General features: G+C 63.2%; 98 protein-coding genes and 3 tRNA genes (1 of these 101 running past the window's edge). 54 read left to right on the forward strand and 47 right to left on the reverse strand.

The window, feature by feature from the left end; all coding sequences use genetic code 11:
* Nucleotides 1-621, forward strand: a 621-nt coding sequence (locus P9M14_14410; protein ID MDP8256940.1) for a hypothetical protein, incomplete at its 5' end; no start/stop codon positions are given.
* Here the strand turns inward: P9M14_14410 and P9M14_14415 are convergent.
* From P9M14_14415 to rpsB, 7 genes are read right to left on the reverse strand one after another with little or no spacing between them, the layout of a single operon-like run.
* Nucleotides 611-2,554, reverse strand: a complete 1,944-nt coding sequence (locus P9M14_14415) for an ATP-dependent DNA helicase (protein ID MDP8256941.1) — start codon at nucleotides 2,552-2,554, stop codon at nucleotides 611-613. The two genes, P9M14_14410 and P9M14_14415, sit on opposite strands and share 11 nt — an antisense overlap.
* A complete protein-coding gene (locus P9M14_14420) occupies nucleotides 2,547-4,361 on the reverse strand; it encodes an ABC transporter substrate-binding protein (GenBank protein ID MDP8256942.1) in 1,815 nt (604 codons plus the stop codon). The genes P9M14_14415 and P9M14_14420 overlap by 8 nt, the downstream gene beginning before the upstream one ends.
* The gene (locus P9M14_14425) at nucleotides 4,358-5,281 is read right to left on the reverse strand and encodes a DnaJ C-terminal domain-containing protein (GenBank protein MDP8256943.1); all 924 of its coding nucleotides are present in this window, start codon (nucleotides 5,279-5,281) and stop codon (nucleotides 4,358-4,360) included. The genes P9M14_14420 and P9M14_14425 overlap by 4 nt, the downstream gene beginning before the upstream one ends.
* Before the next feature lie 16 nt (nucleotides 5,282-5,297).
* The gene (gene frr / locus P9M14_14430; GenBank protein ID MDP8256944.1) at nucleotides 5,298-5,855 is read right to left on the reverse strand and encodes a ribosome recycling factor; all 558 of its coding nucleotides are present in this window, start codon (nucleotides 5,853-5,855) and stop codon (nucleotides 5,298-5,300) included.
* Entirely contained in the window at nucleotides 5,852-6,574 is a 723-nt protein-coding gene (gene pyrH / locus P9M14_14435) for a UMP kinase (protein MDP8256945.1), read from the reverse strand. Before pyrH ends, frr begins: the two co-directional genes overlap by 4 nt.
* A 39-nt stretch (nucleotides 6,575-6,613) precedes the next feature.
* Nucleotides 6,614-7,219, reverse strand: a complete 606-nt coding sequence (gene tsf, locus P9M14_14440) for a translation elongation factor Ts (GenBank protein MDP8256946.1) — start codon at nucleotides 7,217-7,219, stop codon at nucleotides 6,614-6,616.
* A gap of 22 nt (nucleotides 7,220-7,241) precedes the next feature.
* Complete coding sequence (rpsB, locus tag P9M14_14445) at nucleotides 7,242-8,297, reverse strand: 30S ribosomal protein S2 (protein MDP8256947.1); 1,056 nt, start codon at nucleotides 8,295-8,297, stop codon at nucleotides 7,242-7,244.
* 229 nt (nucleotides 8,298-8,526) lie between these two features.
* Here rpsB and P9M14_14450 point away from each other — a divergent pair, with 229 nt between their 5' ends.
* From P9M14_14450 to P9M14_14460, 3 genes are read left to right on the forward strand one after another with little or no spacing between them, the layout of a single operon-like run.
* Complete coding sequence (locus tag P9M14_14450; GenBank protein MDP8256948.1) at nucleotides 8,527-8,889, forward strand: hypothetical protein; 363 nt, start codon at nucleotides 8,527-8,529, stop codon at nucleotides 8,887-8,889.
* A gap of 6 nt (nucleotides 8,890-8,895) precedes the next feature.
* Nucleotides 8,896-10,188, forward strand: a complete 1,293-nt coding sequence (locus tag P9M14_14455) for a serine/threonine-protein kinase (protein ID MDP8256949.1) — start codon at nucleotides 8,896-8,898, stop codon at nucleotides 10,186-10,188.
* 6 nt (nucleotides 10,189-10,194) lie between these two features.
* Nucleotides 10,195-11,028 (forward strand): hypothetical protein, encoded by an 834-nt coding sequence (locus tag P9M14_14460; GenBank protein ID MDP8256950.1) that lies wholly within the window; start codon nucleotides 10,195-10,197, stop codon nucleotides 11,026-11,028.
* On the opposite strand, the gene rsmG is transcribed toward P9M14_14460, so the two are convergent.
* Together rsmG and mnmG are read right to left on the reverse strand one after the other, a co-directional pair.
* Complete coding sequence (gene rsmG / locus P9M14_14465; GenBank protein ID MDP8256951.1) at nucleotides 11,025-11,651, reverse strand: 16S rRNA (guanine(527)-N(7))-methyltransferase RsmG; 627 nt, start codon at nucleotides 11,649-11,651, stop codon at nucleotides 11,025-11,027. The genes P9M14_14460 and rsmG overlap by 4 nt on opposite strands.
* Nucleotides 11,651-13,528, reverse strand: coding sequence for a tRNA uridine-5-carboxymethylaminomethyl(34) synthesis enzyme MnmG (gene mnmG, locus P9M14_14470; GenBank protein MDP8256952.1), 1,878 nt, complete (start codon nucleotides 13,526-13,528; stop codon nucleotides 11,651-11,653). The genes rsmG and mnmG overlap by 1 nt, the downstream gene beginning before the upstream one ends.
* A 149-nt stretch (nucleotides 13,529-13,677) precedes the next feature.
* Here mnmG and P9M14_14475 point away from each other — a divergent pair, with 149 nt between their 5' ends.
* On the forward strand, nucleotides 13,678-14,364 hold the full coding sequence (locus P9M14_14475) for a VanZ family protein (protein MDP8256953.1): 687 nt from the start codon (nucleotides 13,678-13,680) through the stop codon (nucleotides 14,362-14,364).
* A gap of 108 nt (nucleotides 14,365-14,472) precedes the next feature.
* Nucleotides 14,473-14,871 (forward strand): hypothetical protein, encoded by a 399-nt coding sequence (locus tag P9M14_14480; GenBank protein MDP8256954.1) that lies wholly within the window; start codon nucleotides 14,473-14,475, stop codon nucleotides 14,869-14,871.
* Here the strand turns inward: P9M14_14480 and P9M14_14485 are convergent.
* From P9M14_14485 to P9M14_14500, 4 genes are read right to left on the reverse strand one after another with little or no spacing between them, the layout of a single operon-like run.
* A complete protein-coding gene (locus P9M14_14485; protein MDP8256955.1) occupies nucleotides 14,868-16,115 on the reverse strand; it encodes a GDSL-type esterase/lipase family protein in 1,248 nt (415 codons plus the stop codon). The genes P9M14_14480 and P9M14_14485 overlap by 4 nt on opposite strands.
* Before the next feature lies 1 nt (nucleotide 16,116).
* Nucleotides 16,117-16,872, reverse strand: a complete 756-nt coding sequence (locus P9M14_14490; GenBank protein MDP8256956.1) for a DUF3108 domain-containing protein — start codon at nucleotides 16,870-16,872, stop codon at nucleotides 16,117-16,119.
* Entirely contained in the window at nucleotides 16,869-17,960 is a 1,092-nt protein-coding gene (locus tag P9M14_14495) for a tetratricopeptide repeat protein (protein ID MDP8256957.1), read from the reverse strand. The genes P9M14_14490 and P9M14_14495 overlap by 4 nt, the downstream gene beginning before the upstream one ends.
* A 4-nt stretch (nucleotides 17,961-17,964) precedes the next feature.
* The gene (locus P9M14_14500) at nucleotides 17,965-20,670 is read right to left on the reverse strand and encodes a TonB family protein (protein MDP8256958.1); all 2,706 of its coding nucleotides are present in this window, start codon (nucleotides 20,668-20,670) and stop codon (nucleotides 17,965-17,967) included.
* A gap of 162 nt (nucleotides 20,671-20,832) precedes the next feature.
* Here P9M14_14500 and P9M14_14505 point away from each other — a divergent pair, with 162 nt between their 5' ends.
* The gene (locus tag P9M14_14505) at nucleotides 20,833-22,113 is read left to right on the forward strand and encodes a hypothetical protein (protein MDP8256959.1); all 1,281 of its coding nucleotides are present in this window, start codon (nucleotides 20,833-20,835) and stop codon (nucleotides 22,111-22,113) included.
* Here the strand turns inward: P9M14_14505 and P9M14_14510 are convergent.
* The 5 genes from P9M14_14510 to P9M14_14530 are packed head-to-tail and all read right to left on the reverse strand — an operon-like array spanning nucleotide 22,110 to nucleotide 26,145.
* Nucleotides 22,110-22,721, reverse strand: coding sequence for a hypothetical protein (locus tag P9M14_14510; GenBank protein ID MDP8256960.1), 612 nt, complete (start codon nucleotides 22,719-22,721; stop codon nucleotides 22,110-22,112). The two genes, P9M14_14505 and P9M14_14510, sit on opposite strands and share 4 nt — an antisense overlap.
* Complete coding sequence (locus tag P9M14_14515; protein ID MDP8256961.1) at nucleotides 22,718-23,776, reverse strand: hypothetical protein; 1,059 nt, start codon at nucleotides 23,774-23,776, stop codon at nucleotides 22,718-22,720. Before P9M14_14515 ends, P9M14_14510 begins: the two co-directional genes overlap by 4 nt.
* 19 nt (nucleotides 23,777-23,795) lie before the next feature.
* Nucleotides 23,796-24,215 (reverse strand): thioesterase family protein, encoded by a 420-nt coding sequence (locus P9M14_14520; protein MDP8256962.1) that lies wholly within the window; start codon nucleotides 24,213-24,215, stop codon nucleotides 23,796-23,798.
* On the reverse strand, nucleotides 24,212-25,150 hold the full coding sequence (gene gspN, locus P9M14_14525) for a type II secretion system protein GspN (GenBank protein MDP8256963.1): 939 nt from the start codon (nucleotides 25,148-25,150) through the stop codon (nucleotides 24,212-24,214). The genes P9M14_14520 and gspN overlap by 4 nt, the downstream gene beginning before the upstream one ends.
* A gap of 59 nt (nucleotides 25,151-25,209) precedes the next feature.
* Nucleotides 25,210-26,145: a hypothetical protein gene (locus P9M14_14530; protein ID MDP8256964.1), complete on the reverse strand. Its 936-nt coding sequence runs from the start codon at nucleotides 26,143-26,145 to the stop codon at nucleotides 25,210-25,212.
* 141 nt (nucleotides 26,146-26,286) lie between these two features.
* Here P9M14_14530 and P9M14_14535 point away from each other — a divergent pair.
* A tRNA-His gene (locus P9M14_14535) sits at nucleotides 26,287-26,362 on the forward strand.
* 38 nt (nucleotides 26,363-26,400) lie between these two features.
* Here the strand turns inward: P9M14_14535 and P9M14_14540 are convergent.
* Together P9M14_14540 and P9M14_14545 are read right to left on the reverse strand one after the other, a co-directional pair.
* Nucleotides 26,401-27,279: a PHP domain-containing protein gene (locus P9M14_14540; GenBank protein ID MDP8256965.1), complete on the reverse strand. Its 879-nt coding sequence runs from the start codon at nucleotides 27,277-27,279 to the stop codon at nucleotides 26,401-26,403.
* Nucleotides 27,280-27,284: 5 nt separating this feature from the next.
* A complete protein-coding gene (locus P9M14_14545) occupies nucleotides 27,285-28,190 on the reverse strand; it encodes a hypothetical protein (protein ID MDP8256966.1) in 906 nt (301 codons plus the stop codon).
* Between the two features lie 243 nt (nucleotides 28,191-28,433).
* On the opposite strand from P9M14_14545, the gene P9M14_14550 reads away from it, so the two are divergent.
* Together P9M14_14550 and P9M14_14555 are read left to right on the forward strand one after the other, a co-directional pair.
* Complete coding sequence (locus P9M14_14550) at nucleotides 28,434-29,801, forward strand: hypothetical protein (GenBank protein MDP8256967.1); 1,368 nt, start codon at nucleotides 28,434-28,436, stop codon at nucleotides 29,799-29,801.
* Between the two features lie 363 nt (nucleotides 29,802-30,164).
* Nucleotides 30,165-30,404, forward strand: coding sequence for a hypothetical protein (locus P9M14_14555; protein ID MDP8256968.1), 240 nt, complete (start codon nucleotides 30,165-30,167; stop codon nucleotides 30,402-30,404).
* A gap of 44 nt (nucleotides 30,405-30,448) precedes the next feature.
* Here the strand turns inward: P9M14_14555 and P9M14_14560 are convergent, their stop codons facing one another.
* Together P9M14_14560 and P9M14_14565 are read right to left on the reverse strand one after the other, a co-directional pair.
* Nucleotides 30,449-31,909, reverse strand: coding sequence for a glycosyltransferase family 39 protein (locus P9M14_14560; protein ID MDP8256969.1), 1,461 nt, complete (start codon nucleotides 31,907-31,909; stop codon nucleotides 30,449-30,451).
* 42 nt (nucleotides 31,910-31,951) lie between these two features.
* Complete coding sequence (locus P9M14_14565) at nucleotides 31,952-37,996, reverse strand: radical SAM protein (protein MDP8256970.1); 6,045 nt, start codon at nucleotides 37,994-37,996, stop codon at nucleotides 31,952-31,954.
* A gap of 130 nt (nucleotides 37,997-38,126) precedes the next feature.
* Between P9M14_14565 and P9M14_14570 the strand changes: the two genes are divergently transcribed.
* Nucleotides 38,127-39,092, forward strand: a complete 966-nt coding sequence (locus P9M14_14570; protein MDP8256971.1) for a radical SAM protein — start codon at nucleotides 38,127-38,129, stop codon at nucleotides 39,090-39,092.
* Nucleotides 39,093-39,112: 20 nt separating this feature from the next.
* Nucleotides 39,113-40,147, forward strand: a complete 1,035-nt coding sequence (locus tag P9M14_14575; protein MDP8256972.1) for a membrane dipeptidase — start codon at nucleotides 39,113-39,115, stop codon at nucleotides 40,145-40,147.
* On the opposite strand, the gene P9M14_14580 is transcribed toward P9M14_14575, so the two are convergent.
* Nucleotides 40,148-41,845, reverse strand: coding sequence for a glycosyltransferase family 39 protein (locus P9M14_14580; GenBank protein MDP8256973.1), 1,698 nt, complete (start codon nucleotides 41,843-41,845; stop codon nucleotides 40,148-40,150).
* Between the two features lie 138 nt (nucleotides 41,846-41,983).
* Between P9M14_14580 and P9M14_14585 the strand changes: the two genes are divergently transcribed.
* From P9M14_14585 to P9M14_14600, 4 genes are all read left to right on the forward strand, one after another.
* Nucleotides 41,984-43,279, forward strand: a complete 1,296-nt coding sequence (locus P9M14_14585) for a hypothetical protein (protein MDP8256974.1) — start codon at nucleotides 41,984-41,986, stop codon at nucleotides 43,277-43,279.
* A 16-nt stretch (nucleotides 43,280-43,295) separates the two neighbouring features.
* Nucleotides 43,296-43,799 (forward strand): hypothetical protein, encoded by a 504-nt coding sequence (locus P9M14_14590; GenBank protein MDP8256975.1) that lies wholly within the window; start codon nucleotides 43,296-43,298, stop codon nucleotides 43,797-43,799.
* 108 nt (nucleotides 43,800-43,907) lie between these two features.
* Nucleotides 43,908-45,575, forward strand: a complete 1,668-nt coding sequence (locus P9M14_14595) for a hypothetical protein (GenBank protein MDP8256976.1) — start codon at nucleotides 43,908-43,910, stop codon at nucleotides 45,573-45,575.
* Between the two features lie 79 nt (nucleotides 45,576-45,654).
* Entirely contained in the window at nucleotides 45,655-46,356 is a 702-nt protein-coding gene (locus P9M14_14600; protein ID MDP8256977.1) for a hypothetical protein, read from the forward strand.
* Between the two features lie 37 nt (nucleotides 46,357-46,393).
* On the opposite strand, the gene P9M14_14605 is transcribed toward P9M14_14600, so the two are convergent.
* The 10 genes from P9M14_14605 to tsaD all read right to left on the reverse strand — a co-directional run bounded on the left by P9M14_14605 (nucleotide 46,394) and on the right by tsaD (nucleotide 57,523).
* Nucleotides 46,394-47,737, reverse strand: a complete 1,344-nt coding sequence (locus P9M14_14605) for a glycosyltransferase family 39 protein (GenBank protein ID MDP8256978.1) — start codon at nucleotides 47,735-47,737, stop codon at nucleotides 46,394-46,396.
* Between the two features lie 5 nt (nucleotides 47,738-47,742).
* A complete protein-coding gene (locus P9M14_14610) occupies nucleotides 47,743-49,095 on the reverse strand; it encodes an FAD-dependent oxidoreductase (protein MDP8256979.1) in 1,353 nt (450 codons plus the stop codon).
* Nucleotides 49,092-51,293: a glycosyltransferase gene (locus tag P9M14_14615; protein MDP8256980.1), complete on the reverse strand. Its 2,202-nt coding sequence runs from the start codon at nucleotides 51,291-51,293 to the stop codon at nucleotides 49,092-49,094. The genes P9M14_14610 and P9M14_14615 overlap by 4 nt, the downstream gene beginning before the upstream one ends.
* On the reverse strand, nucleotides 51,290-52,789 hold the full coding sequence (locus tag P9M14_14620; protein ID MDP8256981.1) for a glycosyltransferase family 39 protein: 1,500 nt from the start codon (nucleotides 52,787-52,789) through the stop codon (nucleotides 51,290-51,292). The genes P9M14_14615 and P9M14_14620 overlap by 4 nt, the downstream gene beginning before the upstream one ends.
* Nucleotides 52,789-53,451: a DUF502 domain-containing protein gene (locus P9M14_14625; protein MDP8256982.1), complete on the reverse strand. Its 663-nt coding sequence runs from the start codon at nucleotides 53,449-53,451 to the stop codon at nucleotides 52,789-52,791. Before P9M14_14625 ends, P9M14_14620 begins: the two co-directional genes overlap by 1 nt.
* A 146-nt stretch (nucleotides 53,452-53,597) precedes the next feature.
* On the reverse strand, nucleotides 53,598-53,972 hold the full coding sequence (locus P9M14_14630; protein ID MDP8256983.1) for an aspartate 1-decarboxylase: 375 nt from the start codon (nucleotides 53,970-53,972) through the stop codon (nucleotides 53,598-53,600).
* A complete protein-coding gene (panC, locus tag P9M14_14635) occupies nucleotides 53,969-54,835 on the reverse strand; it encodes a pantoate--beta-alanine ligase (GenBank protein ID MDP8256984.1) in 867 nt (288 codons plus the stop codon). Before panC ends, P9M14_14630 begins: the two co-directional genes overlap by 4 nt.
* 148 nt (nucleotides 54,836-54,983) lie before the next feature.
* Complete coding sequence (locus P9M14_14640; protein MDP8256985.1) at nucleotides 54,984-55,625, reverse strand: deoxynucleoside kinase; 642 nt, start codon at nucleotides 55,623-55,625, stop codon at nucleotides 54,984-54,986.
* A 78-nt stretch (nucleotides 55,626-55,703) separates the two neighbouring features.
* Entirely contained in the window at nucleotides 55,704-56,525 is an 822-nt protein-coding gene (gene rsmA / locus P9M14_14645; GenBank protein ID MDP8256986.1) for a 16S rRNA (adenine(1518)-N(6)/adenine(1519)-N(6))-dimethyltransferase RsmA, read from the reverse strand.
* A gap of 2 nt (nucleotides 56,526-56,527) precedes the next feature.
* Nucleotides 56,528-57,523, reverse strand: coding sequence for a tRNA (adenosine(37)-N6)-threonylcarbamoyltransferase complex transferase subunit TsaD (gene tsaD / locus P9M14_14650; protein MDP8256987.1), 996 nt, complete (start codon nucleotides 57,521-57,523; stop codon nucleotides 56,528-56,530).
* 110 nt (nucleotides 57,524-57,633) lie between these two features.
* Between tsaD and P9M14_14655 the strand changes: the two genes are divergently transcribed.
* A complete protein-coding gene (locus P9M14_14655; GenBank protein MDP8256988.1) occupies nucleotides 57,634-58,410 on the forward strand; it encodes a Stp1/IreP family PP2C-type Ser/Thr phosphatase in 777 nt (258 codons plus the stop codon).
* 194 nt (nucleotides 58,411-58,604) lie between these two features.
* On the opposite strand, the gene P9M14_14660 is transcribed toward P9M14_14655, so the two are convergent.
* Nucleotides 58,605-61,130 (reverse strand): molybdopterin-dependent oxidoreductase, encoded by a 2,526-nt coding sequence (locus P9M14_14660; GenBank protein ID MDP8256989.1) that lies wholly within the window; start codon nucleotides 61,128-61,130, stop codon nucleotides 58,605-58,607.
* 2 nt (nucleotides 61,131-61,132) lie between these two features.
* The gene (locus P9M14_14665) at nucleotides 61,133-63,088 is read right to left on the reverse strand and encodes an FAD-dependent oxidoreductase (GenBank protein ID MDP8256990.1); all 1,956 of its coding nucleotides are present in this window, start codon (nucleotides 63,086-63,088) and stop codon (nucleotides 61,133-61,135) included.
* Nucleotides 63,089-63,361: 273 nt separating this feature from the next.
* On the opposite strand from P9M14_14665, the gene P9M14_14670 reads away from it, so the two are divergent.
* From P9M14_14670 to P9M14_14785, 24 genes are all read left to right on the forward strand, one after another.
* Nucleotides 63,362-64,156: an ABC transporter permease gene (locus P9M14_14670; GenBank protein MDP8256991.1), complete on the forward strand. Its 795-nt coding sequence runs from the start codon at nucleotides 63,362-63,364 to the stop codon at nucleotides 64,154-64,156.
* On the forward strand, nucleotides 64,153-65,466 hold the full coding sequence (locus tag P9M14_14675; GenBank protein ID MDP8256992.1) for a radical SAM protein: 1,314 nt from the start codon (nucleotides 64,153-64,155) through the stop codon (nucleotides 65,464-65,466). Before P9M14_14670 ends, P9M14_14675 begins: the two co-directional genes overlap by 4 nt.
* Entirely contained in the window at nucleotides 65,463-66,683 is a 1,221-nt protein-coding gene (locus P9M14_14680) for an ABC transporter ATP-binding protein (protein ID MDP8256993.1), read from the forward strand. The genes P9M14_14675 and P9M14_14680 overlap by 4 nt, the downstream gene beginning before the upstream one ends.
* Complete coding sequence (locus P9M14_14685) at nucleotides 66,680-67,696, forward strand: radical SAM protein (protein MDP8256994.1); 1,017 nt, start codon at nucleotides 66,680-66,682, stop codon at nucleotides 67,694-67,696. Before P9M14_14680 ends, P9M14_14685 begins: the two co-directional genes overlap by 4 nt.
* 4 nt (nucleotides 67,697-67,700) lie before the next feature.
* Nucleotides 67,701-69,323 carry a radical SAM protein gene (locus P9M14_14690; GenBank protein MDP8256995.1) on the forward strand — a complete coding sequence of 541 codons (1,623 nt, stop codon included), beginning with the start codon at nucleotides 67,701-67,703 and terminating at the stop codon, nucleotides 69,321-69,323.
* Nucleotides 69,324-69,438: 115 nt separating this feature from the next.
* Nucleotides 69,439-69,513 (forward strand) — tRNA-Val (locus P9M14_14695).
* 102 nt (nucleotides 69,514-69,615) lie between these two features.
* A complete protein-coding gene (thrS, locus tag P9M14_14700; protein MDP8256996.1) occupies nucleotides 69,616-71,520 on the forward strand; it encodes a threonine--tRNA ligase in 1,905 nt (634 codons plus the stop codon).
* Nucleotides 71,517-72,074 (forward strand): translation initiation factor IF-3, encoded by a 558-nt coding sequence (gene infC, locus P9M14_14705; GenBank protein MDP8256997.1) that lies wholly within the window; start codon nucleotides 71,517-71,519, stop codon nucleotides 72,072-72,074. The genes thrS and infC overlap by 4 nt, the downstream gene beginning before the upstream one ends.
* A gap of 73 nt (nucleotides 72,075-72,147) precedes the next feature.
* Complete coding sequence (rpmI, locus tag P9M14_14710; GenBank protein ID MDP8256998.1) at nucleotides 72,148-72,351, forward strand: 50S ribosomal protein L35; 204 nt, start codon at nucleotides 72,148-72,150, stop codon at nucleotides 72,349-72,351.
* A gap of 23 nt (nucleotides 72,352-72,374) precedes the next feature.
* Complete coding sequence (rplT, locus tag P9M14_14715) at nucleotides 72,375-72,734, forward strand: 50S ribosomal protein L20 (protein MDP8256999.1); 360 nt, start codon at nucleotides 72,375-72,377, stop codon at nucleotides 72,732-72,734.
* Nucleotides 72,734-73,804: a phenylalanine--tRNA ligase subunit alpha gene (gene pheS / locus P9M14_14720; protein ID MDP8257000.1), complete on the forward strand. Its 1,071-nt coding sequence runs from the start codon at nucleotides 72,734-72,736 to the stop codon at nucleotides 73,802-73,804. The genes rplT and pheS overlap by 1 nt, the downstream gene beginning before the upstream one ends.
* 235 nt (nucleotides 73,805-74,039) lie before the next feature.
* Nucleotides 74,040-76,430, forward strand: coding sequence for a phenylalanine--tRNA ligase subunit beta (pheT, locus tag P9M14_14725; protein ID MDP8257001.1), 2,391 nt, complete (start codon nucleotides 74,040-74,042; stop codon nucleotides 76,428-76,430).
* A 162-nt stretch (nucleotides 76,431-76,592) separates the two neighbouring features.
* Nucleotides 76,593-76,901, forward strand: coding sequence for an integration host factor subunit alpha (locus tag P9M14_14730; protein ID MDP8257002.1), 309 nt, complete (start codon nucleotides 76,593-76,595; stop codon nucleotides 76,899-76,901).
* 50 nt (nucleotides 76,902-76,951) lie between these two features.
* The gene (locus P9M14_14735) at nucleotides 76,952-77,320 is read left to right on the forward strand and encodes a MerR family transcriptional regulator (GenBank protein MDP8257003.1); all 369 of its coding nucleotides are present in this window, start codon (nucleotides 76,952-76,954) and stop codon (nucleotides 77,318-77,320) included.
* A gap of 31 nt (nucleotides 77,321-77,351) precedes the next feature.
* Nucleotides 77,352-77,428 (forward strand) — tRNA-Pro (locus tag P9M14_14740).
* 113 nt (nucleotides 77,429-77,541) lie between these two features.
* Nucleotides 77,542-78,282 carry a 5'/3'-nucleotidase SurE gene (gene surE / locus P9M14_14745; protein MDP8257004.1) on the forward strand — a complete coding sequence of 247 codons (741 nt, stop codon included), beginning with the start codon at nucleotides 77,542-77,544 and terminating at the stop codon, nucleotides 78,280-78,282.
* Nucleotides 78,279-78,971: a protein-L-isoaspartate(D-aspartate) O-methyltransferase gene (locus P9M14_14750; protein ID MDP8257005.1), complete on the forward strand. Its 693-nt coding sequence runs from the start codon at nucleotides 78,279-78,281 to the stop codon at nucleotides 78,969-78,971. Before surE ends, P9M14_14750 begins: the two co-directional genes overlap by 4 nt.
* Complete coding sequence (locus P9M14_14755) at nucleotides 78,955-79,626, forward strand: YqaA family protein (protein ID MDP8257006.1); 672 nt, start codon at nucleotides 78,955-78,957, stop codon at nucleotides 79,624-79,626. Before P9M14_14750 ends, P9M14_14755 begins: the two co-directional genes overlap by 17 nt.
* 13 nt (nucleotides 79,627-79,639) lie before the next feature.
* Nucleotides 79,640-80,092: a TIGR00725 family protein gene (locus P9M14_14760; protein ID MDP8257007.1), complete on the forward strand. Its 453-nt coding sequence runs from the start codon at nucleotides 79,640-79,642 to the stop codon at nucleotides 80,090-80,092.
* Entirely contained in the window at nucleotides 80,089-80,871 is a 783-nt protein-coding gene (locus tag P9M14_14765; protein ID MDP8257008.1) for a M23 family metallopeptidase, read from the forward strand. The genes P9M14_14760 and P9M14_14765 overlap by 4 nt, the downstream gene beginning before the upstream one ends.
* Nucleotides 80,872-80,894: 23 nt before the next feature.
* Nucleotides 80,895-81,410 carry an adenine phosphoribosyltransferase gene (locus P9M14_14770; protein MDP8257009.1) on the forward strand — a complete coding sequence of 172 codons (516 nt, stop codon included), beginning with the start codon at nucleotides 80,895-80,897 and terminating at the stop codon, nucleotides 81,408-81,410.
* Nucleotides 81,410-82,045: a radical SAM protein gene (locus tag P9M14_14775; GenBank protein MDP8257010.1), complete on the forward strand. Its 636-nt coding sequence runs from the start codon at nucleotides 81,410-81,412 to the stop codon at nucleotides 82,043-82,045. The genes P9M14_14770 and P9M14_14775 overlap by 1 nt, the downstream gene beginning before the upstream one ends.
* Nucleotides 82,042-82,731, forward strand: coding sequence for a 7-cyano-7-deazaguanine synthase QueC (gene queC / locus P9M14_14780; GenBank protein ID MDP8257011.1), 690 nt, complete (start codon nucleotides 82,042-82,044; stop codon nucleotides 82,729-82,731). The genes P9M14_14775 and queC overlap by 4 nt, the downstream gene beginning before the upstream one ends.
* A 75-nt stretch (nucleotides 82,732-82,806) precedes the next feature.
* On the forward strand, nucleotides 82,807-83,361 hold the full coding sequence (locus P9M14_14785) for a nitroreductase family protein (protein MDP8257012.1): 555 nt from the start codon (nucleotides 82,807-82,809) through the stop codon (nucleotides 83,359-83,361).
* On the opposite strand, the gene P9M14_14790 is transcribed toward P9M14_14785, so the two are convergent.
* From P9M14_14790 to P9M14_14800, 3 genes are read right to left on the reverse strand one after another with little or no spacing between them, the layout of a single operon-like run.
* Nucleotides 83,356-84,807 (reverse strand): GDSL-type esterase/lipase family protein, encoded by a 1,452-nt coding sequence (locus P9M14_14790; GenBank protein ID MDP8257013.1) that lies wholly within the window; start codon nucleotides 84,805-84,807, stop codon nucleotides 83,356-83,358. The two genes, P9M14_14785 and P9M14_14790, sit on opposite strands and share 6 nt — an antisense overlap.
* Nucleotides 84,807-85,571 carry a peptidoglycan editing factor PgeF gene (pgeF, locus tag P9M14_14795; GenBank protein ID MDP8257014.1) on the reverse strand — a complete coding sequence of 255 codons (765 nt, stop codon included), beginning with the start codon at nucleotides 85,569-85,571 and terminating at the stop codon, nucleotides 84,807-84,809. The genes P9M14_14790 and pgeF overlap by 1 nt, the downstream gene beginning before the upstream one ends.
* Entirely contained in the window at nucleotides 85,568-86,563 is a 996-nt protein-coding gene (locus P9M14_14800; protein MDP8257015.1) for an RluA family pseudouridine synthase, read from the reverse strand. The genes pgeF and P9M14_14800 overlap by 4 nt, the downstream gene beginning before the upstream one ends.
* A gap of 137 nt (nucleotides 86,564-86,700) precedes the next feature.
* On the opposite strand from P9M14_14800, the gene larC reads away from it, so the two are divergent.
* The 9 genes from larC (at nucleotide 86,701) to P9M14_14845 (ending at nucleotide 96,733) form a co-directional block, all read left to right on the forward strand.
* Complete coding sequence (gene larC / locus P9M14_14805; GenBank protein ID MDP8257016.1) at nucleotides 86,701-87,882, forward strand: nickel pincer cofactor biosynthesis protein LarC; 1,182 nt, start codon at nucleotides 86,701-86,703, stop codon at nucleotides 87,880-87,882.
* A 144-nt stretch (nucleotides 87,883-88,026) separates the two neighbouring features.
* Nucleotides 88,027-89,889, forward strand: coding sequence for a hypothetical protein (locus tag P9M14_14810; GenBank protein MDP8257017.1), 1,863 nt, complete (start codon nucleotides 88,027-88,029; stop codon nucleotides 89,887-89,889).
* Nucleotides 89,890-89,973: 84 nt separating this feature from the next.
* Nucleotides 89,974-90,186 carry a 50S ribosomal protein L31 gene (rpmE, locus tag P9M14_14815; GenBank protein MDP8257018.1) on the forward strand — a complete coding sequence of 71 codons (213 nt, stop codon included), beginning with the start codon at nucleotides 89,974-89,976 and terminating at the stop codon, nucleotides 90,184-90,186.
* Nucleotides 90,187-90,249: 63 nt separating this feature from the next.
* On the forward strand, nucleotides 90,250-91,341 hold the full coding sequence (locus P9M14_14820) for a DUF1385 domain-containing protein (protein ID MDP8257019.1): 1,092 nt from the start codon (nucleotides 90,250-90,252) through the stop codon (nucleotides 91,339-91,341).
* A gap of 1 nt (nucleotide 91,342) precedes the next feature.
* Entirely contained in the window at nucleotides 91,343-92,410 is a 1,068-nt protein-coding gene (gene prfA / locus P9M14_14825) for a peptide chain release factor 1 (protein MDP8257020.1), read from the forward strand.
* A 21-nt stretch (nucleotides 92,411-92,431) separates the two neighbouring features.
* The gene (locus P9M14_14830; GenBank protein MDP8257021.1) at nucleotides 92,432-93,475 is read left to right on the forward strand and encodes a hypothetical protein; all 1,044 of its coding nucleotides are present in this window, start codon (nucleotides 92,432-92,434) and stop codon (nucleotides 93,473-93,475) included.
* 99 nt (nucleotides 93,476-93,574) lie between these two features.
* On the forward strand, nucleotides 93,575-94,654 hold the full coding sequence (locus tag P9M14_14835; GenBank protein MDP8257022.1) for a response regulator: 1,080 nt from the start codon (nucleotides 93,575-93,577) through the stop codon (nucleotides 94,652-94,654).
* A gap of 10 nt (nucleotides 94,655-94,664) precedes the next feature.
* Nucleotides 94,665-96,116, forward strand: a complete 1,452-nt coding sequence (locus P9M14_14840; GenBank protein MDP8257023.1) for a radical SAM protein — start codon at nucleotides 94,665-94,667, stop codon at nucleotides 96,114-96,116.
* A 68-nt stretch (nucleotides 96,117-96,184) separates the two neighbouring features.
* Nucleotides 96,185-96,733, forward strand: coding sequence for a hypothetical protein (locus P9M14_14845; GenBank protein ID MDP8257024.1), 549 nt, complete (start codon nucleotides 96,185-96,187; stop codon nucleotides 96,731-96,733).
* A gap of 6 nt (nucleotides 96,734-96,739) precedes the next feature.
* Here P9M14_14845 and P9M14_14850 read toward each other — a convergent pair whose 3' ends face one another.
* The 6 genes from P9M14_14850 to P9M14_14875 all read right to left on the reverse strand — a co-directional run bounded on the left by P9M14_14850 (nucleotide 96,740) and on the right by P9M14_14875 (nucleotide 105,125).
* A complete protein-coding gene (locus P9M14_14850) occupies nucleotides 96,740-97,663 on the reverse strand; it encodes a formate dehydrogenase accessory protein FdhE (protein MDP8257025.1) in 924 nt (307 codons plus the stop codon).
* On the reverse strand, nucleotides 97,660-98,307 hold the full coding sequence (locus tag P9M14_14855; GenBank protein MDP8257026.1) for a DsbA family protein: 648 nt from the start codon (nucleotides 98,305-98,307) through the stop codon (nucleotides 97,660-97,662). The genes P9M14_14850 and P9M14_14855 overlap by 4 nt, the downstream gene beginning before the upstream one ends.
* A gap of 154 nt (nucleotides 98,308-98,461) precedes the next feature.
* Nucleotides 98,462-99,103, reverse strand: coding sequence for a hypothetical protein (locus P9M14_14860; protein ID MDP8257027.1), 642 nt, complete (start codon nucleotides 99,101-99,103; stop codon nucleotides 98,462-98,464).
* 13 nt (nucleotides 99,104-99,116) lie between these two features.
* A complete protein-coding gene (gene fdnG / locus P9M14_14865; protein MDP8257028.1) occupies nucleotides 99,117-102,128 on the reverse strand; it encodes a formate dehydrogenase-N subunit alpha in 3,012 nt (1,003 codons plus the stop codon).
* A gap of 237 nt (nucleotides 102,129-102,365) precedes the next feature.
* Nucleotides 102,366-103,460: an alpha/beta fold hydrolase gene (locus tag P9M14_14870; GenBank protein MDP8257029.1), complete on the reverse strand. Its 1,095-nt coding sequence runs from the start codon at nucleotides 103,458-103,460 to the stop codon at nucleotides 102,366-102,368.
* Nucleotides 103,461-103,532: 72 nt separating this feature from the next.
* On the reverse strand, nucleotides 103,533-105,125 hold the full coding sequence (locus tag P9M14_14875; protein MDP8257030.1) for an ATP-binding protein: 1,593 nt from the start codon (nucleotides 105,123-105,125) through the stop codon (nucleotides 103,533-103,535).
* Between the two features lie 337 nt (nucleotides 105,126-105,462).
* Here P9M14_14875 and P9M14_14880 point away from each other — a divergent pair, with 337 nt between their 5' ends.
* Nucleotides 105,463-107,469 (forward strand): hypothetical protein, encoded by a 2,007-nt coding sequence (locus tag P9M14_14880; GenBank protein MDP8257031.1) that lies wholly within the window; start codon nucleotides 105,463-105,465, stop codon nucleotides 107,467-107,469.
* A gap of 68 nt (nucleotides 107,470-107,537) precedes the next feature.
* Here P9M14_14880 and P9M14_14885 read toward each other — a convergent pair whose 3' ends face one another.
* On the reverse strand, nucleotides 107,538-108,983 hold the full coding sequence (locus P9M14_14885; protein ID MDP8257032.1) for a DUF2971 domain-containing protein: 1,446 nt from the start codon (nucleotides 108,981-108,983) through the stop codon (nucleotides 107,538-107,540).
* Between the two features lie 451 nt (nucleotides 108,984-109,434).
* On the opposite strand from P9M14_14885, the gene P9M14_14890 reads away from it, so the two are divergent.
* Nucleotides 109,435-110,829 carry a YdcF family protein gene (locus P9M14_14890; GenBank protein MDP8257033.1) on the forward strand — a complete coding sequence of 465 codons (1,395 nt, stop codon included), beginning with the start codon at nucleotides 109,435-109,437 and terminating at the stop codon, nucleotides 110,827-110,829.
* A gap of 128 nt (nucleotides 110,830-110,957) precedes the next feature.
* Nucleotides 110,958-111,812: a tetratricopeptide repeat protein gene (locus P9M14_14895; GenBank protein MDP8257034.1), complete on the forward strand. Its 855-nt coding sequence runs from the start codon at nucleotides 110,958-110,960 to the stop codon at nucleotides 111,810-111,812.
* A 206-nt stretch (nucleotides 111,813-112,018) separates the two neighbouring features.
* Here the strand turns inward: P9M14_14895 and P9M14_14900 are convergent, their stop codons facing one another.
* Complete coding sequence (locus tag P9M14_14900; GenBank protein MDP8257035.1) at nucleotides 112,019-113,050, reverse strand: rod shape-determining protein; 1,032 nt, start codon at nucleotides 113,048-113,050, stop codon at nucleotides 112,019-112,021.
* Between the two features lie 159 nt (nucleotides 113,051-113,209).
* Between P9M14_14900 and P9M14_14905 the strand changes: the two genes are divergently transcribed.
* Complete coding sequence (locus P9M14_14905; protein ID MDP8257036.1) at nucleotides 113,210-115,171, forward strand: SurA N-terminal domain-containing protein; 1,962 nt, start codon at nucleotides 113,210-113,212, stop codon at nucleotides 115,169-115,171.
* Here the strand turns inward: P9M14_14905 and P9M14_14910 are convergent.
* Nucleotides 115,107-115,343: the end of a S8 family serine peptidase gene (locus P9M14_14910; GenBank protein ID MDP8257037.1), read on the reverse strand. 1,500 nt of this gene lie beyond the right edge of the window; the window shows 237 of its 1,737 coding nt (coding positions 1,501-1,737); its start codon lies beyond the right edge, outside the window; its stop codon occupies nucleotides 115,107-115,109. The genes P9M14_14905 and P9M14_14910 overlap by 65 nt on opposite strands.

The raw sequence follows: 115,343 nt of genomic DNA on the forward strand, positions 1-115,343 counted from the left end.
GGAGCGACGTCGGGCACCAACGCCGAGATCCTGATCAAGGTCAACGGCGAGATCGTGCATACATTGGCGATTACGCCCCAGGACGCCGACGTGATGCGGCTGATCGACCTGGAACAGTACACCAGCGAAGGGAACAACGAGATTAGCATCGAGCTTCAGGGCGAGGGATCGCTACTGTACTCGATCGTCTCGCGCTTCTGGCTGCCGTGGAAACAGTTGCCCGCGACCCAGGGCGAGCCGATGAACATCGACGTGCGCTACGACAAGACCGAGCTGACCGCGGACGACATCGTGACCTGCAACGTGCGCGTGAACAACAATCTTCCGGGCGAGTTGGGCATGGTGATCGTAGACCTGGGAGTGCCTCCGGGCTTTGAGGTGCTCACGGAGGATCTGGACGAGCTGGTGGGTTCGAAGGTCATCTCGCGCTATGAGCTGACCGGCCGCCAGGTGATCGTCTACCTTGACGAGCTGAATCACGAGCGGCCCGTGGAGCTGAGCTACCGTCTGCGCGCCAAGTATCCGTTAAAGGCGCAGACGCCGCGCAGCAGGGTCTACCAGTACTACGATCCGACGACCCAGGCCCTTGCCCGGCCGACGACGATCACGGTCAATCAGTAGCGGATGGGTCCAATGGTTGTTCGAGAAACTCGCGTAGCGGTGAGATCTCGCTCACCTGGGGCGAGGGCGGCAGGCCGGCGATGATCTTGCGGCCGTAGCGCCGCGTGTGCAGGCGCACATCGGCGATCGCCAGTACGCCGCGGTCGTCGCGGCTGCGGATCAGGCGGCCTAGCCCTTGGCGCAGCGCGAGGATCGCCGAGGGCACTTGGAAGGTCCAGAACGGATCCTGCTGTCGCGCACGCGCGGCCTCGATCCGCGCGGCGATGATCGGCTCTCCGGGGCTGGCGAACGGCAGCTTGTCGATGAACACCGCGCTCAGACTTTCTCCGACCACGTCCACTCCCTGCCAAAACGATGCCGTGGCCAGCAGCACCGAGCTGCGGTCGTCGCGAAACTGTTCGAGCAGCGCGTTCTTCGTGCCCTCGCCCTGGAGCAGCACGCGGAACGGCAGGTCGTGGGGCAGGCGTTCGCGCACGCCGAGCATGTTGCGGTAGCTGGTGAACAGCACCAGTGCGCGGCCCGACGTGGCTCGCAGAAATTCGACCAGCCGCGTGGTCAGGGCCTCGACGAACTGCGAATCGTTGGGCTCGGGCAGGTCGCGCGGCAGGTAGAGCCGCGTCTGGCGGGCGAAGTCGAAGATCGGCGGGATCACCAGGTCGAGGGTCTCGTAGTCGATGCCCAGGCGCTGCTTGAGAAAGCCGAAGTTGTTGCCCGTGGTCAGAGTGGCCGAGGTGAGCACGATGCCGTTGCCGACCGAAAGCAGATTTTCGCGCAGCTGATCGGCGACCTCGATCGGGCTGGCGTTGAGCAGGCTGCCGCGCGGCCGGCGTTCGACCCAACGCACGCGTTCACGGTCCTGGCTGTCGAGGATCAAGCACAGGTCTGCGTGCAGCTCGCGGCCACGTCGCACGATCGTCTCGAGTTCCGCGGGACGCGTCTGGGGCATAGCCCGGCGCAGCTCGTCGCCCAGGGCACTAAGCGAGTCGAGCACGTTCTGGCCCGCGGCCTTGCCCAACTTATCGAGCTGTTGATCCTCGAGGCGAAAGCGGTCGTTGCCCGGCAGCTTATCCACGAGTTTGAACAGCGCCTTAGAGCGGCTTTCCAATGCTGAAGCCGCGCGGATCACCGTCGGCGGCGAGAGCTTGAGCGCGCTGAGAAACGAACGCAAGTCGCGCGTCAGCTCGCTTAGGCGCAACCCGGAGAACATCGTGCCGAAGTGCTCGGTGGCCACCTCCTCGAGCCCGTGCGCCTCGTCGAAGATCACGGCCTTGTGCTCGGGGATCACTCCGCTGGGGGAGGTGAGTCGTAGCGACAGGTCGGCGAAGTACAGGTGGTGGTTGACGATCACCAGGTCGGCGCGCGCCGCGGCCTGGCGCATGCGCGCGACGAAGCATGTCGTGAAAAAGGAACATGTCGAGCCCAGACAGTGATTGGAGGTCGAGCAGACCTGATTCCAGAAACGCAGGTTGTCCGGAAAATCGGTCAGTTCGGCGCGGTCGCCGGTCTTGGTTTTAGCGGCCCAGCTTGCGAAGGGTTTAACCAACTTCGCCTCCGCGGCCACATCGAGCAGCGGTTCGGCTAAAAAATGATCGAGCCGTTGCGGGCACAGGTAGTTGCCGCGCCCCTTCATCAGCGCGTACTCGAACTTGAAGCCCGCGCGCCGCAAACCAGGGATGTCCTTGTCGACCAGCTGCCCCTGCAGGGTCTTGGTGCCGGTACTGATTACGACCCGGCTGCCCAGCAGGATCGCCGGGACCAGGTAGGCCAGGGTCTTGCCTGTGCCGGTGCCGGCCTCGATCAGCGAGGTCTCGTTATCGGACAGGGCCTGCAGCACCAGTTGCGCCATCCGCGCCTGACCCGGACGCGGCTCGAACCCGGGCAGCTTTCGGGCCAGCGGTCCCTCGGGGCCGAAGATCTGCGTCAGGTCAGTCAAGGGACTGGATGCCCGAGGGGCCGAAGCCCAGCAGCTTGAGCGGACGCCTGATCTCGCCTGTGGCGTCGAAGGAGGTCGGGCCGCACACGCCGGGGAAGTCGCGCACTTCCCACAGCAGTTCGCGCAGCATCCCGCGGTCCGCGCCCGGATTGCGACTCAGTTGCCGGTCGAGAATGCGTCCCACGTCGTAGGCCGAGGCCGAGATCAAGTCCGGACGGCCGCTGATGTAGCGCTGGTAGTCGCGCAGAAAAACCTGTGTGGCCTGGTCGGTTGCGCCCTCGAAAAAGCCGTCGACGATTACCGCGTTGAACAGCTGCTCTCCCAGGGCCGCGGCCAAATGCTGATCATTCCAGCCGCTGGGGCCCAGCAGCAGCGGCTGTTGGGTCAGCAGCATCAGTTGTGGGACGATCACAGACACCGTGCGGCTGAAGTCGGGGATGAACAGCGCGTCCACGCGCCCGGCGCGCTTGAGGTCGCGCAGCTCGCGGTGCCAGTCCACGGAGGTCGGCTCGTAACCCATACTGATCACCAGCTCAAGGCCGCGCGCGCGCGCCTCACGCTGGAAATCGGCGGCCATGGTCTCGCCGTAGCGGTCCAGCGGGTAGAGAACGGCCACGCGTTTGACCTTGCGGATCTCGGCCGCGTAGCGCACCAACTCCTCGACCTGCGCGCTGTCGGTGGTAAAGGCGCGGAAGATCCAATCGCCGATCCCGGCGATGTGCTCCTTGCGCGTGAGCGTGATCAACGGGATCCCGAGGCGCTGGGCCTCGGTGGCGGAGGTGACCGCCTCCGAGCTCAGCAGCGGCCCGACGATCGCCACAACGTCGCTCTGGGCCAGCTCGCGCACGCATTGCGCGGCCAAGTTCGGGTCGCCCTGGCTGTCGCGGACCAGCAGGTGGATCAAGGTATCCTCGAGCTGCGGCTCGTCGTAGGCGCCGATGCCCAGCAGCAGCCCCTTGAGCGCCTGTTCGCCGTAGACGCTCAGCCGTCCGGACAGCGGCAGCACGCAGCCGATGAACACGTCGCGCGTGCCCCCGCGTTGGGGCAGGGTGGCCTGTCGCAGCCGCTGGGCCTCGAGGCGGATCGAGGCCGGACCCTGCTTTAGGTCGGCACGATCCAAGGTGCCCTGGGCCTTGTCGCGGCGGCCGGCCGCGATCTGTCGGCGGGCCAGCTCGATCGCCACCACGTCGCGTACAGGTCCGCGCTCCAGGCTGTCGAGCAGACTAAGTAAAATACGATCGTCGCCCAGTCCCGTGGCCACGCGTCGCGCCTCGATTACGCTCGTATCGCGTTGATCGCTCTGGGGCAAGATGCGCCAGGCCGCGGCAAAGCCGGCCAGCGACGATCCGGCCTGTCCCAGGGCGCCCAGGCTGCGTCCGAGGTAGAGCTGGGCCTGTCCCAGCCGCAACGCGTCCGGTCCCTGATCGAGGTAGGCCCGGAAGTCCTCGGATGCCTTGAGTTGCTCGCCGACCTCGTATGAGCAGTAGCCGCGGTAGTACAGCGCCTCGCGCGCGAACTCCGATTGCGGTTGCTCGCGCACCAGCTTGTCAAAGTAGATCCGGGCCTTGGGCGGGTCCTCGAGCCTGATGTAGATCGCACCCACGCGATACAGACAGCGGTCGATGAACCGCGCCTCTCCATGATGCACGACCAGCTTGCGGTAGAGTTCCAGTGCCTGCTCAAAATCGCCGGCGGAATAAGCGGCCTCAGCATTGGAGAACAGTTCCGACGCCTCGTCGGCCAGGGCCGAGTGCGGGCAGAGCACAAGCAGCGCCAGCGCCAGGCACAGCCCTCCTGTGCATCTCATCGGATTTCCTCCTGCCGCTCCCAGCAAAGCAGTTGCTCGATCTGTTCGTCGGTCAGCCGGGGTACACGGTAGTTCAGCTCCACGACGTGGTCGCCGTCAGCCTCGCCGTGCAGGTCGGGCAGCCCCTTGCCCTTGAGGCGGAAGCTCTTGCCCGAGGCCATTGCCTTGGGCAGCTCGATGGTCTGCGGGCCGTGGATCGTCTGCACCTGGACCGTGCCGCCGGACAGCGCGCTAGTGAATAAAATCTGTTGTCGGCTCAGCACGTCCAGGCCCGAGAGCGCGAAACGCTCGTCAGGCTTGACCCGCACCTCGACCACCAGATCGCCGGGCTCCGTCGAGCGTTCGCCCTTGCCGCAGATGCGCAGCCGGGCTCCGTCGGCCGTACCGCCGGGAACGCGCACGGGCAGATGCTCGCGCTCCACGCAGCGTCCCGTGCCCTGACAGTGAGCGCATTCGCGATCCTCGGTTTCGTCGCGGCCGTCGCAATCCGGGCAGGGCCCCGGACGATCGACCGCAAGCGAGTGGAACGAGTCGGCGGCAAGGTCGGTCAACTCGACCTCCAGCCGGTAGAGCAGGTCGCGGCCTGCCGACGAGCGCCGCGCCGCCTCGCGGCGACCGCGCTTGAAGCGGGCGATCGTTTGTCCGACGCGCGTCCCGGCTCGCCGGGCGAAACGATTGATCTCGGCGTTGAGTCGCGCGGCCTCCACCGATGTCTCGAAGGCGACGCGTTTCTCGGGGTCGTAGAGGATATCGTAGGCAAGCTGGACCTTCTGGAACGTCTCACGCATGCGCGGATCGTCTCCCGCCAGGTCGGGGTGCAGCTGTCTGGCGAGTCGGCGGTAGGCACTCTTGATTTCAGCTTGCGTTGCGCCTGGCCGGATCTTGAGCGTTTGATAAAGCTGCTGCAGCGACGGACTCATCGCGCACGAAGGTCGTTTAGACCTCCATGATCTCCTGTTCCTTGCGCTTGAGAATTTCGTCGGCCTTCTCGGAGTATTCATCGATGGTCTTCTGCACGCGCTCCTGGCCCTTGCGCGCATCGTCCTCGCTGACGTCGCCGCTTTTCTCGAGTTCCTTGAGCATCTCGTTGGCCTCGCGGCGGTGGTGCCTAAGCTGGATTTTGCAATCCTCGTTCATCTTTTTAACCAGCTTGACCAGATCCTTGCGACGGTCCTCGGTCAGCGGCGGGAAGGCGATGCGCACCACCCGGCCGTCGGAGTTGGGATTGAGACCCAGGTCGCTTTTAAGGATCGCGCGTTCGATGTCGCCGATGATGTTGGCGTCGTAGGGCTGGATCACGATCAAGCGGCTCTCGGGCACCGAGAGGGTGGCCATCTGATTTAGCGGAGTGGACGTGCCGTAGTAGTCGACGCGAATGCCGTCGAGAATCGAGAGGCTGGCGCGGCCGGTACGGATTTTGGAGAGCTCTTTGGAGTAGGCCTTGAGCGAGTTCTCCATCGCATCGATCATCTCGTGGTGGATATCTTCAATCATCTTATTTCCCCGTCGATGGACGTGCCGAGATCCTCCCCGATCAGGGCGCGTTTGATATTGCCCGGCACGGTCATGTTGAAGACTTTTATTGGGATCGAATTTTCGCGGCAGAGGCTGATCGCCGTGTGGTCCATCACCCGTAGATCGCCCTGGATCACTTCCAAGTAGCTGATGTGTTGGATCAACTCGGCCGAGCTGTCGAGGTTGGGGTCGGCGGTGTACACGCCGTCGACCTTGGTTCCCTTGAAGATCACGTCGCAGCTAAGCTCAGCTGCTCTCAACGCGGCGGTGGTGTCGGTTGTGAAGAACGGCCGTCCCAGGCCGGCGGCCAGGATCACCACGCGCCCCTTTTCCAGATGGCGGATCGCGCGGCGGCGGATGAACGGTTCGGCCACTTCCTCGCAACGAATCGCGCTGAGCAGCCGGGTGCTCACGCCGATCTGTTCCATGCGATCTTGCAGCGCCAGCCCGTTGATCAAGGTGGCGAGCATGCCCATGTTGTCGCCCTGCGGGCGGTCCATCCCCCTGGCAGCGCCCTTGATCCCGCGGAAGATATTTCCTCCGCCGATCACCAGCGCCAACTCCACTCCCAGGTTGACGGCGTTTTGCAGTTCGCCGCAGACCCTTTCCAGGGTGTTGGGATCGATGCCGTATCCGGTATCGCCCATCAGGGCTTCGCCGGACAGCTTGAGCATTACGCGGCGGTACTCCAACTGCACACTTCCTCCGAACGCCGATGCCGCCGCGGGTGGGAAAGCTTACTCGGGAAGCTGCTCCCCCACCTGCCAGCGGACAAACCGGCGGATTGACATGGCCTCGCCGATCTTGGAGAACGCTTCGGCCAGCAGGTCGCCGACGGTCTTGTCGGGATCCTTGACGAACGGCTGGTCGAGCAGGCAGACCTCTTTGGTCCATTTATCTACGCGCCCATCGGCGATTTTGTCGATGATCTTCTCGGGCTTGCCGTCCTCGATTGCCTGGGCGCGGGCGATATCACGCTCGTGCGCGAGCACCTTGGGATCGACGTCTTCTTTGCTGATAAACAACGGGTTGCTGGCAGCGATGTGAATCGCCAGCTGCTTGGCCAACTCGATAAAGTCATCAGTGCGGGCGACGAAATCGCTTTCGCAGTTGAGTTCGAGCAATACGCCGATCTTACCGCCGGTGTGGATGTAACTGTGAATTACACCCTGGGCTGTGGATCGTCCGGCCCGCTTGGCGGCCTTGGCCAGGCCCTTGGTCCGCAACCAGTCGATAGCTTTTTCCAGTTCGCCCTCGCACTCGACCAGGGCTTTTTTGCAATCCATCATGCCGGCGCCCGTGCGCTCGCGCAGGGACTTGACGTCAGTAACACTGATGCTCATCGATGTCTCCTAGATCTATCGCTTACTCGTCGGCCTGTTTTTTGGGCTCGGCGGCAGCCTCGTCGTTAACCTCTTGCTTGGTACCTGTTTCTTTTGTATCGGCCTTGTCCTCGACGGCCTGAACCGGCGGCTCCTCGGATTTGGCCTTCTGCGGCTCAGCGACTTTCTCGGGCTGCGCGTCGGTCGGCTCGCCGGGCTTCTCGCTCTGTGCTACCGGCTCCTCGGTCGGTGCCTCGCTCTCCGCCACCGGTACGCGGCGCTTGGCCACGATCTCGAATCCGACCTGCTGGTCGAACTCTACCGGCCGCGGCATTTCGTCGGAGCGGCGAACGTCGATTCCCTCGCGGTCGGCGCGGCTGCGCACGGCCTCCTCGAAACGCTTCTGGCCCTCGACGCAGGCGTCGGCGATCTTGCCGGCGAACAGCTGGATGGCGCGGATCGCGTCGTCGTTGCTCGGGACGGGGAAGTCGATCGGTTCGGGGTTGGTGTTGGTATCGACCAGCGCCACAATCGGGATGTTGAGCAGATTGGCCTCGTGGATCGCAAGATGGTCCTTGCGGCAGTCGATCACGAACAACACGCCGGGCAGGCGGCCCATGTCGCGCAGGCCCTTAAGGTTCTTGGCCAGCTTGTCTTTCTCGCGCCGCAGCTTGAGGATGCTCTTTTTGTTGAAGCGTGTGTAATCGACCTTCTCTTCGGCCTCTTTCAGACTCGGCTCAAGCTCCTCGAGGTATTTGTAGCGTTCAATCCGGCGCTTGATTGTGGCGTAGTTGGTCAGCGTCCCGCCCAGCCAGCGGTTGCTGATCCAGTGCATGCCCGCGCGCTCGGCCTCCTCCACCACGATGTCCACCGCCTGGCTCTTGGTGCCGACGAACAGCACTTTCTCGCCCATGGCCACGCGGCTGGCCACAAAGCGATAGGCCGTGTCGAAGAGCTCGACGGTCTGCTGCAGGTCGAGGATGTAGATTCCGTTGCGCGCGCCGAAAATGTAGCGCTTCATTTTGGGGTTCCAGCGTTTGGTCTGGTGACCAAAGTGGACCCCGGCCTCGAGCATGGTCTTCAGGGAAACGATCGGCATACGGTTTTCTCCTAACGGGTTGTTCCTCCGCGACCTTCTTCCTCAGCGGTCGGCGCGTGAGCGCCACCCCTCCGCCTTGTCCAGTCGCGTGTGTAATCGTGTCCTGCGGGCCGAATCGGTGCGCCCGCGAACCGTGGATGTGTACCACGTGTTGCGACGCAAATCAAGATGATCCGTGGGCAAATCGCCGTTGACTGGGGTATAATCCCGCCTTATCGGAGTGATGAAAATGCAAGTTGTAAAGATAGCGTTGATGCTGATCGTCTGTGCGACGTTGTGCTGCTGCCCGGCCAATAACGAACCGGCGGCCACGCCCGAACCCACGCCGGAGCAGCCCAGTACGATGCTCGGTTCGCTGAGCCAGGCGGCGGGAGTCGAGGCTCAGAGCTACGGGCACAGCGTACAGACGGCCCAGATGGCGTACCGCGCGGTCAATGGGCGTTTCGCCTGTTCGCTGGACGAGCTGATGACCATCGAACGCGAGCTGGGCGTAAATCCGCAGATTAGCCTCGTTTTCGGCGACTGCAACGTCGAGGGATATACCTTCACGGTGATTTCCCGCGACGGGAAGCAATTCGTCTTAAGCGACTGACGCATCGTGTCGACCCCCTCGCAGATCGGCCGCTACGAGATCCTCGATCGGATCGGCGCGGGAGGTATGGGCACGGTCTACCGCGCAAAACTGCCGACCCTCGAGCGGATCGTTGCGCTGAAGATCCTCTCCGACGAGTGCCTGAGACATCCGGACCTGGTCAGCCGCTTCCGCCAGGAGGCGAACATGTTGGCGCGGATGGATCACCCGAATATCGTCAACATCTTCGATTTGGACGAGCACAACGAAAAACTGTTCTACGTGATGGAGTACCTGCCGCGTTCGCTGGCCGACGAGATCTACATTCGGCAAGCCGACGGCGCGACCAGGGGCGTCCGGCCGATCAGCTTCCGTTGCGCCTTGGATTGGTTCGTGCAGATCGCCCAGGGGCTGGCCGCGATCCACGCCGAGGGAGTAGTGCACCGCGACCTGTCGCCGCAAAACATCCTGATCGACACCGACCTAACGGCCAAGATCTCCGACTTCGGGATTGCCAAGCAGCTGGGCTGTCCGAGTATGACCAAGACCGGCCTGACCGGGATCGGCAAGGAGATGTACGTCGCTCCCGAGCAGTGGGTCGATTTTAAGCGAGCCGACGCGCGCTCCGATATCTATTCCGCAGGGGTGATCTTCTACCTGATGCTCACGGCCCACTTCCCGGTGGGACGATTCGATCGGCCCCGGGAACTGGCGCCGCACGTGCCCTCGGAGCTGGACGCGCTGGTGATGCGCTGTCTGGATTATCAGCCCGAGACGCGCTACCCCGGGGGCGTGGAACTGCTCGCGGCGTTGCAGACGATCGACGTGTCAACGGTTCCCGACCTGGAGCCCGAGCCGATGACCATTGACAGGCAGCGTCCCACGCCGCCGCCCGTGGCCCAGACGCCGACGCGGATGCTCGACGCTACGCCCGCGCCCGGTCAGCCGCCGCCCGCGCCCGAGGGTCTGGATCAGACCCCGTTTGCCGTTTCGATCGAGGACGTCACCGGCGGATTCGCTCGCCCGGAGGCCTCCCGCGGGACGGCGATCTTCTCGGTCGTGCTGCTGTTCCTGCTCTGCCTCTGGCCGCTTAACAGCGTGCTCGCTGCATTGTTGGGTACGATCAATCTGATGAGGATCAAGCGAAACCCCGTGAAGTACGGCGGCCGCGACATGAGCATCGTGGCGGTGGTGGTCGGCGTGGTCGAGCTGCTGTACGTTCCCTTGATCGGCTGGTTCGTCTACTTCTTCGAGTGGCCGCCCTTTGTCTGGAAACTGATGCAGATGTTCGTTAACTTTCTGGGCTACCAGTTCTCCTGACCCGCGATGAACGAGCGCGCTAAACGCTCGCTGTTCTACCTGGCTCTGCTGGGGCTGCCCCTGCTGGCGCTGCTGCTGGCCTACAGCCTTTCGGCCGAGCCGCAGTGGATCACGGTCAACTACCAGCGGCTGGACTCGACGCCGCTCAACACGGCCCTTGTCGGTACGCGCATCGTTGTCGTGGCTGACCTGCATTCATACGGGTTTCGTACGCCCGAGCTCAATGTACTGCGCACTGTCGAGGAGCTTGACGCGGACTGGGTGCTGGTGCCCGGCGACATTCTGCCGCGCATTGATGCGGACCACGACGCTGTGGACGTGCTGCATTCGCTGCATGCGCGCAACGGCGTGATTGCCAGCTACGGCGATTCCGACGTGTTCTTCGAGCGCGAGCTCAGCGGGCAAAACCTGCTGCGAACGCCGACCACGCTGCTCAATGATCGTGTGCAGGTGCTGGTCGATTCGTATCAGTACATCCAAGGGCCCGGAGGCCCGGTGCTGATCGCCGGGCTGGACGGCATCTACCCGCCCGAGCCCACACGGTTTCTCGATTCGCTGCCGCGCGACGCGCCGGTGATTTTGCTTGCGCATTATCCCGAGGTGTTCGATGCGGCCGCACAGCGCGGAATCGAGCTGACCGTGTCCGGCGACACCCACGGCGGCCAGGTGGAGCTGCCGCACTTCCTACTGCACCTGATCTTCGGCCCGGCCAAGACCAAATACCGCCAGGGCCTGTTCTCAAAAGGCGAGAGCCTACTCTACGTGAACCAGGGAATCGGCATGAGCGTGCTTCCTATGCGCTTTGCCTGCCGCCCAGAGATTACGGTTTTCGATTTCTAGCCCAGATTATTGATTCGCTCCAGGTGCAGGATCAGGCGCGTGGGGTGCGGGTCAGGGGCAAGTCCGTATTCCAGTCGTTGGAGCAGCTTCCAATGCGCCTCGATTGCGGGCGCATCGTCGGTTGTGGTCCACAGCAGCGCTTTGCCGCCGTTGGGCAGTACGTTGCGCAGCAGCTCCAGCGCGCTGTGCGGCGCGGCCAGGGCCCGGGCGCAGGCCAGGTCGAAGCGCTCGCTTGACTCCTCGATGCGGCAGGTGAGCACGCGCACGTTTGTCAGACCCAGTTTGCGCGCCACGTGTTCGAGAAACGCCGTCTTCTTACCGCGCGATTCCACAAGCGTCACGTTCAGCTCGGGCCGGGCCAGGGCCAGCGGGATGCCCGGCAATCCGCCGCCGGATCCCAGGTCGGCCAGCGTTCCGCTTTGGGGCAGCAGGGGCAGGGCGGTCCACGAGTCGAGCACATGGCGCTGGACGATCGTTCGCGGCTCGCGGTCGGCAGTGAGGTTGATCTTGGCTGACCAGCGCGCCAGCTCCAGCACGTAGTCCGCGGTCAGCTCCAACGTGTTTTGCGGAAGCCCGTAGCGGGCCGCATCGCGGGCCAGCAGATCGATCAATTCCTGTCTCATCAATTAATCTTTCGTTTGATCACAGCGTGCAGTAGGCCGATGGCGGCCGGGGTCATGCCCGAGATGCGCGAGGCCTGCCCCAGGGTGCGCGGTCGGACCTGTTCGAGCTTGTGTTGCAGCTCGCCCGAGAGCCCGGGCAGGCCGGAGTATTCGATCGTCTCGGGGATCTTCAGCGATTCGATCCGCGCCGCGCGCTCGACTTCAGTCTGCTGGCGTTTGAGGTAGCCCTCGTACTTGAGGCTGACCTGCACCTGCTCGGCCTCGTCCGCGGAGAGTGTCGGCCGTTGCGGGTCAATGGCGGCGAGGTCCTCCAAAGTAACCTCTGGCCGTCGCAGCAGCGACGCCAGGCTGATCTTGCCCGCGGGCAGCGATGTGCCCAGCTCGTCGCACAGCCGGGCCAGGCGGTCGCCGCTGGTAACCGTTGTCTGGTGCAGCCGCGCGATCTCGGCCTCGACGTTGCGCGCCTTACGCTGCACCGCGCGCAGCTGCTCCTCGCCCAGCAGGCCGATCTCGCGTCCTAGGGGCGAGAGCCGCAGGTCCGCGTTGTCCTCGCGCAACAGCAGCCGGTACTCGGCGCGGCTGGTGAACATTCGGTACGGCTCGGAGGTGCCCTTGGTCACCAGGTCGTCGATCAGCACGCCGATGTAGGCCTGGTCGCGGCCCAGCACCAGCGGCTCGAGGTTCCCCAGGGATCGCACTGCGTTGATCCCGGCGATCAAGCCCTGGGCCGCGGCCTCCTCGTAGCCCGAGGTGCCGTTGATCTGACCGGCGAAGTACAGGCCACGCACACGGTGGGTCTCCAGGCTCGGTTCGAGCACCAGCGGATCGACGTAGTCGTACTCAATGCCGTAGCCCCATTGCAGGACCTCGGCGTGCTCCAAACCAGGGATCGTGCGGATGTAGCGCAGCTGCACGTCGCGCGGCAGGCTGGTGGACAGGCCGTTGGGGTAGACCCACTCGCTGTCGAGCCCCTCGGGTTCGAGGAACACGTGGTGCGAGCGGTGGTGCGGAAATTTTACAACCTTGTCCTCGATCGACGGGCAGTAGCGCGCGCCGACCCCGGTGATCACGCCGGAGAACAGCGGACTGCGCTCGAGACCGGCGCGGATCGCCTCGTGGGTCTGCTCGTTGGTGTGGGTGATGTGGCACGAGACCTGCGGCAGCCCGGGAGGCGGGCCAAAGAAGCTGAAGGTCGAGGGCGGCGTATCGCCGGGCTGCTCCACGCAGCGCGAATAGTCGATGCTGTTGCAATGGATGCGCGGGCAGGTGCCGGTCTTAAGCCGCGCCAGCTCAAACCCCAGCGCCTCCAGCGAAGCGGAGAGTTTGTCAGCGGCACGGTCGCCTATGCGACCGCCGGGGGTCGCCTCGAATCCGACGTGCATCAGACCGCGCAGAAATGTTCCGGTGGCCACCAGCACAGCCCCGGCGTCGTACTCCACGCCCGACGCGCAGCGGACGCTGCTGACGCGGGTCTCGCGGCCCGCGCCTTGCTCTACCTCGATGGAAACCACCTCGTCCTCGACGATCGTCAGCCCGGCGCTTTGCTCCAATGCTTCGCGCACCCAGTGGGCGTAGAGCGCCATATCGCTTTGGCAGCGCCTGGCGCGCACCGCCGCCCCGCGCTTGGTGTTCAGTCGGCGGAACTGGATTCCCGTGGCGTCGGCCGCGTACCCCATCAGTCCGCCCAGGGCGTCGATCTCGCGCACCAGGTGTCCCTTGCCCGGGCCGCCGATGGAGGGATTGCACGACATGGCGGCGATCGCCTCGCGGCGCATGGTGATCATCAAAGTGCGCGCGCCCAGGCGCGAGCCGGCCCAGGCGGCCTCACAGCCCGCGTGCCCACCGCCGATGATCACCAGATCGTAGTGGATTCCCATGGTCGCTAACCTGAGATATTCACCTTCTTTCGTCAACCACGCAGCATACGGGGTTTGCTGTAAATCGATGTTTAACGCCTCAAGCAGCAAGTCGCTGTGTAAAACTCTTGACGCGATGCGCGGTGGGCATTGATAGTGAACTTTAAACCATGACGACAGGTATGGACGTGAGCGATCTATTACAAATACAACTTGGGTATTTAGGCTTCGCTCTGGTCTGGGTGCTCTCGCAGGCCATGCTGCTGTGGACCGCGCTGCTGCTCTATCGCGCGTTGGGACGCGGCAAGATCAGCCTGGGAAACGCCCTGTACTGGCTGGTCCTCTTGGGTTGGGTCGGATTGATCTGCGCAACCCTGGGGATGGTGCGGCAACTGACCAACGCGATCACCGATGCCATGGGTCGCGGCAATTTCAATCTGCTGGTGTTGATCGTGCTGGGGCTGATCGGCCTGTGCCTGTTGGTTTTCCTCGGCGTCGGCATTGCTCGGCGCAGGATATCGGGCCGCAGTCTACTGTGGCTGCTGCTGTTGTTCGCAACGGCCGCGATCACGGCCTACATGCAGGGCTGGAGCCCCATCGGCCGCATCCATCTGGTTCAGTATGGCCTGGTCGGAGCCCTGAGCTTTCTGGCGCTACGTTCGCTGGTGCCCTGGCCGCGCCTGCTTTCGGCCGCACTGGGTCTGGCGACGGCCTTCGGAGCCCTGGACGAGGTGATTCAGGGATTTCTGTCCACGCGCTATTACGACATCTGGGACGTGCTGATCAACGCGGTGGCCGCGGGAATCGGCATCGGCGTGGTGCTGGTGCTCAGGCCGCGTTCGGGTGATATCAGCTGAGCTGTATTCTTTTCTATTGAAGCTCTGTTTCAAGTCTGTTAAGCAAGAATTGTGTCCTTGTGAGTGAATAATCCTGGAGAGTTAAAGGTTCTTCATTCGGAGGCTTCAATGAACGCATACAGGTCCAAAGAACTAATCGTCAAAATGCAGGACAAGCCCGGGCTGGCGGCGAAGATCTTCGCCGCGGTCGCCGCGACCAAGGTCAACGTCAAGGCCACGGCCGGTTACACCATGGGCAGCGATGCCTTGCTGATGCTGGTTACCGACGGCAACGCCAAGGCCAAGCGCGTCCTGCTAAAGGCCGGATTCAGTTGTGACGACCGCGACGTGGTCGTGGTCGAGACGCGTAACAAGCCCGGTGAGATGAGCGTGATCTGCCAAGCTCTGGCCGATAAGAAGATCACAATCGATTTTCACTACGCCACGACAACCGGCGTGCGCAGTGCGACGATCGTGCTGTTGACCTCGGACAACGCCAAGACGCGCAGGCTGTTGGCCAACCTTTAATTAGGGCCGCTGAGGGCCAGCCCCGCGCCGAGCAGACGCCGGGCCGCATTGACCGCCAGCTCGCGCAGCAGCGGGTCGGGCTCGCGGCCGCTTTGCGCCCTATCGCGGCGTTCAATCCGCTCGTAGCAGGGATCGGCCAGATTGCGGGCGATCAGCTCCAGCCCCGCGGGCGAGGGGTGCGGGTCAACAGCGAAAAACATTGGCGCGCCTTGTTCGATCCCGTTGCGTAGCGGCTCGACCAGCGACAGCGCGTCGATTTGCAGCCGATCGCAGATTTGCATCAGCCGCTTTTCAGGCTGCCCGCGGTCGAGCTGTTGCGGGTCCAGGCCGTAGTAGGCCACGCCGCGCTGAAACACATCGTCGATCACCGTGCTCTTGGAGGGCAGAGCGACCACCAGCAACTGGGCCCCGTGGCGCGCGCAGAGCTGCCCGATCTGATCCAGGTAAAGTTCGCTGATTTGCCAGCCACCCAGCGCGCGTGCGTCAGGCGGGACCTGCATCAGGCCCAGCTCCTTGGCCGGTGCGGACTCGACCAGGTTCCAGCGCATCAGCAATCCCCAGGAACGGATTGCCACAAACTGCGCCAGTCGACTGCGCGAATAGATCCCGTGGCGCAGCCGTTTGTAGAGGCTCCAACCCGGGGGCTGCGGCAGGTTGGGCAACGGCTGGTTCTCGATATCGACGCGGAAGTTCAAGTTGTCGTCCGGGTCGTTGCCCAGAAAGAAAAAAACCAGCACCAGCTCCGGTTTGTAGCGCGGAAGCCAGCGCTCGAGCTGCACCCGCGCCTGCCCCTGGCAGTAGCCCGAGCAGCCGAGGTTGAAAAATTCCACCGGCCGCGGGCCGCGTTGCGCCAGGGCCGACTCGAGCCGCGCGGGGATCGTCTCGTGCTGCTGCGCGCCGTAGCCGAAGACGATACTGTCGCCTAGGCACAGTACGCGCCGGGCGCCGGGGCCCAGCGATCCGAACTCGGAGTCGCGGTAGCCCGCGGAGTTGGTACGGATCGCGACCTCGAATTCGGGGCTGTAGTTCAGGCCGATGAAGTCCGGCAGCATCCGATGGCCCAGCTGTTGGTCGTCGATGTAAAGGTTGCGGCCCGCGTTGTCGAGGATCTGGTGCGCCTCGTGAGGAGTCCAGTATCGGCGAAAACCGGCCTCGACCAGCAGCAGCGTGATAGCGGTGCTGGCCAGCAGCAGGATGATGTCAAAGACGCGCCGCCGTCCGCCGCTGCGATGCCCAGCGTTCAACTCACTGCAGCTCGCCGTAGATCTGGCCGACGAAGGCCTCGGCCTCGAAGCGCAGCAGCAGGCGTTGCGCATCGTCCGAGACGTAGAAGTAGACCTCGCGCACCTTTTCGGTGCCGCTGCTCTTATCCTGTTCGGAACTGCTGACGATGCGCGGGGCGATTTTCAGCGCGGCGAACCTGCCGCGGGGTACGTTGATTATCTCGCGGCTGACCACCTTATATTCCAGCAGGTGCGTGCGTTTGCCGTCGAACACGCTCAGGCGCTGCACGTCGCCCACGTCGAGATCCTGGGTGCGCACGAAGAACAGCGCGCTGATCGGATCCATGTACTTATCGGCCTCGACCTCGCGGTCCTTCATCCGGCGGTGCTTCTTGACCCGCGTGGAACGCGCGACGTTGGTCTCGTAGTTCCAGATGATGTCCGTGTCCTGGGTGAAGCGGCCCTCGCGCTGGTAGAAGCTGTAGCGGATCGGATTGAGATCCGCGGTTTTGGTGAACGTGACGAACTCGTCGCGCATTTTCCAGATCAGGTCGATCGCCCGCTTGGTCCGGCCGTGGATCTTGATCTCGTAGCACTGGTTGCCGAAGTAATCGACCACGTCGATCTCGACGTCGATCTCCGCGGCCGGGATGCCGTTCCAGCCGAACTGGTAACTCAGCCGCTCGCCCTGGAACTGCGCTCCGGCGCTGGCTATCGTCGGAACCAGCAGCAGCGCCACCAAGAGCAACCACAGCAGGATGCTTACGCGTTTAATCACTGATCCTCCGAGATCTGTTCGTAGATCTGTCTGGTCAGCCGGACCCACTCGTTGTCGATGTCGAGCTGACGGGCGACGTTGAGGTTCTTCTTGAGCACGGCCAGGGACTTGCTGCGCAACGGCTCGACCGCCTCGAGCAGCTGATCGCGGTACGCTTGCTGTTGCTCCTGGTCCAGCTCGTCGGGCAGCGGAGCTTCGAGGATCTCCTCGCGCAGCTCGAAGTAGCCCAGACCGATCTTGTACATGCTGGCGGTCATCCACTGCGGATTGTGGGTGCGGATCGCCTTGAGGTACTGCGCCCTGGCCAGCAGCAGCAGCCGGGCCTTGTCCTCGAGCGTCGACTCCATCTGCTCCATCGGCACGTTCAGGTTCAGCGCGGAGAACTGGTCGTAGTAGACCTCGCCGAGCACGAAGTAGGCCTGGGCGATGAACGTGGGCCTTCCCAGGGGAATGCGGCGCGACAGCTCGTCGTAGTGTTCGAGCACCTGCCGCAACTCTTGCTTGGCCTGGGAGGGTTGGCCCGCGAAATACAGCGCGATTGCGGCCCGCGCCTCGAGCTTGAGCTGCTGTTGGGGAGCAAGGCCGGGCAACATCGCGGCCTCGCCGTAGACTGCATGCGCCTCGCTCCAGCGGTCGAGCTGCTCAAGACAGGACCCGCGCCGCAGCGGCACCTCGTGCGGCTCGAAGTCGTCGGGCCAAAGCTGGCCGGCGCGCAGATAGTAATCCAGCGCCTCTGAATAACGCTGTTGGCGCTCAAGGCAGAGGCCGAAGTTGTAAGTCGCCAATCCGGCGAACTCTGATTCGGGGAATGTTTCGATCAGCCTGCCATAGAGCTGCTCGGCCTGGGCGAAACGCTGTTCGTTGTAGGCGCGGTTGCCTTGCTGCAGCAGGATGAACGCATCGTAGTAGGTCGCGGGCAGTTCGCCGCTGGGATCGACCTCAACGTAGATCGGGTCGAGGTCCGCCAGCGGATCGATCTGTTTTTGATGAGTGCAGCCCGTAATCGCCAACCCGGCAATTAAGACCAGTGCCCAAGCAGCGATCAGGCCGCGTCTGCGGACTGACGCGCCGTGGGCGCGATGGGACACGGGGTTACTCCTGGAAGGTGAACTTGTAGTTCACCGTTGCCGACCCGCCGACCGGTTTGGGGAACTTCATCCGCTGTACCCGGCGCAGGATGCAGGCCTCGACCTGTGGGTCGCCCAAGGTGCTTTGGGTGATCGTCGCGCTGACCACCGAGCCATCGGCGCCGACGTTGAAGCGGACCCAGACCACGCCCTCCAGGCCCGGATTGCGGCGCAGGCCCTCGCGATAGCAGACCTTCACCCGTCCGATGTACTCGGAGATGGTGCTGTTGATCTGATCGCGCGTCAGGCCCTTGGTCGCGGACGTCGGCGTCGGAGCGGGCGTGGCTGCGGGCGAGACGCCCGGCGGGGGCGTCACGGGCACGGCGTCGAGGTCGACGGTCTCGGGCGTCGGCGTTACCGGCACGGCGTCGAGGTCGACCATCTCGGAGGGCGTCGGCGCGGGAGTCGGGACCGGTGTCGGAACGGGAGTGGGCGCGATCGGCTCCGGTGTCGGTACGGGAGTCGGCGCGGGAGTTGGTGCGGGGGTCGGAACCGGGATCGCTGCTGCGGCGCGACGTTCGCGCGCCAGCTCGCGTTTGGTGCTCGCCTCGCCGGAATTGGGGTTGACCGCCAGCGCCTCGCTGAAGCGGTCGATCGCCCAATCCCAGTTCTGCTGATTCATCGCCTGGTCGCCCTGGCCGATCAGCGCGCTCTCCATTGAGCGCAGGCGGTTGTTGGCCGTGGAGTTACCCGAGTCGATGCCAAGCACCTGGCGGTACTTGTTGGCGGCCGTGCGGAACGCGCCCCTGCGGTAGTCGGTGTTGGCGCGCGCGAGCAGCGATTCAACGCGACGGTCGACCTGCGGGGTCGGCGCGGGCTGACGGGTCGCCGCCGGCGGGGGGGTGGGTTTGACGGTCTGTGCGGGCAGCGGCTCGGGGCTGGGCTGCGGCGTGGTCTGGACGACCGGCTCGTCGCCGGCGAACAGCTCGGCGATCTGGTCGCGGTAGAGCGCAAAGGCCACAACGCAGCCGATGAGCACCACCGCCGCGATAATTATAATCGACATCAAGCGGCTGTCCTGCCGTTTGGGCTTGAGCGGTTTGAACACTGCGGAGGGCACCGATGTCGGGGGTTCTACGGCCGCGGCTATTGGCTTGGGCTCGAACTCCTCGACCAGGGGTTGCTCGATTTCGGCCGGCGGTGCTTCGGCAGCCTCGGGCTCGGGCGGCTCGGGCTCTGAGGGCGTGATCGGGGGCGGAGTCTCGAACCCGGAGAGGAAGTCGCTTACAACGTCGCGCTCCTTCTCACTGATCGGCGGCTCCATCTGATCAGAGGGCGGCTCTTCCACGGTCTGCTCAACGGAGGGCTGCTCGATTTGCGTAAGCTGTTCAACATCATCCGGCTCAGCCTCAAACTGCCCGTGGTCGATGTAGCGGTCGGGCTGCTGGGTGGCGGCGTCGCTGATCAGCATTTCGTCGTCGGACTCGGGCAGGGGGGTCTCGGAGACGGCCTTGCCGAAAACCTCCTGGATCACTTCGGCGCCGATTACCGGTTTGCCCTCTTCGGGCTTGGGCTGCGGCTTTTCTTCGGCAACCGTCGCGGTGGTTTCGCCGTCCATCAGGTCGCCCAGTTCGAGTCCCTCAATCGGTTCTGCGGCGGCCGGTTGGGTTACGATCGGTTCCTCGGGCTGCTCCGCGGGCTGCTCGTCAACGGCGAAGACGTCGATTTCCGCTTCGCTGGCAGGCGCCTCGGGTTCGGCCTGGGCCCCGGAGGGTTCGATATAGCTGCCCTCGAATGCCTGTATCAGGGCCTGCTTCAGTTCCGCTGCGCTGCCGTAGCGCGATGCCGGGCTGTTGGCCAGGCAAGCCTTGACTACCCAGCCCAGGGCCTCGGGGAAGCTGCGGCTGATCTCGATGGCGTCGCCCACCTCGTCGCTGGGAGCCGAACCGGTGAGCATCGCGTGGGCCAATGCGCCGACCGAGTAGATGTCCGCGGCCGGACCGGCGTTGGGCGATTGGGCCCTGACCTCCGGTGCGCGGTACTCGCCGCCGTCCACCATCGCTAACTGGGACTTGGGCATTTTCAGCAGCAGGCCGCCGGCAATGCCGAAATCGGCGATGCGCGCGCCGTTCTTGAGCAGGAAGATGTTTTGCGGCCGCAGGTTCAGATGCGGCAGGCGCTTGTGCGCCTCGCTCAGGGCGTCACAGATTTCGAACAGGGTGGACTGGAGCTGCTCCAGGCCCAGCTCCTTTTTCTTGTCGTGCAGCAGCCGCAGCAGGGTGGCCAGTGTCTGGCCGATCAGGTACTCGTAGACCACGTAGGTCTGGCCGCTCTGTTCGCCGAACTCCAGCACGCGCGAGATGTCGCGCTGGTCCAGGGATTGGGCGCGTTTGATGCAGCCCACGAACTGTTCCTTGGAGCCCTGGTCGGGAAGCAGGCGTTCGTAGATCGTCTTGACCGCGACGGTTTTACGCGTCTGCTGGTCCTGACAGCGGTAGACGATGCCGAAATTGCCTCTTCCGATCAGGCCCTTGACCAGGTAATGGCCGCCGACGATCTCGCCCACGGCGTATGTCTTGGTGGTGGTCGCCTGGTCGATACTGCTCTCGATGGACTCGATCGCCTCATCGGAGAACAGGGCGTCGCCGATGTCCTTGGGGAGCTGTTTGCCGCAGTTGATGCAGGTCGTCTTATACAGCGGCGTTTGCCGCTTACAATAGGGGCAGATCATGCCAACCCTCGATGTTTATCATCAGGATTCCGCAGATATGGAATCCCCTTTCAGTTTTGGCTCCCGAAGCCGCCATAGCTTATACGCGGCAAAACGTATATTTGCAAGACCAGAGGTCTGAGGTCAAGTATTGAAGCATACTCGTACCGTTTCTATTGGACAATGCCGAGTCGCAGACAGTTCTATCCGGGCCCGGCCGTGCTATGCTTGGTCATGCGCAACAGCCTCGATTTCCTCACAAATCCGCCGCCTGGATTGGCTGCGGCGATCCAGGCCGCGCGCGAGCTGGGGCTCGAGGCGCACCTGGTTGGCGGCGCGGTGCGCGACCTGCTGCTTGGACGCGAGCCGATCGATTTCGACATCATGCTCGAGCGCGACGCTGACCAAGCGGCCCGGCGCTGCGCCGAGCTGCTCGGCGGCTCGGTGGTGGTGGTCAACCGCCGTTTTTCCACAGCGCGGGTGGTGCGCGGCAGATTGGCCCCGGTGGACCTGCTCGACCGCCAGGGCGGGTTGGACCAAGACCTCGGGCTGCGCGACTTCACGGCCAACGCCATGGCCTGGCGCCTGGCGCCGCAGCTCGACCGGCGGCCGGTCGATCCCTTTGACGGCGAGCGCGATGCTCGACAGGGACTGGTGCGCGCGGTCGGGCCGCACAGCGTTATTGATCAGCCGATCAGGGCCCTGCGCGCGTTCCGCCTGATGGCGCTGTTCGGGCCGCAGGCGCAGATCGAGCCCCAGACCGTCGAGCAGCTCCAATCGGCCGCGCCGGGTCTGCCGCAGGAGCCCGGAGAGACCGCGGGGCGCGAGCTGTTCGGCGCGTTGACGATTCCCGGTCTGGCCAAGCGGCTGGAGCTGATGCGCGACTCGGGCGTGCTTTCCGCGATCCTGCCCGAGCTGTACGACGCTGCTCCGCGCGCCGTGCTCCGGGCTCGGGCGCTGGAACGATTGACCTGCGCGGGGCTACCCGACGAGTACGCTGGGTACCTCGACCGGACGGCCCCGCTGGTGGCCCTGGCCCTGTTCGGCGCGCAGGAGAACACCGATGGTCGTCAGATGTTGCGTCGGCTGCGTCGGCCGCGGGCTCAGATCAAGTCGTTGGAGGCGTTGAGGTCCGGAGCGGCGCGCATCGGCGACGCCGATCGCTTGACGTTGCGGACCCTGGCCTTTGAGCTGGGCATCGACGCGCTGGGTGCGGCGCTGGTCGCGTCCTGCGATGCACATAATCCCCTGGACTTGCTCAGCGCCATGCTGCGCGAACTACCCATCGGCCTGGACTTGGCGCGGCATCCGCTGCTCAGCGGACACGACCTGGTCCAGCTCGGGGCCCAGCCCGGGCCTGGTCTGGGGGAGTTGTTGCAGCGGCTGGACACGGAGCGGCTTGCCGATCCGTCAATCGAGCGTAATCGTGCGTTGGAACTAGCGCGGGATTGGATTACGGCTTAGTCGGATTTACGCCGGCCCAGATAGACCTCGTCGGGAATTTCGAGCAACAGATAGGCGTTGTAATAGGTGCGCGCACGCCCCTCGCGCCGCTCCTCCCAACGTTGCCAAAAGCTTTCGGCGTCGAACTGATGCTCCTGGTCCGGGGCGAACATCGCGGAGAACACCAGCCGCTCCAGGGCCGCGCGTGCGGTGTTCAGCATCTCGCGGGGCGATTGCTCGTCCAGGCCGCGGTGCGCGAGCAGATCGTCGATCCACTGCCGGGCCGCGTCGAGACGCGCGGCATCCAAGGCGTCGGCGGAGGTCGACAGCCCTTGGGCGCGGCCCACGATCAGCGTCAGTCCCTGCGCCGGTTCGAGGCACGAGGAATTGGAGCCGAAGGTCCAGCACGGCCTGAGGCGCGGCTGCTGTTCGCGCACCATGCGCAACGGGGCGGGATCGCCGGAGTCAACGTCGCTCCACGCCGCGGGCTGAGGCTGGGGCAGCACGAACTGCGGTGTGACCAATCCGTCGTCAGGACGCGGCGGCGGCTCGACCTTGACGATCGGCGCGTTGCCCGCGCAGCAGGCGAGCAGCAACAGCAGCGCGATCAGCCAAAGCAGGCGCATCATTGGGCGAAGTAGAGCATCTCGACTAGGCACTCGCCGCGAAGTGTCTGCGGCGTGCCGCCGGATTGCTCGATGTTGATCGTGTAGCGCGCGCCAAAGCGATAGGTCGCCAGATGGTCGACCACCGCCGAGGCCAGTATGCCCTGCACGCGCGGCAGTTGGTCCAACCCGTCGAAGGATTGCAGTCGTTGCCCGAGCTCGAGTTCCACCCGCACCCGGCGGCCCTCGATTGTCGCCTCGGCCACGGTGCGCATCGGCAGGCTAAAGCCGTAGGTCGGGTCGGAAGCGAACTGCGCATCGTTCCAGCTCACCGCGGCGTCGGCCCCGCTGAATTCACGGCCGCAGACGATCATCGCGCCCTGATGCTTGCCCCCGTCGGCCGGGAGGAAGCGGAACAGGTCGACACTGATCTCGTCGGTGTGGATTCGTGCGCTGAGCCAGTTGCGCGAGAAGGAGAACAGCGGTATGTCCGACCAGGTGTGGTCGGCGTAAACCCAGCCGTTGATCGGATGCGATTTACCGCTGATCTCGATCGTCCCCGCAATCCGGCCGCGCGGCACGAACACGTTCCATTTCCAGAAGCGTCCCTTGGATAGGCCGATGGTGCCGTTGCCGACCTTGAGCGGCTGGGCCAGCGCGTCGATCTGGGCTCGCAGCCGCAACTCGTCATCGTCGACCTGCAGTGTGTAATGCGGGTGCTCGCCGCGTAGCGACACGTCCTGGAAGCGCACCAGCAGGCGGTTTTGCGCAGCCTCGATGTAATCTAGGTCAAAGCGCGAGATCTCGGTGATCGTTCCCTGGGGCGAAATGTAGGTCAGACCCAGGCTCGGGTTGCGGTCGCCCAGTCCGACGTTGGAGAGCATCAGGTTGCACAGCAGCACGCCGCCGTCATCCAGCGGGCAGATCAGGCCCCAGCTCTCGGCGTAGGTCTCGTTTCCCAGCGGATGCAGACCGATATCCGCGGCCGACAGCGGCTGTGCGTCGCCGGAAAGCGGGGAGACGATCGGCTCGGCCGCGACCGTTGCGAGCGCGGCGATCAGCACGACCGACAGGGCCAACGCGATTTGCGCCGACTTATTAAAAGCCATCGCTGAGCAGTGCCGACATCCGCTGGATGAAATCCTTGGCAAAGCGGCGCACGCGGCCCGTGCGGTCGGTGGTCGTGTGTCGGGTGTATCCCGTGGCGATCAGCTCGCCACTTGGATCGTCGACAATCTGGTAGTCCAGGCGCAGCCGCGCGCCGCTCAGCTCGGTGAGGATCGTGCGGATGCGCAGCACTTGGTCGTAGACCGCCGGTCGCAAATAGCGCACGTTGGCCTCGATCACCACCAGGTAGCGGTCGTTGTCAAAATAGTGGGTGCCCGGGAGGTCCAGGGTGCGGTACCACTCGGCGCGGCCGATCTCGAAAAAGCGCAGGTAGTTGCCGTAGTAGACAATGCCCAGGGCGTCGGTGTCGCCGAACAGTACGCGCGTCTTGAACTCGACCAGCTTGTTCATCGCGAGCGCAGTTGCTGGATGCGCGGATTGGACGGCGAGCCGCGCAGGTCCAGCCGGTAGTAGTCCTGGGAGTCCTGCTTGATGTTGAACTGGCCGGCGGCCATCTTCAGCGCCATGCCGTACTGCTGATCGAACTGCGGGCCGAGCTTGAACTTGGCGGTGTAGGCGTAGTTGCTCTTCATGAAGTCGCTGCTGTTGAGCGTCATCTTGCCCGAGAGCAAAACCTCGACCTGCTCGCCGAGCAGCGTCCCCTGGCTGATCGTCAGGTTGGGGTGCCGCAGCTCGAGCACCAGCTTGGTCGGATCGAACGCTATCGGGTCGATCTCGAAGGGCCCGACCAGCGGGATCGTCAGCTTGATCCCGGAGATCGACAGGCCGTTGAGGTCCAGATCGAGATTGCCGCCTGACTTGTCGCCGTTTGCCGGGCGCGCGTCTCGCACCAGGTGCAGCGCCACTGTGCCCGAGAGCTTGCCCGCGGCGCTGAAATCGGCCAGGCCGCCGGGGATGTAACGCGGCAGGTCCAGCCGTGCGATGTCGAGGTCTTGCAGCTCGCAATCGATGTCCGAGCTGCCGCTGCCGGCGCTGAAGCGTCCGCTGAGCTTACCGCCGTAGGCCGCCACGTCCAGGTGCAGGCTGGCGCGTCCCCACAGCAGCGGAAACGGGTTAAGCCACAATTGCAGACTGTCGAATTCGGCGAAGGTCAGCGCCTGCTTGTTGTCCCACGACAGCGCGACGCCCTCGAGCCGGACCCCGCTTAAGTTGTGGCGTTCGATGCTGCGCACCTCGGCCTTGATCTTCATGCTGTCCTGCAGCTCGACCAGCGCCCAGCGTACAGCCGCCTCGGTGGGAAATTTGATCGCCAGGGAGAGGACGAATACCGCCAGGAAGAAGAGCAGGAACCCGAGTATTCGTCCGATGCTTTTAAGCTTTATCATGCTGTGATCCGTCGCTGTTTATCGATCGCCCGACGCCGAGACCACGGGCGCTTGACGTATCAGAATTGGACCGAGATCTCGATCGAGTGGTCGAAGGTGCGCGAGCGCTCGACGTTGCCGCGGAACGTGTAACCGATGGTCCCGGTTTCCGCGTACCAACCCAGTCCGACACTGTAGAAATCGAGCTCCTGGATCTCGTCCCAGAGGTATCCGCCGCGTAGCGCCAGGCGTTGAAACATAACTCCCTCGGCTCCGGTGGCGAACATGAAGGTCTTGTCCGCGTCCGCGTCGAAATCCTTGGTAACGTCGAAGGTGATCGTGGCGTATTCCATGATGTGGCCGGCCAGCCCGACGACCACGTCGCGGTACAGCTCGGGCTGATCGTCTTTGGGCGCGGGCCCGAGGATATGATGCGAGGCCAGCCCCACGCCGATCCAGGGGGTCGGGCGCAGGATCATGCCCACGTCGCCGGTCAGGGCGTATTCGTCCTCTTTGAGCTTGACGTACTGATAATTGACGCCGAAGAAGAACGTGTCGTAGAAGTTGCCGGCCGTCGCGAGGTAGATGCGGTAGTCCTCGTTCTCCTTGAAATTATGGTTGGGAAAATCGATGCCCGTGAAGCTCACGCCCGCGGCCACCGGGTTGGTCGTGGCCGAATCGACGATCGAGAAGTGCCAGATGTCCCAGATCTCCTTGAACTCGTCCGGGCCTCCAAGGGGAGGCACGAGGAACTCGGAGCGCTGGTAGTTGGCGTCGACCCAGTACAGCTCGTGCTGGGCGATCCCTGCGGGATTGAACTGGATCGCGTTGCAATCGTCGGCAACTGCCACGAATGCAGTGCCCATGGCCAACGGCTTGACGCCGGGGAAGAACACGCGGGCGTAAGCCGGAGCGCAGGGCAGCGCCAGGTACAGCGCGGTGAGCACAGCGATCCAGGCCCAACGTTGATTGATCCGGTCGCCGAGATGTTTGGAGAGCAGCTTCATAAGCCCCATTTTTTGCCTTTAAATTTGTCCAAAGGCTACAGGATATGCTGGGAAACTGTCAATCGAGCGGCGTGCGCCCGCAGGCCCCGATGTCCGTAGATGCGAATCCCTTGACACGTTATGGGGCTTTGATTAGCCTTTGTCGGCCCAGGGGACGTAGCTCAGTTGGTAGAGCACTGGATTGTGGTTCCAGGCGTCAAGGGTTCGAGCCCCTTCGTCCCTTCCATCGACCTTCAGAGGCTCCGCACGCGCGGGGCCTTTTGTTTATTGAATCAGTCTTTGCGCCATGCGTTTCAGCGGCGCGAGCAGCGCATCGTCGTTCCCCTCGACCCCTCCCAGCTCGATTTCGGGCTTGAAACGTCTGCCGTGAAAATCAGAGCCGGCGGTGACGATCAGGTGCCGATTGTAGGCCACGTCGAGCCAATGGCGGTTGGTCTCGGAGTCGTGGTAGGTGGAAAAGGCCTCGATGCCCATCAGCCCCTCTTCGACCAGTTCGTCCACGACCTTGATCTGCGTGCGATTGGGGTGTGCCAGCACGGGCACGCCCCCGGCCTGACGCAGCCGCACGATGGCCTCGGCCGTGCCCACGCCGGGCAGGGGCACGAAGGCGGGTTTTCCCGCGGCCATATAATCCAAATAGAAATTGAGGAACGGCGAGTCCGAGCGCGCGCCGCCGGGCCGGTAGGGGGCCAGCCGCGGATCGTTATTGTTGTCCGGTTCCTCGAACATCGCCAGCAGGAAGCACGAGCCGGTGGGCGCCATGCCCTTGGCTTGAGCCTCGACCTTGTGCATCTGCACGGCGAATCCCAGCTCCTGCAGCCGCTGGAGTATCTGTCGCGCCTGACGCATCTTTTCGGCGTGGATCTGCATCAGCCAAGCGCGGAAGCTATCGGAGCGCCAGTGCATCATGTAGCCCAGCAGGTGCAGGTCGGTCTGATCGTGGGTGGTGCTAAGCTCGATGCCCGGGATGAACTCGATGCCGTATTCCGCGCTGAGCTGCTCGCCTTGCTCCAGCCCTGCTGCCGAGTCGTGGTCCGCAAAGGCGATGCTGTGCAGGCCGATCTGAGCGGCCATCTGGAAAATTCGCTGCGGAGGGTGTTCGGCGTCCGCGCTGTGGCTGGTATGGATGTGCAGATCGATCAAGCGATCTACCCCGTCAATAGTCCGCTCACCGGCCGCTTGGCGATCAACGCCTCGACCTGCGCCGGTCGCAGCAGACCCTGCTCGCAGGCTAGTCCCGAGAGCGCGTCGAGCTGGGTGCGGCCGAAGTAGATGTTGCGCACGGTCACGCCGTCCGGCGCGCCGCCCCAGACCTCGGTCGGGCTGTGCTCGACGATCTTGAACAGCGGTTCGAGCTGCGGCGCCAGGAATTTCTCCTGGGTGACAAAGGCGTAGCAGGGCATGCCCAACTGGCGGCAACGCGCGGCAATGGCGCAGGTGCCCGCCTTGTTGACCAGGGTGCTTGAGGTAACCGCGTCCGCGCCGAGAAACACTTTGTCGATGCTGTCCATCAGCGGGAACAGCCCCATGTCGGTGACGAACTCCACCTTGATGCCGCCGCTGCTTAGTTCGTGGGCCAGGGTGCGGCTCTCGAGGTTGGGCCGACCCTCGGTGATGATAGCTTGGAACGCCACTCCCGCGCGCTTGGCCCCGAGCAGAATGTCGCGCACCGTGGAGCTGTAGCTGTGGGTGGCGATGCGGTCGCCGGGCTTGACCAGCGGCAGCGCGGCCGCGATTGTGCTCTCCAGCGTGCTGCTCTGACGTTCGGTGAATCCGTGGATGAACTCGAACAGCCCCTGCTTGGCCTTGAGCCCGTTCTCCTGCGCCTGATGCATTGCCAGCAGCACGTCGTTGACCAAGTTGATCACCGGAGCCATCGAGGGCTGGCCCTGGATCAGCATCATGCCCAGCTCCAGGAAATTTTCCGGCTCGGGCTTGCTCGTCTGCTCGATCCATTGCGAGATCAAGCCCGCCGCCTTACGCGTGACCTGCGCGGCCCCGCTCACCCGGTCGCCGATCACCTCTTCGAGTAATTGCGAAAGTTGCTGTTCCACGGTTGTTTCACCACCCAGGTTGGTTATGTTCGCTACATTAAACGTAGCAGCGCCCAAAGGGCAAAGCAAGATTGCCCGAAGATTCTTGCTGCCGCCGGACCCTGATTTTTACCAGAGCCGCCGAGCCCAGTGACGCTATCGACCGGCCGTACTAAAAGATTTGCCCACGCTCTGAATTTTGGTATAATCATCTTATACGGAATATGGGGCATATAAGGACGGTCGTTACTGGCCGAGGAAATAATGAATCGTATTTATTTAATAGTCGTAGTTGCCTGCCTGCTCCTTGCTTTGGCAACAGCACCGATGGCCTCTGAGGAAAGGGGTTGGGGGTTGGACGTGGATGACGACGGCAACGTATATATGACCTGCACGGTCAACGACACCCGAGTTGTCACGGTGAAATACGATCCGAACGGTGAGATCGTTTGGGAAAGGACCTTCTCCCTTGGAGCCTTTGCCTCGGCAATTGAGATCGATCCTTACGGCGATATTGTTGTGATGGATGACGGAGCTTTCGGTTTCGTCAAGTACGATCCCGAAGGCACAGAGATCTCATCGGGAGGCTTTTATAGTATTGATCGGTTGTGGGGAGAATCCATATGTATAGATTCGGGCGGTAATATCTATGTAGCAGGCATGGCCGATGTAAATGAATACTTTACGCGCGGCGATTATCTGCTGGTTAAGTATGACGGCGACGGCAATGTTCAATGGCATCAGACAGCCAGCGGCCCCAATAAATATAACCTACCATTGGATTTATCAATTGGCGGATCCGACGGCATCTACATGACTGGAAAAGGCTGTTACGATTATCCCTGTCGCGGTCTGACGGTGAAGTTCGCTTCCGACGGAGAAGTGGTTTGGAAGGAAAGTATCCCTGATATCGATCCGTACAAAAGTTGCTTGTATTCCGTTGTAGCTGACGATGCGGGTAATGTATATGACGCCGGTGTATACATTGATATGGCGATCATTCGGAAAATAGGCGTTGATGGTACAAAGGAATGGGAGGATACAATTAGGGGAGGATACCCCACCACCTCTTTTTCAGACGTGATTGTAGATATCGATGGTGGAGTAATCATCTGTGGCGATAGCGTTGATAATTTAATTCAAGACAGGGGCGAGATTCTGGTAGCCAGATATGACGCCGAAGGTAATCAAACGTGGTTGTCCACCTATAACCAAGAGGGTGAGGATTTCTACGACGGTGCAATGCAGGTTGCCAATGACTACTTGGGGAATATATACGTATCGGCACGCACACGAAAAGGCATTGAAAGCTCAGCAGATTATGTTTTATTGAAATACAATGCCGATGGTGATTTACTATGGGCTCAAACCTATGATGAGAATGGATATGAAGACCTAATAAGAGGATTGGTGATAGATAACAGTAACTATATCTATGTGACCGGCACTTCCTGTTTGGGCAGTGATTATACCCTCTGTGACGCATTAACGATCAAATACGACAGCGACGGAAATATCGTTTGGAAGGCTCGCTACGACTACAGCGACACACACGGTGATGACGATGATGACGACGACAGCGCAGACGACGACGATGATGATGACGACGACGACTCGGGCTGCTGCGGGTGAAATAGGCAATATTAACCTAATTCACCATCCGTGGAGTAGATCCTTCGGCCAAGGGCCTTTATCGTCATGTTGAACTTTAGGATGACGAATATCTTTCGATGTCAACGATATAGTACGCATCATGTCACCCTGAACGAAGTGAAGGGTCTACGTCTGCAACACTGTATTTCATTCGCCTAGCCTGATTATTCATGAGGCTTCGTAACTCTTCGACCGGGCTCAGGACCAGATTGTGCGGAGCAGTAGAAGTCCCATGAATAATGCGGGCCGGTTTTCATCCGGGCTCGCGCGCCGTATACTCCACAAGCCTGGACTATTCATGAACAGTACAGGCAAGGCATTGGGAAGAATCCGGAGGCAACAATGGCCCTGTCATGGTTGATCGCAGCAATGGTCTTTTTGGCTGTGGAGCGCTGGGCGCGCGGCAGCCGTTTCTTTCTGGGGCTGGCGATGGTCGCCCTGGCCGGAATGCTGCTGGCGCTGTGCGGCGCAAGCTGGCCTTGGCAGCTCGGGCTGTTCCTATTGGTCGGGCCGCCGTTCGCCGGTTACCTGGGTTCGCCGCGCACCGTGTCGCTGATCCTGCCCCCCGGCCGCCGCGTCTAACACGCGCTATCTCCTGCGCACATTGGACGGCGCAGTCCTGCGCGTCACTCGTCGTCGTTTAAAATACGGTAGATATTCCAGTGGCCGATGCGGTGTTCCAGCAGGAACAGGTGTCCGTGGGCGCGGGCGCGCAGGGTGTCGGGCTTGAACCCGAGGAACGGGTCGAAGTCCAGAGTGCCGCCGAAAAACGGGTAGAGCAGGAAAGTGGCGCGCGGATCGGCGAGGCTGGTCGCAAAGGTCCGCGGGTCCATGCTGCCGGTCTGCTCGTCAAAGCTGGTCATCAGGAACGAGTCGTAGGGCAGACCCGAGCGCGTGAGGATGTATCCCTGATCGCGCACGCCGATCAGCACCGCCTGGTCCGGCTCGACGTTGGTGCGCAACCAGCCCACCAGGCTCTCGAGTTCGGCCGTGGCGCGGCAGCGTTGCTGGTCGATGCTCACGTGCCACAATCCCACGCCGCAGATAATCGCCAGGGCGGCCGCGGCCGAAGCGATTCCGCTGCGGCCGGAGCGCAAGGTGGCGATGCGCTCGATGGCCAGCCCGCCGTAGGGCAGCAGCGGGATCACCAGCAGCGCGGTGTACTTGGTCTCGTTATAGGCGAAGCTGCCGGCCAGCGTGCGCAGCTCGAATACGCAGAACAGCAGCCCGACCAGCGCCGCGGGCCACAGCGCCCGGCGCTCGATGCGCGCCAGCAGCAGCCCCAGGCCGATGGCCAGCAGCAGCGGCCCGCTGGCCGTGCTCAGCAGCACGCCGGGCCAGCCCAGCAGCCGCACGTAGAGCGAAATCCGTTGCAGGTGGTAGCCGCTGATCGAGCCCGCGGCCTTTAAAAAGAACAGCGGATCGTTGTACAGCCGCATTACGTCGACCATGTACAGCAGCGGTCCGATGGCGGCGCAGGCCCACAGCAGCGGCAAATGCCGCAGATCGCGGCGGCCGGTCATCAGCGGGGCCAGCGGCAGCAGCAGCCAGCCCTCGAAGCGCGTCATGGCGGCGATGGAGAGCAGCAGGCCCGCGCAGGCGTAGCGCCAGGCCTTGCCGCTTTGGGCCTGCCTGCCCAACACGGCCATGGCCAGGCCGGAAAGTGCGAAAAACAGGAACGGCGCGCTGTCGAGGCTGACCACCGAGAGCCGCACGTGCAGCGGATAGATCGCCAGCAGCACGATGCCCAGCACAGTGGCGTTGCGCCCCGCGCTGTAGCGTCCGAAGATCCAGAACGGCGCCAACGTCAACAGCGAGAACAGCAGGCTCAGCGCCCGCGGCGCCAGCTCCAGGTTGTTCCAGACCGACAGCGCCCCGGCCAGCAAATAGAAGTGCACCGGCGGGTAGACCTCGTCGGGCATGATCCGAGGATCGGGCAGCCACTGGTGGACCACGAACAGCGCGCGGTCAAAGGCGTTGTGGTGTTGGTCGATGCCGTTGTCCGACCCGGCAAAGGCCCACAGCCGCACCAGAACATAGAAGATGATCGCGGCCGCCAGCGCGATCTTGAAACGCTTGTCAGTCAATGCCCACAGCCAGGCGAATCGTACGCCGTAATGGGGACTTCATCAGTAGTCCAAACCGGGTTCGTTGCGCCCCGCGTCCTTGAGCACGTCGCGCTCCTCGCGGCTCAGTTCGTCGAGTCGGCGCTTGGCATCGCGGTTCATTCCAAGGTTATCACAGGCCTTGAGGCATTGGATCGGTGCGAAGTAGGGGTCGCGTTTGGACAGGTCGCGGGCCTTTACGCGGAACTCGCGAAAGCGCTCGCTGGTCCAGATCTCGCGGAAGGTGTTCTTGTGCAGGTTGCCCAGGGGCAGGTCGTCGGCCTTGCAGCAGGGGATCACGTCACCGCTGGTGAGCACGCGGGCGTAGGTCCAGCCCACGGTGCACGGCAGCTTGTCGATCACTTCCGCGTCGTAGCGGCCGCTGGTGCCGCCGGGGCTGGTGATCCGGCGGTAGAAGCTGCCGAAGCCTAAAAAGCTGACGAACTCGGCGGCCACGAAGAACCCGGTCTTGTCGATGGCGCAATGTTCGATCAGCTCGCATTCACGGCACTGCTGCTCGGGGTAGAAAAACAGCAGCGCGTTGCGCTCCGTGTTGTCCTCGCGCACCTCGAGCTGCCACTCCTTGCGCTTGCACAGCGCGTCGAAGCGCGCGATGTCGTCCAGCTCGTACTTGAAGCCCTTGGCCAGGGTGTCGCGTTTGACAAAGCGCGCGAACTCGTGCGACTCGGTGTCGCCGCCGCGCTGCTCGCGCCCCTTGCTCGGGTCGAGCTCGAGGTAATCATCGCGCAGGGTCAGCGTGCGCAGCTGCTCGGCTATCAGCTCGCGGTCCGCGTCGGAAAGCGCCAGGCTCTCGGTGCGGCCGGGCACGATGTCGATCGGCGTAAACTCGATGAACTCGGCCAGCGAATCCACGGCAAAGTCGACCATATTGCCGATGTCGTGGGCGTTGAGCGTGCTGATTACGTTGTAGAGCTTGACCTGCGGCCGCGTCTTGCCTTGGCGCAATTTCTCCAGGTGCATCTCGCGCAAGGTGCTGCGCAGCTTGTCAAAAGTGTTCTTGGGCAGCTTGGGGTGGGTCGTGCGATAGACCTCGGGGCTGCCCGCCCAGACGCTGACCGTGATGTTGTCCACGCCCAGCTCCACAAGCTGTTTGGCGCGGCGTTTGTTGACCAGGGTGAAGTTGGTGATCAGCGTCACCGCCAGTCCAAGCTGCTTGGCCCGCGCGATGATATCCATGATTCGCGGGTGCATAAATGGTTCGCCCGCGCCGGTGAGCTGCACCATGCGCGTGCCCATGGTCGCCGCCTCGACCAGCAGTTTTTCCACCGCCGCGTAGGGCAGGTTCAGCTTGCGCTTGGCCGGCGAGATTTTGTCCGGTCCGAGCATGTCCGAGTGCACCCAGCAGCCCACGCAGTTGGAGTTGCAGTTGCACGTCAGGTCGATTTCCAAGATCTCCGGGCCGGTGAACACGTGGCCGGGCTCGCTGAGTACGCCCTGCAAATCGCGGTTGTCGCGCAGGAAGCCCTTGCGCTGGGCCGGGTCCGTGGCGTCGATGCCCGGGCCGCGATCGGCCGTGGGCTCTTTGGGCTGTTCGCGCTGCTGCGCGGGTTCGGCTGCGGGCTCCACCTCGCGCAAAGACTTGGGCTGGATATCGCTCTTGGTTTCGCGCGCGGGCTCCGGCTCGGGTTGATCGAGCGCCTCGGGCGGCGCGGTTTGGCCCGAGCCGTCGTCAAAGCTTTGCAGCGCGTTGATCTGGGTCAGCATTTGGGTCATCGCATCGGCGACGTTGATTGAGCCGTCGGCCAGCCGGTCGGCCAGGTCGTACTGTTTGCCCTCGGCCAGGTTGGTCTCGCGCACCTCAATGCCCTTTTCGCGGCAGAGCTTGAGCAGCGCGCGGATGCGGCGGTTGCGCTCGTCAATGGTGTTGCCGTGTTCGCCGACCCACAGGTAGTGGTAGTCGTGGTCGGGCAATGTGATGCCGAAGCGCTTGGGATTGCGGTGCAGGTCGGTGCCGGTGATCACGTGCAGGCTGTTGATCGATTTGATCTGGTCGATCCACTCCGCGTTGTCGCTTACGAATTGCAGGGTCTTACCGAACTCCTCGCGGGTCTCGCCGGGGAAGCCGATGATACTGAACAGGCAGGTTTTAATCCCGGCCTCGTGGGTGTCGTGGATCACGCGTTGCGCCTCGGCGACTTTAAAGAAGCGCAGCTTATTCATCTTTTTGAGCACGACCTCTGAGGCGCACTCGAGCCCGAGTTGCAGCTCGATGCACCCGGCGCGCGCCATCTTGTCCAGCAGTCGGCGGCTGATGCCGGCCAGCGGAATGCCCTCTCCGCGCCACGCGAAGCGCAGCCCGGAGTCGATGATCAATTCGCACAGCCGCTCGAGGTTCGGCAGGTCGCCGTTGATCAGCGGGTCGCAGACCGTGTAGTCGTGGATGCCGATCACCTCGACGTGGTGCCGCATCTCCTCGAATATCTGCTCGGCCGAGCGAGCGCGGTACGCTCCGGCGAGGTGGCGGCCCTTGCAGAACGTGCAGGCGCCGATGCAGCCGCGGCTCCACTCGACGATCAGGCTTTGGGCCGGGTAGTCGTCGAAGTCGAACTCCTCGTAACGCGGCCAGGGCACCTTGTCGAGGGAGGCGATCAGCTCCCGCGGTTCGTAACGTTCGTTGCCCGCGGCATCCCAGGTCAACACGCCGGGCACGTCGTCGAACGCGCTCCCCTCGCGTACGCGCCCCATCACCTCGAGTAACGCCGACTCGCCCTCGCCGACGATCATCCCGTCGATCAGATCGCCGATGTTGTCAATAAAGATTTGGCGGTATTCGGGGGTGAAGGTCGCGGGCCCGCCCAGGACGATCTTGGCGGTCTTGTTCATCGCGCGGAAGCGGCGGATGAACTCGATGGTCATCCGTTCTTTGGGGTCGACCACGGAGAAGCCGACCAACGGCGGGTCGGTGAGCAGCAGTTTTTCCACGCACTGGTCGATCATTCCGTTGAACAGGTGGACCAGCACCTTGAAGGTGTGTTCGTTGGACCAGTAGTTCTTGTTCTCAACGTGCCACAGCAGCTTGGTCTGCTCGTGCGCCGCGTTGTACATCTCGTTGTTGAAGTCGAAGACCTCGGCCCACGAGCCGTGGGCGCGCACGTAGTTCGAGAGGTAGGCCAGGCCTACCGGCGGATTGTCAAAACCCCAGGGCGGTGTGGTGACCAGCACAACTTCGGCCGGCGGGCTGGTCTTGCTGCGCAGCCTGCGCCGGATGTCGTGCTCGTATTGACGCAGTGGGTGCTGCGCTCCGACCACGGCATGCGAATTGAACTCAATCTCGAGCCCTTCGATGAACAGCGCCAGCTCGACGGTTTTCTTGTCGCGCCAGGAGGCGTTGTTGTAGCCGCGGTAGCTCCAAGAGCGATAGCGGTCGCGATCGAACAGTTGCACCTCGAACTGCGCCGGGGAGCGTTCGAGCTGGCTCTCGGGCGGCACGAAGCACGGGCCGAGGCGGTCCACGGCGTCGATGTACTTTGCGTTTTGGCTCAGGCCGCGGGCGGTGTCGATGAAGCTGACCTCGGTCTCGCCGGGGAAGCCGACGATCAGGCTGACCTGGGTGCGGATCCCCGCGGCGTGGGCGTGGCGTAGGTTCCGCGCCGCGCACTGCGCGTCGTACTCCTTGTTCATCAGCGTCAGGATCTCGTTGGAGAACGACTCGACGCCGAAGTGCAGCGAGATGCAGCCGCCGGCCGCCAGCGCGGCGAAGTATTCGGCGTCCATGTCCGGCCGCGGTGTAACATTTGCGCGCCAGCGCAACGGCTCGCCCGACTCGGCGATCAGCCGCGCCAACTCGCGCAGCAGGCCCGGGTCGGCGTTGGCGATCAGGTCGCCGATCCAAAATTCGTTGCGCCGCAGCCGCCGCCGGTTGGCAAGCATCTCGTCGAACACCGGTCGCGCCGAACGCGGTCTAAACGGACCCTCCATCGGCTGCTCGGCGCAGAACGCGCAACGGAACGAGCAGCCGCGCCCCAGGCGCACGGGTAGCGAGGGCGAGGTATAGAGGTTGAGCGCGAAGCAGGAGAACGTCGGCGCAGGCAACAGGTCCAACGGCCGAAGCGGCTCGCGCGGCCAGAACTTGCCGTCGTCTTTTCCGCGTAGTGCGCCGCGGATGTTGCGCCCGTCCAGCTCGTCGGCCAGCGACACCAGCTCGTGTACGGTCTTCTCCGGGTCGCCGAGCACGAAGTAGTCCACGCCGCGCTCGAATGCCGTGCGTTCGGCCTCGGAGATCGCGGCCGGTCCACCGACGATGATCAGCGGACGGCACTCCAGCTCGTCCAACCCGCGCACCAGCTTGGCTGCCAAAAGCCGGTTGGGCTGGGTGGCGTGCACGTAGACAGCGCGCGGGGCCAGCGCTTTAAGGCGCGCCAGGGCACCGGGCAGGTCGATCTTGATTCGTTTGGCCAGATTGTCCAGGCCCTCGGGCCGTCCGCTGTCGCGCCAGATTTCAGCGGGCCAGTCGGCCTGACCGTCTTGAGCGAAGCGCGAGAAGGTCTCGATGTTCAGGTCGAGCAGTCGCACCGAGAGGTTGCGCGCGCGCAGGTACTCGTCCAGCGCGGCCATGTCCCAATCGGGCATGCCTGCGGCCAACGGCGGCGGTAGGATCAGCGCCAGGTCGAGCCCGCTGTGCGCGGCAAAGCTGCTCTCGCCCTCGAAGCTCACGTTGCTCTGTCTGACCTCCAGGTGCAGCTCCTCGGCAAGCTTCAGCGCGCGCAGTTGGCGCTCGCGGCGCGAGGCCGGGGTGTTGCCGTCGCGTCCGATCCAGTCGACCTCGAACCAACGCGCATCGGACGTGGGAACGATGCCGTACTCGTCCGGCCGCTGGGCCAGGATCGAGCCGGGCAATACGTTGCAGGTGTTTAGCACTGAAATGGCGTCGATTAAAGTCTTACCGCGCTCGATCAGCTCGAGGGTCTGATCAAAATCCTGCTCGGTCTCGCCGGGGAAGCCGATGACGATGTTGATCCAGAGCCTGATCCCGGCGTCCTTAACGCGCTGCATCTGGGCCAGGGCCTGCTCGGATTTAAACCCTTTGTTCATCAGCCCCAGCACGCGGTCCGAGCCGCTTTCGATCCCCAGGCTCAGAGTGTGACAGCCCGCTTGGCGCAGCAAGGTCAGCGCATCGTGGTCAAGCAGGTCGGAGACCCAGGCATTGCCGTTGAAGCGGATCTTTTGGCCCGACTCGACGATCAGCCCACAGAGCTTGAGCATTTGGGGCAGATTGCTGTTGATCGCCAGGTCGTTGAGCATGTAATCGTGGCATCCGTAGCGCTCGATGTGTGCGCTGAGTTCCTCGAACAGCGAGCGGCCCGAGCGGCGGCGCAACGGTCCCATCAGCACTCGGTCGTTGCAAAGTGTGCAGCCGCGCGGACAGCCGCGGCTGGCGATCAAGGGCAGGTTGGGCGTGGCGTACTTGTCCAGCTCGAACTCCTCGAACGTGGGCCAGCCCAGCTGGTCGAGATCCTCGGAGTATGGCCGGGTTTTGAGCGGGCCGAGCACGCCGCCGGAGACTGTCAGCAGGCCGGGAATGCCTGCCGGGCGATTGCCCTCCCGGCGCGCCTGGATCAGCTCCAGGGCGGTCAGTTCGCCGTCGCCCACCACCATCAGATCGACGTTCTCCGGGGTGAAGCGTTCGCGCTGCACGGCTGTGCCCGTGGCTGTGCCGCCCACCAGCAGGGTTAGGCCGGGCAACCTGCGTCGCAAATGGGCCAGCAGTCGGTCGGCGAACGCCAGGCTGTCGCTGCTCACCGACAGGCCGACCAGTTGCGCGCCCGAGGACTCGATGCGCTTCAGCGCGCGCTCGACCTGGGGCGACATCAGCTCCCAGGTTTGCTCCAGCCGCGAGTCGTAGACCCACTCGTCCTTGTGGTCCATGCTCCACAGTTCGGGCCGCCCCGCAGCGCAATAGCAGTCGATGTTGAGGTCGATCACCAGGGTCGTAACGCCGCGTCGGCGCAGGAAGCTCGAGACCTGCGCCAGGCCCAACGGCGGGCCCTCGGGCCCCCAGGGCGGGACCTGAATCAATACGATGTCGATCGGTTGCAGCTGCGATACCATAACTGATCTAAATTACGGTAAGCATTGCCCGTGTACAAGCATCGAACATACCAACCCCGCGCGGCTCAAGGGCTGGGAGCTAATAAAGAATCTGCTAAGATGCGTTCGATTCGCAGCAGGAGGACCGCTGATGCAACGCAAATCGGAAGTGATCTTCGGTCCGGTCCCCTCGCGCAGGTTGGGAATGAGCCTAGGCGTTGATGTGGTGCCGTGGAAGGTCTGTTCCTACGATTGCGTGTACTGCGAGGTCGGCCGCACCACCGAGCACACGCGACAGCGGGCCGAGTATGCGCCGTTGGCAACGATCGAGGCCGAGCTGCGTAAATATTTCAGCGATCCGGCGGCGGGCAAGGGACTGGATTATGTGACCTTCTCCGGCTCGGGCGAGCCCACGTTGAACTCGGGGATCGGTCGGCTGATTCGGCTGGTCAAGCAGCTGTGCGATGTTCCGGTGGCCGTGCTGACCAACGGATCGCTGCTCGACGAACAGTCTGTGCGCGACGAGCTGTTTGCCGCCGACCTGGTGGTGCCCAGCCTGGACGCGGTCTCCCAAGAGGTGTTCCAGCGCGTCAATCGTCCGGCCCCCGGGATCGACGCGCAGCGCGTGGTTCAGGGCATTGAGCTGTTCACCCACAGCTTCGCGGGCGAGGTCTGGCTCGAGATTCTATTCGTCAAGGGCATCAACGACAGCAGTGACGAGGTCGAACGCCTGGCGCAGGCTGCCGCGGCCATCGCGCCGTTCAAGATTCAGCTGACCACTGTGGTGCGTCCGCCGGGATTCGGCAGCGCCGCTGCGGTTGACAGCGATTGGTTGCGTTCGATCAGCGCGCGCTTTGCGGGCAACGTCGAGGTGGTGGCTGATTTCAGCCGCGCCGCGCATCCGGCCTATAGCGAGGATCGCGCCGAGCAAATCATCAAAATGCTGCGCATTCGGCCGGTGACAATCGACGATCTGTGCGCATCCCTGGGCCTGCATCCAAACGAGGTGCGCAAGTATCTCGACGAGCTCCAACGCACTCACGGCGTGGAGAGCAACGAGTTCGAGGGGCGGCTGTACTACACCATTGATAAACGCAAACACGACGAGCACGGCTGAGTCGCAACGGGGGGATCGGCATGATATTCGGCGGACGCGAGCGGATCGAGGTCTCGGATCGGGCGGCGCAGATTCATGCGCGGGCGCTGGTGGCGGACCTGCACGTGGACAGCGGCGTGGTGCACAACCTGGTGGGCTACGACATCACCAAGCGCCATAGTCCGTTTCCGTACTCGCCTCTGGTCTGGCAGGCCGACATCCCGCGGATGATCGAGGGCGGAGTCAATTGCGTGGGGTTCGGCATTGTGACCAATCCGCTGCAATCGGCTGCAAAGCGAAACCGCTCGGCGCTGAATCAGGTCGATTATTTTCACCGAATCCAGGAGCGGACCGACAAGCTGATGATCGCGCGCACGGCCGCCGACGTGGAGCAGGCCCGCGCCCAGGGCCGAATCGCCGCGGTGCTCGGCCTGGAGGGGGCCCACGGGTTGCATCACGGAGTGGAGGACCTCGAGCGGCTTCACGGTCTGGGACTGCGCTACCTGACCCTGGCGCACTTCTCGAAAAACGCCGCGGCCACACCGGCCTACGGCAAGGGGGCGGACAAGGACTCGGGCCTGAGCGATTACGGCTGCGAGTTGGTCAAAGCCTGCGGCCGCATCGGTGTGATGATCGACCTGGCGCACATCAACAAAGCGGGGTTTATGCAGGCCGCACAGTTGGCCCAGGGGCCGATTTTCGCCAGCCACACCGGGGTCTGCGGCGTGATGCCGCACTGGCGCAACCTTGACGACGATCAGCTCGGAGCCATCGCCCAAAGCCACGGCTGCGTGGGCGTGATCTTCGGCTGCCACTTCCTTTCGCCCAATATCCGCTGCGACCTGGATCGCGTGGCCGACCACATCTGTTACATCGCCGAGCACTTCGGCGCGCAGACGCCGGCCATCGGCTCGGACATCGACGGCTTTCTCTGGACATTGCCGCGCGGCATGCACGACATCTCGCAGATGCCCGCGCTCACCGAACTGCTTTGCCGCCGTGGGTTCAGCGACGAGGAACTGTTGGGGATTCTGGGCGGCAATTTCCTGCGCACCATGGCGCAGCTCGACGGCTGATTATTCCGGGGGCAGGCGCGGGTTGAGCGGCTCGGCCGGGGGGCCGTAGGCAGTCCGGCGGCTGACCACCACGTGCTTGGGATCGAGCACTCCCAGCCCGTCGTAGGCTGGCTCGTCGCTGACCGACTCGATCTCGAAGTAGCGCTGGTTGGCCGGTCCCCAAGAGACCACGTACTGCACGTCCATCGCCAGGAACAGGCCCTTGACGTACCAGGCGTCCTCCTCGCGGGCGCGTTTGAGATCGGGATGCTCGAGGCTCGGCAGGTAGTTGTGAAGCCCGCAATAGCCGTAGCCCGCGTCGATCTGCATCGGGTCCACGCCGCGGCGCTCGAGCACAGCGGCTTGATCCCACAGCGCCTCGTGCATTCGCAGATACTGAGTCGAGCGAATTCCGCCGATCACCAGCAGCGGGATCAGCAACAGCCAGCCCGGGGAGAATATCGACAGCCGACGTCGCGAGCCGATCAGTACGATTGCAATCAACAGCGCCGTGGGTCCGATGAAGTAGCGGTCGAAGAACTGGGCCAGTGGGTAGAGCACGGCCAGCTGTCCGACGAGCACCAACAGCAGCATGCCCACCGGCGACTTGTAATCGACGATCGCCTTGGCCAGCCGGGACGCCAGCATCGCGGCGAGCAGCGCACCGCCGATCAGCGCGAGCTGCGTGGCGTGGGCAAAGCCCCAGGGCCACTCCAGCGGCGGCAGCTCGGTAAGCATCGAGGGCAGATAGGGCCAGACGGTTTCGATTTTTTCCAGTACGTAGCGGCCACTCTCAATCACGTCCAGCTCGATACGCAGCAGCCACCAGGCGGTAAACGCGGCCAGGCCCACGATCACGCTACGCCACAGCCACGGAGTCTTCCGTTCGAGCCGCGGGCCCAGGGCCAGGCCGACGATCAGCGGCAGCAGCACGATCCCGGTGTGCATCAGCAGCAGCGCGCTGCGCGGGGCTAGGTCGCGGATGATCGGCGCGCGTTGGGCCAGGCGCTGTTGCACCTGCAGCCACTTGGCGTCGAGGGTGGTGTGCACCGGGTGGAACCACTCGTAGCCCAGACGGAACACGGCGTAGCTGGTCAGCGGCAGCACGACCAACATCGCCAGGTGCGGCCAGGGCAGGGCCAGCCTCCGGCGGTTGGCCAGGAACCAGGGCAGGGCCAGCGGCGCGATCAGCAGCCCGTGCAGCTTGTTCCAAATCGACAGCGCGGCGATCACCGCACCCCACACCAACGCCTTGCGCGAACCGCTGGTCCCGGCTCGCACCAACAGCGCGCAGCTCCAGCACAGCATCGCCAGGTAGACCATGTCCGACTGAAATGTGAATCCGGTCACCAGCAGCACCGGGCTGGCACTGAGCACCAGCGCCGCGATGAACGCCTCATCCCCGCGACGGCCCGACCAGCGCACCATCGAGTAAAGTCCCACAGCCGCCAAATAGGTCGCGGCCACGTTGGACAGCCGCAGCACCCAGGGCTCGAAGCCGAACACCAGGCAGAACAGGGCGCCCCACAGCGTGTGGATCACAGCGGCGGCCGAGTTGAACGGATCGAAGTAGAGTCTGCCGTGGAACAGCAGTTGCTGCACGGGCAGGGCGAAGTTCCACGAATCGTCGACCAGCGTGCGCGCGTCGGTGGGCAGGATCAGCGCTAGCGCAGCCCAGACCGCGCTGAGCACGACCAGCCAGGGCTCCGAGGCCAGCAAGCGCCCAATGCGCCTTGGGAATATCGGCTGTTCGCCGGTTGGAGGATCGGCCGTCATGGGCCAAGGGTATTGGCCGCGGCCAAGACCTGTCAATCGCGGCGTTGACAGCGGCGGGCGGCTCAGCGTAAATGACCCTCAATGAAAGCGTGCAGGATCATCGCGGCCCTGACACTGGCTCTGGCGGCGTTCGCCCTGTGGCCAGTTGCGAGCTATGCCCCGGGCGTACCGGGTCAGTATCAAGCCCGGACCTTCACGCAGGACCCGGCGCTGCTCGCGCGGCTGAGCCAGCTATGGTTGATCGGCGATAATCGGCTGGTGGCGCTGACACAATCCGAACGAGCCGAGGGACTTTGGGAGCGCACGGTCTACTACGTGCCGCCCGACGGCTTCGACCTCGCCGCGTTCGAGGTCGACCCGTCCCGCCGCCTGGCCGCATTGTGCATCGTGCGCCAAGACCCGTACTCCCCGCGCCTGGGCCCGGTGCTGATCAGGGTGTTGCGGCTGAACCTCGAGACGCGCGCGGAGAGCTTGCTCTACGAGGCGTCGGGCAGCTACACCAGCGGCGTGGCGATCGTCAGCAAGATGCAGATCTCATCGCGCGGCGCCCTGGCGATCCAGACCGAGCTGCGCAGCCAGCAGCGCTGCCTGGTCTATTTGCCGGACGGACGCGAGGCGTTCGGCGGCGACCAAGATTGGGTCGAGCGCTGCGCCGGATTCTCGGTCGACGGACGCTACGCCTTGGGCCTGATCGACGGCGGAGCGCAGGGTCGCGCGAGCTACGTGCGGCGGGCCGATATCAACGACGGCGCGGTGCAGACCTTCACCTTCCCCGGCGCGCAGCGCGTGGAGTATCTGCCGCGCTGGGGCGTGGCCGTGACCGCTCGTTCGGATTTGCAGAACAAGCGCTTTACGGTGGTGCGCCTGCCGGAAAATGAGCAACTGGCGCAGGCCGACGTGCAGGGCTTTGCCGCACTGCTCGATGACCGTAACTGGCGGCTGCCGTACTATGCGCTGACCGACGAGCGTCTGCTCAGCTGGAAAAAGGACGGCGACCTGGGATTGGCCGGAACGGGCTCCGCGATTCAACTGCTGGCCGCGCATCCGACTAAAAACGGCTACGTCTATCTGCGGCGCGATACGCGCGAGGTGTTTGGTTTCAGTCGCGGCGAGCAAGGCAACGAGTCGTTGCGGCTGTTCGATCTGGACGGCGATAATCCGTATTCGCGCGGTGACCCGACGCTGTTGATCGAGCGCGCCGTGCCAACTTTCTGGGACGAGTTCGGCGCGCTGCAGTTGATCGGCAGAAATTCCAACCGGATGTTCCTGATCGACTTCGCCGCCGGAACCTATTACGAAATCATTGCACCGCTGCCAAAGCGCAACGACGCACCCTGGTATCGGCTCGATCGCGAGGCCGTGGTATTCTTACGCTGATTCACGGGAGGTAGACATGAGGTGGTTGGCATTGCTCACGGCGCTGTGCCTGGTTGCGTTCATGATGTACGCCTGCGAGGCCGAGAAGTCGGACGATGACGACGACTCGCGCGGCGGCGACGATGACGACGGCGACGATGACGACGACACGGACGACGACGATCAGGATGATGACGACGACACGGTGCCCGGTGCTCCGACCCTTGACGAACTAGAGTGTCCCGAGCAGGTCTACATCGGCTCGAACTTCGTGATTCAGGCCCCGTGGACCGACGACGAGGGCGACGTGGCCACGGTCTTTTTTAATGAATATTTCGGCGAGGACGTCGAAGGGGACCAGACCGACGCGGACGACGCCAACATCAAGGCGGGTCGCACCTTCGGCAATATGGTGCTGCAACGCGAAGAGGCGTTGTTCCCCGAGGAGGGCCCGCACACGATCGAGGTCTGGCTCGAGGACGAGCTGGCGCACACCAGCGAACACATGTGGTGCGACATCGTATTTGAGTCCCAGGATTGAATCGATGTCGAATCCGGGCGCTGTAGCCCGAGTGCAGCTTGATTTAATCCAGGGCAATCCTCTATAAGGGAATGAACATACCGCAATCACTTTGGGGGGCGATTTCCCTTGATATCCGATAGCCGGCGGATCGCCAAATACCTGTGTGCGCTGATCGTCTGTCTGGCGCTGGCCCCGGCCGCGCTGGGCAGCCCGCTGGACCTCTACGGCTTCGGCGCCCGGGCCAACGCCATGGGCTCTGCGTTCACCGCGGTGGCCGACGACTGGGAGGCGATCTACTACAACATGGCCGGCATGACCCAGATCAGCGGCTACCAGGTCTCAGCCGGATTTATGGCGATGTACCCCAAGCTGTCCATGGAGCTACAACCGGCCAAGAGCGCCACGCGCAGCGAAGCTCAGCAGCTGGCCGATCTGGCCAACGAGCAGGAGGACGTTCCGCTGGTCAGCGGCTATACCATCGGCGCGGCGCTCAAGCTGCACCCGATGCTGGCCTACGGAGTGGGGCTCTACCTGCCCGAGGCCCGCGGAGTGATCATCCGCTTTAAACCGTTGGACAGCCGCAAGCCGACCTTCCTGATGCACGAGAATCGCTCCAAACGAATCTGTATTCTCACCGGCGCGGCGTTCGAGCCGCTGCCCGGGCTGAGCTTCGGCGCCGGAGCGAGCATCTTTCTGCGCATCGAGGGCAGCGCCTACGTGCCGCTGCAACTGGACAACAGCAACCTCTCGTTGGACCCGGGCAATCCGGCGCCCGAGCCGATCCGGTCCGGGATCGACGTCGAGCTCTCGCTGCCGGTGACTTTCGACCCGGTGGCCGGCATCCACTATCAGCCGCTGGAGTGGCTGCGCTTCGGCGCGTCATACCGCTATAACTACAGCCTGTCGGTGGACATCGACGCCAAGATCAACATGGCGATCGAGGAGTTCACCTTCGACTTGGGCGAGATCGACAAGCTCGTGCCCGGCCTGTTCCCGCTCAAGGCCGACGTGATCATCGACATCCCGATGCTCGGCGATACGCCGCTGATCGTGCCGCTGGAGCTCGACGGGCTCGAGGGCGAGATGACGATCACGGTCAAGCTGCCGATCGAGGCCAACCTGTTTGCCACCGAGATGTGGCAGCCGCAGCAGGCCACGGTGGGCGCGGCGGTCGAGCCGATCGAGGGGCTGCTGTTCTCGTTCGATGCGACCTGGTTCGACTGGTCGGAGTTCCCCAGCCCGGACTTCAAACTCGATATCGACGAACTGCGGGTCAACCTCAGCACGCTGCCGGCGACGATCACCGGCCGCGTCAAATCGATCACGCTGCCGGTTGTCGGCGCGCTGGGACCGCTGCCGCCGGTGGACATCAACGTGCCGGGTATCGACGCCGAGATCGTAATGCCGCTGAACATCGCCGAGCCGCTGGTGCCGCAACTACGCGACACGATCGTGCCGCGCGTCGGCGTGGAGTACGCGCTGCCCAAGCTGCGCGGCCTGTGGATGGTTCACGAGATGCAGTTCAAGCTGCGCGGCGGCTACCAGTACATTCCCACGCCCCTCAAAGAAGAGCAGGGGTTGGTCAACCTGGTCGACAATACGACGCACGTGTTCAGCAGCGGCCTGGGCGTGACGGTGATGGACTTCTTCACCATCGACGTCTACGGCCAGATGTTCCACCTCGAGCCGCGGCGCGTGGTTCAGCAACAGATCGACGACGAATATCCGTTCCAGGTGGTCAAGACCTCGGGCGACATCTTCGGCGGCGGAATGCAGGTGGGAGTGACTTTCTAACCTGGATTATCAGCCGGGATTGTTCCTCAGCGCGAGCGCTGGTTGGAACTCTGGCAATGATCCGGGCCGAGGAGTGCAAATGGAAGGCCCTGAGGGCAAGCTGACCCGGATTCTCTCCGTGGGCGAGGAGCGGCTGAGCGAAGTGATCAGCATATTGCTCGACAACGACGGTCTGACCCGGCGCATGGAGGGAATCTCCAAGAGTCGGGCGCGCCTGATGGATACGATCTCCAGCGTGCGCGGAATGATCGGGCTGCCCAGCCACGGCGATTTACAAACCCTGGAGGCCGTGCTGGCGCGCTCGGGGCGCAAGCTCTCCGACCTGCGCTCGTCCCTGGCCCGATTGGAATCTAATCTGGACACCCTGCGGCAGGCCTCGCAGAGCGAGCTGAAACAGGCCCTGCGCAGCAGCATGGAGCAGCAGCCGGAGCAGCCCCAGACCAAGCAGCAGCCGGAGCCCAAGGCAGCCGCCGCACCCAAGGCTCGGAAGCAGCCGTTGTCCACCAAGGACCTGCGCGTTGTCCAGCCCCCGCCGCCCGTCAAAGCCAAACCCAAGGCCGCAACCCCCAAAGCCGTAAAACCTAAAGCCGCCAAATCCAAGGCGAGCAAGCCTGTAGCCCGTCCGTCCAAGGCCAGCGCCGTGGTCTCGCTTACCGGCCAGCCGCTGGTGAGCAAGCCGCGCAAACGCAAAGGCTCAGCGGCTAAGTCCAAATCCTCGGGCATGCCCCGCTCGACCATGGGCCTGACCTCGATCGATCTGCGCAAGATCAAGGGCCGCTGATCAACGCAGACCGCGGGCCGGGCCAGATTATTTTTAACTAATAAAAGACGTAGACCAGGCCGAAGGCGCTGAGTAGGTCGTAGACCAACGCGCTGCTTAGGCTGCAAAACAGCGCCAGCAAATAAACCGACCCGGCGTGCGGCCCGAGGTTGAGCAGGCCGCGGGCCATGGCCAGGGCCAGGGCGGGGAACGCGGGCAGCAGGTAGCGCACATGCGGGATGGTCAGCCCGGTTAGCACCAGCAGGATCGCGATCCACCAGAAAATCAGGCTCGTCGCGCGGCGTCGCTCGGTATTCGAGCGCGCCTGCCGAACGCTGATCCAGCAGCCGTAAACCAGCGGCGGCACCATGAACATCCCCAGATGCACCGGCAGCACGGGCAGCAGCGCCTCGCGCACGTACTGCGGTCCGCCCTCGGGCACAAACGCCACCAGTAGGTAGCTCGCCAGCCGCTGGACCTGCATCCGGCCGACCTCGGTCAGCGCCAAGTACGCGATCCAGGGCGCGGCCACCAGCACCGGACCCAAAGCCGCCAGCCACACGCGTCGATCGCGCCATGCGCCGGGTTTGCCGTAACGCACGAGCATCGCCAGCAGGATCGGGTAGATGAACAGCATGTTGTAACGCGTCAGTCCGCCCAGCCCGATCGCCAGGGCGGCTGTGATTGCGTTGCCGTATCCACCGCGGTCCAACGTGCGCTTGAAGTACAGCAGCGCGGCCAGGAAGAAGAACAGGAACGGCATGTCGAACAGCGCGGTGGGCGCCTCGAAGATCACCAGCGGAAAGCACGGCAGACAGGCCGCGGCGATCAGGCCGCTGCGTTCGTCGTACAGCTCGTGGCCCAGGGCGAAGGTCATCCACTGGGCGGCGCAGAAGAACGCCAGGCCCAGCAGCCGGCCGGCGAACAGCGAGGAGCCGCTGAGCTTGAACAGCAGCCCGTAGATCGTGGCCAGCAGCGGCGGATGGTGCGGCGAGAGCCAGTCGGAGAGCGACCCGTAGTTCGCCAGATATTGACCCAGGCCGTGGTCGATTAGGACCTGGGCCGCCTCGAGGTTGAAGCGTTCGTCGTTCCACTGCGGGGCCAGGGCCGCGGCCAGCGCGCCCAGGGCGAAGCAGATCGCCACCAGGATTTTGGCGTTGCGCGTGGGACGTTCCAAGAGCTTTTGAAATAGGCTGGTGCGCTCGCGCTCGATTCCGCGCAGGGCCAGAACAGCAGCCAGCACCATGCTGCCCAGCACCAGCAGGGCCGAGAGCCGAAACGACTCGGGCTCGAATCCGTAGGGTCGGCGTAGCAGGTCCAACGCCTGGTGCGCGGCCAGGCACAGCGCCATGAGCATCAGCAGGGTTCTGGCCTGGGTTGCGGTGCCGAGGCGTTTGGGCATCGCGCTCAGCCCTCGCCCAGACGCCCGGCAAGGTCCAGGGCGTCGGCCACCACCTCGTCCATATTAAGGTAGGCGAAGCGGCCGGTGCGGCCCACCGGGTGCAGGTTCTCCAAGGTGGATAGGTATTGCGTGAGCACGGCCAGTTGTCGCTCGTACCCCACGCGGAACAGCGGGTAGGCGTCGGGCACGCGCTCGATGAACGCGGTGCGGATCTTGTCGCGCGCCACCAGGCCGGTGGCCACCAGGTCGCGCACCGCCAGGTCGGCCAACGCCTTGTCGTCCAGCTCCCAAGCCGCATCGCCGGGACCGCAGAAGATCTCCAGGCACAAGCTGGTCATCCCTGGTTCGCTCATCTCGCGTTCCCAGTTGCGCGGCTCGTGACTGCGGCCGAAAATCTGCGCCGTGTTGGGGAAGTAAATCCAGGTGTCGTCGCTCACCTGCTCCAGGTCGATGATCATGAACACGCAGACCAGCGAGCGGTAGGCCAGCATCCGCGCGGCGTCCTGCACCTGCGTCGGCGGTTGCGGATCGAGGATGCGGATCAGCTCGGTGATCGGCACGCTGGAGATAAACTGCGCACCCTGGACCTCGACCAATCCGTCGGGCTCGCGCACCAGCGCGGCGCGTACGCGGCCGTTTTCATGGCGCACGCGTTCGACTCCGCGCACGTGGTGAATCACCGAGCCGTGCGCCTCGACCCGCTTGGCCAGGGCCTGGGCGATGCGGCCGATTCCGCCGCGCGGATAAAAGAACTGCGAGGCATAAGTGCGCGGGGAGCGCCGCGAACTTAGCAATGCCTTGCGCACCGCGTCGAACAGGCTCAGCAGTTGGATGCGCGTGTTGGCCCAGTCCGCGCTGATCTCGCTGGAGGGCAGGCTCCAGGTTTTTTCGGTGTAGGGCCGAAAGTAGATCTCGAACAGTGCGCGGCCGAAGCGCGAACAGATCCAGCTTTCGAAGTCGTCGTCCCGCGAGCGGCCCAGCAGGCGGCCCAGCGCGGCTGTGCCGTAGTCGCGCACGATGCGCGCCGTGTCGCGTGCGCCGAACCCGAGCATCGCGTTGGCCGGCCGCAGCGGGTAGTCGAAAAAGCGGTCGCCGAGCATGATCCGGCTGCGGCGGTCGACCGTCAGCAGGTCGTCGCCCAAAAGCTCTTGCAGCCAAGCGATCAGCCCCGGGTCGGCCGAGAAGAAACGGTGCCCGCCCAGGTCGAAGGTGAAGCCGCCCATGCGCACGTTGCGCGCCAAGCCGCCCAGTTGCGGCAGACGCTCGAAGATGTGCACCTCGCGGCCGCGCGCGCTGAGCATGTCCGCGGCGCTTAGTCCGGCCAATCCGGCGCCGAAGATTACGGTTCGTTCGCTCAATCGTCCTCCGTCACCTGTAGGCCGATCCGTTTGACGATCCACGGGTCGGGCGGCGCGTTGACTCGCGCGTCACGCCGTCCACGCATGCGCCAGGCGACCTGCTCAATCTCGCGGCTGCGGCCCAAAATCCACAACGCGCTCTCAGCCGCGCACGCGGCGAGATAAACAGCCCGCAATCCCGGTCCACGCAGCCTGCGCGAGAGCAGCTCGGCATTGCGTCCCAGGAAGTAGGTCTTAACAATTCGCGCCATCGAACTCGTGGGCCCCGCGTGCTCGACCGTGGCCCGGGGCTCGACAAAGCAACGCAACCCGCGCGCCCGCGCGCGTTCGCACCAATCGAGCTCATCGTGATAGCAGTAGAGTTCACTATCAAGCCCTCCGACCAGGTTCCAGCCGCGACGGGTAATCAACAGGCAGCAACCCAGGGGGAAGTCCACGGGTCCGGCGGAGTAGCGCGCGTTTGCCGACGGCTCGCCCTGGCCGCGAATGCGAGCCAGGAATTGGTTGGGACGAATCGCTCCGGCAAACCCCTCGAGGATTGAGCAATCGTCGCCGCGCCGGACCAGCGCGCCCACGCAGGCGCAATCAGCATGACGGTCGGCCAAACGCGAAAGCGCCCGCACCGCGTCCGGATCGACGAACGCGTCGGGGTTGCACAGCAGCGCGTGGCGCGCGCCCGCGTTAAAGGCGCGCTCCAGGCCGACGTTGGCCGCGGCCGCGTACCCGCGGTTGCCCGGCTGATAGAAGAAGTCGAATCCCGGCTCATAGATTGCGGCCCAGGGACGGCCGTGTTCCAGCAGCGGCATGTCGGCGATCACGATCCCGCGTTGCACTCCAGAGCGGCGCAGGGCCTCCAGGCAACGCGGCAAGCTCGGCGGCTTGCCGTGAACCACGACCACTGCCCAGGTATGCGCAACATCGGTCTGCTCGTTGCCGCCGGGCTTGGGCGTGACCACCCAGGGTTGGGGACCGGGTCGTAGCGCCGAGAACTGGCCGCGCAACGCGGCCAGCATGTCGGCCAGGAAGATCAGCGGTGCGGGGATCAGCCGCAACCACAGCGCCAGCGGCTCGCGCGCTTGTAATAGCGCTCCGGCCGCGAACAGCGCTGCGCAAAGCAGCGGAGCCGCGATCAGCCACCAGGGGAAGGCCACGCCGCTCAGCGGCGCGAGCAGCGCCAGCGCCAGCCCCACCAGCAGCGCCGCGCGGTCGGCGTAGCCCAGCAAATACAGCAGACCGGCCAGTCGCGCCAGAAGCCCGCCGGAGGGGTCCCACCACGGTTCAGAGGCAAAGGCCCGCGACCAGCCGGCGTGTTGGTCGATGTAGGCCCGCACGCTTTGCGGGGCCAGGTGCTCGACCAGCGGCTCGCGCACGAAGCGCACTTTGCTGCCCTGCGCGTGCAGCGCTTTACTTAGCGGCACATCCTCGGCGCGGCTCCCCTCGGGGAACATTCCGGCCCTTCGCAGCGTGTCGAGCCTGATGGCAAATCCGTGGCCCAGCAGCGGCGGATTGCCGGCCAGCTCCAGGATGCGCACGATCCCCGCCTGGTGCACGATCTGTTCGAGCAGGCAGTAGGCGGTAACTGCGTTCCGGGTTCCGTTGTGGATCCGCAGCCCGAACTGCACCGCGTCGGCCCCGGCGTTGATCTGCGCGGCCGCGCTAATGGGCCAGTCCGGCGGTACGCGGTCGTCCGCGTCGAGCACCAGCACAACCTCGGCCCATTGCTCATCGGCCAGGGCTGCGTTGAGCGCCGCGGGCTTGCCCGCGCCCGCTCGCTCGGGCGGCACCTGGAATACGCTCCAGTTGCCGCGCCCCTTGCATGCCGCATCAAGCAGCTCGGCTGTGTTGTCGTTTGATCCGTCGTCGATCAGCAGCACTCGCAATCGATCCGGCGGAGCCTCGATCAGCACCAGGCGGGAGATGGTCTCGGGCAGCACCGCGGCCTCGTTGCGGCACGGCACCAGCAGCAGCAGGTTGGGCCAGGGCTCGGATTCGGTGGGTACCGGCTCGGATGTGCGCGGCAGCAACAGCAGCAGTAGCGAGATTATCCGGCGCAGGGTGTAGAGGGTCAGCACCGCGCCGCAAAGCACGGCTGCCAGATAGAGCACGGCGCGCAGCGCGCCCATCGGTCCGCCGTTGATCAGCCCGACAATCGCGGCCAGCAGCGCGAGCACGATCAGGACCGGGGTCGACCGTCTCATGGCAGCGTCGCCTCGTCAGCGGATTGTGGCGAGCTGTAGGGGATGAATCGGATCCCCATGTATGGCTGCACCGATATCGGTTCTCCGCGTTCCAGCCGCTGATCCAGCTGGCGTTCCACCGAGCGTTGCGGGTCGTGCAGGTAGCCCATGTAGTCGGCGAGCCAGACCGTGTCGCGCTCCGCGATCAGCTTCTCCAGGCGCAGATGCAGTTCGTCGGAATCGTCGGGGACCGTCAGACGGCTGGAATCGAGGATGATCTGTTTCAGCGGCGCATCGCCCCGGTAGTAGTACAGCAGGTCCGGCGTGCTGTGGCGGCTGAAGACCAACAGCAGGTCGCGCGGCCCGGTGCGCGAGGCCATGGCGCTGAACGCCTCGCGCCACTGCGGTTTGGAGTAGAGCGGATCGTTGCGCGTCTGCGCGATGCCCAGCGCGCCGCACAGCAGCAGCGCGGCCAGGCAGGCCCCGGCCAGGATCCGCGAGCGTTCCCAGGCCGCGTCGAAACCAAGGCCGACGCAGGCGGCGAACGCCGGGACCACGAACACCATGTACTTGGCCGAGAACAGCGGTACGAACAGCGATACGGCCAGCACCAGTGCGAAGGGCAGAAGCAGGTAGGCGGCGAACAATCGGTTCCCGCGATCCTTGCGCCGGACCAGACTCCAGCCGACAAGCAGCAGGGCCGGCGCACTGAGCGCCAGCTGAACCAGTCCGTAGTTCGGCCCGCTGCGCGCCAGCAGCGGCTCGAGCAGGCCGCTTAGCGTTGATGGTCGCCAGGGAAACGAGTTGAACGTCCAGGCCAGCCAGGTCTGCAACAGCATCTGACCCAGGGATGTGAACTCGCGCCAGCTCTGGCCGTGAATGAACTGCGAAACCAGGAACAGCGTCCAGGGTGCGAACAGCAGCAACGGCACGGCAATGTGTTTGAGCTGGCGCAGGCTGCGCCTGGACCACAGCAGGTAGAGCCCTTGGAAGGCCACGATGAAAAAGGCGAAGTAATTGGTGTACAGCGCGGCGGCCGTGACCAGCGCGTGGGCCGGGCTCAGTCGGTCGCGGCGTCCCCTGGCAATCGGGATCAACAGCAGCACCGACAGCGCGCCCAGGGTGGTCAGCATGCTCAGGTTGCGCAGATCCTGGCTGATCCAGTTGTGCAGCGGATTGAGCGCCAACACCAGCGCGGCGATCAGCGCGGCGCGCGTGCCGTGCAGTTGCCGCACAGCCAGGTAGAGCACCAGGACCGCAAGGGTTCCCCACAGTGCGGGGATCGCGCGCAGCCAGGTCTCGGATTCGCCGAACTGGCGCATCAGCCGCACGCTGATGTAGAACAGCGGCGGGTGCGGGTCGGTGCTGTAATAGGCCAGGGACGAGGCCAGGGGGAACTTGGTGACGTTGATCGAGCACAGCTCGTCGCCCCAGAAACATTGATCGCCCAGGCCGATGAAGCGCAACGCTCCGGCCAGCAGCGTGACCGCGCACGGTGCGATCCAATCGCGGCGCATCAGTCGGCTTCAACTCCAGTGGACGCCTCGGCGATGATGCCCGCCGAGATCAGCATCTTGAACGCCTGCTCCACGCTGACCTCGATGTTGATCAGCTCGCGCTTGGGAACGATCACGTAGTAGCCCGAGGTCGGATTGGGCGTGGTGGGCACGAATACGCTCGAACACGGTTCGGGCAGCACGCTTTTAAGCACTCCGACGTTGTCGTTGGTCACGAACGCCAGGGTCCAGATCCCGGGGCGCGGATATTCGATCAGCGCCACGCGCTTGAAGTTGCCGGTGTTGGCCACGAACAGCGTGGTCAGCAGTTGCTTGATCGCGCTGTAAACCGAGCGCATCAGCGGGATGCGTTCGATGATATATTCCGTCAGCGACATCGCCCGGCGACCGATCAGGTTGCGCGCCAGCGCGCCGATCAGGATCAGCAGCAGCAGCGTGATGATCACGCCCAGTCCCGGGAAGTTGAAGTGCACCCAGTGCTCGGGACCGAAGGGGTCGGGCAGCAGCGAGAGCAGCCTGTCGGTCGTGCGGTCCACAAAGCCGATCACCAGCCACAGTACCCAGATTGAGACGACCAGCGGCACCGTGACCACGATTCCGGTCAGCAGGTAACGCTTGAGAATCTCCTTGACCACGTTCCATAGTCGGCCCAGGCGGCTCAAACAACACCTCCGTTTAATGTTACAGCGTGGATTATAACTGCTGACGCGCGGAGCGCACAGACGAAACGGGCGCCCGGATCGGACGCCCGTGGGATGTCAACAGGACCGGTTGCGGCGGCCGTGGCCGGTCGCGGTCTGTGCGGCGGTCAGGAGATCGCCAGCTTGGGGGCCGAGCTTTTAACGCGGTTGTGCTCGTCCACGAACAGCAGCTTGGGCTTGTGCGCGGCGATCTCATCGGGCTCCAGGTCGAGCCAGGAGGCGATGATGACCTTGTCTCCGGCGGCAACCAGCCGCGCCGCAGCGCCGTTGACCGTGATCTCGCCCGATCCCGGTTTTCCGACAATGGCGTAGGTTGAAAAGCGCGTGCCGGCATCGACGTTCCAGATGTCGAGCTTCTCGTAGGGAAGGATGTCGGCTTTGGCCATCAGTTCGGAGTCGATGGCGATGCTTCCCTCGTAATGCACGTCGGCGCCGGTTACCACGCAACGGTGGATTTTGCTCTTGAGCATGGTGCGTTTCATGGTGCTCGTCTCCCATCAGCTACGGACAACTCAACGTTGTCCAATAAGCGTGTCTTCCCCAGGTAGGCCGCGGCGGCCAGGCAGGCGTCTTGTTCCACCCGCCCCTGCAAAGGCTGTAGGTTTTCCGCGTCAACTATCTCAACGTAATCGATCCTGGCCAGCGGCTGGGCCTCAATGCTCGCCTTGGCCAGGTCGATTAATTTTTTCACTTCGCGTTCGTTTTGGTTGAACGCCTGTTTGGCGCTTTCCAGGCCGCGTTTGATGCACAGTGCGGCCGTTCGTTCATCGGGTTGCAGGTAGGCGTTGCGGCTGCTCATCGCCAGGCCGTCGGGCTCGCGTGCCGTGGTCCCGCCCACGACCTCGATCTCGAGGTGCAGGTCGCGCACCAGCCGTCGAATGACGCTCCACTGCTGGTAGTCTTTTTTACCGAAGACCGCGACGTGTGGCTTGACCATGTTGAACAGCTTGAGACAGATCGTGGCCACGCCGCGGAAGTGCACCGGCCGCGATACGCCGCACAGGCCGTCGGACAACCCCTCGACGCGCACGTAGGTGCTGTAGCCCTCGGGATACATCTCGTCGGCCGAGGGGCAGAAGACAACGTGCGTGCCGTGCTGCGCGAACTTGGCGTAGTCGCCCTGGAAGTCGCGCGGGTAGCGCGCAAGGTCCTCGTTGGGTCCGAACTGGGTGGGATTGACGAAGATGCTGGCCACGACCAGGTCGGCCCTCTCGCGCGCGATGTCCACCAGGCCCAGGTGGCCGGTATGCAAATAGCCCATGGTCGGTACGAAGCCGATGCGCAGCCCCTCTGCGCGGCGCTCGTCGGACCAGCGCTGCATCTGGGTAATGGTTTCAATTACCATTGGCTGTGCTTTATCGCTCAAAAATAAAAACCCCCGGCCGTACCGAGGGAACGCGATCGAATATCGAGGGCTCCGCGACATGTGCCGATCGCCGTAGGTTTGACGTCGACGTCAGGTTCCCTGATCTGTGCGTCCGTCCCGGTCCGGCCTAGCCGGATCCAAGCGGTATGAAGTGCTTGACTCCCCTCTCGTGGCTGAGGATCTCCCGCAGGAGTTCCTCAAAGTCGTCTGTGTTGGCGACGAAGTCGATCTCGCTGGTGTTGACCACCAGCAGGGGCGACTCCTCGTAGTTGAAAAAGAACCGGTTGTAGGTCTGGTTCAACTCCTCCAAGTAATCGGAGGTTATCGGCCTTTCCTGCGGCGTGCCGCGTTGCCGGATTCTTTTCAACAGCACCTTTGTCGGCGCTGCCAAATATACTACCAGGTCCGGCTTGGGAATATCAGTGATTAGCAGATCGTACAGTCGGTTGTAGAGGGTCAGCTCGCGCTCCGAGAGGTTGAGCTGGGCGAAGATCCGGTCCTTGGCGAACAGGTAGTCGGCGACCACGCCCTCGCTGAACAGGTCCGGCTGCGCCAATTCCTTCTGTTGCTGCCAGCGCGACAGCAGAAAGAAAATCTGCGTTTGAAACGCGAACTTACGCCGGTCTCGATAGAAATCTTCAAGGAACGGATTTTCAGACGCCTGCTCGAAAAGCGGCCGGGCCCCGATCCGCTGGGCGAGCATTCGCGTCATGCTCGTCTTCCCCACGCCGATTGGACCTTCGATGACGATATGTCGGCCCCGGGCCATCTTCGTTTCCTTGTCCTATCGGTGACTGGGGGGGGAGACGCAAATTCCGTGCAATGCTACCCGCTTTGATTTTTCATGTCAAAGGTTGCCTTGCAGCCGCGCCAGCTCGTCGGCAACGGCGATAAAATCCGGCAGCGCGAGCTGCTCGGCCCGCGCCCGGGGATCAACGCCCACACGTTGCAGCAACGTGGCCAGGACTTGCTTGTCGTCTGTATTGGGCAGGCCCAGAGTCGTAAGCGCATTGCTCAACATCTTGCGTCTGCCTGAGAACGCAGCGCGCAGCACGCGCTGGAACAGCGCCGGATCAGTCGGTTGTTGCGGCCAGGGGCGCTCGAAGTCCAGCCGCAGGATCGCCGAATCAACCTTGGGGCGCGGCACGAACACCGTGCGCTTGACGATCCCCGCGTTGGTCGACTCGGCGTGCAGCCGCACCAGATGCGAGATCGAGCTCACGTTGCGGCCGCCAATCGCGCAGATGCGTTGCACCACCTCTTTTTGCAGCAGCAGCGCGGCGATCGACCACAGTTCCCCGTGCTCCAGCAGCCGCACCAGGATCGGGGTGGCCAGGTGATAGGGCAGGTTGGCCACGATTTTAATTCGCGGTTCGGGCACCAGCTCGCGCAATCCGACCTTCAGCGCGTCGGCGAAGATCAGCTCGACGTTGCCCGACGGGTCGAAGCGGCTGCGCAAAGCCGGTTCAAGACGTCGGTCGAACTCGATCGACGTCACGCGGCGCGCGGCGCGGGACAGGGCCGCGGTCAGGTGGCCCGATCCGGCGCCGATCTCGAGCACCGCATCGTCTGGGCCGACCTGGGCCGCGTTGACAATGCGCTCGAGGGTTTTAGGGTCGGGCAGGAAGTTCTGCGAGAGCGATTTACGCAGCGCGACCGGCTCGGGCATCTCTACCTCGCAAGCGAGGCGAAGGCGTCGAGGTCGGGCTCCGAACGCCGTCCGGCCTCCAGCAACACGGCCCCGGCCGCGGCGACCATTGCCGCGTTGTCGGTGCACAGCTCGATCGGCGGCAGCACCAGCCGCAGCCCCTGGGCCTGCGCCAGTTCGGCCAATGATCGGCGCAGGGCGCGGTTGGCGGCCACGCCGCCGCTGACCACCAGCGTGTTCAGCCCCGTGTCGCGCGCACCGCGCCGCGCGCGGTCGATCAGCACGTCGATCACCGCCTGCTCAAAGCTCGCGGCTAGGTCGGCCCGGCGTAATGCCAGATCGTCGCCCAACGCTTGGACCGTGCGCCGCACATCGGTCTTGAGTCCCGAGAAGCTGAAGTCCAGATCCTTGGAGCGCAGCCTGGGCCGCGGCAGGGCGAACGCCCGCGGATCGCCGTGCTCGGCCAGCCGCGAGATCTCCGGCCCGCCGGGGTAGGGCAGGCCCAGCATCTGGCCGACCTTGTCAAAAGCCTCGCCGGCCGCGTCGTCGAGAGTTTTGGCGAGCAGCTCGGTTTGCTCGAAACTGCGCACAACGTAGAGGTCCGAGTGACCGCCGGAGATCACCAGCCCGAGGTATGGATATTGCGGCGGGTCGTCCAGCAGCAGCGTGGCGGCCAGGTGCGCCTCCACGTGGTTCACGCCGATCATCGGTATTTCGCGTGCCGCGGCAAACGCCTTGGCCAGGCTCAGGCCGACCAGCACCGCGCCGATCAGGCCCGGGCCGCGCGTGGCCGCGACCCCCTGCACCTGCTCGGGGCCGATGCCCGCGCGCTCCAGCGCCGCGCTGATCACCGGCAGCGCGGCCTGGATGTGCAGTCGGCTGGCGATCTCGGGCACCACCCCGCCGTACTTGCGGTGATCCTCGACCTGGCTGGCGACCACCGAGGAGAGCAATCGTCTGCCGTCCACCAGGGCCGCCGCGGTCTCGTCGCAGCTCGTTTCGATTCCCAGTACGATCATCGGCCGCATACTATCCGAAATGGACGGTGCGATGGGTGAATTTGTTTACATTGGATGCGAGCCCCATCATCTGCTATATTCCCCAGATCATCAGAGGAAAACAGCCGCAGATGGTACTTCGCATACATACCGCAGTACGTACCGACAAGGGTCTGGTTCGGGCCAACAACGAGGACTCCCTCTTCTCTTATGATTTGGCCAACCTCGGTCCGCACGACCCGGAGCTCGGACGGCTGTACGTGGTGGCCGACGGTATGGGCGGAGTGGCCGCGGGCGAGGTGGCCAGCCGCCTGGCGGCCCAGACGCTGTCCGAGTATTACACGCGCGGGGACGCCAACCAGAACGGCGAGGCGCTGCAGGAGCGGCTGGTCCAAATGCTGCTGCTGGCCAATGAGCGCATCCGCGAACACGTTGCCGACAACCCGGAATGCTTCGGCATGGGCACCACGATCACCGCGCTGCTGGTGTTTCAAGGCGAGGTGATTCTGGCCCACGTGGGCGACAGCCGGGCCTACCTGCTGCGCGACGGCGAGCTCTATCAGTTGAGCAAGGACCACTCCGAGGTGCAGCTGATGGTCGAGATGGGCCGCCTGACACCGGAGCAGGCGCGCGAGCATCCGCGCAAACACATCCTGACCCAGGCCGTGGGCGTGGATCATTCCGGCGTGCTCAACGTGTTCACGCGCCGACTCTCGAGCTTGGCGAACGACATCTTCCTATTGTGTTCCGACGGACTGACCGACATGCTCGATGACAAGCACATCAGCGAGCTGCTCAAGGACCACGAGTCGGTCGAGGACACGGCGAACGCACTGATCAAGGACGCCCTGGCCGCGGGCGGGCGCGACAACATCACAGTCGTTTTAATCAAACTTCTTCAGGATTAGCCCGCATTATTCATGCGGCTTCTGCTGCGGCGCACAATCCATCCTCAACTACTGCGTCATCCATGACGATTCGTCCTCGACGTACCGCAACGGGTACGCCTGCGGATGATCGCCACGGCTTCCTTGTATTTGAAGCGCCTTGTGCGCCTCGCGACGAACCCGCACGAATATTGCGGGCTTCACGATCGGGCGCGTTAGTCGGCAGGTGCGACTTTCACCGTTGCGGTGCGTCCGCGGGTGATCAATGATCCGAGCCCCAGCGACTTAAAATGGGTCGGCGCCAGCAGCGTTCCGGGCGGCACCTCCGCGTCGAGATCCAGGGGCGCGATGATGCTGCCGCCGCTGTTTTCGACCCTAAGCGAAACTCCCGCGGACAATCCCAAGCGCTGGGCGTCGGTCGGATTGATGCGCAGCCGCGGTTCGGGCGCCAGCAGCCCCGGGCCCTTGGTGGCGTGGGTCGAGAGCGTGCCGTTGTGGAACAACAGCGGCGCGGCGATCAGTTCCAGATCGCCCGTATGGTCCGCGATCAGGTCCTTGGGATCGATGCTGATTTCGAGCTGCTTGTACTTCTCGGGTTTGGCGGCTGAGGGGCAAAAATCTCCGGCCGCCAGCGAGCGTTCGTCCAGCCCGGCGTAAGCGGGCAGGCTGAAAAGTTCCTTCTGCGCATCCTCGATAGTCGGCCCGATGTGGCCGTGATCCAGACGGCGCGCCAGTTCTTCGATGATCTCCAGGTCGCTCAGCGAACGGCCCGGCGCGGGAACGGCCCGCCGCAACGGTCGCAGCGTGCCGTCGGCCGCGGTATAGCTGCCGTTCTTGCTGGCGAAGGTCGCGGAGGGGATCACCACCGTGGCGCGCGAGGCCGCGTCGGTGAGGAACGGATCGCAGACGATCAGGCAATCGAGTTTCTCCAGGGCCTCAAGCACGCGCTGACGTTTGGGGAAGTTGGCCAGCGGCGTGACTCCGAACAGCAGCAGTGCCTTGATCTGACCCTTGAACGCCTCCTCGAAAATCCGGTTGGCGTCCAGTCCGTTTTCGCCCGGCCGGGCGATCTGCGCCGCTCCGCGCAAATTGCAGCGATCGGCCGAGAGCAGGATCCGCGAGTCGCGGTCGACCAGCGGGCAGCAGAGCATCAGGTTCACCAGCCCGCGCACCGCGGCCAGTCCCGCCGGCGCCTCGTAGAGGTCGGGCCCGATTACGATCAAGGGCCGTTGCGCGTGGCGCAGGGTGTTGACCACTTGCGCCAGATGGTCGTGGTCCAGGCCCGAGCGCTCGAGCAGCTCATCGAGCTTCAGCCGCGAAAGCGATTCTTTGGCATGCGAGAAGCCGATGGTGTTTTCGCCCACGAAGCGTTCGTCAAAACGGCCGGACTCGACCAACCATTTAATCAAGGCCAGGGCGGCCGCGGGCTCGCCGCCGGGTTTGAGAATCCGTGAGAATGTACCGTGCTTCGCCAGCTTGGTCGGACGGTTGGCCAGCACCATCAGCTCGGCGTCGAGCCGACGTGTGGCGTGCAGCAGCTCGATGCTCGCCACGGGCATTTCCACCGCCAGGTCCGAGCCGATTACCAGGATCGCGTCGTGACCCTCGAGCTCGCCGATCCGCGCGTGGTGCGCCGTGCCCAATCCCTCCACGACCGCCTCGAGCGCCTGGCGGTAGCCCAGAGCGGCCAGCGAGTCGATGTGCGGCGAACCGATCACGTCGCGCATCATGCAGCGCAGCAGCGCGATCTCCTCGTTGGTCATCCGCGCCGAGGCCAGGGCGGCTACGGCCGACGGGCCGTCGTTTTGCAGCACTTGCTGCAGCGCGTCCGCGGCGATGTCCAGCGCCTGTTCGTCTGACAGCGGGCGCAGGTGATCGCCGTGACGCCGCAGCGGCGTGGCCAGGCGTTCGCTCGCGTGCTCAAAGCCCCAGCCGAAGGTGCCGCGTACGCACAGGTTGCCTTTGTTGGGGCCGTTCTCGTCGGGGAATACGCGCTTGATCTTCTTGCGCCGCGTGTCCAGGAACAGCTTGCAGCCCACGCCGCAGTAGGGGCAGGTGGTGCTCGTGCGCTCCAGGTCCCAGACCCGCGCCGAGTGCAGGAACGGCTTGCTGAGCAGCGCGCCCACCGGGCAGACGTGCAGGCATTGTCCGCAGAACTCGCAGTTCAGCGGCTCGCCGTCCACCGTGTCGACGTGGGCCTCGAGCCCGTGGCCAATGAATTCCAGCGCGCCCACGGCCTGCACCTGGCGGCAGATCGCCACGCAGCGGCCGCAGCGGATGCAGCGTAGGTCGTTGCGGATGATCAGCGGCCAGCCGCGTTCGATGCGGTCGCCGCCGCGCTCGCCCTGGACTTGAAACAGCGGTTCGCTGATTCCGAGCTGATAGGTCAGGTCCTGCAACAGGCACTCGCCGCCCTTGTCGCACACCGGGCAGTCCAGCGGGTGATGGGCCAGCACGTAGCCCACGGATTGACGACGCAGCTCGGTCAGCTCGTCGGATTCGGTGGTGACGACCATCCCGGACTCGGCCGGAGTGTCGCAGGCGGTCAGCGGCTGGTCGCAGCCCGCGACGCGCACCAGGCACACCCGGCACGAGCCGATGGGGTCCAGCCGATCGTGATGACAGAGGGTCGGGATCTGCACGCCCGCGCTGCGCGCCGCCTCGAGGATCGTGGTCCCGGCCGGAACCTCGACCTGCTTGCCGTCGATTGTAAGGGTATAGCGCTTGGTCGGATTGCCCATGGTCACACCGCGAACCCGGCCAGGCGATAGCAGCGCAAACAGCGCCCAGCCTCGCGCACGGCCTCGTCGGTCGAGAACAGTTGCTCCACCTCGTCAAAGGTTTTGATACGCGTGGGGACCGGCAGATGCCGTAGCCCGGCGCGCGGTTCGCCCTGCGGCAGATCGATGCGCTCGTCCGGGTCGAACGGCTTGAGTCCGTGCAGGGTCTGTTCGAGCAGCACCTCTTGCAACGTGGCCTCCACCGGCTCTCCGCCCAGATAACGCAAAATCGCCGCGGCCGCGCGGTTGCCGTCGCCCAGGGCCACGATCAGGCTATCGGGGCCGCGTACGCAATCGCCGCCCGCGAACACGCCTTGGCGCGCGGTCAGCCCGGTGATCGGGTCGGCCTCGATCGTGCCCCAGCGTGTGACCCCGATGCCGTGGGACTCGGTCAGGAAGCTTAGGTCGGCCTGCTGGCCGATGGCCGGGATCACCACGTCGGCGTCCACCGTGTATTCGCTGCCCTCGATCGGCACCGGCCGGCGGCGTCCCGAGGCGTCGGGCTCGTCCAGTTCCATGCGGATCAGCTCGATGCCGACGATTTTATTGTCGCGCGCCAGCAGCCGCGTGGGGTTGGTCAGGAAGTGGAACTTGATCCCCTCGGCCAGCGCGTCCTCGATCTCGACGTCGGCGGCGGGCATCTCGTTGCGCGAGCGGCGGTAGACCAGATTGACGTCGCGGTACCCCTTGCGCAGGGCGCAGCGCACGCAGTCGATGGCCACGTTGCCGCCGCCGACCACCACGATTTTATCGCCGCGGTAGATCGGTCGCCCGAGGTTGACGTCGAGCAGAAACTTCACCCCGTGGATGAATCCCTCGTGGCCCAGCTCCTCGCCCTGGACCCCCATCTTGCGCGAGTTGTGGCAGCCCACGCCGAGAAACAGCGCGTCGAAGCTCTGCTCGCCCAGCAGGTCGTCGATGGACAGTCCCGCGCCCAGGCGTTGGCCGTATTCGATAGTCGCGCCCAAGCTGCGGATGATTTCGATCTCGCGTCCGAGCACGGTTCGCGGCAGGCGGTAATCCGGGATGCCCACCGCGGCCATGCCGCCGCCCTCGGGCAGCGCCTCGAACAGCGTGGCGTCGACCCCGGCCAACTGAAGGTTGTAGGCGCAGGCCAGGCCCGCGGGTCCGCAGCCGATGATCGCCGCGCGTTTGCCAAGCCTGGGCCGGGGAACCATCGGCGGAGTGCGGTGACGCTTGGTCTCGTCGTCGGCCACGTAGCGCTTGAGGAAGTTTATCTGGATCGGTTCGTCGACCAGCGCGCGGCGGCAGGCCGCTTCGCAGGGCCGCACGCAGACCCGGCCCACGGTGGCGGGCAGGCAGTTGCGCTCGCGGATCTTTTGCAGCGATCCGGCGAAGTCCATCTCGCCGACCCGCTCGACGTAGCAGGGGATGTCCAGGTGCGCGGGGCAGGCGTCGATGCACGGCGCGGTGAGCTCGGCGTGCAATTCCAGCGGTTCCACACTCTTGCCCGCTGCCAGTTCCTCGAACGCCTCGATCTGGTGCTCGAGCATTTTCAGAATCGGGATCGGCACGGTCTGTCCGACCTGGCATTTGCTGGTACGGCTGACGTTGAGCGCCAAACGCCCAAGCTCGGCGATGTCCTCGCGCGTGCCCTGACCGCTGCACAGCTTGAGCAGCAGGTCAAACATCAGCCGCGTGCCCACTCGGCCGGGGAAGCACTTGCCGCAGCTCGCCGTGTCCTGGCAGCGCTTGAGGTATCCGGCGGCCAAGGCCACGGGGTGCAGCTGCGGGTCGAGCAGCACGTAGCCCGCCCAGCCGATAAACGCGCGCAGCTCGCCCAACGCGGGCAGTTGCATGGGAAGCTCGATCTCAAGGGAGGCCGACCCGTCGCCCTTACCGTCGCGGTTGTCGACGAGCTGTTCTTTCCAGATGCTGAAGACTACCTGTTGTGCCATGGAGGTCCCGGATAATCCTTGCCCGCAGATAGTATCCGCCGCGACCTTGCCTTAAAAGCGTGCCGGACGGCGGGTGGGTTCGGCAAGCATTATTGGCCGTAACGACTGGACTGGCAAGGGCGGAAACTCAAGTTCCAACTCCGGAATGGGGCCAGGTGGCCTGCGCCCTTGTAGCGCCTGATACAGATCGCTTATCCTAAAATCACAATGCCCGGGCTGCACAGCGTAACCTGGGATGATGATTTTGTAATCCCGGCCGGAGGACAGATACAGGTGCGTTCAGTCCTCGCTGACATCCTGCAACAGCGCTACCTGTTGTGGAGCTTTGTGAACCAGGATCTCAAGACCCGCTACGGCGGGTCGGCGGTGGGGTTCATCTGGTCGGTAGTCAATCCGCTGCTGTTGATCGTGATCTACACCCTGATCTTTTCCTACGTGCTGGAGGTCAAGCTCGGCGTGGGCGCGGGCACGGGCAACTACGGAATTTTCCTGTTCTGCGGGATGCTGCCCTGGATCGCGATCAACGAGGCGATCACCAAGTCGAGCACCGTGATTCTCACCAGCCGCGACCTGGTCAAGCAGGTCAACTTCCCGACGATGATGCTGCCGCTGTACGTGGTGATCTCAGCGCTGCTGCACGAGCTGATCGCGATGGTGCTGTTCGTGTTCGTACTGCTGGTCGAGGGCAGTCCGCCCTCGGTGTTTATTTTGGGAATGATCACGATTTTGCCGCTACAGGTATTGCTCACCATGGGGATCTGCCTGGTGGTCAGCAGCCTCAACGTCTACTACAAGGACGTGGCGCAGCTGGTCTACGCCGCGCTGACGATCTGGTTCTTCGCAACGCCGATCGTCTTTCCGCTCGAGGTGGTGCCGGACTGGATGCAGAAGTATTTTCTGCTCAACCCGCTGACCCATCTGGTCAACGTCTACCGCGCGGTGCTGCTCGGCGCGGGCACGCCGGACGTGAAGGCGTTTTGCTATTTCATCCTCTGGGCCATCGGGCTGTTCGGCTTCGGCGTCAACTTCTTTAACAAGACCAGCAAGGACTTCGCCGACCTGTTATGAGCGGCTTTGATTTGCAACGCGCCCTGGAGCGGGCACTGACGGACCTTGAGCCGCTCACGCGCCGCGAGCCGGGCCTTCAGCGGCTGGCCCGCGAGCTGCAACGCGAGGAGCGGCCCCTTGATCAGCGCAAACGGCTGCTGCGGCTGGCCGGGATCGTCACCGACCGCGCCTACGTCGGGCCGACGATTGTGCACCTGGACGTGGTCGGCGTGTGCAACCTCAACTGCATCTACTGCCGCGATCACTCGCCGTACCTGGTCGGCCGCGAGAGCTGGCGCTCAATGGAGATGCCGCTGGAGCGGATCAAACTCGCGGTGGAGCAGGGGATCGAGATCGGCGTGGAACGCTTCTCCATGGCCGGGGCGGGCGAGCCGCGGATGCACTCGCGTTTCGCGCAGATCATCGAATACATGATCGAGCGCGACGTGGAGTTCGAGATCTTCACCAACGGTACGCTGCTTAGCGAGGACGACCTGCAACTGCTCAGCCGCGCCCAACGCTTAAAACTCTACTTCTCGATCAGCGCGGCGAGCGAACGCACCTACAAGGCGTTCCGGCCCGAGCTCGGCGGCGAACTGCTGCCGCGCATCGAGCGCGCGATCTCGCGTTTGGCGCAACTGCGCGGCGACGCCGCGGGCCCGCGCAGCGTGATCGTCCATGTGCTTTGCTCGATGAATGTTCACGAGCTGATGCAGTTCGGCGAGCAGGCCCTGCGCACCGGAGCGGACGAGCTGCAACTCAAGCTTTGCGAGTACGAGCCGTACAACCAATCGATCATGCTCGACCGCGATCAGCTTGATCGGGTGCGCGACGCTCTGCCGCAGCTCAAGGCCGAGCTGGCGGCGCACGGCGTGACCGTGCACGACAATATCGATTATCAGCTCGAACAGATCGACGCTGAGACCGGATTGTTCTCGCGCGAGCTGTACCGGCAAATCGGCTGCTACATCGGCTTTGATTTGGTGCGCGTGCGGCGCGACGGCCGGATCGCTTTCTGCTGCGGGCTGAAGTGGGTCGGCGAGCTGGAGCGCGACGGATTGGCCGCTCACTTCTTCGGTCCGCAAATGGATCGCCTGCGCCACGCGGCCAAGCGCAGCTTCGTGGGCTGCAACGCCACGTTGCCCAACGGCGATCCGCTGCTCGCCGCGGACTGCCACCGCTGCTACAACTACATCACCAACCGCCATCTGCAACGCGACCTGGAGCGCCTCGATCTGTGGGAGCCGATAGTGCGCCTGGTCCGGTCCGACGACTGCGGGTGCGTGGCGCAATCAGCAACGCAGACCGCCGTAAATCGAGGGGCCGAGTGATTCGCGTCGAGAAACTGATCAAGGACTACCGGGTCTACCCCGGTCCCACCGCGCGGCTGCTCGAGGCCATGCCGTTTGCGCGCAAGAAACGCCACACCCTGCGCCGCGCCCTGGACGGCGTGAGCTTCGAGGTCGGCGGCGGCGAATGTCTGGGCGTGATCGGCGCCAACGGCTCGGGCAAGAGCACGTTGCTTAAAATTCTCGCCGGCACGACCAGCCCGACAACGGGCAAGGTCGAGCTGCACGGCGCGGTGAGCTACATCCTCGATCCTACGGCCGGGTTCAATTTCGATTTCTCGGCCCACGCCAACATCTACACCAAGTGCGCGCTGCTTGGGCTGGACCGCGATCAGACGGCCGAGCTCTACGACTCGATCGTCGACTTCAGCGGGCTGCGCGATCGGATCGAGGATCCGCTACGCACCTACTCCACGGGCATGGTGCTGCGGTTGGGCTTCGCGATCGTGATCCACGTTGACTTCGACGTGTTGCTGATCGACGAGGTGCTCAGCGTGGGCGACCTGGTGTTCCAGACCAAGTGCGTGACGATGATCCGCCAGTTCCGCAAGGCCGGTAAGACGATCGTCGTGGCCAGTCACGCCATGGGCGAGATCTCGGAGTTCTCCGACCGCGTGCTGTATTTGCGGCAGGGCCAGGTGCATCGCCTGGGCACGGCCGAGGACGTGATCCGCGAGTACACCGAGGACTACGAGCGGCGCAAGGCCACAATCGACCTCAGCGAGTCCGAGCGTCGGCTGCTGCGCGGATCGTTCGATCCCGGCGGCACGATCCGCATGGCCCAGGTGAGCCTGCTCGACGAACAGGGCAATCCGATCGAGGAGCTCGAACCCGGCGATCCGCTGTTGGTGCAGATTATCTGGGAGGCGGCCAAGCCGATCCACAACCCATGCTTCAGGGTCCAGGTCTACGGCGCGGCCGGACTGTTTCTCAGCGGGACCAACACCTATCGGCACGAGATCGACCTGGGCACGCTCGAGGGTCGGGGCACGGTGGTCTGCCGTTTTCCGCAATTCCCGTTTCTCGAGGGCGAGTACTTCATCAACGTCGGAATTTGGCCCGACGAGTTCCGTTCGTTCAACACGCGCAAGCCCTACGACTTGCACGAACTGATGCACACGGTGCGCGTGCGCAGCTCACGCCGCCACGGCGGCGGCACGGTCTACGCGCCGACGAGCTGGGAGGTCAAGGACGATTGAGCGACGCGCGGGCGGCCAACCGCGAGCTGTCCGACCGCGAGCGCGGCGAGGGGCTTGAGGTCTACCAATCGCTGCCGCTGCAACTCCAGCTCGAGCCGACCAACCGTTGCAACCTCAATTGCCAAAGCTGCGCGCGGCATAGTTACGACTGCGCGATGAACCGGCCGATCGATTTCTCGCCACAACTTCTGGAACGCGTGCGGCCGCTGTTCGCCACGGCCGAACAGGTGCTGCTCGGCGGGTACGGCGAGCCGACGTTGGCCCCGCGTCTGCTCGAGATCGCCGCGGCAATCAAATCCGTGGGCGCGCATCTGAGCATGGTGACCAACGGCACACTACTGAGTTCCAAGCTGTGCGGCTCGCTGGCCGCGCTGCCGCTGGACGAGCTGCTGCTTTCGATCGACGCGGCGCGTCCCGAGACGCTCAAACGCCTGCGCGGCGTGAGCCTCGAGCTGTTGCAGCGCAACGTCGATAGGCTCAACAAAGCGCGCGGCGAAGGGCCGCCGCGCCTGGTGCTGCAGTGCGTGCTGCAACGCGACAACGTCGAGCAGTTGCCCGAGCTGGTGGGGCTTGCGCAACGCTGGCGCGCTTCGGGCCTGCGCGCGGTGCATCAGCGGATCTACCAGCGTGGCCAACAGCAGCGTTCGCTGTTGCTCGATCCGCAGGCCGCGGCGGGTCCGTTCGACGAGGCGCGGAAGCTGGCTGATGATTTGGGCCTCGAGCTCGAGCTGCCGCCGCTGCAAGGCCAGGCCGATTGCGTAATGCCGCTGGAGATGCTGCTGGTGCGAGCCGAGGGCACGGTGCACGGCTGCTGCTCCGCGGTGTTCAGCGGCTCGCCGTGTACTCTCGAGCTGGGTTCGGCGCTGCAAAGCGACCTGCATGAGCTGTACAACGCCGAGCCGATGCGCCGTTTCCGCGCCGCGTTTCACGGCCGCGGCGAGTTTCCCGAACCCTGTCAAGATTGCGCCTTTCGCAACGCGGACGCGCAGTCCCACTTTCGGCCGCTGGATTAGCCTGATGGACGTTCCGCGGGCGATCTTCGACGACGATGTGCAACAGCACGACCGGCTGATCAACATCCCCGGCGCATTGGCCGCGCTCGAGAGCGGCCTGCGCGACAATCCGGCTACAAGCGCGCGGCCGTTGCTGGTGCGCGTGCATTTGCAAAATTTTTGGAAGCTGCCGCAATTGATCGAGCACGCGGCAAAGCTTTGCGGCCTGCGCCTGCCGCAACGCCCGGCGTTGCGAGTCGAGGGGCTGGACGAGCTGCCAACGGCGTTGGAGCAGCACCTGGATCTGCTGCGCAACGATCTGCGCGGCACTGCGCTGCATTTGGACGACTCGGATCACGTGCCGCGGATGGTGATCGACAACCTGGCCCAAAGTTGCCGCGCCCGGCCCGAGGAACGCACGCACCTGCTGCGGCTGCTGGGAGTGCTGGCCGACACGGTATTCATCGGCCCGCTGACCTTCCACCTGGACGTGAGCAACCTGTGCAACACCGACTGCGTGTTCTGCGGCCTGCACTCGGGCCTGCTGCGCCCCGGAGATCAACTGCTGCACGGTCGCAGGATCACGCCGGGTTGGGAGCGCGCGCGGATCTCGCGCGAGCTGTTCCACGAGCTGATCCAGGACATCGCGCTGTGCGGCGCGGGCGAGGACCTGCTGTTCACCGGCGAGGGAGAGCCGCTGACCCATCCCGAATTTCCAACGATGGTGCGCGCGGCCAAGGCGCGCGGCGCGCATTTGACGGTGTTTACCAACGGGCTGCTGCTCGACCAGAGTTTGGCGCGGCTGCTGGTGGAGCAGCGGGTCGACTTGCTCTATTGGTCGCTCAGCGCGGCCAGCGCCCAGACGTTTGCCCGGGTGCAGCCCTCGCAGCCCGCGGGCGCGTTCGAGCGCACCGTGGGGCAGGTGCGCAAGCTTTTAGAGCTGCGGCGGAGCAGCAATGCGCCGGGTCCGCGGGTGGTGCTGGCCCACGTGCTGGTCAAGCAAAACGTGCACGAATGCCTGCGGGTGTTTGAGCTGGCCCGCGAGCTGGGGGTCGAGATCGTGCGCTATCAGCTGGCCCACAGCTGCGGCCCGGGATTCGAGTCCAACCTGATCGGGCCGCAGGAGCTGGAACTGGCGGCCGAGCAGATCCAGCGCGCCCGCGAACTGGCCCGCGATTGCGGGATCACGGTGCTCTCCAACATCGATGCTCAGCTCGCGGCGGCCGGGCGCAGCCTGGGGCAGGGCGGCTCCTCGGATCGCTGGAGCACGGAGCTGATCAGCGAGGCCGGTTGTTTGGCCGGCTGGTTCTTCTCCCGGGCGTTCAGCGACGGCAGCCTGAGTTTCTGCTGCCACGACAAGATCGTCGGCGACCTGACCTCCGAGCGTTTTTGCGATATCTGGCGCTCGCAACGCCTGCGCGAGATCCGGCGCGCGGCGCGGCTGTTCGACCCGCAACACGATAATCCCGAGCTGGGCGCGGGCCCTGCGGGCGGTCCGCTGATCGGGCCGGACTGCGATACCTGCGGCAACTACGAGATAATCGCGCGGGCGATGCACGACCTGACCCGCTTGGGGCTGTGGCCGATCGTGCAGCGCGAGCGCGCCGAGGCGCGGCGCTTCCATCGCCTTAACTCGGATTATTCATAAGCGTTCTACTGCGGCGCACAATTCGCTTGCCGCGGCCCAAGCTCGATCAATAATGCAGGTTAGGCAGGCTTGACACGCGATTGCGCTTCCACTAGATTTCTCCGGCACTGACTGTAGGCTCGTAGCTCAGTGGGAGAGCACTTCCTTGACGCGGAAGGGGTCGTCGGTTCAATCCCGACCGAGCCTACCATTTGTTTGTAGGCGGTGTTGCGGGTAAATCCGAGCGCTGCTTGTTATAAAAAGAAGAGGTATGAGCACCATCGACGTCCGGATAAATGGGACGGCCGGTGCGGTGCCCGCAGATATCACTATCTCCGAGGCTGCACGGCTCCTTAACGTCCCCCGTTCCGACCAGGCTGTTGTCGCAAAAGTTAATGGCGACGACGGACTGGTCGATCTGTATTCTCCTGTTCACGACCAAGACGAGGTCCAACTCTACGGCCTGGATACCCCCGAGGGCCTGGACGTGTTGCGCCATTCGGCGAGCCATGTGATGGCCCAGGCCGTGCAGCGTGTCTATCCCGGCGCCAAGGTGACCATCGGCCCCTCGATCAAGAACGGCTTCTACTACGACTTTGACTTCGACGACACGTTCAAGCCCGAGGACTTCGAGCAAATCGAGGCCCAGATGGCGCAGGTGATCGAGGCCAAGAAGCCGTTTGAGCGCCGCGTGGTAACCAAGCAAGAGGCGATCGAGCTGTTCGATAAAATGGGCGAGCCGTACAAGGTCGAGATCATCAACGACCTGGACGCGGACACGGTCAGCCTCTACGAGCACGACGGCTGGGTCGACTTGTGCCGCGGCCCGCATTTGCCGCATACCGGTTTTCTCAAGGCGTACAAGGTGCTCAGCGTGGCCGGGGCCTATTGGCGCGGCGACGAGCGCAACAAGATGCTCCAGCGCGTCTACGGCACGGCCTTTCCCGACCGCAAGCAGCTGCGCAACCATCTGCAACAGATGGAAGAGGCGCGCAAGCGCGATCATCGCAAGCTCGGTCCGGCCCTGGACCTGATCTCCTTTAATGAGGAGGCGGGCGCGGGCCTGGCGATCTACCATCCCAAGGGCGCGCTGCTGCGCACGCTGCTCGAGCAGTTCATCCGCGACGAACATTTGTGCCGCGGCTACCAGGTGGTGATGGGCCCGACGATTCTCAAGCAGGAGCTGTGGGAACGTAGCGGGCACTTCGATAACTACCGCGATAACATGTATTTCACCGAGGTCGGCGGCCAGCGTTACGGCATCAAGCCGATGAACTGCCTGGCGCACATGTTGATTTACAAGAGCCGCTTGCGCTCCTACCGCGACCTGCCGCTGCGCTACTTCGAACTGGGCACTGTGCACCGCCACGAGAAGAGCGGCGTGCTGCACGGGCTGTTCCGCCTCCGCGCCTTCACCCAGGACGACGCGCACCTGATTTGCACCCCCGACCAGCTCGACGCCGAGATCCGCGGCGTGCTGCAATTCATCATCGACGTGTTCGACCTGTTCGGCTTCCCCTATGAGATGGAAGTCTCGACGCGTCCGGCCAAGGCTATCGGCTCGGACGAGTCCTGGGAGCTGGCGACCAACGCGCTGTTCAAGGCCCTCGAGGGCATGGACATCCCCTACGATATCAACAAGGGCGAGGGCGCGTTCTACGGACCGAAGATCGACGTGCAGCTCACCGACAGCCTGGGCCGCCAGTGGCAGTGCGCCACGGTCCAGGCCGACTTCACCATGCCCGAGCGCTTCGGCCTGACCTACGTGGGCGAGGACGGCGCAGAACACCGGCCGGTGATGATCCACCGCGTGGTGCTCGGCTCGGTCGAGCGCTTTATCGGGATCCTGATCGAGCATTACGGCGGCGCGTTCCCCACCTGGCTGGCGCCGCTGCAGGCCGTGGTGTTGACCGTGACCGACGCGGCGATCGACCACGCGCGTAGCGTGGGCAAACGGCTGATGCAGGCCGGAATCCGCGTCGAGCTCGACCTGCGCAACGAGAAGATCGGCTACAAGATCCGCCACTGGCAGGGGCAGAAAGTGCCCTACATGCTGGTTATCGGCAAACGCGAGGCAGAGGCCGACGCGGTGGCGCCGCGCCATCGCTCGGGAAAGGACCACGGGGCGATGCCCGTGGATCAGTTTATTGAAATGATCAAAAAGGAGACCACCATCGTATTTGATCGCGAACCGATGGTCCCCGAGGGACCAAGATGAGGCGACGCTGGCGCCGCCGCGATTTGACGCGGCCCGTGAAGGACGAGCCCAGGATGAACGACGGTATCAGGGCCCGCAGCGTCAGAACGGTTGACCAGGACGGCGAGCAGCTGGGCATCCTCGATATCGCGGAGGCCCTGCGTATCGCAGAGCAGCGGGATTTGGACTTGGTCGAGGTCGCATCGACTTCCGATCCGCCGGTATGCCGGATCATGGATTACGGCCGTTACAAGTACCAGCAGGAGAAGAAGCAACAGGAGAGTCGCAAGCATCAGACCGTGATCCAGGTCAAGGAGATCAAGTTCCGGCCCAAGACCTCGGTGCACGACTACGAGTTCAAGGTTAAACACATCCAGACGTTCCTTGAAAAGGGCAACAAGGTCAAAGTGACGATCATGTTCCGCGGTCGCGAGATCGTGCATTCGAACATCGGACGTCAGATCTTGGAGCGGGTCGCCGAGGATGTGGCCGAACTGGGAATAGTCGAGGCGCAGAGCAAGCTCGAAGGCCGCAACATGTCGATGATGCTCACTCCGGGTAAAGCCAAGAAATAGCAGACTCCACTGACAGGGGGCTGTTGAGTACCAGGGGCCGGCGGCTATTTCGTCGCGGGCAGAGGAGATCGTGATGCCAAAGATGAAAACCAAGCGCGCTGCCGCCAAGCGGTTGAAGATTTCCGGCAGCGGAATCCCGCGGCGTCGCATGGCAATGGCGAGCCACATTCTGACCAAGAAGAGCACCAAACGTAAGCGCAACCTGCGCAAGGCCCGCAATGTGGACGTGGCCGACCGCAAGGCAATCGCCAGGTTGCTGCCTTACGGTAAGGCCTGAGCGGCCGATAGGGGAGAAACGAAATGTCACGCGTACGCAGAGGCTTTAAAGGCCGCAGACGCCATAATAAGTTGCTCAAGCAGGCCAAGGGCTATCGTCACGGCCGGAGCAAGATCTATCGCAGCGCCAAGGAGACCGTCGAGCGGGCGCTGGTTTACGCCTACCGCGATCGCCGCACCCGTCGGCGCGACATGCGTTCGCTGTGGATCGTGCGGATCAACGCAGCGGCCAAGCTCAACGGCCTGTCCTACTCGCGTTTTATCCACGGGTTGAAGCTCGCCGGAGTAGGCCTGGACCGCAAGGTGTTGGCCGAATTGGCGGTGAACGACGCGGATGCGTTCCGCGAGCTGACCGAGGTCTCGAGGCAGGCGCTGGAGGCCTGATGGCCCAAGCGTCGTTCAATCCGCATCAGATCGAAGAGCTGGCCGCCGAGGCGGCGGGCCTGATTCGGGATTGCACGGAGGGTGCCGCGCTCGAGGCGTTGCGTTTGCGCTACCTGGGCAAGCGCGGCGAGTTCACCGCTCTGCTCAAAGGTCTCAAAGATGTGTTGCCCGAGGACAAGCCTTTAATCGGCAAGAGTCTCAACCTGGGCAAACGGCGGATCGAACAGGCGCTCGAGCAGGCCCTGGGGCGCATCGAGCAACAACGCGAGGCCGCCCAGCGCGCGGCCGAGGTGGTGGACGTGACCCTGCCCGGCAGGCGTCCGCGGCGCGGCAGCCTGCATCCGTTGACCCAGGTGCTGGACGAGATCGTCTCGATCTTCGAGAACATGGGTTTCGTCTGGGAGGACGGCCCGGAGGTCGAGAGCGACTGGTACAACTTCAAGGCGCTGAACTTTCCCGACGACCATCCGGCGCGCGACGAACAGCAGACGCTTTTTGTCGATGCGGGCGAGCACTACGGCGACGTGCTGTTGCGCACCCATACCTCGCCGGTGCAGATCAGGGTGATGGAGCGCCAGCAGCCGCCGGTGCGCATGGTCTGCCCGGGTTGGGTCTACCGCTACGACGCCATCGACGCCACGCACTACCCGATGTTCAGCCAAGTCGAGGGGTTGTTGGTCGATCGCGACGTGACCTTCGGCGACCTCAAGGGCGTGCTCAACGAGTTCGTGCACCGCTTCTACGGCTCGCAGACCAAGACCCGGTTTCGCCCGGCGTTCTTCCCGTTTACCGAGCCCTCGGCCGAGGTCGACATCAGCTGCTTTGCCTGCAGCGGCAGCGGCGTGCTCGGGGGCAAGACTTGCCGCCTATGCCAGGGCACGGGCTGGAAAGAGATCCTCGGCTGCGGCATGGTCGATCCGGCGCTGTACCGCAACGTGGGCTACGACCCTGACCAATATTCCGGCTTCGCCTTTGGCATGGGGATCGAGCGGATCGCGATGTTCCGCTACGAGGTCGATGACATCAAGCTGTTCTTCGAGGGCGATCTGAGATTTCTCAGACAGTTTTAGCGAACGACTTACGCCGGACGCCCCGCCCTCGGGACGGATAGCCCGCATTCTTCATGTGGGTTCGTAGCGAGGCGTGCAAGATGCCGCAAGAACAAGGAAGCCGAGCTGATACTCCACAGGCGTACCCGCTGCGGTACGCCGAGGACGGATCGGCGAGGATGACACGGTTGTTGCGAGCAGATTGTGCGCCGCAGTAGAAGCTTCATGAATAATGCGGGCTAGCTAGGGGGATCAAGTGCGCGTCTCATACCGTTGGTTAAAAGATTACGTAGAACTTAACGCCGAACCGCTCAAGCTCGGCGAGGCCCTGACCATGGTCGGATTCGAGCTGGAACTGCTCGAACGCCTGGGCGAGGACCTGGACAATGTTGTGGCCGCGCGCATCGAGCGCGTCGAGCCGCATCCCAAGGCCGACCGGCTGTCGATTTGCACGATCAACGAGGGTTCGCAGAGTCACCAGGTGGTCTGCGGCGCGCCGGGCCTCGAGCCGGGTCAGGTCGCGGCCTGGGCCCGTCCGGGGGCGCAGCTGCCCAACGGGATGCAGATCAAGGAGGCCAAGCTGCGCGGGGTCCAGAGCGAGGGCATGCTCTGCGCGGCCGACGAGCTGGGACTTTTCGCCGACCACAGCGCGCTGTACTACCTGGCGCCCGACGCACCGCTGGGCGTAGGGATCATCGAGGCGGCGCAGCTCGACGACTGGGTGCTCGAGCTGGGCGTGACTCCCAACCGTCCCGACGTGCTGAGCATGATCGGCGTGGCGCGCGAGGTCGCGGCGATCTACGGCCAGCGTTCCGAACGTCCCGCGCTGGAGTTCCAGCCCGTGGGCGGCGCGGTGGAGCAGGCGGTGAGCGTCGAGATCCTCGACCCCGAGCGCTGCCCGCGCTACTGCGGCATGTTGGTGCGCAATGTTACGATCGGACCCTCGCCGCAGTGGATGATCGCGCGGCTCAACGCCGCGGGCCTGCGCTCGATCAACAACGTTGTCGACATCACCAATTTCGTGCTGCTCGAATGCGGCCAGCCGCTGCATGCCTTTGACCTGGCCCAGCTTGGCGACAGCCGGATCGTGGTGCGCCGCGCCGCGGACGGCGAAAAGATCGTGACCCTCGACGAGGTCGAGCGCACGCTGAGCGACGACGACCTGCTGATCTGCGACGGCAGCGGCCCGGTGGCCCTAGCCGGCATCATGGGCGGGCAGGGCAGCATGATCAACGACCAGACCACGGACGTATTCATCGAGAGCGCCTATTTCGAGCCCACGGGCATCCGCCGCACCAGTCACCGCCTGGGTCTGAGTTCCGACTCGAGCTTCCGCTTCGAGCGCGGAATCGACTACGACTCGGTGCCCTGGGGACTGCATCGCGCCGCGACCCTGGTGGCCGAATTTGCCGGCGGAACGATCGTTGAGGGTTACATCGACAACCGGCCGCGCGACATCGAACGCAAGGCGATCGAGCTGCGCGTGGGGCGCGCCAACCAGGTGCTGGGCATCGAGCTGAGCGCCGCGCAGATGGCCGGGCTGCTCGAGTCGGTCGAGCTTACGACCGAACCTGTGGGCGAGAACCTGCTGGTCAAGGTGCCGGCGTTTCGCGTGGACATCTTCGGCGAGGCCGATTTGCACGAAGAGGTCGCGCGGCTCTACGGCTACGACAAGATCCCCGAGACGTTGCACGCCGGCAGCCCCGGCGCATCGCTAGGTTTTGCCCTGCGCAAGCCGTTCGTGCGCTTCCGCCAGGCCCTGGCCGGCTGCGGCTTCACCGAGGCGGTGACGATCAGCTTCATTGCTCCGCGGCTGCTCGACACGATGCGCGCCGAACCCGGGCAGTACGTGCGGTTGGGCAACCCGCTGTCCGAGGATCTCTGCGTACTGCGCGATACGCTGCTGCCCAGCCTGCTGATCTGCGTGGCGCGCAACAACGCGCGCGGCATCGACGATTGCTCGCTGTTCGAGCTGCGCCGGGTGTTCAAGCCGGTTGAAGGAGAGCAACTTCCCGACGAACACTACGAGCTGGCGCTGGTGCTCGGCGGCAATCGCAGTGCGCCGCACTGGTCGGGCAAGCCCGAGCCCGTCGACTTGTTCGACCTCAAGGGAGCGGTGGAGGAGCTGCTGGCCGTACTCAAGATTGAGAACGTCGGCTGGCGTCCGGCCGAGCGGCACGCTTTTTTGCCCGGAGTTTGCGCCGAGCTGATCATCGATGATCGGCCGGTAGGAGTGGTGGGCAAGCTCGCGCGACGCGTGCTCTCCGAGTTCAAGCTTGAGCGCGATGTGTTCGCCGCACAGATCGACGCCGAGGCCCTGGCCGCCGCCTCAAGGACATCCTTCATATTTCATCGGGTTAGCCGCCACCCGGCAATCCAGCGCGATTTGGCGGTGGTGGTTGACGAGAAGGTCGCGGCCGCCAGACTGCTCGAGCTGGTGCGCGGCGTGGGCTCGGATCTGTTGATACACTCCGAAGTCTTTGACCTCTACCGCGGCGCGCCCCTGGAGTCGGGGAAGAAGAGCATCGCCATATCATGTACTTATCAGGCAATGGACCGTACGTTGACCGACGAGCAGATCGATCGGATTCATGCGGCGATAGTTGAGGAATTGGCTATAAAAGTCGGCGCTCATTTAAGACAATAGATCCGGCTTGAGAGCTAAACGCTTAAAACAATTGGCCTTGCTCGAAAAAATAACTTGCAAACACCCTAATTCGTCTGCTATAGAGATGCGGAAAAGGGATTTTTTACTGTAGCTTCAATGCTTAACAGGCGGAACCCGCGGAATGCAGGAGGGAAATAAATAATGACCAAAGCCGATCTGGTGAATTGCATTTATGAACGAGTGGGATTTTCAAAAAAGGAGTCGGCCAAGATCGTCGAGATGGTGTTCGACATCATCAAGGAAACCCTGGAAAAGGGCGAGAAGATCAAGATCTCCGGCTTTGGAAATTTCGTTGTGCGCGAGAAGAGATCCAGGATCGGTCGCAATCCGCAGACCGGAGAAGAGATCGAGATCACCGCGCGTCGCGTGTTGACGTTCAAGCCTTCTCAGGTCTTGCGCAACGCGCTGAAGGATCCTACGGCAACAAAGGCCGAGGGAGCGGACGAATAGCAGTCCTTAGGGCTGCCCCGTCCCCGTGGACGCGTACCTGAAGGGGTCGCATGGCTCGTCAGATAGAGATACCCGATAAGCTCTACTTCAAGATCGGCGAGGTCAGCGATCTGACCGGGATCAAGCCGTACGTCTTGAGGTATTGGGAATCTGAATTCAATATCGTCAAACCCTCTAAGACCAAGACGAACCAGCGTCTGTACAAGCGTAAAGAAGTCGAGATGATTCTCGAAATTAAGAAGCTGCTTTACGAGGACAAGTTCACCATCGCCGGTGCGAAGAAAATCCTCCAGGAACGGCACCGCGGTCGCTCGACCACACAGCTCACTTTGGGTTTCGAGGACGCTAAAACCAAACAGGTTTTGGCCAAGATCAAGGAAGAGCTGATCGAGATCAAGGGGCTGATTGCCAAGGGTTGAGCCGGTCGCTATACTACCGCGAAATTCGGGCCGGGGCGTAGCGCAGTCTGGTAGCGCACCTGAATGGGGTTCAGGTGGTCGCTGGTTCAAATCCAGTCGCCCCGACCAGTTTCATCTCCCGCCCGCCGTTTGGACTTCTCGCTGATCGCCGTGACGATGTGTTGCTTGTTGCACGCCGCGTGCGGCAAAGTATGGTTTTACCAGCTTAAGGAGCTGCGCGGATGATCCTGGTCTCCAACGACGACGGCATTGATGCGGCGGGCATTAAGGCCCTGAGCGAGGCGCTGGCGTCCCTGGACCGCGTGATCGTGGTCGCGCCGGATCGCGAGCGAAGCGCCGCCAGTCACGCGCTGACCCTACACCATCCGCTGCGCTACACCGAGGTCGGCCCGGGACGCTTCATGGTCGACGGCACTCCCACGGACTGCGTGCACCTGGCGGTCAACGGACTGCTCGACGAGCGTCCGCAGCTGTTGGTCAGCGGGATCAACCGCGGGGGCAATTTGGGCGACGACATCACCTATTCGGGTACGGTCGCCGCGGCAATGGAGGGGACGCTGCTCAAGGTGCCCTCGATCGCCATCAGCCTCGACGGGTTCGAGCGCTTCGACTATCAGGACGCCGCGCATTTTGCGGTGCGCATCGCGCGCAAGGTGATCCAGCGCGGCCTGCCCCCGGATCATCTGCTCAACGTCAACGTCCCCGAGCGGCACAACGGCGTGCCGCGCGGCGTGATGATCACCCGCCAGGGCAAACGTTTTTACGGCGAGCCGGTGGTCGAGAAGCTCGATCCGCGCGGCCGCAAGTACTACTGGATCGGTGCCGAGGGCGACCAGCATCCGCAGCCGGAAAAGGGCACCGATCTGTGGGCCGTGCAAAACGGCTACATCTCGGTCACGCCGCTGTGGCTCGATCTCACCGGCCAGGAACTGCTGGGCGAGTTGGAGTCGTGGGAGCTGTGAGCAGGCCGAGCAAGTCCTTCAAACAGCGCCTGACCGAGTTCGAGCCCGATTTGCGCGGCCGCGAGCGCAGCAGGATGGTCCGCGAGCATATAGCGGCGCGCGGCGTGTCCGACCCGCGGGTGATCGAGGCGATGGAGGCGTTGCCGCGCGAGCTGTTCGTGCCCGAGGCGTTGCGTTTGCGCGCCTACGACGACAACCCGCTGCCCATCGGCCACGAGCAGACGATCAGCCAGCCGTACATCGTGGCGCTGATGACCGAGGCGCTTAAGTTGCGCGGCGGCGAGAAGGTGCTCGAGCTGGGCACGGGCTGCGGCTATCAGACCGCGATCCTCGCGCTGCTGGCCGGCCAGGTATTCTCCATCGAGCGCGTGGGCGATTTGGCGCGGGACGCGGAGAAGACGCTGGAGCGCCTCAAGCTCTACAACGTATCGATCTGGATCAAGGACGGCACCTACGGCTGGAAAGAGCAGGCGCCGTTCGACGGAATCATCGTCACCGCGGGCGCGCCGGATGTGCCGCAGACCCTGGTGGAGCAGTTGGCAGTGGGCGGTCGGCTGGTGATTCCCGTGGGCGATACGTTTACACAAGACTTGGTGGTCGTGCGCCGTACTGCAGACGGAATCAAGCGCACCAGCCTCGGCGGCTGCCGATTCGTCAAGCTGGTGGGCAAGCATGGTTGGAAGGAGTGACGTGGCGAGCCAGGAACTGAAACAGACGATCGAGGGAAACCTCGCGCCCGGGCCGCCGCAAAAACGCGGCCTGATGCGGCGGCTCTACGACTGGGTTTTGCATTGGGCTGAGACGCCCTACGGCTCGTGGGCCCTGGGGCTGCTCGCGGTGGCCGAGTCGAGCTTCTTCCCGATTCCACCCGATCCGCTGCTGATCGTGCTCGTGCTGGGCAAGCGCAGCAAGGCGATGTTCTTCGCCGCGCTGACCACTCTGGGCTCGGTGATCGGCGGCGTGGGCGGCTGGCTGATCGGGATGTTCCTGATGCAGGCCGTGGGGCAGTCGATCATCGACTTCTACGGCGCGCAGGAACAGTTCAACTACGTCGAGAAGATGTACAACGAATGGGGCGTGATCTTCCTGTTCACCGCGGCGCTGACGCCGATCCCCTACAAGGTCTTCACCATCGCCAGCGGCGCCTTTGGCATGAGCCTACTGCCCTTCGTGCTGATCAGCCTGATCGGTCGCGGGCTGCGCTTCTTCGCGGTCTCGGGTTTGATCTATCTGTTCGGGCCGCCGATTCAGCGCTTTATCGACAAATATTTCAACCTGCTGGCGATCCTGTTCGTGGTGCTGCTCGTGGCCGGCTTCGTGTTGATCAAGTATTTCTTCCATTGAGCGAGGCTGTTGCATGCGCAAGGTGATCGGAGTGATCGGAGCGGGCTCGGCCGATGCTCAGACGCTCGACCTTGCGCGCGCAGTGGGCGCGGCGATCGCCCGCGCGGGATGCGACCTGGTCTGCGGCGGATTGGGCGGCGTGATGCAGGCCGCCTGCCAAGGCGCGCGCGAGGCGGGTGGATTGACCATCGGCGTGCTGCCCGGGTCCTCGCGGCACGATGCCAACCCTTACGTGGACGTGGCGATCGTCACAGACATGGGGTATGCGCGCAATGTGATCATCGCCCAGACCGCGCAGGCCTTGATCGCGATCAGCGGCGGACCGGGCACGCTCTCCGAGATCGCCATCGGTCTGAAGCTGGGCAAACCGGTGATCAGCCTGGGCTCGTGGGATGTCGATCCGCGGATACGCCGTGCGAGCGACCCGCAAAATGCGGTAGAATGCGCGCTGGAGTCGATTAAGTGAGAACTATTCGAGCGCTGTGGATCTGTTCGGCGATGCTGTTGCTCGCCGCGTTGGCGCTCGCCTGCGGCTCGACCTTCGGCGTGTATCACACGGTGCAACGCGGCCAAACGTTGTACTCGATCGCCAAGAGCTACAACATCCCGATGGACGAGCTGGTGCGGCTCAACCGGATCAAGGACCCGGACAAAATCCAGGCCGGCCAAAAGCTGTTTATCCCCGGCACCCTGGAACACCGCAGCGTCAAGCCGACCTGCGGCCCCAATATTTCTAATCCTGCAACGACTCCGCGACCGAACGTCACGTCCGATCCGTCCGCCCAGGTCTCCCGGCCCGACGGCGCCAATCCGTTTGTCGAGGAGGGCAAGCCCGCGCCCGATCTGACGACCTTCGGCCCGGGCTGTGGTCTGAAGCTGATCTGGCCGGTCAACGGCACGATCTATTCGCGCTTCGGCATGCGCGGCTCGCGCTTCCACGAGGGGGTCGATATCGCGGCGCCCGAGGGTACGGCGATCGTCGCGGCCGAGGAAGGCACTGTTGTCTACGAGGGCAGCAAGTTCGCGGGCTACGGCAAGATCGTGGTCATCAAACATGCGTGCAACGCGGTCACGGTCTACGCCCACAATCAACGCAACTTGGTCAGCGAGGGCGACCGCGTGCGCAAGGGGCAGCTGATCGCGCGCGTGGGCCAGACCGGCCGCGCCTCGGGCCCGCACTGCCACTTCGAGGTGCGGATCAACCGCGTGCCGGCCAACCCCGAGAATTTTTTACCTAAGCGATAGCCTGGATAAGGGAGATAAAACAGATGAAACAACTCGCCGAATCGATCCGTGACATCCCGGACTTTCCCAAAGAAGGGATCATCTTCAAGGACATCACCACGCTGCTGGCCGACGCCGAGGCCTTTCACAAATCGATCGATACCTTTATCGAGCGCTACCGCGCGATAGACATCGACGTGGTGCTCGGGGTGGAGGCGCGCGGGTTCATCTTCGGCGCGGCCCTGGCCTACGGCCTGGAGACCGGGCTGGTGATCGTGCGCAAACCCGGCAAGCTGCCCTGGAAGACCCATCAAGTTTCCTACGAGCTCGAGTACGGCAGCGACACCCTGGAGATCCACCAGGACGCGATCAAACCCGGACAGCGCGTGCTGGTCATCGACGACCTGCTGGCCACCGGCGGCACCACCGCGGCGGTGGTCGAGCTGGTGCGCAAGATGGGCGGCGAGGTCGTGGAGTGCGCGTTCGTGATCGAGCTCGACTTTCTCAAGGGGCGCGACAAGATCGACGACGCACCGGTGTTCAGCCTGCTGCATTTCTAATGATCGAGGTTTGCGAGCTGTTCGCCGGCCTGGCGGGAGAGGGCGTCTGGAGCGGCCGTGCCGCGGCCTTCGTGCGCCTGTCGGGCTGCAACCTGCGCTGTTGCTGGTGCGACACGAGCTACGCCTGGGAGGGCGGCGAACGCATGCGCCGCGCGAGCGTGGTCGTCGCTATACGACGCATGGCGCTTAAGCGCGTGGTGGTCACTGGCGGCGAGCCGCTGTTGCAGCGCGAGACTCCGCGACTGCTCGCGGACCTGCTCGATCGCGGATTGCACACGGCGCTGGAGACCAACGGCACGTTTGCGCTGGACCAGGTGCCCCAGGGCGTGCACATCGCGATGGACCTCAAGCCGCCCTCGTCGGGCCACGCTGATAGCGTGCGCTGGTCCAACCTCGAACGGCTGGGCCCCAACGACGAGCTAAAGGTAGTGATTGCCGACCGCGCGGATTTGGACTGGCTGGTGCGCGTGCTCCACGAGCGGGCCGATCAGCTCAACGCGCCGGTCTACGTGCAGCCGGCACACGGCAGGCTCGCGGCGCGCAGGCTGGCCGACTGGTTGGTCGAGCAGCGGCTGGACCTGCGTCTGGGAATTCAGCTCCACAAGCTGCTGTGGGGCACGGAGCGCGGTCGATGAGCGGCGCGGTGCTGCTGCTCTCCGGCGGGCTGGACTCGTCGACCTGCGCTGCCTGGGCCCGCGACCAAGGGCGCGAGCTGTACTGCCTGACGGTCTCCTACGGCCAGCGCCACTCGCGCGAGCTGCTCTCGGCAAAGCGCGTGGCCCACGAGTTCGGTGCGGTCGAACACCTGCTGGTCGACGCGCCGCTGGACCGCTTCGGCCACAGTGCATTGACCGACCGCATCGACGTGCCCAAAGATCGCGACCTACAACAAATCGGCGCGGACATTCCGATCACCTACGTTCCGGCACGCAACACGGTGCTGCTCTCGCTGGCGTTGGCCTACGCCGAGTCGCGCGGGCTGTTCGAGTTGGTTATCGGCGCCAACCGCCTGGACCACTCGGGCTACCCCGACTGCCGTCCGGAGTTCGTGGCCGCGTTCGAGGCGCTGGCCGCCACGGCCACGGCCGACGCGGTCCAGGGCCGGGGCCGTTATCGCGTTCACGCGCCGCTGATGGATCTGGACAAGGCGCAGATCATCCGCCTGGGCAGCGGCCTGGGCCTGGACTACGGCCTGACCTGGAGCTGCTACGATCCGCAGGGCGAGGGCGCGCGCGCACGCCCCTGCGGCCGTTGCGACTCGTGCATCCTGCGCGCCAAGGGGTTCAAACAAGCGGGCCTTGTTGATCCGCTTTTATCCTGACAAAGCTCATAATCAGGACTCGATCGGTGGTGTATCGTCTGAATTATTGCGATGGACCATCGGGAGGAGTGAAACATGGGCAACAAGGTTGTCGAACTTTTAAACTCACGATTCGCCGGACGCTCGATTACCAGCGAGCCGTTGGAAAAGGCGATTGTCGCCGAGCTGATCCAGGCCGCGCGCCTCACGCCCTCGTGCTTCAATAATCAGCCCTGGCGGTTTTTATTTCTGCAAAGCGCGGACGCGATCGCCAAGGGGACCGAGGCGCTCAGCGCGGGCAACAAGCCCTGGGCCGGACGCGCGCCGCTGCTGATCGTGGGCTACACCCGTGCGACGGATGATTGCCAACTGCCCGACGGCCGCGAGTACCACCAGTTCGATCTGGGGATGTCGGTGATGAACATCCTGCTCGCGGCCACGCACCACGGTCTGGCCGCGCGGCCCATGGCCGGGTTCGATCCGGCCAAAATTAAGCAGCTGTTCAAGCTCGAAGAGGACTGCCAGCCGCTGGTGATGATATCCGTAGGACACACGTCCACGGACGAGAGCCATCTGCCCAAGCACTACCTGGGCAAGGCGCACTCGCCTCGCGAGCGCAAGGATGCCGACGAGATCGTAACCAAGCTATAGCCCGTAGCGGGCGGGAATCAACGGCAGGGGGATGCGCCGCGTTAGTTGGCCCAGGGCGGTGAATCCAGGGCGCTGAGCGCGTAGCTCGTCGAGTGTCGGCTTGGCCCAGTCGGCCGGGGGCGAGTGTTGCGCGGCCAGCTTGCAGATCTGTTCGACGATCTGAAACTGCTCGAAGACCCGCGGCAGTTCCAGGGCGCTCTGCAGACCGCCGAGCACATTTCCGCAGCTTTTTCCCGCGAATTCCTCAAGCTCGGTTGCGATGCCCATCTCCTCGATCTGCTGGGCCGCAATGCCTTGGACCAGCCCCAGATCGCTGATGCCGCGCAGCATTTCCCGCGCGATCCACATTGCGCCGGGCAGAGTGTAGTGCACCAGATCCAGGAAGATCTCGTCCTCGATCCGTCCGGCTGCCAACTGGTCGTAGTACTGTCCGGCCAAATCCAGCGACGGGACGTCCAGCTGGTGAGCCTTGGCCAATAGGCCGCGCCACAGGGAGGGCGTGCCGCGGAAACGGTTGACGTCGCGATCCAGCGCCTCGAGCAACAGCGACGTTGCGCGCGACAGCTCTCCTTGGTCCCAGGCCGCGATTCCCGCTGATTGCAACAGCAGCGGCTCATTGAATTTCTGCAACGCCTGCTCCGCGATGGAACCCGCCTGGGCCGCGTGTCCGTCGGCCAGCGCTGAGCAGGTCTGCAGCAGTTGGTCCGCCCATTGCGGGGCCGATTGCGGGTCGCTGACAAACGGCAGCCAGCTGAGCACGTTCACCGGCTGGGTCGCCACCAGCATCGGCGTGCCCAGTTCGTTGCAACGCTGGCTGATCAGGCCCACGGCGTCGGTGAGGCGCTTGATCAACCGCTGCGGATCGACCTCGCGTTGATATTGCAAAAAGCGCGGCAGCAGTCCGCTGATCCCTATTTCGGGCGCGTCGATGAACCGCAGCACCTGGCGCACTTTGCGCGGCGCGTTGGGGAGCAACAGCAGGCTGCGTTGCACCTCTCCGTGATCGATGCGCAGCCCGGGGAAGAACGTCGCCTCGAGAAACTCGCGGTAGAAGGTGTTGTTCCCGGCGAAAACGATCAGCAGGTCGGCTTGGAAATTGCCGCCCTGATCGAGAATGCGCAGCATGTCGGAGGAATCGGCTCCGGCTACCCCGGCGTTGAGCACCTGCCACTCGCGCTGGGGAGCGAGGCGATGTAGCAAATGTTCGAGCATCGCGGGCCAGGCCAACTCGTTGCCCCAGGGCGTGCCGTAGGTGGTGGACTCGCCCAGGCAGACGATGCGTGTGACGTTGGGGCCCTTGGGCATCGGCGGCCATTGGGCGAGCTCGATCGTCGGGTGGCCGAGGACGTAACGCCAGGCGTGGCAGCCGCCCTCGAGAGCGCCCAACGTGCCCGCGCCGCAAAGCAGCGCAAGAAACGATCGGCGTTTGACGTACGAGCTGAGCATCAGCGGCGAGGCAGAATGAAGCTGCCCTGTCGACCGGTATTAGGGTCGCGGCGATGGGAGAAAAAGCGCTCGGGCTGTGCAAAGCTGTCCTCTGCCAAGACTTTGATCCGCTGCGGGTCGAGGCCGGCGCGACACAGGTTGAGCACGTTGGCGCGCCACAGATCGAGGCGCGGAGCCGTGCCGTGGTCAACCACGTTGCTGCCGAAGCGCCCGATGAATTGTCGTGCCAGGTCGGGCGACACCGCGTAGGATGCCGGGCCGATGGAGGGGCCCAGGGCGGCCAGAATTTGGCCGGGCTTTGCTCCGAATTCATCGCACAAGCTGCGAACCGCAGCGCCCGGCGCATCGTCGAACGTGCCGCGCCAGCCCGCGTGGATCGCGGCCACTGCCCCGGAACACGGGTCCGCGAGCAGGATCGGCACGCAATCGGCGGTCAGCACGCCGATTGCAACGCCGGGCACGGAGCAGACTAGGGCGTCGGCCTCGGGCGGCTGTTCGCTGATCGAGCGCGTCTGCTGTTGGTCGGCGATTACGATCACCCGCGTGCCGTGCACCTGCCCAACCAGCAGCAGCGTCTGCGCGTCAAGGGAAGTACGCACCAGCTCGCGATTGCGCTCGACGTTGCGCGCCTCGTCGCCCTGTGTGAACGAGAGGTTGAGCGACGCAAGTGCGCCCTGGCTCACGCCGCCGAGCCTGGTGAAAAATCCGTGGACGAACCCGGCGCGTTCCAGCAGGTCCGAGTGCATGAGGACGGGATCGCTCATCGCCCCTCGCGCAACAGCTCGAGCACGCGCTGCATCTGATCGGGCAGCGGCGCCTCGAAGCTCATCGACTCGCCCGTGCCCGGGTGCTTTAGGCTCAGGGCGGCCGCGTGCAGCAACGGCCGGTCCGCCTGGCGCACGGCCTGGGCCGCGGATTGGTTTTTCAAATGCGAGGTCTTGCGTGCGCCGCCGTAGAGCTCGTCGCCCAGAACCGGGCAGTCCAGCCAGGCCAGGTGTACGCGGATCTGGTGCGTGCGGCCGGTGTGGATCACCAGTTCGAGCAGCGAAGTCTGGGCGTGGCGCTCGAGCACGCGGAAGTCGGTGTGCGCGAACCGGCCCTTTCCCGGCTCGAGCACGGCCATCCGCTGGCGGTCGACCGGGTGCCTGCCGATTGGCTGAATGACGCTCCCGCGATCGTCGCGCGGTGCGCTCCAGCACAGCGCCAAATAGCGTTTGCCGACCTCGCGCTCCTTGAATTGCAATGAGAGCTTGTTGTGCGCAAAGTCGTTCTTGGCCACGACCATCACGCCGGAAGTGCCCTTGTCCAGCCGGTGGACGATCCCCGGCCGCAGCTTGCCGCCGATGCCCGAGAGATCCTCGCAGTGATGCAGCAGAGCGTTGACCAACGTGCCCGAGCTGTGGCCCGCCGCCGGGTGCACGACCATGCCCGCGGCCTTGTTGACCACGATCATTTGACAATCCTCGAACAGGACGTTGATCTCGATCTGCTCGGGCTGGGGCTCGATCGGCTCGGGCTGGGCGTATTGCACGGCCACGCGCTGGCCGGTGCGCAACGATTGGGCCGGTTTGACTGTCTGGCCATCGACCGTGATCAGCCCCTCGTTGATCAGCCGTTTGAACTCGCTGCGGCTGTGCTCGGGCAGCCGCTGTTGTACGAAGCGGTCCAGCCGCAGGCCCTGTTCAGCGTCCGAGACCACGAACTGCTCTTCGACCGGCAGTTCGCTTGCGTGCTCCAGGATCGGCTCGTCGGGCAAAATACTCGCTCCATCGAAGTTGAAGTGTAGCCTGGATTATACATGGTGGTTCGTCAATTCAGGTTTTCAGCGATCGCCCGCGCGTTGACCGCCTCGCGCACGGCGCGCTAATCTGCCCCACAGCCGATGGAGGAGCGATGAGAATTGCCTATATCGATCCGCTGGCCGGCCTGGCCGGCGACATGCTGCTATCAGCGCTGGTACACGCCGGGCTCGATCCCAAGCTGGTGCGCGAATTGCCGCAACGGCTGGGGCTCGATGGAGTCAAGGTCAGCGTGGGCCGCACCCACCGCGGCGCGATCAGCGCCCGGACGATCAAGGTGCGGCTGGCCTCGCAACGAAAGCACCGCAACCTGGAGCAGTTAAACGCGATCATCCGTTCCGCGGACCTGCCGCGTCCTGTGGAGCGCAAGGCGCTGGCTGTTTTCAACAATCTGGCGCGGGCCGAGGCCGCGGTGCACGGCGAAAAGCTCAGCCGTGTGCACTTCCACGAGGTCGGCATGGACGACGCGCTGATCGACGTGGTCGGAGTCTGCCTGGGTTTGCATGAGCTTGGCGTGCGACGCATCTGGTGCGGCAGCCTGCCGCTGGGATCGGGCAGCGTGAACTGCCAACACGGCGAGCTGCCGATGCCTGCTCCGGCCGCGGCGAAGTTGCTGTGCGGCCTGCCGGTGATCATGCGCGAGGACCTGCCCGGCGAACGCGTGACTCCCACGGGCGCGGCCCTGGCGCAGACCCTGGTCGACTCGTTCGAACGCTTGCCGCGAATGCGTCTGGAGTCGGTGGGCTACGGCGCTGGCTCGCGCGACGAGGGCGGCCTGCCCAACGTGGTGCGGGTGATGATCGGCGAGGCGCTGGACGAGCAGTTTCCCCAGGCCGCGGTGGCGATCGAGACCAACCTGGACGACATGAATCCCCAGCTGTGCCAAACGCTCACCCAGCGGCTGCTCGAAGCGGGCGCCTACGACGTGATCTACGCGCCGGTGACCATGAAGAAGGGACGGCCCGGGCTGTGGGTTCAGGTGATCTGTCCCGAGGCTGTGGCCGACCAAGCGCGCGAGCTGTTACTGCGCGAGACCACCGCCCTGGGAGTACGTTCGTACGCGGTGGAGCGCAATGTACTGGCCCGCAGCAGCGTCGAGGTGCACACGGCCTATGGCACGCTGCGGGTTAAGCTCGGGATCACCCGTTCGGGCGAGGTGCTCAACGCCCACCCGGAGTTCGACGACTGTTGCCGCGCTGCGGACGAACACTCGGTCCCGGTCAAAGAGGTGATCCAAGCCGCGCTGACCGCCTACAGATTGTCGAATAGCAGGTAGGCCTTGTTACGTCCGAGCGTTTGGTAAGACCGTAATGTCGGCGTTTGACAGCCCAGTTCGCCGGAGAGACAATAAAGATAGGCGGCCTAGACGACTAAATGGCGGGGAGACGGGCCCAATCGCGGCCTGTCGAGGAGTGAAGAGATGAGACGCATTTCATTTATCTTCTTGTGTCTGTTGCTGACGTTGGCGCTGGCCTCCTGCGGATCGGACGATAAAGATGACGACCGCGGCGGCGATAGAGGCGACGACGACGACGATGACGACGACGATGATGATGACGATGACGACGATGACGATGATTATCTCGAGAACCTGCCGGTAGTCACGATTCTCACTCCGGCCGACGGCGCGTTTATCGACGAGCTGACCGTGCACGTCACGGGCGAGGTCGGAAATTTCGAGGGCGACCAGGTGACGCTCAACGGCGAGACCTACCCGCTGGTCGAGGGCAACTTCGCGGCCACGCTGGACACGCCGGCAAACCACGGGTTCATGCCGATCCTCGCCGAGGCGGGCGTAAAGCGGATTGGCCGCGACCGGATTACCGCGATCATCGGCGGCCAACACGCGATCGACGCGGTGGTCGACGAGGCGGCTCTGGCGCGGGTCAACGACACGGGCTTCGACGCGCTGGAGCAGATGATTGAGCAGTTCATCGAGGATATGGACCTCGAGGCCCTGGCGTTCGCGCAGAATCCGATCTGGAATTACCACATCAACCTCTGGCTGCTGGAGTGCGACGCCGAGGCCAACATCACCGAGCCGACCACGATCCCCGTGCCCGAGATCGACATCGACTCCACGACCTCGGGGCTGGTGCTCAGCGCGGTGCTCTACAATCCGCAGATCTCGGTGGGCCTGGATATCTCCTGTTCGGACACCGACGATTTCATCACCGCCACGGTCACGGCCGACGCCATCACCGCCACGATCGAGCCGCAGATCACGATCTCGGAATCGGGCATCCAGGTGGTGATCGAAGATAGCGACGTTGATATCCAAATCGACAACCTCTCGATCTCGGGGCTGGGCGCGTTCACCTGGATCATCGATCCGTTCAGCGACATGATCGCCGATTGGCTCATCGACTACGTCAAGCCGATCCTGATCGACGCCATCGAGCCGATTCTCGACGATTTCCTCGGGGACCTGGAACTGAGCTTCTCGTTCGACGATTTCAACATCGAGCTGCCGGCCGGCGAATTGATCACCGACAGCGCGGGCACCAGCTTGGTGCTGGCCGGATCGTTCACCACCAGCGTGGTCGATCCCGAGGCGCCGCTGCTGCCGCAGTTTCTGTTTACCGACGGAACGCTGCCCGACCTGACCGGTACGATGCCCGGCGGCGGAGCATTCGACGCCGCGGTCTGCCTGACCGACGATATTTTCAACCAGGCGCTGGCCCAGGTCGTGCGCAATGGTTTGTTCAACTACGAGTTCACCGATCGAATCGATTTCGGCAGCGGGCTGTACATCGACCTTACGGCCGGCGGGCTCGAGCCGTTGATCGAGGGCTTCGACTACTACGACCCGGATACGCCGATTACGCTGGTGCTCACGCCGACAGTGTCGCCGATCGCCCGGCCCGGCAGCGAGAAGCTCAAGGAAGACCTGCTGTCCGTACAGCTGTTCGGCTATCACGTCGAGTTCATCGCGCAGCCTGAGGGAGAGGACCCCGAGGTGGCGATGATCGTTGTGTTGGACGCCTCAATCGCCGCGGGACTCGACGTTGTCAGCGGCGAGCTGTCGGTCGAATTCGGCGAGGTGGGCATCGAGCTGGTAACGATCCAGAATCGGGTCGAGGCCGAACTCGACGAGATCGGCACGGTGGTGGGCTACCTGATCGAGGAATTGTTGCCGGTGATCAACGACGCCATCGGCAGTTTCCCGATTCCCGACTTCGGCGGGCTGGTGCTGGGCGAGGTCACGGCGCTGCCCTGCGGACAGGACGACGAGACGTTCTGCCTGTTTACCGACCTAAGCTACAGCGCGACGATCGACTGATATTGAACGCGGGAGTTCTCCCGACTTGAGTTAAGGGCCGCGTTCTGCTATATAGTTTGCCCTCTTGAAGACCGAGGGTAAGCGATGAAAAAGGACATACATCCCGAGTACGAAAAGTGCCAGGTGACCTGCGTCTGCGGCAACAGCTTTACGACCCGTTCGACGATCAAAGAGATTAAGCTCGACATCTGCTCCGAGTGCCATCCGTTTTTCACCGGCAAGCAGAAATTGATCGACTCGGCCGGACGAGTGGAGCGCTTCCAGCGCAAGTACGGCAAAGACTACGTCAAGAGGTAGATAGCCTCCTTCAGCCCCGCCCGATCCGCGATCGCGGCGGGGTTGGTTTATCTGGAGGGTTGGATGCCACAGTCTCCCTGTGACGCAGTCGCGGGCAAGAAGATCAAGGTCGGCGGCCAGGCGATCATCGAGGGCGTGATGATGCGCTCTCCCGGATCGTTGGCCATGGCCGTGCGCCGTCCGGACGGCAAGATCGTCGTGCGCGAACAACAGTGGATCGGGATTTCTCACAAGTACAAATTCCTGCGCTGGCCGTTTCTACGCGGAACGGTGGTGCTGATCGAATCGATGACCAACGGCGTATCCGCGTTGACCTTCTCGGCCAACCAGGCGGCGATCGCCGAGGCCGAGGCCGAGGCCCAGCGCAAGGGCGACGCGGCGGACCTTGGCGAAAAGCAGCCCGACGGCGCGCTGAGCACCTTGGCGCTGATTGGAACGGTGGCGTTCTCGTTGGGCCTGGCGATCTTGTTGTTCATGGTGCTGCCGCACGTGATAACCGCGCTGCTCGGTCGATTGGGCGGCGGGGCGTTCGACGTGGACAGCGGCTGGTTTCATCTGGTTGACGGTCTGATCAAGTTCGTCTTTTTCCTGGCCTACGTCTGGGGGATCAGCTTCCTCAAGGACATTCGCCGCGTGTTCGAGTATCACGGCGCGGAGCACAAGTCGATCTTCACCTACGAGGCGGGACGGCCGCTGACGCCGCACAGTGCGCACGACTACGGCACCTTGCACCCGCGCTGCGGCACGAGTTTTCTGATGCTTGTGCTTTCGGTGTCGATCATTCTTTTTTCGGCCTCGTTCGTGCTGCTGCCCAAACTGCCCGAGATGCACCAGGTACTGCGCCACCTGATCTACATTCTGATCAAGCTGCCGCTGTTGATCCCGATCGCCGGGATCGCCTACGAGGTGACTCAGCTCGCGGGCAAGCATGAGGACAACCGGCTGCTGCGGTTGCTGGTGCTGCCCGGGATCTGGTTCCAGCACCTCACGACCCGCGAGCCGACCGACGATCAGGTCGAGATCGCACTGATCGCCTTACGCAAGGTGCTGTGGCGCGAGCAGGTCGGCGAGTCCGGCGGCGAGAAATCCGAGCAGACTTTCGATGATTATCAGCAGGCGCTCTCCGGCGTCGCCGGCGAGCCGGCCGGGGGCTGAGATGCTATCCAAGCTGCACGAGGTCGAACAGCGCTACGAGGAGGTCAACCAGCAGTTGTCCGACCCGGCGGTGATCTCCGATCTCAAGGAGCTGCGGCGGCTGGGCAAGGAGCACTCCGACCTCGAGCCGATCGTTCAGGGCTTCCGCGTCTGGAAGCAGGTCGATGCCCGCCTGGCGGAGGCCGAGGTGCTGCGCGAGGATTCCGATCCGGAGATCCGCGAGCTGGCCCAGGAAGAGGTCGAGCAACTCAAAGAGCAGCGCACCAAGGTCGAGCACGATTTACGAATGCTGCTGCTGCCCACAGATCCGCTGGACGAGAAGGACGTGATCCTCGAGATCCGCGCGGGCACCGGAGGCGGGGAGGCGGCGTTGTTCGCGGCGGACCTGCTGCGGATGTACACGCGTTACTCCGAAGAGCGCCGCTGGAAGATCGAGGTGCTCTCGGCCAACGAAACGGGCATCGGCGGCCTCAAAGAGGTGATCTGTCAGATGCACGGCAAGCGGGTCTACTCGCGGATGAAGTACGAGTCGGGTGTGCATCGGGTACAGCGCGTCCCGGAGACCGAGTCGCAGGGTCGCATCCACACCTCGGCCTGTACCGTGGCGATTCTGCCCGAGGCCGACGAGGTCGACGTCAAGATTGCCGAGGGCGACCTGCGCTTCGACGTCTACCGCTCGTCCGGGCCCGGAGGGCAGAGCGTCAACACCACCGACTCGGCGGTGCGCGTCACGCATTTGCCCAGCGGGTTGGTTGTTACCTGCCAGGACGAGAAAAGCCAACACAAGAACAAGGCGCGGGCGCTGAAGATCCTGCGTTCCAGATTGTTCGACCGCGCGGCGCAGGAGCAGCATCAAGAGATCGCCGCAAACCGCCGCAGCCAGGTCGGCAGCGGCGACCGCTCGGAGCGGATCCGCACCTACAACTTCCCCCAAAATCGACTGACCGATCATCGCATCGGTCTGACCCTCTATCGCCTGGGCGAAGTAATGGAGGGGAGACTGGACCAGGTGATCGATCCGCTGATCACCTATTTCCAGGCCGAGGCGCTCAAGGCCAACCAGGGTTGAGCCCGGCGGGCTGAACGTATTATGAAACCAGACGACACATCGGCTTCGGCCGCGCGCACCTGCCTGGCGTTGTTCTCCGGCGGGCTGGACAGCGTGGTCGCGGTCAAGCTGATGCTCGACCAGGGGATCAACGTAATCGCCCTGCACTTTGTTACGCCGTTCTTCAGCGGCCGCTATCGCGCTGATCGGGCCGAGCCCACGATCGAGAAGCTCTGCGGCACGCTGGGCGTGGAGCTGCGGGTGGTCGCCTTCGGTCTGGAGTACCTCGAGATCCTGCGCAATCCGCGTCACGGGATGGGCAAGAACTTCAACCCCTGCCTGGATTGCCGGATCGCGTTTTTGCGCCGTGCGGCGGAGCTGATGGGGCCGCTGGGCGCGGACTGGTTGATCACCGGCGAGGTGCTCGGGCAGCGGCCGATGAGCCAACGCCGCGATGCAATGCACATTGTGGAGCGCGAGTCGGGGCTACGCGGATACCTGCTGCGCCCGCTGTGCGCCGCTCTGCTTGAGCCCACCGTGCCCGAGCAACGCGGCTGGGTCGACCGCTCGCGGCTGCTCTCGATCACGGGCAGGGGGCGCAAGCAGCAGTTCGAGCTCACCGGACAATGGGGCATCGAGGGGTTTGCCAACCCGGCGGGCGGCTGCCTGCTGACCGATCCCAACCACGCGCGCAAAACGCGCTACCTACTGGAGCATCAGCAGCGGATCACCCTGGACGACCTGGAACTGCTCAAGCGCGGTCGGCACTTCATGTTGGGAGCGGGCGTGCACCTGGTCGTGGCGCGCAACGACCGCGAGAACCAGATGATCGAGGCGCTGGAGCAGGCCGCGGATTGGGAGCTGGACCCGCAGAACTTCCCCGGTCCGCTGGCCGTAATCAGGGGCGAGCCCTCGGCCGAACAGCTCGAGCTGGCCGCGCAGATCGTGTTGCGCTACGGCAACGCCGGCCGTTCCACGGGCCCGCCGCGCGTTCTGGCGTGCAACGTCGGGGGCGAGCGCCGCGAGCTCGATCCCGGTGCGTTGCCCGAGGATCTGGACGATCTGCTCGAACCTCTCAGGCTTTAATCCTTATAATTATCCAGAGTAAGCCGACACGCAGGTTCGCTTTCTCATTGAATGCTTACGCAATACGAGGGTACAATCGTAGGTTGAGAGGCCAATACGATGGTAATGCCCGGCGACGAACAAAAGATCAAGCATCCTGATGAATTCCTGAGCGGATCGTCGGAGAGCATTCTGGTCATCGACGAGGAGAGCGAGGTTCGCGAGAGCCTGGTGGCGATCCTCGAGTCCGAGGGTTACGAGGTGATCGAGGCTGTCGGCGGCCCGGAGGCGGTCGATCTGTTCGCCAGCCAGCCGACCTCGGTGGTGATCAGCGCGGTGAAGATGAAGGGGATCGACGGATTTGAGATCCTCTCCAAAGTAAAGTCCCTCGACGAGAGCGTTGACGTGATTTTGGTCACCGCCTATCCCAGTGTCGAGGTGGCCAATCGGGCGCTGGAGCTCGGCGCATTCGATTACATCCAAAAGCCGTTCCACTATTGGGACATCCTGCTGTCGGTAAAGCGGGCGCTGGAGAAACGGCGCATCAACCAGCGCTACTTCGACCTGCGGCGCGATTTCAAGAAGAGCATCCGCAACCGCACCCTGGCCGTGCATTTGCGCACCCAGGAGAAGCAGCAGCTGCTGGTCAACGTGATCCAGAGCCTGGTATACAGCCTCGAGGCCAAGGACAAGTACACCGAGGGCCACAGCCGCCGCGTGGCCGAGGATTCGCTGGCCGTGGCGCAGATCATCGGGCTTTCCGAACGCGAGCAGGTCGAGATCCACCTCGCCGGACTGCTGCACGACATCGGTAAGATCGGCATCAAGGAATCGATCCTCAACAAGCCCAGCGGCCTGACCCGCGAGGAGTACGAGGTCATCAAGTCGCACCCGCTGATCAGCCAGAAGATCGTCGAGCCGATCTCGCAGTTCAAGCGCGTTTCGTTGATCATCCGCCACCACCACGAGCTGTTCGACGGCTCGGGTTATCCCGACGGGCTGTCCATGGAGGATATCCCGCTGGGCGCGCGGATACTCTCGATCTGCGACGCCTTCGACGCAATGACTTCCGATCGGCCCTATCGTGCGGCGCTGTCCACAGAGCAGTCGCTGACCATCCTGCGCCGCAACGCCGCGACCCAATTCGACCCTCAATTGGTAGAGCCCTTCATCAGGACCAAGGGCTTCGGCTCCGGCTGATTTTCATTCAATGAACGGTATTATCTTCGTTAAGCCCGACCAGGCTTTCGGTATCGACGTCTCTCCGCCCCTGGGCGTGTTCTATCTCGCGGCGGTGCTGCGCGAGCACGGCTGGGACGATATCGCGGTCGTGGACCTGCGGCTCAAAGGGCAGAGCGAGGCCGCGTTGATCCAGCGCGTGGGGCGCGAAAAGCCGCAGTTCGTCGGGTTCTCCGGCCTGAGCTACGAGTCCGAGGCGATCCACCGTTTGGCCGCGGCCGTCAAAGACGGATCGCCGCAAACCAAGGTGTTGATCGGCGGTTCCTACGCCTCGATCCTGCCCCAGCAGGCCCTGGCCGACGAGCGGGTCGACGCGCTGGTGCTCGGCGAGGGCGAGCTGGTGCTGCCCGAGCTGCTCGATCGGCTGCGCAACGACCGGCCGCTGGACGATCTGGCCGGGGTCGCCTTCCGTCGTGACGGCGAGCCGCAAATCAACCCCCACGGCCCTTTTGTGGAGCAGCTCGACGAGCTGCCGTACCCGGCCTGGGACCTGGCCCGGATTCCGGACTACTGGCAAGAGAAGCGCCAGGGTTTCATCTGCAAGTACCCCGAGTACTTCGTGATGTTCAGCAGCCGCGGCTGCCCCTATCGCTGCATCTACTGCCACAACATGTTCGGCAAGCGCTTCCGCGCGCGCAGCGCGCCCAACGTGCTGGGCGAGATCGAGCGGCTGATCACCGATCACGGCGTGCGCGAGTTGCAATTCATCGACGACATTTTCAACCTCGACCGCGAGCGCGCAGCCGCGATCTACCAGGGGATCATCGACCGCGGCTGGAAAATCGCGATGAACTACTCCAACGGCCTGCGCGGCGATTTGCTGACCCCGGAGCTGATCAAGCTGATGGCGCGCGCCGGGGTCTACAAGGTCTCGGTGGCCATCGAGAGCGGCGATGCGCAGATGCAACGCTTCATCGGCAAGAACCTGCAACTGGAGCGAGCCCGCGAGAACGTCGAGCTGCTGGTGCGCCACGGGATCATGACCCACCTGTTTTTCATGCTCGGGTTTCCCGACGAGACCCGTGAGCAGATGCAGCGTACTCTGGACTTCGCGCGAAAAAGCAGCGCGCACTCGGCGAGTTTTTTCATCGTGCACCCGTTCCACGGCACGCGGCTGGCCGAAATCCTGCGCGAGCGGGGACGCGGCGAACTGATCAGCCTCGAGGCCAGCAACTACTTCGACCCTAAGATGGCCGACTTTCAGCTCAGCGAGGTCGAGCCCGACGAGCTGCGCGGCCTGGTTAAGGGTGCGTTTCGCAGCTTCTACCTCAACCCTGCGCGTTGGTGGCGCATCGTGCGCCACATCCCGCGCAAGCGCCAACTGTTTTTCCTAGGATTCCTGGTGCTCACCCGCACCTTTGCCCAGGGACTGGTGCGTTTCGAGCGTCTGCTGTTTCACCGCGAGGGCCGGTCCGAGGCTTAAGTCGACCTTGACAGCCCGGCCGCGAATCGATGTATTGACTTAATCGGACTGACCGCAGTGAGGATCTGATGTCGCTTAGGCTGGCGAAAAAACGGATGGCCGAGATCAAAGACGACATCCAGCGCGATCAGGACGCCCAGGAACAAGCGTTCCAAGCGGCGATCAAATGGTGGCTGCGCAAGGTCGGGTTCTACGCGACGATCGGCGCGGTCGCCGTCGTGGCGATCATGCTGCTGCTGCTGATCCCGCCCGCGTTACGCAGCGCTTTCCCGGTGGACATCGAGCGCTTCGACGAGGCGGACCGCGTCTACATCGACGGCTTCGCGATGGAGGACGACGGCAACATAGCGGTCTACGTCGGCGTCCATAACCATGTGGGGCAGTTGGGCGTCTTCTCCGGCGAGGATTGCACCGTGGTGGTCAAAGACAACATCAGCGGAGCGCTGATCGAGAAGCCGGCCGTGCTGATCGACCAACCCGACGGCCGGCGGCTGATCGAGGTCCGCGATCCGTTTCTCAAGGTGCTGCACGAGGGACCGGCCGACGTCAGCGTGCAGCTGGTCGGCCCGCAGATCAAAAGCAATCTTGCCCGCTGCTACGAGATCGTCTTTGGATAATCCAGGCTAAAGCCGTTCGTATCCCTCCTGTCGGGCCAGCAGGTCCAGGTAGATCGTGGCCGCGTCCTCGACCTCGGGGAACCACAACACGTCCTGCCGCGCTTTACGATAATCGAGCACCTTAACGTAGCTGCGGCACTCGTCGCAGGCGTGGATGCGGTGCGGTGAGTCGTTCTCGGCCGTGAGGTATTTCAGTTTCTTGTGATCCTCGTTGTCGCAGGCCGGGCAGAGGATGCGCTGGAAGTTCCAGACGAAGCGACAGTGCGAGCAGCGCAGCACAAGCGCCCCCTCCTCGGGGTTGAGCGCGCCCAGTCCCGGGGCGTTGCCGCAGATCGGGCAGGTGCCGCGCAGCCAGACCTTGAGGTCGACCAGATCGGCCAGCCTGCGGGCGCAAGCCAGCAGCGCGGGTCGCGCGAGGTGATCGCCTAGGAACATGACCATCTCCTCGGGCAGGTACAGTTCGGCCGCGCGGCGCTCCAGCGCCGTGTGGTCCAGCGGCGTCTGTTCGTACAGCCAGGGCAGGACCGGCTCGGTGCCGTTTTCCAACCTCTCGGTCAAGGCGGTGAGCATGTGTGCGCGATCCGGGTCGCGCTTTGCAAAGAACTTCGCCAGACGCAACATGTGTTCGCCAAGCAGCTTCTCGTCCCACTCGACCTTACGCGGGTCGAGCAAATGGAATCCCTCGTCGAGCCTGAGGCGGGCCTGCTCGAGCGGCAACTCAAAGGCCTCGCCGCCCTTTACCGGATCGCCGAGCTGCTCGTAGAGCTGCTCGATGGCCACCAGGGTGTCCAGCAGGTCGTCCGAGGCGTAGGCCGTGCCGCGGTGCGCCTCGCAGGCCTGCTGCATGCCCGACGGATCAAAGCAATGCGCTCCGGGCTCGAGGATCTGCTTGTCAATGCTGTCGGCCGTGAGGCCGTTATCTTCTTTCACTTGTCGATCCCTTTCTGTTGACGATAGGCGATCAGGTTGTTCAGCGTTTGGACTACGACGGCGGGTAGCTCGTCGCCCTGGCATTTACACGTTCCTGAGTTGATCTGCAACACCTGCTCGACCCAGATGCTCGGGGTGCGCTCGACCAGCAGTTTCTCGGATAGGTCCTTGGCCTCTTCCAGGCGCTGCTCAACGTACGGTGCGTTGCGCTGGCTTGCGTACTGTTGTTGCAAACCGCATTGCTCGGCGATCAGGTTAAGGATCTCGCGGTCGTCGATATCGACCTGGGAGACGAACCTGGCTTTAAACAGCCGCTCCAGGGCTTCCTGCTCCTTGCCGTGCTGCGCGGCGACCAGCACCAGCCGGATCGCCTCCAGACCTTCGCTGCCGTGGACGTAGGGCACCCACGAAAACTCGACGCGGCCGGCGAACTGCTCGAACGCGCCGTGGGAATACTTGTGAAACAGGTGGCAGTTGCTGCACGTCGGGTTGTAGAAAATCTGCACGTGCAACACGCCGGGATTCAGCAGCTGGGCTTGCGAACCCACGAGCAGGTACTGCCCCTCGAACGGATGCTCGGCAGCCGAGGCGGCCGTGCACGCGATCAGCGACAGGACCACGATCAACGATATTCTGTACAGCATTGCGCGCCTCCCTGAGAAACTTGTATCAGATCGCAATCGCTTAGTCAGGCCCCGACTCGACGGACCGATCTGCGAACGGCCTCGGGGTAGCTCCAAGTTGCAAAAAGGGCCCCGGTCGCCCGGGGCCCAATTTTAATCGTCGCTCGTCGCCGACCTAGGAAAAATGGTCGGACTCGTCTGAGACTAAAATCCATTTAACGTGCGTGTCGTCGTCCGGATAGAGCTTGGCCTTGGGGTACTGGGCCTTGACTTTCGCCAGACGTGCCTTGGCCTTGGCCAGCATCGCGTCTTTGTCGCCGAAGGTCAGCGTACCCGTGGGGCAGGCCTGCACGCAGGCAGGCAACAAGCCGTCGCTGATCCGGTCGATGCACAGGTTGCACTTGACCAGCGTGCCGTCTTTGCGCGCCGTGGGGATGCCGTAGGGGCAGCTGCCGAACACGCTCTCGAGGCTCTCGCCCTTGCTCTTGTCGGTGAACAAGATCGCGCCGGTCGCCTCGTCTTTGATGATCGACTCGGAACTCGCGTCGCCGGCCTTGGTGCCGTAACGGCAGTAGGGATCGGCGCAGTGTCGACACTGTTGCTTGGTGAAGATCCAGTTGATGCCGTAGTCGGCGCCGTTGGGGACCTCCTTGAAGTTGACCATCGTCCAGGTGTCGCCGTCGACCTTGGGCGGATTTTGGTAGGTGCCGGTGAAGGTGGTCTTCACGGCTTTGTTTTGGTTCCACTGCTTGCATGCGACTTGGCAGCCGCGGCACGCCGTGCACTTACTGGTGTCGATGAGCATCATTTTGGCCATTGTAACTCCCCCCTCATACCTTTTTGAGGTCGACGAGGAACGTCTTGAACTCAGGTATGCGCGTGTTTACGTCGCCCACGTGCGGAGTCAAGACATTGGCCGAGTCGCCGCTACATACGCCGCAGAAGCCCCAATGCCAGGGAATCCCGACTTGCTCGACCATATTGCCGTCGATGTTTAACGGTTTGAAGCGGCTGGTCACGCAGGCTTTGGCGATCATCGATCCTCGCGGATTCCAGATTTTCACCAGCTCTCCGTTTTCGATTCCCTTGACCTTGGCCAGCTCCTGGCTCATCTCGACGAAGACCTCGGGCATCAGCTCGGCCAGCCACGGCAGGTGGCGGGTCATCGCGCCGGCTTGCCAGTGCTCGGAGACGCGGTAGGTTGTCGCCACGTACGGGAAATCTTTGGGGTCGGCGAACTTGCCGGAGCCTCCGGCATAGACGTAGACCGCCGGGCTGTTTTGCACGTTGGGGTGCAGCTTATTGATGGCCGGGCTTTCCATTGCCTCGTAGAACTCGGGGAACGGTCCATCGGCCAGGCCCATGCCGAACAGTCGGGCCACGCCCTCGTTCTTCATGATGAACGGATAGCGCGTGTTGTCCTGATTCATCGGCGGCCAACCGCCGTCGGGCACGTCTCCGACCCACTTCTTGGTATCGGGGTTCCAGCTGATGACTGCTTTGTCCGGATCCCACGGTTTGCCGTCCAGATCGACTGATGCGCGGTTGTAGATGATCCGGCGGTTGATCGGCCAGCACCAGGTCCAATCGGGGTAGAGCCCGATGCCGCTGGGATCTTTTTTACCGCGGCGGGCCATCATATTGCCCTTCTCGGTGTACGAGCCGCAATACAGCCAGTTGCCCGAGGCGGTGGAACCGTCGGCCTTGAGTTTGCCGAAGCTGGAGAACTGCTCGCCCGTGGCCACGTCGTAGCCGTTGATCTCTTTGGCTACGCGGTGGATGTCCACGTGGCCGTGGTCGTCGCCGTAGGGCCAGTAGAGGTTGATGATCGGATCGGCGAACGGACCCTTGTCCGCGGTGTAGAGCTTCTTGATCTCGCCGTAGAGCCGGTGCACGATCCAGGCGTCGTCCATGGCGTCGCCCAGGGCGTCGCCTGCTTTGTAACGCCACTGCACCCAGCGTCCGGAGTTGGAGATCGAACCCTCTTTCTCCATGCTCGCCACTGCCGGCAGCCTGAAGACCTCGGTCTTGATCTCGCGCGGGTTGACGCCCTCGCGCTTCCAGAACACGGACGTTTCGGTCTCCCAGAGGTCGACCGCCACCATCCAATCGAGTTTGGAAAGCGCGTTGCGCTCCAGCTCGGCGTTGGGGCCGCCGACCGCGGGGTTCTGACCGAAGAAGAAAGCGCCCTTGATCTTGCCTTCGTCCATCGCCTCGAACAGGCTGATGTGCGAGTAGTTGCCGCCGCGCTTGGGCAGCCAGGAATATCCGAATTGGTTGTCAGCGGTGGCATTGGGGCCGTAGAACGCCTTGAGCATGCTGACCGTGTATTTGCGGCCGTTGCTCCACCAGTCGGCGCTCTTGGGATCGAAGTTTTTCCCCTCGTAGTAGGTCTTGCAATAGCCGTCGAGGGTCTGGTCCGCTTCCTGCGGGCACTTGAGGTAGCCGGGCAGGATGTGGAACAGCAGGCACATGTCGGTCGAACCCTGGACGTTGCTCTCGCCTCGCAGAGCGTTGATACCGCCGCCGGCGCGTCCGATGTTGCCCAACAGCAGTTGCAGGATCACGTAGGAACGAATGTTCTGCGTGCCGTAGGTGTGCTGGGTAGCGCCCATGGCGTACATGATCGTGGCCACCTTGTCGGACTTGCCGGTGGAGGCGAAGGTCTTGCACACCTCGACGTAGGTGTCCTGGGGGCAGCCGGTGATCGCGCTGACCGTGGCCGCGTCGTAGCGGCTGAAGTGCTCCTTGAGCAGGTTCCAGACGCAGTTGGGATCGCTGAGCGTCATGTCGCGCTTGGGTACGCCGTTGGCGTCGAGCTGGTACTGCCAGCTGGCCTTGTCGTTGTAGCTGCGCTTGGACTCGTCAAAGCCCGAGAAGATGCCCTCGTCGAACGAGTACTTGGGATCGATCAGGTACGATGCGTTGGTGTAGTGCTTGACGTAGTCCCCGTGTTGCAGGTTGTTCTGCAGCACGTAGTTGATCATGCCGCCGACAAAGGCGACGTCGGTGCCCGAACGCAGCGGTGCGTAGATATCGGATCTAGCGCTGGTCCTGGTGAAACGGGGATCGACGTTGATCAGCTTAGCGCCCTTTTCCATGGCGCGGGTGATCCACTTAAAACTGATCGGATGGTTTTCCGCGGCATTGCTGCCGATGATCAATACGACGTCCGAATGCTGGAGGTCGATCCAGTGATTCGTCATCGCGCCTCTTCCGAATGACTCCGCCAAACTGGCGACAGTGGAAGAGTGTCATATTCGGGCCTGATGTTCTAAGTAGACGACTCCCAGCGCGCGCATGAACTTGGAGAGCAGGAAGCACTCCTCGTTGTCCAGCGACGCGCCGCCGAGGCTGGCGATCGCCTCGGTGCGGTTGATCACCTGGCCCTTGTCGTTGTGCGTCTTCCACGATTCGTCGCGCGTCTTTTTAACGCGCTGGGCGATCTGCGAAAGTGCCCAGTCCCAGCTGACCTTCTTGAACTTGGTCGCGCCCGGAGCGCGATACTCGACCTTTTCAAGTCGGGCCCGATTGGGGTTGTTGGCGATCTGGTAGATCGCGGAGCCTTTGCTGCACAGCGAGCCTTCGTTGATCGGATGGTCGGGGTCGCCCTCGACGTTGATCACCGTAAGCCTGCCGTTGACCGCGCGCGAATGCACGATCAGGCCGCAGCCGACTCCGCAATAGGGGCAGATCGACGTGCTCTCAGTGGTGCCGGCGAGCTTGCCCATTTTGGCGCTGTAGGCGTAGACGTTCGAGACGTTGACGCCAGGCATCCCGGCGAGGACCAAGACACTGGCCGCGCCCGATACCGTGATGAATTTTCTGCGGGTAACTTTCATGTTAAGTCACTCCTCCTTCTTATTTGAGGCGTGCCTGAGACTCTATTTGTTAAATTTTTGCCGCTGGTCGCCGTGCTTGTTGACCCCCTTTTAAGGCGACGACGAATTGCTGCTTTATTCTTTTGGTAAATAGTCTTCGCAGGGTTTTCCCGACAAACGATTGAATGTACTTATTAGCGGACCCAGCAGGGGGATGTCAATATGCTTTATTAGACATGTTGCTGTGAAATAACTGGATTATTTTGATTTCAAGCCGCTCTTGCCGCGTCCGCTGGATCGGGCCTGCGAGCGTTCGCAGAGGAAGTCGGCGATGCGGTCCCAAACCAGCACCGGCGCCTCGCTTCCCGCGACCATCCCGATGTGCCCCAGGGGCACCTGTTCGAGGATAATCTGCGCGGCCTCGGGCAGCATCGTGCGTACCGCCTCGACGCTGGCCCGCGGCGCGATCTTGTCCTTGGTCCCCGAGAAGACCTGGACCGAACTGGGGATATGGCCCAGGTCGACGATCCGGCCGCCGATCTTCAGCCGCTTGCCGCGCAGCTTGTCCTCGATGATGAAGTCCTGGACGAACTGCTTGAACGCCTCTGCCGGGTAGGGGATGAAGCTCCCGACCCAGTCGTTGATCGACTCGTAGCCCGCGACCCACTCGCGGTCCCAGTAGTTCAGCGCCAGCTCCACGTAGCGCCAAACGGTGGTCGCCGGCGAGATCAGCCGGAAGCCGTTGATCGTCAGAATCGGCGGGATGTTGCCCACGACGTCGACGAAGATTTGCAGCGGCAGCTGTCCGAGGGTCGCCAGAATGTTGAACGGAAACATCTGCGAGAAGTCGACCGGACTGCCCAGGGTCACCAGGTTGCGCACGCGATTCTCATCGGCGTACAGCGCGCAGGCCAGGTAGCTCATGATCCCGCCCATGCTCCAGCCGACCAGGCTCAGCTCGCTGCTGCCCGAGAGCTCGGCAATCCGCCGCATGGCGCTGGGGATGAAGTCGGTGACGTAGTCGTCGACCGTGATCGTGCGGTCCTCGGGCTTGGGAATGCCGAAGTCGATCAGGTAGACGTCGAGGCCGGCCTCCATCAGGTACTGGATCATCGAGTGTCCGGCGCGTAAATCGAAGATCGTCGGCTGGACCATCAAGGGCGGCACGATCAGCACCGGCAGCGGCAGCACCTCGCGGATCGGCTGGTAGTGGCGCAGCGAGGCCTTTTCCCACATCTGGACGATGCTGCTGGGCGTACGCAGTCTGGGCGTCAACGGCCCCAGGAGTACTCGTTCGCCCAGGTGCATTCCGCGCAACAGTGCGCGCGTGGTCTCGCGTGCCAGCAGGTTCATCATTTCGTCGTGCGCATTTGGACCCGAATTTTACACGCCGCAACGGCTTGGGCCAACAGCTACGGCGATTGGTCAGGCCTGCAGGGTCTCGCGCAGCTGCTCAAACAGCTTGTCGATCTGCCAGGGGTAGGGGATCTCGCCCTTGATCGTGGAGGGGTCGAGGTCCAACGTTGCGTCGTCGCCGTTCGACCGTTCGTTTTGCAGCAGCAGACACGGTCGGCTGAAGATGGTCCGCTGCGCCTCGGAGCCCTGGGCCAGGTGCTCGTCGTTGATCAAGCCCTTTTCGATCAACGCCAGGTCGAAACCGCCGCGCAGGGCCGAAATGGCGGCCTTATCAAGATCGTCGGCCGCGAGCACCCGGTATCCGGCCGATCGTAGGCAGTCGTACAGCGCTGCCGAGCGTTGGTTCGCCGCGGCCACCAGCAACAGCTTGGTTTGGGCGACCCGCGCCCCGGCGAGCACGCGCCGCAAGCGCTCGAGTTCGATCAACGGGGCGTCGTCGCGCAGCCGCAGGCCCGGCTGTTGCGGCAGGATCGCGCTGAAGGTCGAGCCGCTGCCGGGCAGCGAGTCTACGAGGATCGCGCCGCCCGCGCGTTCCATGATCCGGGCGGCCACGGTCAGACCCAGCCCGCCCGCCGCGGCAGAGCGCTTGGTGCTGAACATCGGCTCGAAGATCCGTTCCAGATCCTGCTCCTCGATCCCCATGCCCGCGTCGCGCACGCTGATGATGGTCAGCGGCGGCGCGGAGGATTCGAGCGACTCCAGCCGTTCGAGCATCGCGGCCGCGGTGGGAGTAGGGCGATGGGACGCGACGATTCCCAGCGCCTCTTGGCGGCTCACGCTGCGCGCCTCAAGGTGGACCTGCTCGCCCTCCTGCGAGGCCTCCAGCGCGTTGCGCAGCAGGTGCAGTAGGACCGTTGTCAGCAGCTCGTCGGGCAGCAGGCTGCACGCCTCGGGCTCGACCAAAGTCCTGACGGCGATCCTGCTGCGCGAGATTTCTTTGTCCAAATCGCCCAAGGCAGAGGTTACGGCGTTGTTCACCGGCAGTGGTTCTGCGGACGGTTCGACCTCTGCGGACAGAACCTTGAGGCTGCCGAGGATCTGGCGCACGCGCAACAATTGGTGCCGCGCGACCTGGGCGCAACGTTTGTAGGCGTCCGCGCTCTTGGTGACCAACGCCAGGCCGGCGTGGCTCAACACGTCGCCGATCATCTCCGAGAGCGTCGTCAGCTGGTTGCTGCAAATGCGGTCGAGCAGCGCCAGGCGGTCGGACTGTATCAGCCGCCGGATCAGTGCCAGATGCTCGGTGTTGTCACGGATGCTGATCAGCACGTGCCGGTCGGTCCAGTCATCGACAGGGCTCATCTCGCACTTTGCCGAGAACAGCCGCCCCTGTTTGGACAGAAAGACCTCTTTGGCGCAGTTTCCCGGACGCTCCGCGTATTCCGACAGTCCGTGCCCCTGCAACTCGTTCAAGTCGTCGAACAGCTCGGGCAGCAGGCTGCTCAGGTCGGCCCCCTGGAGCCTGGCTGATCCGATCAGCTCGCGCAGCCCGCGATTGGCCAATACGATCGTGCAGTCGTTGTCGCAGATCGCCAACGCCTGCGGCAGACTATCGAGCAGCGCCTGGACTGCCGGATTGTTCAGCTCGATCAAGTTCTGCATCGAGGTCACCTTCAACACCCCAGGCTTAAGTGACGCGACCCCTCGATATCCGGCCTATCTCGCCCGATTCGAGATCACTTCACAACTCACGTTAAACATTTGATGCATCTGTGATGCCAATCACTAGATGTAATTATCGTCATGAAAGTGAAGGGCAATAGCAACATTATCAATTAAATAGGCTTTATTAGGACAGGAAATAAACCCAAGCCGGATTACGTTTCGTAACATCGGGAGTCACGGTCGGCATGCAAAAGCAAGTACTTTAATATTTTTGCTCGCGTGACCTATACTGTGCCTTGGTGCTCAATCCGAGGTGCTCAATTCGAGGTGGCTGATGAAGATTGTCCGGCCGATGTTTCTATGTTTGATCCTGGTGCTGATCTGCGTTGTCGCGCTGTCCGCCTGCGAATCCAAGGACGGCGATGACGACGACGATGCGGCTGACGACGATGCAGCCGATGGCGACGACGACGCTGTCGACGACGATGACGACGACGACGATCTGGGGCCGCTGGAGCACGTGGGCTGGATCATGCTCGACGCTGATCCGCAGAACATCGAGGAGACGTTGGACCGCGTGCTCGAGTTCGGCGTGACCGACGTTCAACTGAGCCACGAGCTGATCATGGACATCGACGAACTCACCGAAGACCCCTGGCGCCCCGAGCTGCTCAACGGGATCATCGACCAGGCCCACGAGCTGGGGCTGGGCGCGACCATCTGGTCGCACGAGCTGGCGCGGCCGCCGCTGCTGGTCTGCTTCGACCCCGAGGACTCCTATTGGGACGAGCGGACCATGGCCTACCGCGACGGCCTGGACCTGGTCCCGGACGCTGACGGCGTGATGCTGATGTTCGGCAGCTCGGATCTGGAGTTGTGGTACGCGCCGTGCTTCTGCCAATGGTGCCTCGACCTGGAGCCGCTGGGCAATCCGCTGCTGGACCTACTGCACTCGCGACCCGTGGATCGCATCGGGTTCGTCACCGCGCTGGTGCGGCAGGTGGTAATCGCCGAGCGCGGCAAGAGTCTGCGCATCCGGACCTTCATGCACAATCCCGACGAGCTGCAATGGCTGGGCGATGCGTTGCGCGCCTATCCCGATCTCGACGTGGGAGTGATGACCAAGGACGTGCCCCAGGACTGGGAGCCGTACTACCCGCACAATCCGTTGATCGGCAACGTGGGCGAGCGCGACCAGATCGTCGAGTTCGATCTGGCGGGCGAATATTGGGGCCAGTCGAAAATCCCCTTTGCCCTGCCGGACTATTTGCAATACCGCATTCGCCACGCCGCGCGCATGGGATGCTCGGGCGCTGCCGGACGCATCAGCCGCGGCTCGAACAGCGCCCTGGGCACGCCCAACGAGATCAACGTCTATGCCTTTTCCAAACTGCTGGCCGACCCGGACTACTCCACGGACCAGATCTGGTCCGAGTGGATCGAGCAGACCTATGGATTAGACCAAGGCGGAACGCAGTCCGCGACGCTGATCAGCGCCCTGCGCCGCAGCTTTGATATCGGCCGCAAGATGTACTACGTCAAGGGCTTCTGGGCCCTGGAGAAGGGCTCGGACGTGCCGGATAGCTGCAAGTCGCCCGGCCTGCTGCTGGGCCGCGCGATCAGCCTCTACGACCCGGACTACCAGGGCTGGCTGGACGAGCTGTTCAGCCCCGGCGAGCAGACCCTATCCGATATTTGGCAGGAGGGGGCCGAGTCGATCGAGCTGTGCGCGCGCAGCCTGGCCGAACTCGAGTCGATCCAGACCGACCTCGACCCGGTTGTGTACGCCGACCTGCACTCGCGGCTGGAGCATCAGTGCCTGTGCACCGGAGTTTGGCAGCTGGTGGACGACGCGGTGTTCCGCTATCAGCGCTACGTGCGCACCTTTGACGCGCAGCAGGGGCGCTACCTCGAGGGGACGCTGCAACAGCTCGCGGGCCTAGCCGACCAGATCGAGGCTGAGCACGGCTCGATCTCGCCGGGCAACCCGGGTCGCATCCGCGCCTGCGTGCAGGACATCCGCGGCCTGTTCCCCAATAGCTACGAGGCAGAGCAATTCGACCAGACCGCGCTGAGCCTGATCGAGTTTGACAAGGGCGAGGACGGGCTGATCAGCGTCAGCTGGCTTTCGAGCAACCTGGGCGATTCCCAAGTCGAATTCGGGTTCGAGCTGCCCGATTACGGCTGGAGCACTGCGGTCGATCCGGCCTCGACCCTGGAGCACGAGGTCGAGTTGATAAATCCCGACCCCAACCAGCGCCTGGTCTTCCGCGTTAAAACCCGCGACGAGTCCGGCAGCCTGATCGTCAGCTCCGACTACTGGGTGCGGCCCGAGGATTGAATCAGCGGAGTTATGGGGACGCGGAGTTATGGGTGTCCCCCGATTACCTAGTGGTGTCCCCCGATTACCTAGGTATCATTAGGAGGAGAGAGCTTTAGTGCATTCAAAGGATGGATTTCAATTTTCCCAGTTGCGTGGGAATAGGCCGCTTGATAAAAGCTGAAGTCATAGCATTTATTTTCGTCGCATTTCCTTTCGATGATTTTCATCAAGCGGAGTTTACTTTCGAGTGGCGTCTTGATGCCGAAAACAATTCCAGCTAAGTCCGAGAAATTATATCGCAACATACGGTCTTCAATATCTGTCAAATCGCTAAGCACACTAGTTAGTATGAGACGATGCTCTGTTTCATATTCCCACTCTTTTAGTTTTACGGGAATACTCTTATAGAAATTGTCCCAATAGTTTTTTCTCCATTCATCCTTATTCGTCATCATGGCTGCGGAACAAGTGCTGACTCTACCACTTTCGTCGGAATACCATGTTTTTTGCAGATCTTTAAAAGATAAATGACCGATCGATCTGAAGAAGTCAATCTCAGGATACTTAGAGTCATAGGTTATTTTACAGAAAGGGAAAAAGCGTTGCCCTCTTTGCTTTTTCATCCCATCTTCACCTCGCTTTGAGCTGTATCCAGTGATGCAATCCAAGTGTAGACCGATACTTTGCTTATGCCCTGGAGACACACGGAATTTAAGACAAACAGCGGTATGGCCTCTTCCGTAATGTCCCCATAAGGCTGAATTTTCAATATTTTCAACGAAACAGGCTGCATACCATGGGGGATAAATAAGTCGTTCTAGTTGCTCGATATACAGACGTGGGAAGTCGAATAATATGAATCGGCGATTATCGTCCTCTGAAAGAGGGATGTTGTTATATATTCGGATCAATCCCATCTGATTTTGCATGCTCTCGCCAATTTGGAAAACAATATCGGCTTCACTATCACTAATGGATGTAACCGCATTATAAAAATTATCCTTTAAAGACGTGGAAAGGGCCTGACGCAGTTTTTGTATCTTTAGCTTGCGTTCTGGAGAAGCTCCTTGCTCATCAAAAGAGAGAATAGCGGAGAGTGCTTCCTTGTGATATAGACTTAAATAGAAGCACAATTCGTCTCTTCTGACGACTCTCCCGAGGCTCCCCAAGGTGTTGATTAACTTGGCAATGGGTTCAGCGCTTAGGACAATGCTGAAGAGATTAGAGACTCGGTCCTTGTATTGTTGGGTTGGCAGATTGTCATAAGAAAGAAAGACCTGAATATCATCCGAATTGAGGTGTATCTTGTTGCCGCCAATCATCGCTAGAGTGTGGACATGGTCAAGACATAGTAAGTAGTTTTTAAATAGGTTTCTCCAAACAATTGAATCACCTTGCCAAAATATATCTAAGTATCCCTCAAGTGGATCGTTTAGCGTGGATGGCGCTGCGAAAAAGATAGTCTGATGCTCCAATTCGTTATCGTCAAGAAGTCGTTCAAGTGGACGAAACCTATATAGGAACTCAGGCATTCGAGAGTTCCCGACTTGGGTTGCTAAAAAGTAGCAATTCTGGGGGCAAAAAACTTAATTGTACGACCGTGTATCGCATCGGCAGGCCTCAAGCATGTGTGGTACGCTTCGTTGGTTCCCGTGAATTGAGTATCACTGGCGCTATTGTATGTCAATAACAATCACTATGGATCGTATCTAGTCGATATGTTGGTTGTGTTGTTCTGCTTGTCGGGCGCTGGTTGTTCGCTTCGCATTGGTGAAATTAAATGTTACGGGAGTAGATCCTTCACTTTGTTCAGGATGACAGCCTGCGCTCTATTTAACTGATATCGTATGAAATAATGTCCTCCTGAGTCCGCAGGAGGAAGGTTCTACGTCCGCGAAATTATGTTTTACGAGCATCGAAGCCTGGCAAAGCACTTCTTGTTTTTAGTATAATCCTGTACATGCGAAAGTGGGGAGAGGGCGGATGAGACTAAACAGCCAATGGCTGATTCTGTTCGTGCTGGTCGCCTTGGTCGCGGGGATGGGCCTTGCGTGCGACAAAGATTCGGGGGATGGCGATGGTGATGGTGATGACGACCTTGATGACGATGTGGGCGATGATGACGATAACTTAGATGACGATGATGACGACGTTGTAGATGACGACGATGATGATGACGATCTGCAATTTCCCGAGTTGGATCCCACGGTCTGTTTATCCGGCGATCCGGTCGACCTTCAGGGTTTCAACGTGGATTATGAACTCGTTGACAGCGGTTTATGGGTGCAAAACAAGAACTATTATTTGCTGACGCTTTTCTCTGAACTTGCAGGGGCTCAGGCGATAATCGAGAACAATCCGGAGCTTGCCGGGATATCCGCGCAGCGGGATGCGGCAATCCGCCAAGCTGCGATCAATTGCGTGGGCGATGTCGCTTGCTATACCAATGCGTTGATCTGGTCCGACAGTGAAGCTCGGGACGCGGCCGATGCCCTTGTAGATGCGTTTTTCCACGGCATAATTCCATTCAATCTGGCGGACGCACACCTGCGGCCAAGCGGCATGTTTCAAATGCATGCTTCCTTGTCCGACGAGGAGCTGTTGTACAACGCCTGGATCGATGCAGTAAACGGCATGCACGAGGCGTTCTATTCATATGCCGCGCATCTTCCTGCCGACCAACTGGATGCGATAGTGGCCGATATCATTGATTCAAATCCGAACACCATGCTGCTGTTCCAGCCGCTGATGGATGTCGCGTTGGCGGCAATGGATTACTTTGGTCGAGATGAAGCAGGGCGTTACGAACCCTTGGCAGAGGGTGAAAATCGGGCGGCGTTGGCGCGCATCGATTCAATCGATTGGGACCAATACCGCTTTTCGATCATATTGGTTCCAGGTTGGGGACCGGATGATGTTCAGACCCCTCTTCATCCCAACGGCAAGCTCCATTGCGACCTGGCTGCCGCACGTTACTATGCGAATGTTGCACCGCTGATCGTGCTTTCCGGCGGCCATGTTCATCCCGACCAGACCCCGTACTGTGAAGCCATTGAGATGAAAAAATATCTGATGGAGCAGCACCTCGTACCCGAAGAGGCGATTTTCGTAGACCCCCATGCACGTCACACCACAACCAACCTGCGGAACGTTTCGCGGTTGGTTTTCAGATACGGCATTGAGTCGGATAAACCAGCCCTGATTACTACAGATAGCTTTCAGAATATTTACATTGCTTATCTGCTGAATGAACGATGCCGTGACGAGCTTGGGTATCTTCCCTGGCGCAAGGTCAGACGTTTGGATAAGAACGATTCTTGTTTATTGCCGACCCCGATCGTGTTGTATGCTGATCCGCGCGATCCTTTGGACCCGTGATCCCTCTGAATCCTCCGGTCTCAGGCATGCTAATTGCTTAATATTTCAGGTGAGGGAGCAGGTTCTTTGCACTGATGGGGAACGCAGCTGAGGTAGCTGTTGTTCAAACGGTTGAAAGGATTGGGAAGATGTCCTTCGATAACATAACTTCGTACAAGATTTTAGATGTTGTGCAGGGTGCATCGGAGCGCGAGATTCGCGTTACGTTTCTTCGTCACGTGAAGAATCTACACCCCGATGCTCCCGACGTTCCCCATCGTTCTGATGTCAACGGACTTAAATTGCGCAATATCCAGGTGGCCTACGACTACCTGATGGCAAAACATTACTGTGAGCTCTACGACGGCGACAGTTCCGAGGAACGCAAGCAGATGCGCTCGCAGATCAAGTATTCCCGCGCCGAGGGCAACGGGCTTGAGCCCTTTAAGCAGTTGGTCAGGCGGCTGGTGCTGGAGCTGAACTACCACGAACTGCAACTGATGCTCAGGCAGGGCCGATATGCCGATGCGATCGTCCGTCTGAACAAGATGTTGGTCCACCGCAGCCGCAACTGGGTGTTGCAGCTACGGCTGGCCGAGGCCTGCTTGGGCAGCGGGTCGCTCAATCCGGCGATCACCGCGGCTCAGCGCGCCCAGAGCCTTGGAGGCGATCAGGCCTGGTGTCACCTGCTGTTCGGCCGGGCGCGCGAGCGGATGGGCAATTTGCGCGAGGCCGAGATGCACTACCGGCTGGCCTATGGGCTCAATCCCGACGATTCGCAAATTCAAATCGAGTTCCAACGCGGCTCGCTGGTCGCCGAGGCTGCGAACAAGCACCTGAAGCGGGTGGCGCGCAATTTCCTACCCACGTCCGAGGCCGAGAGCTTCCGCTACTACCCGGGACTGCTTAAGCTCGAGGACATGCTGCGCGTCTCGGCCTGCATGCTCAGCAGGGTGAAGCCCGATTCCAACGCGCGCAGTTTCCGGCTCAGCGCCATCTACTAGCCCGGACTATTCATGGGGCTTCTACTGCGATGCACAATCTGCTCGCAATAACTGCGTCATCCTCGACGATCCGTCCTCGACGTACTGCAGAGAGTACGCCTCCGGGGTATCGCCTCGGCTTCCTTGTTCTTGCGGCAGCTTGCACATCTCGTATACGAACCCTCATGACTAGTCAGGGCTTAAGCGCAACGAGTTACAGTTAAGTTTTACTGAATAGTGACTTGGCGCAGCAGGTCGAGCTCGTCCAGGGCCTTGCCGGTGCCCAACACCACCGCGGCCAGCGGGTCGTCGGCCACGGTGATCGGCAGGCCGGTCTCCTCGCGCAACAGCACGTCCAGGTGCTTGAGCAGCGCGCCGCCGCCCGCGAGTACGATCCCCTTGTCTACAATGTCCGAGGCCAGCTCGGGCGGGGTGCGCTCGAGTGCGACCTTGACCGCGTTGACGATGGTGTTGATCGGGTCGAGCATTGAATCGCGGATCTCGTCGGCGTTGATCTCGATCGTCTTGGGGATGCCGGCCACCAAGTCGCGGCCCTTGACCTCCATGGTCTGGACCTCGTCGGTGGGGTAGGCCGTGCCCACGGTGCACTTGATGCGTTCGGCCGTGCTCTCGCCGATCAGCAGATTGTACTTGCGCTTCATGTACTGGATGATCGCCTCGTCCATCTTGTCGCCGGCCACGCGCACCGACTGGCTGAGCACGATCCCGGCCAGCGAGATTACCGCGACCTCGGTGGTGCCGCCGCCGATGTCGACGATCATGTTGCCAGAGGGCTCGGTGATCGGCAGTCCGGCGCCGATCGCCGCGGCCATCGGTTCCTCGATCAGGTAGACCTCGCGCGCTCCGGCGGACATCGCCGATTCGCGCACCGCGCGTTTTTCGACCTCGGTGATGCCGTAGGGCACGCAGATGATGATCCGCGGCCTGACCAGCGCCTTGCGGTTGTGCGCCTTGCGGATGAAGTAGCGCAGCATCTCGCGGGTGACCTCGAAGTCGGCGATCACTCCCTCGCGCATCGGCCGGATTGCCACGATGTGCCCCGGAGTGCGGCCGACCATCATCTTGGCCTCTTTGCCCACGGCGAGCACGCGCTTCATTCCGCGGTAGTCCTTTTGGACGGCCACGACGCTTGGTTCGGAAAAGACTATTCCACGACCTTTGACGTAGACCAGCGTATTGGCGGTGCCTAGGTCAATCGCCAGGTCATTGGAGAACAGTCCCAGAAGACGATCGAATATCATGCTATCTTTCCATCTGCGTGAAACCGCGCAATCATATAACAGCGCCAGATCGCTTGTCCAGCCGAAGCGTGCTGTTGCGTGCGGCTCCGACCGCTCTTGCGTTGGTGTGGCGCAACGAGTAAACTTTGCCGGTTTTCGGAGGATTTACCAATGGTAATGAGCGTTTTAAGAAGAAAGAAAAACCACCCGATCCTGATCGCGTTGCTCGGCGCCGTGGCGCTGTCGTTCGTGATTTTCTTCGGTACTGGCATATCCGGCGGCGGCAGCGGAGGCAGCGGCAGCGGCAAAGTCAGCTCGAACTCCGTGGCCAGCGTTAACGGGATACAGATCTCTATCGATCAGTACCGTAACGAAATGCGCCAGATGCGCGACCAGGTGGACCAGCAGCTGGAACAGCTACGGCTGTACATCCAGGACGAGGACGTGCTCGAGCAACAGCGCGAGCAGCTGCTCGAGGCGGCCAAGCGCCAGGCGCTGGAGCGGCTGGTGACCACCACCTTGATCCAAAGCTACGCGCAAAAGCACGAACTGCTCGGCTCCGACGCCGAGGTGCGCGCCGCGATCACCAGCATCCCGTATTTCCAGAGCGGCGGCCGCTTCGATCCCCAGAGCTATCGCGCCTGGCTGCAGGCCAAACGCATGTCGGCCGAAAGCTTCGAGGACAACTACCGCGCCTACAGCGCTTTCAGTCGGCTGCACGCGGTGATCGCCGGCTCGGCCTACGTCAGCGACAGCGAGGTGCGCGACGAATATTTGCGCCGCAACGAGCGTCTGCGCGTCGAATACATCTCCCTGGATACGACCAAGCTGGCCCAGGACGCCCAGGTCAGCGATGAAGAGGCGCGCAGCTACTACGAGGCGCACCCCGAGCAGTTCATCTGGCCCGAGCGACGCGAGGCCGACTTCCTGACCTTCGAGGCCTTTAGCTACAAGGACCAGGTCGAGGTTCTCGACCAGGAGGTCGAGGAGTACTACAACGCCAACTTGGTGACGATGTTCACCGATCCCGAGAAGGTGCGCGCATCCCACGTACTGGTCCAGGTGCCCCAGCAAAGCTCCGATGAGGTGCGCCAGGCCGCGTTGGAAAAGGCCGAGCTGGTGCTCAAGCGTGCTCAGGCCGCTGACGCCGATTTCGCCGAGCTGGCGCGTAAATACTCGGACGACCCGGGCACGCGCGAGAACGGCGGAGATCTGGGATTGGTCGGCCGCGGCCAGTTCGTGCCGCAGTTCGAGGACGCGGCCTTTTCCGTGGAACCCGGTGAGCTGGTCGGCCCGGTGCAGACGCCGTTTGGCTACCACGTAATCCGCGTCACTCAGAAGGTTCCCGAGCGGATCGTACCGCTGGAAGAGGCCCAGATCGAGATTAGGTTCAGCCTGATCCAGCAGCGCGCCAACGAGCTGGCCCAACAGAGGGCCCAGGAACTGTCAACCCAGATCGCCCCCGGCGACAGTCTGCGCGAGTTCGCGCGCGTCCACGATCTGTCGGTGCGCTCGACCGGACAGTTCGCGGCCACCGACCCGATCCCCGAGGTGCAGCAGTCGCAGACGATCACGCCGCAGCTCTTCGAGCTGGCCGTCGATGAGATCAGCGCGCCGCTCAGTGGCGGCAACGTCCACTACCTGTTCCAGTTGACCCGGACCCACGAGGCGCGGACCAAAGAATTCAGCGAGTGCCGCAACCAGGCCAAGACCCTGGCGCTGGAGGATAAGCGCCGCAACGCGGCCACGGAAATGGCGCGCGGACTGCTCGATCAGTTAAAGGACGGCCGCGAGCTGGGGCTGCTGGCGCGTGAGCAGGGGCTCGAGATCGGCGACAGCGGTTGGATCACCCGCGGATCGCGCTCGATTCCCGGTTTGGGCGTTGCGGGCGAGCTGATCAGCGGAGCGTTCGAGCTCAACGCGGAAAACCCACTGCCCGACGAGCCGGTCGAGGTCGGCCAGCGAGTGGCGATCTATCGGCTGATCGAGCGTGAGGAGTTCGACCAAGCGCAGTTCGCGACCCAGGCTACGCCGATCCACGAGCAATTGCTGGATCAGAAACGGAACGTGCTGCTCAACGCTTGGCAGGACTACCTGCGCGGCAGCGCCGAGGTTTTCTACGACCTAGAGAAGCTCTAAGCAGCGCCAGCAGGGCCGCTGCCGCAACCAGCGGCGCGAGCCCGCCGCTGCCCTGGATTCCGCAGAACAACGGCGGCTTCTCTCCGTTGCCGCCGATCACCCGACCCTCCGTGTCGTGGTCGGTGTCGATGGTGGCGACCACGGTTCCGACGCGCCCCCGGTCGTCGTGAAC

Source organism: Candidatus Alcyoniella australis (assembly GCA_030765605.1).
Classification (GTDB): domain Bacteria; phylum Lernaellota; class Lernaellaia; order JAVCCG01; family Alcyoniellaceae; genus Alcyoniella; species Alcyoniella australis.

Coding starts and splice junctions, on each gene's coding strand:
- queC (MDP8257011.1), top strand. CDS start 82,042: ATGAGCGGCGCGGTGCTGCTGCTCTCCGGCGGGCTGGACTCGTCGACC.
- P9M14_14520 (MDP8256962.1), bottom strand. CDS start 24,215: ATGAACAAGCTGGTCGAGTTCAAGACGCGCGTACTGTTCGGCGACACC.
- P9M14_14820 (MDP8257019.1), top strand. CDS start 90,250: ATGCCACAGTCTCCCTGTGACGCAGTCGCGGGCAAGAAGATCAAGGTC.
- infC (MDP8256997.1), top strand. CDS start 71,517: ATGAGGCGACGCTGGCGCCGCCGCGATTTGACGCGGCCCGTGAAGGAC.
- P9M14_14675 (MDP8256992.1), top strand. CDS start 64,153: ATGAGCGGCTTTGATTTGCAACGCGCCCTGGAGCGGGCACTGACGGAC.
- mnmG (MDP8256952.1), bottom strand. CDS start 13,528: ATGGGAATCCACTACGATCTGGTGATCATCGGCGGTGGGCACGCGGGC.
- P9M14_14420 (MDP8256942.1), bottom strand. CDS start 4,361: ATGAGATGCACAGGAGGGCTGTGCCTGGCGCTGGCGCTGCTTGTGCTC.
- P9M14_14605 (MDP8256978.1), bottom strand. CDS start 47,737: ATGCCCAAACGCCTCGGCACCGCAACCCAGGCCAGAACCCTGCTGATG.
- P9M14_14880 (MDP8257031.1), top strand. CDS start 105,463: ATGAAGATTGTCCGGCCGATGTTTCTATGTTTGATCCTGGTGCTGATC.
- P9M14_14755 (MDP8257006.1), top strand. CDS start 78,955: ATGGTTGGAAGGAGTGACGTGGCGAGCCAGGAACTGAAACAGACGATC.
- gspN (MDP8256963.1), bottom strand. CDS start 25,150: ATGATAAAGCTTAAAAGCATCGGACGAATACTCGGGTTCCTGCTCTTC.
- P9M14_14510 (MDP8256960.1), bottom strand. CDS start 22,721: ATGATGCGCCTGCTTTGGCTGATCGCGCTGCTGTTGCTGCTCGCCTGC.
- P9M14_14500 (MDP8256958.1), bottom strand. CDS start 20,670: ATGATCTGCCCCTATTGTAAGCGGCAAACGCCGCTGTATAAGACGACC.
- P9M14_14785 (MDP8257012.1), top strand. CDS start 82,807: ATGGGCAACAAGGTTGTCGAACTTTTAAACTCACGATTCGCCGGACGC.
- rplT (MDP8256999.1), top strand. CDS start 72,375: ATGTCACGCGTACGCAGAGGCTTTAAAGGCCGCAGACGCCATAATAAG.
- P9M14_14735 (MDP8257003.1), top strand. CDS start 76,952: ATGGCTCGTCAGATAGAGATACCCGATAAGCTCTACTTCAAGATCGGC.
- rpmE (MDP8257018.1), top strand. CDS start 89,974: ATGAAAAAGGACATACATCCCGAGTACGAAAAGTGCCAGGTGACCTGC.
- P9M14_14790 (MDP8257013.1), bottom strand. CDS start 84,807: ATGCTCAGCTCGTACGTCAAACGCCGATCGTTTCTTGCGCTGCTTTGC.
- rsmG (MDP8256951.1), bottom strand. CDS start 11,651: ATGAGACAGGAATTGATCGATCTGCTGGCCCGCGATGCGGCCCGCTAC.
- P9M14_14885 (MDP8257032.1), bottom strand. CDS start 108,983: ATGCCTGAGTTCCTATATAGGTTTCGTCCACTTGAACGACTTCTTGAC.
- frr (MDP8256944.1), bottom strand. CDS start 5,855: ATGATTGAAGATATCCACCACGAGATGATCGATGCGATGGAGAACTCG.
- P9M14_14840 (MDP8257023.1), top strand. CDS start 94,665: ATGAACGGTATTATCTTCGTTAAGCCCGACCAGGCTTTCGGTATCGAC.
- prfA (MDP8257020.1), top strand. CDS start 91,343: ATGCTATCCAAGCTGCACGAGGTCGAACAGCGCTACGAGGAGGTCAAC.
- P9M14_14810 (MDP8257017.1), top strand. CDS start 88,027: ATGAGACGCATTTCATTTATCTTCTTGTGTCTGTTGCTGACGTTGGCG.
- P9M14_14555 (MDP8256968.1), top strand. CDS start 30,165: ATGGCCCTGTCATGGTTGATCGCAGCAATGGTCTTTTTGGCTGTGGAG.
- P9M14_14425 (MDP8256943.1), bottom strand. CDS start 5,281: ATGAGTCCGTCGCTGCAGCAGCTTTATCAAACGCTCAAGATCCGGCCA.
- P9M14_14835 (MDP8257022.1), top strand. CDS start 93,575: ATGGTAATGCCCGGCGACGAACAAAAGATCAAGCATCCTGATGAATTC.
- P9M14_14890 (MDP8257033.1), top strand. CDS start 109,435: ATGAGACTAAACAGCCAATGGCTGATTCTGTTCGTGCTGGTCGCCTTG.
- P9M14_14615 (MDP8256980.1), bottom strand. CDS start 51,293: ATGAGACGGTCGACCCCGGTCCTGATCGTGCTCGCGCTGCTGGCCGCG.
- P9M14_14905 (MDP8257036.1), top strand. CDS start 113,210: ATGAGCGTTTTAAGAAGAAAGAAAAACCACCCGATCCTGATCGCGTTG.
- pgeF (MDP8257014.1), bottom strand. CDS start 85,571: ATGAGCGATCCCGTCCTCATGCACTCGGACCTGCTGGAACGCGCCGGG.
- P9M14_14575 (MDP8256972.1), top strand. CDS start 39,113: ATGATATTCGGCGGACGCGAGCGGATCGAGGTCTCGGATCGGGCGGCG.
- pheS (MDP8257000.1), top strand. CDS start 72,734: ATGGCCCAAGCGTCGTTCAATCCGCATCAGATCGAAGAGCTGGCCGCC.
- panC (MDP8256984.1), bottom strand. CDS start 54,835: ATGGTAATTGAAACCATTACCCAGATGCAGCGCTGGTCCGACGAGCGC.
- tsaD (MDP8256987.1), bottom strand. CDS start 57,523: ATGATCGTACTGGGAATCGAAACGAGCTGCGACGAGACCGCGGCGGCC.
- P9M14_14570 (MDP8256971.1), top strand. CDS start 38,127: ATGCAACGCAAATCGGAAGTGATCTTCGGTCCGGTCCCCTCGCGCAGG.
- P9M14_14600 (MDP8256977.1), top strand. CDS start 45,655: ATGGAAGGCCCTGAGGGCAAGCTGACCCGGATTCTCTCCGTGGGCGAG.
- P9M14_14630 (MDP8256983.1), bottom strand. CDS start 53,972: ATGAAACGCACCATGCTCAAGAGCAAAATCCACCGTTGCGTGGTAACC.
- P9M14_14585 (MDP8256974.1), top strand. CDS start 41,984: ATGAAAGCGTGCAGGATCATCGCGGCCCTGACACTGGCTCTGGCGGCG.
- surE (MDP8257004.1), top strand. CDS start 77,542: ATGATCCTGGTCTCCAACGACGACGGCATTGATGCGGCGGGCATTAAG.
- P9M14_14660 (MDP8256989.1), bottom strand. CDS start 61,130: ATGGGCAATCCGACCAAGCGCTATACCCTTACAATCGACGGCAAGCAG.
- P9M14_14620 (MDP8256981.1), bottom strand. CDS start 52,789: ATGCGCCGCGATTGGATCGCACCGTGCGCGGTCACGCTGCTGGCCGGA.
- P9M14_14875 (MDP8257030.1), bottom strand. CDS start 105,125: ATGCAGAACTTGATCGAGCTGAACAATCCGGCAGTCCAGGCGCTGCTC.
- P9M14_14550 (MDP8256967.1), top strand. CDS start 28,434: ATGAATCGTATTTATTTAATAGTCGTAGTTGCCTGCCTGCTCCTTGCT.
- P9M14_14450 (MDP8256948.1), top strand. CDS start 8,527: ATGCAAGTTGTAAAGATAGCGTTGATGCTGATCGTCTGTGCGACGTTG.
- P9M14_14895 (MDP8257034.1), top strand. CDS start 110,958: ATGTCCTTCGATAACATAACTTCGTACAAGATTTTAGATGTTGTGCAG.
- P9M14_14565 (MDP8256970.1), bottom strand. CDS start 37,996: ATGGTATCGCAGCTGCAACCGATCGACATCGTATTGATTCAGGTCCCG.
- P9M14_14830 (MDP8257021.1), top strand. CDS start 92,432: ATGAAACCAGACGACACATCGGCTTCGGCCGCGCGCACCTGCCTGGCG.
- P9M14_14855 (MDP8257026.1), bottom strand. CDS start 98,307: ATGCTGTACAGAATATCGTTGATCGTGGTCCTGTCGCTGATCGCGTGC.
- P9M14_14870 (MDP8257029.1), bottom strand. CDS start 103,460: ATGAACCTGCTGGCACGCGAGACCACGCGCGCACTGTTGCGCGGAATG.
- P9M14_14460 (MDP8256950.1), top strand. CDS start 10,195: ATGAACGAGCGCGCTAAACGCTCGCTGTTCTACCTGGCTCTGCTGGGG.
- P9M14_14845 (MDP8257024.1), top strand. CDS start 96,185: ATGTCGCTTAGGCTGGCGAAAAAACGGATGGCCGAGATCAAAGACGAC.
- P9M14_14590 (MDP8256975.1), top strand. CDS start 43,296: ATGAGGTGGTTGGCATTGCTCACGGCGCTGTGCCTGGTTGCGTTCATG.
- rpsB (MDP8256947.1), bottom strand. CDS start 8,297: ATGCCGATCGTTTCCCTGAAGACCATGCTCGAGGCCGGGGTCCACTTT.
- larC (MDP8257016.1), top strand. CDS start 86,701: ATGAGAATTGCCTATATCGATCCGCTGGCCGGCCTGGCCGGCGACATG.
- rpmI (MDP8256998.1), top strand. CDS start 72,148: ATGCCAAAGATGAAAACCAAGCGCGCTGCCGCCAAGCGGTTGAAGATT.
- P9M14_14665 (MDP8256990.1), bottom strand. CDS start 63,088: ATGGCACAACAGGTAGTCTTCAGCATCTGGAAAGAACAGCTCGTCGAC.
- P9M14_14505 (MDP8256959.1), top strand. CDS start 20,833: ATGCCGAGTCGCAGACAGTTCTATCCGGGCCCGGCCGTGCTATGCTTG.
- P9M14_14480 (MDP8256954.1), top strand. CDS start 14,473: ATGAACGCATACAGGTCCAAAGAACTAATCGTCAAAATGCAGGACAAG.
- P9M14_14860 (MDP8257027.1), bottom strand. CDS start 99,103: ATGGCCAAAATGATGCTCATCGACACCAGTAAGTGCACGGCGTGCCGC.
- P9M14_14475 (MDP8256953.1), top strand. CDS start 13,678: ATGACGACAGGTATGGACGTGAGCGATCTATTACAAATACAACTTGGG.
- P9M14_14770 (MDP8257009.1), top strand. CDS start 80,895: ATGAAACAACTCGCCGAATCGATCCGTGACATCCCGGACTTTCCCAAA.
- rsmA (MDP8256986.1), bottom strand. CDS start 56,525: ATGCCCGAGCCGGTCGCGCTGCGTAAATCGCTCTCGCAGAACTTCCTG.
- P9M14_14640 (MDP8256985.1), bottom strand. CDS start 55,625: ATGGCCCGGGGCCGACATATCGTCATCGAAGGTCCAATCGGCGTGGGG.
- P9M14_14775 (MDP8257010.1), top strand. CDS start 81,410: ATGATCGAGGTTTGCGAGCTGTTCGCCGGCCTGGCGGGAGAGGGCGTC.
- P9M14_14655 (MDP8256988.1), top strand. CDS start 57,634: ATGGTACTTCGCATACATACCGCAGTACGTACCGACAAGGGTCTGGTT.
- P9M14_14760 (MDP8257007.1), top strand. CDS start 79,640: ATGCGCAAGGTGATCGGAGTGATCGGAGCGGGCTCGGCCGATGCTCAG.
- P9M14_14690 (MDP8256995.1), top strand. CDS start 67,701: ATGGACGTTCCGCGGGCGATCTTCGACGACGATGTGCAACAGCACGAC.
- tsf (MDP8256946.1), bottom strand. CDS start 7,219: ATGAGCATCAGTGTTACTGACGTCAAGTCCCTGCGCGAGCGCACGGGC.
- P9M14_14730 (MDP8257002.1), top strand. CDS start 76,593: ATGACCAAAGCCGATCTGGTGAATTGCATTTATGAACGAGTGGGATTT.
- P9M14_14530 (MDP8256964.1), bottom strand. CDS start 26,145: ATGGGGCTTATGAAGCTGCTCTCCAAACATCTCGGCGACCGGATCAAT.